This is a genomic window from Curtobacterium oceanosedimentum, assembly GCF_020297365.1.
GTDB lineage: Bacteria > Actinomycetota > Actinomycetes > Actinomycetales > Microbacteriaceae > Curtobacterium.
This window is the reverse complement of sequence record NZ_JAIXIG010000014.1, coordinates 1-83,685: the sequence shown is the minus strand read 5'-3', so window position 1 is coordinate 83,685 and position 83,685 is coordinate 1. Positions and strand designations below refer to the sequence as shown.

The window sequence follows — 83,685 nt, the reverse complement described above, 5'->3', positions numbered from 1 at the left end:
GGGCGACCCGCCCCCGGGGCCCCCGCGCTACGCCATCTCGCCCGCGCTGATCGCCTCGGCCTCGACCCGCTCCGGCTCGGGACCGTCGTCGACCCGCCGCAGGACCCGGGTCGTCCCGAGCACCACGACGAAGGCGACCGCGACGGACGCTCCGGCGAAGACGTAGGCGGCCGAGGGGGAGAACGCCTCGGCGAGCAGGGTCGCGACCGGAGGGGCGATGGCACCGCCGATGAACCGGACGGCCGAGTAGGCACTCGAAGCCACGGAACGGGGGAGATCGGTGGCCTCCATCACGCACTCGGTCAGCACGGTGTTGAGCACCCCGAGCACGAGCCCGCCGATCACGACGCAGACCACCAATCCGACCTGCGACCGGACGACGACGGCCGCGGCGAACAGGTCGAGCGCGAGCAGGGGCAGTGCGACCTTGAGCACGGTGGTCCGGCGCATCCGGGCGGTGAGCATCGGGGCGACCCACACCGAGGTGATCGCGAGCCCGACGCCCCAGCCGAAGAACGTGAAGCCGATGCCGAGCGCCCCGAAGCCGAGCGGGAAGGGCGTGTAGGCGAGCAGCACGAAGAAACCGATGTTGTAGAACAGCGCGGTGGCGGCGAGTGCGGCGAGTGCCGGGCGGCCGAGTGCGCGGAAGGGTGCGGACAGCTTCGTCGGCACGGGCTGCTCCAGGCTCGAGGACCGCAGCATCACGGCGACGGCGATGAAGGCCACGGCCATCAGGGTCGTCACGCCGAAGAACGGGCCGCGCCAGCTGACGGAGCCGAGCAGGCCGCCGACGAGGGGCCCGATCGCGATGCCGAGGCCGAGCGCCGCCTCGTACAGGATGATCGCCGAGGCGGTCCCGCCCGATGCGGCGCCGACGATGGTGGCGAGTGCGGTCGAGATGAAGAGCGCGTTGCCCAGGCCCCAACCCGCTCGGAAGTCGATGATGTTCCACACGCTGTTCGACGTGGCCGCGAGGATCGAGAACAGCACGATGAGTGCGAGACCGATGAGCAGGGTGCGCTTCGCGCCGATGCGGCTCGAGACCCAGCTGGTGAAGAACATGGCGACGCCGGTCACGGCGAGGTAGCTCGTGAAGAGCAGTTCGGTCTGCGCCGCCGTGGCGTCGAGCGACGTCGCGATCGCGGGCAGGATCGGGTCGACGAGCCCGATGCCCATGAAGGCGACGACGCAAGCGAAGGCGATCGCCCAGACCGCCGACGGCTGCTTGAGGATGGAGCCGGACCGGCCGGCTGGTGCGTGGGCGTTCACGCGGGGATCTCCGTTCCGTTGGGTGTCGTCCGGGTCCGCTCGGCGACCAGCGACGCCACACGGTGCAGGGCGTCCCAGTCGTCGTCGCTGAGGTCGGCGAAGAGCGGTCCGACCGTGGTGGTGAGGGTGGCGCGCCACGTCGCGAGTCGCGCTCGACCGGCCTCGGTGAGCTCGATGCGCTGTCCGCGGGAGTCACCGGGGTCGACGGTGCGGCTGACCAGGCCGTCGGTGAGCATGCCGGCGACGAGCCGGGTCATCGTGGGTTGCGCGACGCGGGACGCCGCAGCCAGGGCTCCGAGCCGCAGCGGGCCGTCGGTCTCGAGGATGCCGAGGGTGCGCCACACCGCTGCCGACGTCGTGTTGCCCGTCGACTGCGCGGCGCGGCGGATGAGGCGGTTGACCGAGACGAGGAGCGTCTCGACCGTCTGCTCGCGCGTTGCTTCCACAACGGAACTATATAGCCGTGCTATGCATCCTGCAACAGCCGCCGCCTGGTAGAAGGGATGCATGAGCGACATCACCATCCACGAGGGCGACCAGTACACCGCGATCTTCCACGGCGGTCCCTTCGACGGCACGACCGACACCCGCACCGCCACGAGCGACGCGCTGGACGACGAGATCACGGTGTTCGCCGAGCTCGAGGGCCTGCAGACGGCCTTCGTCTACCGCGCCACCGCGCAGCGCCAGGTGCTCGACCAGATCTCCGTCGAGTTCGAGCTCGCACCGGGGGAGTCCGACCCCGTCGACGACCTGCAGGACCGCGGCGACCGCAGCGGCGAGTTCGACCGGGAGTAGAACGACTCCCCGCCGCGTTGCAGGCTCACGTGCAGCTCGACCTCTGGACCTCCGCCTTCTGTGCGCCGTGCGCCGCCGCCCGCCGGGTGTCGGCCGAGGCCTCGGCGTTGGTCCCCGGGCTGACCGTGATCGAACGTGACGTGGCGGCACACCCCGACGACGCGGACGACCTCGGCATCCGGTCCACGCCCACGATCATCGTGCGGCAGGACGACGGTGCCGAGGTCTTCCGGTCACCCGGCGTCCCGACCCGGGACCAACTGCTCCTGGCGATCGCCAAGGCGCTCTGACCCGGCGGCGGCGCCGGCCTGGAGGCGCGACCCGCCTCCGCCAGGTCGCTCCGGTCGCGACGCGGTCGATCCGGAGCCGGACGCCCCCGATCCCGACGCCGACCCCGACACGGTCACCGCCGCCCGTTGCGACGTCGGCGCCGCCACGACCACCGGCTCGGGCGGGTCCACCAGCGCCCACACCCGTCGCGCCGTCCGCTTCACCGCACGGATCGGCGCCCCGATCGCCAGCGCGAGGACGCCGAGCAGGCTCCGGTCCGCTCCGCCGAGCGCGTTCTTCCGCTCCCACGCCCGACGCAGGACGCCGCCGCGGCTCCGCCTGGCGGGTGCACGGTCGAGCAGCGCGCCGACGTCCCGTCGCGCCATCAGCTCCTCGAGCCGGTGCTGCCAGTCGTCGTCCGACGGCGGGTGGAAGTAGTTGTCCCGCATCCAACTGGGCCGCACGACGCCGAACCGCCCGTCGACCAGGTCCACGGCGTCCCCCTCGAGGCCACTCGCCACGAACACCTCGTTGATCAGGTGTCGACCCGTGCCGAAGTCGGTGAGGGTGAGCGCCGGCACCCCGCGGGCCGCCGCCTCGAGCACCGCGGTCGAGCTGACCGTCACGAGGGCGACCGCCCGGTCGAGGTGCTCCGCCATCGGTCCGCTCTCCACGACGAGGTTCGACGGGGCGTCGGCGGGCACGAGGTCCGGGTAGGGGTGGTCCTCCCGGTGCGTCTGGTGCTCCCCGGCCGATGCGCGGGTCTTGATGACGACGCGGCACTCCGGGTGCCGCCGCGCGGTCGCGACGAGCCACTCCACCACCAGGGCCCGCTCGGCCCGTTCCTGCGGCACACTCGGCTGGGCGGCGAACACCACCGCATCACGGACGGCGGCCGACGTCGACGCACCCGCAGCGGCACGCGCGGTGGCCCGGGCGAACGGCAGCGTGGCGAGTGCGAAGTGCGGGTCCACCCCACCCTCGCGCGCCATCTCCTCGTAGGCGCGGACCTCGCGGTGGCTGTGCAGGACGAACAGGTCGGCGCGCGCGCGGAAGAAGATGCCCTTCCACTTCGCCGGGAACGAGATCCCCGGCAGCCCGGACACCAGGACCGGGCGGTCCGGGATCCGTCGGTGCACCTCGTCGATCACGAGCTCGGCGACCGGTCCGATCAGCGACACCAGGACGGCGTCCGGTGGGTCCTGGCGGAGCTCCTCCACGACGGCGTCGACGTCCTTCGGCACCGGCGGCTCCCGGTGCAGGTGCGCCAGGCGGTCGTCGAGTCCGCGGAACGCCGACCGCAGCTGGTCCGGACTCGCCGACCGCGGGGTCGCGACCGTGCGCAGCTCCAGGGCCCAGTCCGGCGGGGCCGTCGCCAGCAGGTGCGCGCCCCACTTCGCGAACGAGTCGGTGTCGACCAGGCCGACCACGCGTCGGGCGCGTGGCCGCGGGACGGACTGGAGGCGCGCCTCCAGTCCGTCCTGCACCGCACGACCGTCAGCGGTCCCGTCCACAGCGTCCCTGGTCACGCGCCGACGCGGCGCTGGTCACGCGCCGACACGGCGCAGCTTGGCGAGCGGCGCCTGCTCGCCGGGGAAGATGCGCTTGACGCCGTCACCGAGCGCGGTCTCGATGATGCGGATGTCGCGCGCCAGGGTCTGCAGACCGTGCGGTTCGAGCGACGCCGCGTGGTCCGATCCCCACATGGTGCGGTCGAGCGTGATGTGCCGTTCGACCGCCGTGGCCCCGAGCGCGACGGCGGCGATCGAGATCTGCAGGCCGGGCTCGTGGCCCGAGTAGCCGACGGGCACGCCGGAGTAGCGGTGCGCGAGGGTGTCGATCATGCGCAGGTTCGCCTCCTCGGCGGGGAGCGGGTACGTCGAGGTCGCGTGCATGAGGACGAGTCGCTCGGTGCCGAGGGCCTCCACGGCGGCGTCGATCTGCTCGAGCGTGGACATGCCGGTCGACAGGATGACCGGCTTGCCGGTCGCCGCGACGGCGGCGAGCATGCCGAGGTCGGTCACGGACGCCGAGGCGATCTTGTAGGCGACGACGTTGAGGTCCTCGAGGAAGTCGACGGACGGCTCGTCCCAGGGCGACGCGAACCAGTCGAGGCCGCGCATCGTGGCGTGGTCGCCGATCTCGATGTACTGGTCGCGGTCGAACTCGACGCGGTACCGGTACTCCAGGTAGGTCATCTCGCCCCAGGGCGTGCTGCGGGGCGTGTTCTTCATGTGCTCCGGCGTGGAGATCGCCGGGGTGCGCTTCTGGAACTTCACGGCCTGCAGCCCCGCGTCGGCCGCCACGTCGATGAGCTGCTTGGCGATGTCGACGTCGCCGTTGTGGTTCAGGCCGATCTCGCCGATGAGGTACGCGGGGTGCCCCGCGCCGATCGTGGACGTACCGATGGTGACGGTCATGGTGCTCCGTTCGGTGCGGGGGCTGCCCGCGTCGGGGATGGTGCTGGAGGGCTCGGTGGTGCGGCGTCGGCAGCGGGCTCTTGCGCGCTCGCCGTCTGCTGCGTGCTCGACCGGCGCGCTGCGTCCCGCGTGGGGGCGAGGGCGTCCGCGAGGGCCAGGTCGGCGGGGTCGTCGATGTCGATCGCGCCGGCGGCATCGACGACCGCGAGTTCGATGCGCCCGTGGAACCGGTGCCGGTGCGCGAGGAACCCCGCCGTGCGCATGACGTAGAAGGCACCGGTCTCGCGGTACTCGGGCTCGCGGTCCTGGCGGCGGGGGCGGACGGCCGCGTCGTGGTTCACCGCGACCGCACTGCCGTCGGAGGCCGTCCGCCACAGGAACGCGTGCGAGGGCGCGGCGGCGAGCACCGTGTCCGCGTGGTCGTCGACGACCCGGGCGACCGCGCGGTCGAGGTCGGCGGGGTCGATGAACGGGGAGGTCGCCTGCAGGAAGACGAGGACCTCGGGCAGGGTGCCGTCGCCGTCCGCGGCCAGCGTGTCGAGGACGTGCAGCAGGGCGGACTCCGACGACGCCTCGTCGCCCGCGAGGTCGGTCGGGCGACGGACCACGGTGGCTCCGGCCGCACGGGCCTCGGCGGCGATGGCGTCACCGTCGGTCGTCACGACGACGTCGTCGATGCGGGAGGAGAGCCGCGCGGACTCGACTGCTCGACGGACGAGTGACCGCCCGGCGACCGTCCGGAGGTTCTTGCCCGGGATCCCCTTCGAGCCGGCACGGGCGGGCACCACGGCGAGGACGGAACCGGTGGTGCGCATGCTCGGGACGCTACGAAGCGCGGGTGTCCCGGAGAGGAACGGGGAGCAGACGCGGGTCGAACCGTTCCGGAACCGCCTGGTCGGTCACGGCACGCGGTCGGTGGGGACGTCGAGCGTGCGGTTGGGGCCCGCCGCTAGAATCGACGTCGCCCGCCTCCGTAGCTCAGTGGATAGAGCAGGTGGTTTCTACCCACCGTGCCGCGGGTTCGATTCCTGCCGGGGGCACCGAACACGAAGCAGGGGCCGCCATCCGATCGGATGGCGGCCCCTGCTCCGTGTCGCGGTCGTGACGAGGAGCTCCGTCGTGACGAGCTACCCCGTCGTGACGGGCTTCCGCGCTGTGGCCTTCACGACGTGACCTGCTACTCGTCGTCGTCCGCGGCGCGGCGGCGGAGTTCGGCGGCGCTGATCGGCTGCGTGTACGTCGCCTCGGACTGGTCGTCGGTGTTGCTCGACGCCGCAGGGCTCTGGGTCGAGCGGCTCGGACCCGAGGTGGTGCTCGTCACCCCGCGGGCGTCGCTGCCTCGTGCGGGCGCAGCGTGGAGGTCGTTCGCGGGTGCACGGTTGACGTGCGACTCGGCAGCGGTCGGCGACGCCACAGGACGCTCGCTGCCGTCGCGCTGCTCCGGTCGGCCGGTCTGGTCTCGCTGACCCGCCGGCTGCGGCCGGTCGCTCCCGCCGGGTGCACGGGTGTCGGAGTACGCGCGTGTGGCACCGGGGTCGTCCACGACCTCGGTGTCGTCGGACGCACGGGACTGGTCGTCACCGGAGGCCGATCGAGACGGCGACACCGGGTTCCCGAGCGCGGGGCGGACGGGCGGCGGTGCGTCGTCACCGTAGACGCGGGTGGTGTTCTCGCCGAACGACCGCGTGGCGTTCTGGTCGGGACCGCCACGGCCGACCGAGAACGCTGCGGTGGGCGCGCTCGCGGCGGGGGTGCCTGCCGCGGTGGTGCCTGCTGCGCTCGTGCCTGCTGCTGCGGCGGTGCCTGCGGCGGCGCCTGCGGCGGCGCCTGCGGGGGCGCCGGTGGTCGGTGCCGGGTTCGACGGTGCCGATGTCGGGCCACTCGACGGGCGCTGGGCGGGCCGGAGCGACGTGGTGGTCGGCGTGCTGGTGTCGGCGGGAGCGACCGGTGCCGGAGCCTGGGCTCGAGGTGCCTCGGCCCGGTCGGCGTTCCAGTCCTGCTGGCGCTCGATCAGGTCGGCGTCGGGATCCGGCGACTCGAACTTCCAGCGCTCGAGGTCGGCCTTGAACAGCTTGCGCGCACGACCCGGACGGGCCTGCCACTCCAGCAGACGGTCGCGGAACTCGGCGAGGGACTGGTCTGCCTGGAAGCTGAACGTCGACGAGTTCTTCTTGATGTCGGCGATCTCGTGCTGCGCCCAGTTCGCGGCGAGCGGGGCGCCCGTCACGGGCAGCAGGCGCAGGCGGATGTCGGCGTCCTCGGCGAGGTGGTCCGCGTAGCGGCGCTCGTCGTGGCCGAGCGAACCCCAGACGCCGGCCTTGCGGGCGGCGGAGATGATCGCGGCGACGGCGGCGTTCTTCGCCTCGCGCTCCTGCAGGGCCACGACCCGCTTGGTCGCACCACGGCCGATGAGCGCCGCGATGACGCCCGCGACGATGATGGCGACGAACGGGATCACGGCACCCGAGAGCACCCGCCAGCCCTCGTCCGAGGAAGTCCAGTCGGTCAGGTCGTTCCACCAGTCCATGCGCCGAACCATACCCACGGAACGGTCAGGCGCCCGGGAGGCCGAGCGGCGTTCCGTCCGACCCGGTGCCGGTGGTCGTGCGGGGGACCATCACGACCACCGCAGGGTGTCGACGGCGTCGTCGGCCGACCACACGTTCGGCAGCTCGACGAAGCGGCGTTCGGTCGCGACGTAGCGTCGAGCCCGGTACGCGGTGTCGCCGGCGACGTCGATGCGGTCGACGTAGCCGACGATCTCGCCGTTGGCACGGGTCACGCGGCTCAGGTCGTCCCGCACGTCGAGGATGCGGTAGTCACCACGGACGCGGGACAGCGGGACGGTGCGGATCCGGAGTACGGGTTCTGACGTGGTCTGCATCGCTGGCCTCCTGGTCGGTGTGGTGACGACGGTACGGGCGACCACCGACACCTCGCGGACCCTGCACCCACCTGGGGAGAGCCGGGTCGCTGGGCGCAGCTGTGGAGGGACCGTGGGCGCCGGAAGGTAGGTTGAGCGCATGACCACGTTCGTGCTCGCAGGTGGATGTTTCTGGTGTCTCGACGCCGTGTACCGCACGCTCCAGGGTGTGCAGGACGTGGTGTCCGGCTACGTCGGTGGACAGGTCGCCGACCCCTCCTACGAACAGGTGTGCACCGGCACGACCGGGCACGCCGAGGCGGTCGCGGTGACCTTCGACGAGTCGCTGATCCCTGCCGAGGTGATCCTCGACGTGTTCTTCACACTGCACGATCCCCGTCAGCTGAACCGGCAGGGCGCCGACGTCGGAACCCAGTACCGCTCCGCGATGTTCCCGGCGGACGACGCACAGCGTGTCCTGTTCGAGCACGCCATCGAGCGCGCGTCCGAGATCTGGGACGGGCAGGTCGTCACGACCATCGAGCCGCTCGGCGAGTTCTGGACGGCCGAGGAGCACCACCAGGACTTCTTCGCCAAGAACCCCGGGCAGGGCTACTGCCTGGCGGTCGCGCTGCCGAAGGTCAACAAGGTGCGCAAGGCATACAGTCAGTACATCCTGGCGTCCTGATCCGGGGCGCCGGGGCCACGAGGAGGTGGTTCGACGATGACGGACAACACAGGGACCTGGGTCGCGATCGGTCCGGCCGGAGCGGTGGGCAGCATCCACCGCCAGGCGGACGGTTTCCAGGTCGAGCTCTACGGACGCGGGCGAGCGGGTGGCGTGTACCCGTCGCTCGACTCCGCGAAGGGTGCGGTCCACGCTGCGCTCGGCCCGCTGGCCGCCCGGCCCGAGTTCCGGGCGCACTGAGCGGGTCCGGACTGGAGGCCCGTGGGGACTCGTCCTCCACAGGGCGCCTGACCGGTTCCACACACCACAGATCGAGCCCGGGGCCGCTTGCGCGGCCCCGGGCTCGATGACGATCGATGCATGAACGACATCATCACCGTCTGCGGAATCGTCGCCACCGAACCGCGCCACCTCGTCACCGAGACCGGCATCGCCATCACGAGCCTGCGGCTCGCCTCTCCGTCGCGCCGCTGGGACCGCGCCAGTTCGACCTGGGTCAACGGCGCCACCAACTGGTACACCGTCACCGCCTTCCGCTCACTCGCGTCCAACGTGTTCAAGTCCCTGAAGAAGGGTGACCGGATCGTGGTCGCCGGCCGTGTCCGCATCCGCACCTGGGAGCGCGACGGCCGCAGCGGGACCTCCGTCGAGATCGACGCCGACGGCATCGGGCACGACCTGGCCTGGGGGATCAGCAACTGGGTCCGCGTCCCGCGCCAGGTCGGCGACACCGCTGCGGGGCACGGCGGTGTCCGCAGCGTCGACCTCGAGACCGGCGAGGTGCGCGAGCCCGCTCCGGACGCGGGTGGGGAGCACGCGGCGGGACAGGGCCGCGCGCCCGAGGACGACGGGGCCCTGACCGGCGATCCCTCCGCGGCTGACCCGCTCCTGGACCACGCCGCGATCGCGGGGGCGTCTGACGGCGGCACGGCGCTCGCCGGCACGGTCCTCGGTGGCCTGACCGGGGGAGGGTCCCAGCGCGCGTCGGGGAGTGCAGCCCCGGACGGTGACGCCACGGCGTCGTTCGACGACCAGGACCGCGACGACCGGCACGTGCCCGAGGCCGCGTGACCGCAAGGGGTGGTGCGAGCGCACCCGCTGCCGGGGCGGGCGCCGGCGGGTCGGGCGCTGCCGCGACGGGTGCCGACGGGGTCGCTCCGCGGGTCGGGACCCCGGAGCGGCCGTCCGCCGGTCAGCGCCCCGCGGGGCTCACCACTTCTGGGCGATCATCCCGATGCCGGAGACCTGCGCGGTGTCCCAGTTCCCACCGCGGGGGAGCCCCGTCACGCGGCCGTCGATCTTGAAGCTGGCGCCCTGCACGCGCGGTGCGTTCGTCTGCTTGGCCTTCAGCCCGTGGAACGAGAAGCTCGTGTCCCACTTGCCGTTCAGGCCGGTGTTCGACTTGCGGTCGCCCACCGTGATCCGGGTGTTCTGCACGGTCGAGTGAACGACGTCCCCGTTCAGACGGGCGTTGGCCTCGGCGTTGAAGAACAGTCGGCCGTCCAGGTTGAGCTTGAGGGTGCCGATCGTCTTGTGGTTCACGATCATCGTCGCGACGTCGTTCTTGTACCAGCGCATCCCGATCGGGGTGAGCTTGTTCGTCGCGGGGCCCAGGTAGCCGTACGTGAACTTGCCGTTCTGCACGCGCTCCCAGATGTAGCGCGGCTTGCCCTTGCTCTCGGGGGAGCCCTTGTCGGCCTGGATCCCGAAGGAGTACGCGTTGTTGTGGGCGTCGTGGACGTTGATGTAGGACGAGTACCCCGTGCCCGAGCCGTTGGCGCTGATGCTCGCCGTGTAGAGCAGGTAGGGGGCGCCCTTGGGGACGGCGCCCGCGGCAGAGGCCGGCGACACCGGGCCGATGAGGCCGATGCCGAGCGCGACCACTCCGATGAACGGGAGTGCGATGCGACGCAGTCGTGACGTGGTCTTGGTGGTGGTCATGGTCCTCGTCCTGTCCAGGGTCCTGATCCGGGTCCTCGCCGTGGTGAGCGGCGGGCCCCCGAGGTTGCGGGGCGAAGTGAGAGTACGTCGTCCGCGCCGCGAGCAACAGACCCTCGGGGGTGGGTGCGCGAAGCGGCGATCCGCACTCGGGCGCGCAGTGCTGCGGCGGTGTCACTACACTTGGGCGCGATATGGCTGAGTACATCTACCAGATGGTCCGCGCCCGCAAGGCGGTCGGCGACAAGCTGATCCTCGACGACGTCACGATGTCGTTCCTCCCCGGCGCCAAGATCGGCGTCGTCGGACCGAACGGTGCGGGCAAGTCGACGATCCTGAAGATCATGGCCGGTCTCGACCAGCCCTCCAACGGCGAGGCGAAGCTCAGCCCGGGCTTCACCGTCGGCATCCTCATGCAGGAGCCGGAGCTCGACGAGAGCAAGACCGTCCTCGAGAACGTGCAGGAAGGCGTGGGCGAGATCCACGGCAAGCTCGCGCGCTTCAACGAGATCTCCGCGCTCATGGCCGAGCCGGACGCCGACTTCGACGCGCTGCTGGCCGAGATGGGCACGCTGCAGGAGGAGATCGACGCCGCTGACGCGTGGGACCTCGACTCGCAGCTCGAGCAGGCCATGGCCGCGCTCCAGTGCCCCCCGGGGGACGAGCTCGTCACGCACCTGTCCGGTGGTGAGAAGCGCCGCGTCGCGCTCTGCAAGCTCCTGCTCCAGAAGCCCGACCTGCTCCTGCTCGACGAGCCCACCAACCACCTCGACGCCGAGAGCGTGCTCTGGCTCGAGCAGCACCTGCAGCAGTACCACGGTGCCGTCCTCGCCGTGACCCACGACCGGTACTTCCTCGACCACGTCGCCCAGTGGATCGCCGAGGTCGACCGCGGTCGTCTGTACCCGTACGAGGGCAACTACTCGACCTACCTCGAGAAGAAGCGCGCGCGCCTCGAGGTCCAGGGCAAGAAGGACGCCAAGCTCGCCAAGCGCCTGTCGTCCGAGCTCGACTGGGTCCGCAGCAACACCAAGGGCCGTCAGGCCAAGTCGAAGGCCCGTCTCGCCCGCTACGAGGAGATGGTCACCGAGGCCGAGCGCACCCGCAAGCTCGACTTCGAGGAGATCGTGATCCCCGTGGGCCCGCGTCTGGGCTCGCAGGTCATCGACGCCGAGCACCTGCGCAAGCAGTTCGGTGAGCGCGTCATCATCGGCGACCTGTCGTTCACGCTGCCCCGCAACGGCATCGTCGGCGTCATCGGCCCGAACGGTGTCGGCAAGACCACGCTGTTCAAGACGATCGTCGGCCTCGAGCCGCTCGACGGCGGCACGCTCAAGATCGGTGACACGGTCGAGATCTCCTACGTCGACCAGAGCCGCGGCGGCATCGACCCGAACAAGAACCTCTGGGAGGTCGTGTCCGACGGGCTCGACTACATCCAGGTCGGCAAGACCGAGATCCCGTCCCGCGCCTACGTGTCGCAGTTCGGCTTCAAGGGGCCGGACCAGCAGAAGCGCGCCGGCATCCTCTCCGGTGGTGAGCGCAACCGTCTGAACCTGGCGCTGACGCTCAAGCAGGGCGGCAACCTGCTGCTCCTCGACGAGCCGACCAACGACCTGGACGTCGAGACCCTCGGCAGCCTCGAGAACGCGCTGCTCGAGTACCCCGGTTGCGCCGTGGTCATCACGCACGACCGGTGGTTCCTCGACCGCATCGCGACCCACATCCTGGCGTGGGAGGGCCTCAACGAGGACGGCACGCCGAACTGGTACTGGTTCGAGGGCAACTTCGAGGCGTACGAGGAGAACAAGATCGAGCGCCTCGGCGCCGACGCGGCGAAGCCCGGGCGGGCGACCTACCGCAAGCTCACCCGCGACTGACCGGCGTGGCGAGACTGCACGCTCCGATCCGCCTGCGGTGGAGCGACATCGACGCCTACGGACACGTCAACAACTCCGCGATGCTGCGCCTCCTCGAGGAGGCGCGCATCGCGGGGTTCTGGGGTGCTGACCCCGGCGACGACCCCGACGGCACGCTGCCGGAGCCGGTCATCGACGGACGCCCGGGCTCGGGCACGATGACGGTGATCGCGGGCCAGCGGCTCGAGTACCTCGCCTCCATCCCGTACCTGCGGCAACCGCTCGACATCCAGATGTGGATCGGTCGGCTCGGTGGTGCCAGCATCGACGTCTCCTACGAGGTCTGGTCGCCCGCCGGCCGGGAGCCCGCGGTGCTCTACACCCGTGCGACGACGGCGCTCGTGCTGGTCGACGCCACGACGAACCGGCCCCGGCGACTGACCGAGGCCGAGCGCGCGGCGTGCGAGCCCTACGTCGAGGAACCCGTCCGGTTCAGCCGCCCGTAGGGACGCGCATCATGCCCTCCTGGGCGACGGTGGCGAGCAGCCGGCCGTCGCGGGAGAACATCCGACCGAAGGCGAGCCCGCGGCCGCCCTGGGCGCTCGGGGACTCCTGTGTGTACAGGATCCACTCGTCCGCCCGAGCGTCGCGGTGCCACCACATCGCGTGGTCCAGGCTGGCGCTCTTCGCGCCGGGCGTGCCCCAGGCGACCCCGTGCCGACGCATGATCGGTTCCAGGATCGACAGGTCGCTCGCGTAGCCGAGCACCGCGCGGTGCAGCGCCGGGTCCTCGGGCAGCGCGCCCTGCACCCGGAACCACACCGCCTGGTGCGGCACGTGCTCGCCCTGCACGTCGACGAAGACCGGACCCTCGACGTGCCGCAGGTCGATCGACCGCTCGGCCCAGGCCTGCGCGACCGGGTGGTCGATCGCCGACAGGATCGACGCCGCCGAGGGCAGGGACTCCGGCTCCGGTGTCTCGACGGGGAACGGGTCCTGGTGCTCGAGACCGGTGTCCGGCACCTGGAACGAGGCGATCATCGAGAAGATCGGAACGCCCCGCTGGTAGGCCTGCACGCGTCGGGTGGCGAAGGACCGGCCGTCGTGGATGCGCTCGACGCCGAAGGTGATCGGGACGTCGATGTCGCCGGGCCGCAGGAAGTACCCGTGCATGGAGTGCACGTCGCGGCCCTCGATCGTCGTCTGCGCCGCGACGATGCACTGCGCCAGCACCTGGCCGCCGAACACGCGCCCGCCGGGCGACCAGTGGCTGGCACCGGTCAGGATCGTCTCACCCGTGCTCGCACCGGTGTCCTCGAGTCGCAGGGTCCGCAGGAAGTCGGGTTCGCCGTTCACGTGGTGCAGTCTACGAAGGAGCCGCCCCCTGCCGCCGGTACGGCGCACGCCCAGCCGATCGGTCGACGGCGGCCGGTAGGATCGGGACCGACATGGGCAACTCGTTCACGCTTCCCGACGCCGCCTCCCTCGGTGACCTCCGCACCTACCTCGGACGCGCCGCCCGGATCGAGGACGGCTCGGTCCGGCTCATCGCCGACTCCGGCGTCCTCGCGGTGTACACGGCGATCCTCTACCCGCTCGGCCTGCTCGACGAACTGCCGACGGTCCTCGGGCTCCGGACGTTCTCGCTGACCGAGCCGGCCACGATCGACACCGTCGTGCCCCTGCAGTCCCTGCTCGAGCGGCTGCGGCTGCTCGCCGAGGCCGAGGACGCCGAACACGCCGACGGTGCCGACCCGACCCGCGCCACCCCGATCGAGGTCGAGCTGCCCCACGAGGTGCACACCGTGACCTGGGCCGCCATCTCGCCGCCGCGCGGTGGATGGGTGCCCCTGCCGGACGTCTCGCCGGAACTGCTGCGCCGCGCCACCCGCGACGGCATCGCCGAGGTCGCGGACGCCGTCCCGTCGAACGCTGGCGAGGCGATCGTCCGACGCATCCGCTCCGAGGTCTGGGGCCGTCCCGTCCCGGGCATCGAGCACCTGCCGGCCGGCGCCGGGTTCGCGGGGGAGAGCCTCGGCTTCCTCGGGCACGACCCGGTGCGGTTGTTCGAGACCGGACCGTGGAGTCGGCTCACCACGTCCCGTGGACACGTGCTCGTCAAGCGCCGCGCCTGGACCCTGAACTCCTAGCGTCTCGCGGGACCGAGAACGCGGGAACAAACGGACGGGAGGCCCGTGGCGGCGCCGCCACGGGCCTCCCGTCCGCCGGTTGTTGCAGTCTCGCGCCCGGCGCGGGACGCCGACGTCGCACCCGTCAGTCGAAGGAGTTCGTCATCGCGTGGGCGGCACGGTCGAGGTAGCCCCAGAGCTCGGCTTCGTCGAGGGGAGCGAGGTCGAGCGACTCGACCGCGTCGTGCATGTGGAGGAGCCAGCGCTCGCGTGCCTCGGGGGTCATCCGGAAGGGGTGGTGCCGCATCCGGAGTCGCGGGTGCCCGCGCTGCTCGCTGTACGTGCCCGGGCCGCCCCAGTACTGCTGCAGGAAGGCGGAGAGGCGCCAGATCGCGCCCTCGAGGTCGTCGGCCGGGTACATCGGCCAGATCACCTCGTCCTGCTGCACACCCTCGTAGAACCGTCGGACCAGCCGGTCGAAGGTGGGCGCGCCACCGATCCGCTCGTACAGCGACCCGGTCGCCGAGGCGCCGTGCTCCCCGACACGCAGCGTGATCGGCTGCGCCGGCACACCGACCGAGCCGGGCGCGCCGGGAGAGCCGGGCATGCCGAGCGAACCGCGTGCTCCCGGCCCGCCCGTGCCGCTCGGGGGTGTGGGATCGGTCATCGGGGGTCCTTCCCGCCGTCGGGGTCGTCCGTGCGGACCGGTTGCCCGAGGATGTTCCGCTTGGTCCGCCGGGGCTTGGTCGGCGCCGGCGTCGGCTGCGTCCGGACGGTGCGCAGGCCGTTGATCGAGGTGGCGTTCTCCCAGCCCTCGGGCATGATCATCGCCATCGCGGGGAGGGTGATGCCGAGCTCGTCCACCGCGCGCTTCAGGCGGATGCGGAGCTCCCGGCCGACGACGTCGAGTTCGGAGGCACGGGTCTTCACGACCAGGCGGAAGACCATGCCGTCGTCGGAGATCGACTGCAGGCCCCAGATCTCCGGCTTCTCGACGATGCGCTGCCGCCAGCGGGGCTCCTGCGACATCGTGACGGCGGCGGCGAGCAGGGCGTCCTGCACCGCGTCGATGTCGGTGTCGTACGGCACCGTGATGTCGACGAGCACGCGCGACCAGCCCTGCGACAGGTTGCCGACCCGCAGGATCTGCCCGTTCGGCACGAACCACAGGATGCCGTTGACGTCGCGGATCTGCATCACGCGCAGGCCGACGTTCTCGACCACGCCCGTGGCCTGCCCGGTGTCGACGACGTCACCGACGCCGGCCTGGTCCTCGAGGATCATGAAGATCCCGGACAGCAGGTCCTTCACGATCGACTGGGCGCCGACGGCGAGACCGGCGGCGACGAGGGACGCACCGCCGACGATGCCGACCGCGGCACCCTTCCACACCGCCGTGGCGATGATCACGAGTGCGATCGCGACGACGACCACCGTCGCCAGGTTCTCGAGGACACTGCCGAGCGTCCGGGTGCGCTGCACGACGCGGGCCGTCTGCACCGGCGAGGCGACGAGCGCCTGGGTGTCGGCGGCGCCCTGCCGCTTCTTGACGCCGTTGACGATCCGATCGACGACCTGCTTGATCATGCGGCGGAGGATCAGTCGGAGGACGATCGCGGCGATGATCGTGATGACGATCGTGATCGGCGCCTGCCAGGTCTCCACGAAGTCCGTGAACGCGTTCGAGATCATTTTGGACGTGTCTTCGGTCGATGCGGCGAGGTTCATATCCGGTCGATGCTAAGCGGCGGGGCCCCGGCGTCCCTGGAGGAACGCCAAGACCCCGCCGGATCAGCACAGGGGTCAGGCGTCGGCGGCCTGCACTCGCAGTGCGCGCTCGGTGCCCGCAAGGCTCTCGGACACGATGCGGCGCAGCGCCGGCGTCTCCGGGTGCTCCTCGAGCCAGGCAGCGGCCGCGTCACGGAGCTCGGCCGACGCGAGCGGCGCCGGGTAGAGGCCCGAGACGATGGTGTCGGCCATGTGGTAGCTGCGCTCGGCCCAGATGCGGGTGAGCACCTCGAAGTACTTCGGCACGAGACCTTCGAGCACCACCGGGCTGTTCACGTGCTGGAAGCCGACCGTGGTCTGCCGCACGATCGCGTTCGGCAGCTCGGACGAGTCGACGAGCGACGAGAACGCCGCCAGCTTGCCCTCAGCCGTGGGGATCGTCGCCCGGGCGCGGGCCGCGGCCTGCTCGCCCGACGCCGTCTTGTCCGCCGCGAGCTCGGTGTCGATCTCCACGGTGCCGGCGGCGCCCGCGAGCACGAGGCCCTCGAGCAGCTCCCAACGCAGGTCGGTGTCGATCTCGAGCCCCTGCAGCGTGACCGAACCGTCGCGCAGCCCCTGCAGGGTCGCGACGTGCTCGGGCGTCGAGGGGATCTGCGCGAAGAACTTCACGAACTGGAACTGCGCGTCCGAACCGGCTTCGGCCGATGCGGCGAGCTGCCACAGCGTGTCCCCGACGGTGCGGACGGTGGCGTCCACTGCACCCGGCGCCACGTAGTTGCGTGCGGTGAGCAGCAGCTGCGACAGCGTGGTGCGGATCGTCGTCGACTCGGTCTCGGTCGCGATGTTGCCCAGCACGAGCCGGACGTAGTCGCTGGCCGGGGACTCGGCGTCGCGGGTGGCGTCCCACACGGAACCCCACACGATGGAGCGGGCGAGCGGGTTCGCGATGGACGCGAGGTGCTCGATCGCGGTGCGTCGCGAGTGCTGGTCGAGACGGATCTTGGCGTAGGCCAGGTCGTCGTCGTTCAGGAGCACGAGGTCGCCGCGCTGCACGCCGACGAGCTCGGGGACGTCCGTGCGGGCGCCGTCGACGTCGATCTCGACGCGGTGGACCCGCTCGAGCTTGCCGCCGGAGGACGCGGTGTCGGCGCCGAACGGCGCGGACGCGTCGTCCTGGAAGGCGTAGACGCCGATCGCCAGGCGGTGCGGGCGCAGCGTCGGGTGGTCGGCCGGGGCCTCCTGCAGGACGGCGAACGACGTGATGACGCCGGACTCGTCGGTCTCGATCTCGGGACGCAGCGTGTTGACGCCCGCGGTCTCGAGCCAGAGCTTCGACCACTCGGTCAGCTCACGGCCGCTCGTCGCCTCGAGCTCGACGAGCAGGTCGCGCAGCTCGGTGTTCGAGTGGTGGTGCTTCTTGAAGTACGCGGAGACACCGGCGAAGAACGCGTCGATGCCGACCCATGCGACGAGCTGCTTGAGGACCGAGCCGCCCTTCGCGTAGGTGATGCCGTCGAAGTTGACCTGGACGTCCTCGAGGTCGTTGATCGTCGCGACGATCGGGTGCGTCGAGGGGAGCTGGTCCTGCCGGTAGGCCCAGGACTTCTCCATCGCCTGGAACGTGGTCCAGGCCTCGGTCCACTCGGTGGCCTCGGCCGTGGCGATGGTGGACGCCCACTCGGCGAAGGACTCGTTGAGCCACAGGTCGTTCCACCACTTCATGGTGACGAGGTCGCCGAACCACATGTGGGCGAGCTCGTGCAGGATCGTGACGACCCGGCGCTCCTTGATGGCGTCGGTGACCTTCGACCGGAACACGTAGGTCTCGGTGAAGGTGACGGCCCCGGCGTTCTCCATGGCGCCGGCGTTGAACTCCGGCACGAAGAGCTGGTCGTACTTCTCGAAGGGGTAGGGGACGTCGAACTTCTCCTCGAAGTACGCGAAGCCCTTCTTCGTGGTCTCGAACACGTACTCGGGGTCGAGGTACTCGGCGAGCGACCGGCGGGCGAAGACACCGAGCGGGATCGTGCGGCCGTCGCGGCTCGTCAGCTCGTCGCGCACGACCTCGTACGGGCCGGCGACGAGCGCGGTGATGTAGCTGGAGATGCGCGCGGTGGGCGGGAAGGCCCAGGTGGCGACGTCGCCGTCGACGTGCGGCTCCGGCGTGGGGGAGTTGGAGACGACCTGCCACCGCGACGGCGCCGTCACGGTGAAGGAGAACTCGGCCTTGAGGTCGGGCTGCTCGAACACCGCGAACATGCGGCGGGAGTCGGGGACCTCGAACTGCGAGTACAGGTACACCTCGTCGTCCACGGGGTCGACGAAGCGGTGCAGGCCTTCGCCGGTGTTCGTGTACAGCGCGTCGCTGACGACCACGAGCTCGTTCTGCTCCTGCAGGTCGTCGAGCTGGATGCGGACGCCGTCGTTCACGGCCGCGACGTCGAGCGCCGTGCCGTTCAGGGTGACCGCGTGCACGGTCTTCGTGATGGCGTCGATGAAGGTCGACGCACCGGCGGTGGCGGTGAAGCGCACGCGCGTGGTGCTGCCGAAGGTCTCCGCGCCGCGGGTCAGGTCGAGCTCGACGTCGTACGTCTGCACGGCGACGACGGCCGCGCGCTCCTGGGCTTCGATTCGGGTGAGGTTCTCTCCGGGCACGCAACGCTCCATCTTCGCTGGGGACGCGGACGATCGATGTCCGCGTGCGGGGTCCCGGCACGGCGTCGTGCACCGGCGGGACGATGGGCTCCAGCCTAGCGACGCCGCGTACGCTCGCAGCGTGACCGAGACGACTGTGGACAACACGACCGAACCCTCCGCCGCACGCACCGCCGTGGAGTTCTGGTTCGACCCGAACTGCCCCTGGGCCTGGATGACGAGCCGCTGGGTCGGCGAGGTCGCCGAGCACCGGGACCTCGACGTCACGTGGAAGGTGATGAGCCTGTTCGTCCTCAACGAGGACCAGGACGTCCCGGACACGTACCGCGAGCGCCTCGACCAGGGCCAGGTGTACCCGCGGATCGTGACGGCGGCGCGGCTCCGCCTGGGCCAGCAGATCGTGAAGCCCCTGTACGACGCGCTCGGTGAGCACGTCCACCACCGCCAGGAGTCCGACCCCGAGCAGGTCGTCCCCGCGGTGCTCGCGGAGCTCGGCCTCGACGCCGACCTCGTCGAGTACGCGTGGACGGACGAGGTCGACCAAGCCGTGCGCGAGAGCCACCGCGACGGCATCGAGCGCGTCGGGCAGGACGTCGGCACCCCCGTGATCGCGGTCGAGGGCACCGCGTTCTTCGGACCGGTCATCTCCCCGGCGCCCAAGGGACAGCAGGCGCTCGACCTGTGGGACGGCGTCGTCGCGGTCGCGAAGGTCCCGGGCTTCTTCGAGCTGAAGCGCTCGCGCACGGTCGGCCCGATCTTCGACACCACCGACTGACGTCGGGTCCGCCTCGTTGCGCCCCGCCACGGGCGTCGCGCCCCGCAGCGTCGGGGCGCAACGCCCGTGACGGGGCGCAATCCAGCAGGCAGCGTCGGCATCGCGGGCATCGCGGGCAGGCAGGCAGCGCCGGCAGCGCGGGCAGCGCCGGCCGGGAGGCACGGGTCGCGCCCGCCACCCGGCCCCCGTCAGGCGAGCGGCATGCGCATGAGCGTCAGGTCGAGCCAGCGGTCGAACTTGCGTCCGACCTCGGGCAGGACGCCCACGACCGAGAACCCGAGCCGCTCGTGCAGCGCGATCGACCCCGCGTTCGTCGAGCAGATGCCCGCCATCATCACGTGCACCCCGTCGGCGCGGGCGTGCGCCACGAGCGCGTCCATGAGCGTGCGCGCGACGCCCTGCCCCCGGAACGCCGGGACGACGTACACGCTGTGCTCGACCGTGTGCCGGTACCCCGGGTGCGGCCGGAATGCGCTGTAGGTGACGTAGCCGGCGACCTGGCCGCCGACCTCGGCCACGAGCACCGGCAGCCCCGCCGCCCGACGCTCCGCGAGCCAGCCGTCGAACCACGCCCGCGGGTGCGGTTCGTCCTGCCAGATGGCGGTGGAGTGCAGCACGGCGTCGACGTGCAGGGCGTGCACCACGTCGAGGTCGTCGGGCGTGCAGTCGCGGATCACGACCCCCGTCGTCGCATATGCTGTCGTCATGTCTCACATCGTAGACGACGAGCGTGCACTCGGCGAGCGGTTGCAGCGGCTGCGCACCGAGCGGCGGTGGAGCCTGACCGAGCTCGCCGAGGAGTCCGGCGTCTCCCGCGCGATGATCAACCGCGTCGAGCGCGGGGTCTCCAGCCCGACCGCGACGATCCTCGGCCGACTGTCCGGCGCCTTCGGCCTGACCGTGTCCCAGCTCCTCGACGACGCCCTCGAGCACGAGGTGCCCAGGGTGACGGACCCCGACGAGGCGCGCGGGGTCCGACGCGGCGCGACCGCGGACTCCTGGACCGATCCCGACACCGGGTACCGCCGGCGTCCGGTCTCGAGCGCGGCGTTCCCCGCCGACGTCACCGAGGTGCGCCTCCCGGCCGGCCGCGAAGTGGCCTACCCGGCGTCTGCGTACGCGTTCCTGCGGCACTGCATCTGGGTGGTCGACGGCGTGCTCGAGGTCGTCGTCGGCGGGGAGCCGACGCGGCTCGCCGCAGGCGACCGGATCGAGCTGGGGGAGCCCGCCGACGTGGTCTACCGGAACCCGGGCGACGAGTCCGTCCGGTACCTGGTGGTGGTGGTCCGGGCCCCGGAGCGGCGGGAATAGGATCGGTCCCATGCGCATCCACCTCGGAACGGACCATGCCGGCCTCGAGTTCACCAAGACCCTGGGCGACCACCTGACGGCAGCCGGGCACGAGGTGGTGGATCACGGTCCGACCGAGTACGACGCACTCGACGACTACCCCTCGTTCTGCATCAACGCCGCGCACGCCGTGGTGCAGGACCAGCGTGCCGGCGTCCAGGCCCTCGGCGTCGTGTTCGGTGGCTCCGGCAACGGCGAGCAGATCGCCGCGAACAAGGTCGAGGGCATCCGCGCCGCCCTCGTGTGGAACGAGTCGACCGCCGTCCTCGCCCGCCAGCACAACGACGCGAACGTCATCTCCATCGGTGCCCGTCAGCACACCGAGGACGAGGCCATCCGGTTCGTCGACCTGTTCGTCGCCGAGCCGTTCTCGGGCGAGGAGCGCCACGCCCGCCGCATCGCCCAGCTCGCCGAGTACGAGCGGACGGGGCACATCGCCGGCAAGCAGATCGACGGCTCGACCGAGTAGACAGGTCCGCATGCCCGAGGGTCACTCCGTCCACCGCATCGCCAACCAGTTCACCCGGCACTTCGTCGGCAAGCGCTGCGAGGTGTCGAGCCCGCAGGGCCGCTTCGCTGCGGGCGCTGAGCAGCTCGACGGCAGGACGCTCATCGCCGCGCGCGCCGTGGCCAAGCAGATGTTCCTGGAGTTCGAGGGCGACCTGTTCCTGCGCGTCCACCTCGGGCTCTACGGGGCCTGGGACTTCGCGGGCATGATCTCCACCGCCCAGGCGCTGTCCGAGGACGGCGACGGCGAGGAGTCCCTGTCGTCGATCGGTGCGCCGCGACTGGCCCGGTACCGGATGGCCGAGCAGGAGAAGGTGGAGGACCCGATCGAGTCCTTCCCGCCTGACCCCGTCGGCCAGGTGCGCGTCCGGATCCTCACCGAGGACACCGTCGCCGACCTCCGCGGCCCCACCGCGTGCGTCGTCGAGACCCCGGCCGAGGTGCAGCGTGCACTCGACAAGCTCGGTCCCGACCCGATGAACGACGACGGGCCCGAGGCCGAGAAGGTCTTCGTCGAGAACGTCCGGAAGCGCAACGTCGCCATCGGCCAGCTGCTGATGGACCAGTCCGTCGTGGCCGGCATCGGCAACATCTACCGTGCCGAGCTGCTGTTCCGGCAGCGCATCGACCCGTACAAGCCGGGCAAGAAGATCACCGTGAAGCAGGCGAAGGCGCTGTGGGCGGACTGGTCGAAGCTGCTGCACGACGGCGTCCGCGACGGCCTGATGCTGACCATGGACGACCTGTCCGAGGCCGACCACGAGAAGGCGGTGCGCTCGCGGAAGGACCGCCACTGGGTGTACCACCGCCAGGACGAGCCCTGCCGGGTCTGCGGCACCGAGATCCGGATGGCGGACATGGCCGGCCGCAAGCTCTACTGGTGCCCGAAGGACCAGAAGTAGCTACAGCTCGCGGTGCGTGAACCGCCCCGCGACCGCGGTGGCGAGCACCCGCATCGACCGCAGCGCCGACGACGGGGCGTCGGCCAGCGGGTCGGACTCGACGAGCACCAGGTCCGCGACGTCGCCGACCGCAACCGACGTCCGACCCCCGACCGTCGACCCCGTCCACGCGGTCAGCGCCGAGAGCCGCTCCTCCGGGTGCCACGGCTCCCGGCCGTCGCGGTCCCGACCGACGGCCGCCGCCATCGACACCCACGGGTCCAGCGGCGCGACCGGGGCGTCCGACCCGAGCAGCACGCGGGCGCCGGCCCGGGAGAGCGACGCGAAGGCGAAGGCCCGGTCGGTGTGGCCCGCCCAGTGCCGATCGGCGATGTCGCGGTCGTCCATGGCGTGCTCGGGCTGCACCGACGCGGCGACCCCGAGCCGGGCGAACCGCTCGACGTCGCTGTCGACGAGCAGCTGCGCGTGCTCGATGGTCCCGCGGGTGCCGACGGCCTCGAAGACGTCGAGGGCGTTGGTGTTCGCGCGGTCCCCGATGGCGTGGATCGCGGGGACGAGCCCGGCGGCGACGGCACGCCGGACCACCGCGACGAGGTCCTCGAACGGGTAGGCGAGCACGCCCTCGCCCGATGCCATCGCGGCGGTCCGGGTGCCGAGCGAGCCGTCGGTGATCACCTTGAACGGACCCATCGTGAGCAGCCCCCGCGTGCCCGCGACGACGTCCCCGGTGCGCAGCCCGCGCGCGATCACGTCGTCGAGGTCGTCCGGGTAGACCCCGGAGGCCACCCGGATCGCATCGGTGCCGGCGTGGATCCGCCGACGCCACCGGTCGAGTCCGAAGCGCATCTCCAGGTCGACGACGCCCGTCACCCCGCGGGCGGCGGCCGCCTCGGCGGCGTCGGCGACGGCGGCGTCGAGCACGGCGTCCGGCACCTGCGACAGCGCACCGGTCACGTCGAACGCGTCCTGCTCGCGCACCACGCCGTCCTCGCCCGTCTCGAGCGGCCGGCCGAGCACGACGCCGAAGTGGGCGAGCGCGAGCGCATTGCACCACACGGCGTGCAGGTCCGCGCTGATGACGACGACCGGGAGGCCCGGTGCGGCCTGGTCGAGCAGCTCGCGTCGCGCAGGGCGGGGCCACGTCCCGTCGCGGTAGCCGTGTCCGACGAGCAGGCGGTCCGCCACGTCGGCGCGCGCGGCCCGGGCGAGCAGGTCCGCGGTGGCCTCGGCGGAGTCGCAGCCGGTGACGTCGACGCGGCGCCGGACGAGCGCCCACTGGTCGAAGTGCGTGTGGTGGTCGACCAGGCCCGGACCGAGCCACGCGCCGGCGGTCTCGACGACGTCGGCGTCGGGGCTCGTGGGATCGAGCGTGCCGGTCGGAGCGATCGCGGTCACGCGACCGTCGACGATGCGGACGTCGGCAGGGGCTCCGGAGGTGCCCACGCGCCGGACCGTTCGCAGCAGGATCTCCGTCATCTCGCCTCCGTACGGTCCGCACGCGCCGCGTGTGCCCGTGCCATCTCGTCGGCGAGCGCCGGCGAGGCGTACGGGCCGTCACCGCGCAGGCCGGCGATGATCTGCTCGACCACCTCGGGGGCCTTGTTCTGCGACAGCTTGGCGCGCGCGTCGAACCGGGTGACGCGGATCCGGATCCCGACGGTGCCCTTCGCGATCCGGCGAGCGGTGTCCTCGTCCACCTGCAGCGACACCGGCGACGGCATGCCCTGCTCGAAGTGGTCGACGAGTTCACCGAGCACCCGGAAGTTCTCGTCGTCGGACAGGATCTCCGGCGTTCCCCACACGTGAGCGGTGACGTGGTTCCAGGTCGGCACGAACTGCTCCGGCGGGTACCAGGCGGGGGAGACGTAGCCGTGCGGGCCCTGGAAGACCACGAGGACCTCGTGCCGGCCGAGCTCGTGCGCGACCTCGTCGGGACGGCCGACGTGGGACACCAGGACGATCGTGTCGGGGTCGTCGTCGGGACCGGGCGCCTCGAGCAGCACCGGGTAGTGGGACGCGACGAGTCCCGCCGCCGTGTGCGACACGATCGTCGCCCACGGGTTCGCGGCGATGAGGCGTCGGACCTCGTCGACGTCGGTCATCAGGAAGTGCGGTGTGCGGCGCATGGTCCGAGCGTGGCACACATGGAAGGCTGGGCCCATGTCGAACCGCGCCGCGTACGAGACCGTCCTGCCCTACGTCCGCGAGTGGGTGTCGTACAAGGTGTGGCAGTTGCGGGTGCCGGGCGTGCAGGTGGCCGTCGGGTACGAGGGCGAGGTGCTGTTCGACGAGGCCTGGGGGTACGCCGATGTCGAGGCCGGGCGGCGCCTGACCACCACGGACCTGTTCCGGATCGCCTCGCACTCGAAGACCTTCACGGCGACGGCCCTGCTGCAGCTCGTCGAACGCGGTGCGCTCCGGCTCGATGACACCGTCGGCACGTATGTCGCCGCCCTGGTCGACGGCGGGTCGCCGATCGCCGACGCGACGCTGCGGGAGCTCATGGAGATGGGCGCCGGCGTGCTGCGCGACGGGCACGACGGTGACCACTGGTCGCTGCTCCGACCGTTCCCCGACGAGCAGGAACTCCTCGCGCTCGTGCTCGACCGCGGCCAGAAGGTCCCCGCCGGGTCGGCGTTCAACTACTCGAACCTCGGCTACGCCCTGCTCGGACTGGTCATCGCCGCGGTGTCGGGGAAGCCGTACAACGAGTACGTCCGCGAGTCGATCACCGAACCCCTGGGTCTGCGGAACACCGGCCCGGACTGGGACCCGGCACGCGCCGACGAGTTCGTGGTCGGGTACACCGGGTTCCACGCCGCGCGACACCGGCGACGCATCGACCACGTCGACACCCGCGCGATGGCGGCGGCCACGGGCTTCCACGGCACGGCGTCCGACCTGGTCCGGTACTTCTCGCAGCACGTCATCGGACAGGGCACCCTGCTCACCGACCACTCGAAGCGCCTGGCGCAGCGGAAGGCCTGGAGCGCCACCGACGACCCGGCCGGGCGTGGCTACGGTGCCGGCTTCATCGTCGACCGCATCGGCGACCGCGAGGTGCGCGGCCACTCCGGCGGATTCCCCGGCCACATCACGCAGTCGGTGTTCGACCCGGAGTCCGGTCTGGTCGTCTCGGTGCTGACGAGTGCGGCCTCGGGGCCGGCCTCCCTCATCGCCACCGCGATCGTGCGCCTGCTCGACGCGGCGGCCGACGCCGACGCCCCGGGCACGCCGATCCCGGACGGCGTCGACCCCGCCACGTTCACCGGCCGGTTCGCCAACCCGTGGGGGGTGACCGACGTCGCCCGCATCGGTGCCCGCCTCGTCGAGGTCGATCCCTCCGCGCCGGACCCCCTCGACACGCCCACGCGACTCGAGGTCGTCGACGCCGACACCCTGCGGATGACCGCCGGCAACCGGTTCGGGTCGATCGACGAGGACGTCACCTACGACCGCGCCGCCGACGGCGCGGTCCGCTCGATCCGCGGTGGCGGCGGGATGACCTCGGAACCCTGGTCCGTTCCCGAGGAGGCACCGGAGACCGCCGCCGGGCTGCGCTGATCACGGTCGGCGCTGACCTCGGTCTGCGCTGGCGACAGCGGGTGGTCAGCGCACCTCGGCCGATGCCCAGAGCGCGCCGACGCCCCGACCGACCGGGCGCAGGAGCGGCACCGCGACGACCCGACCGAGGACCCGCTGCGCGCCCCGCTCGTCGCGGGACGTGAGGACGCCGAAGGCCACGAGGGCGCCCTGCACGACGACGAGGAGCACGCCGACCGCCCACGCCGGGCCCACCTGCATCACCGCGAATGCGAGCACGGACACCGCGAACGCGAGCGCCCGGCGATCCCGTGTCCGCCGGGCGGCGACGAGCACGACCACGCCGGCGATCCCGGCGAGCACCGCACCGGCCCGCACCACCCCGGACGGCGGTCCCCACGACAGGAACCACGGGGTTCCCAGCGCGCCGCCCACCCCGGCCACCAGCGCCGCCACCACCGCGGCCGCCGACACCACCTGTACCCCCGTGCTGCTCTGCATGCCCGGACTGTCCGCCCGGCGGCACCACCGGCGGAAGACGCCCCGGCCCGCTGTGGTACCGGGTCCGCCAGCTGCTCCGGTCGGCGAGGAGTGGGGACGCCGTGTCCGCGCGATGACGGTTCCGGTCTGCTCCGCCCGTGGATGGTGCACCAGGACCGTCAGCGCCGCGGCGGCGCGGGTCGCCCCGTCCGCCTCGCCCCGGTGACGCGACGACACGCCCGTCCGGCGACGCGTGCTCGTCCAGACGACGCGGCGGACTTGACTGCCGTTCGAACACACGTTCGAATACCGTCGTGGGACGGCGTCGCGAGAACCGGTGGCAGCCCCCGGAACACCCGGAGGTCGAGCGTCCGCGCGCGTACTCGCTCTCCGAGGACGCCCGCGGTGCCGACGTCTGCCACGCCGTGACCCCGAAGCCGGTGTGGGCCTGGATCCAGTTCCCGACCTTCCACGTCCGGGTGAAGGCCTTCGCCAAGAGCTGGACCCGCGATGCCGTGCTGGTCGAGTGGGCGCAGTTCGGGCAACAGGCCGAGGCGTGGGTCTGGCGTTCAGCCGTGAAGCACCGGACACTGCGCGCAGACAGCGCGATGCGGACTCCGCATGACGCACTGCGTTGACATCGGGCTCGAGCGCGAGGATGGTTTAGCGAGTACCGGGTCGGCAAGTAACTCACTGATCGAGGCATTCGAACCGAGTGCCGGTCACGGACGAGGAGGCACCATGAAGAACGCAGCGGTGCCGTCCTGGGTCGCCCACGTGCTCACCCCGCCTGAGGTCATCAGCGCCTACGTCGAGCGCCGGATCAACGATCCGGCGCTGCTGTCGGGGGAGCAGTCGGAACCCACGTACGCAGACTTCCTGCGCGACGAGTAGACGGTCTTCCTGGAGGCCCGGATCACGCACCGCTGTCGGCGGACGTGATCCGGGCCTCCGCTTCGTCTCACGCCACCGGTCCGTCGCGTCGGCGACGCGACGACAGCGTCACACCGACGCTGGCCGCCGTGACGCACGCCAGGGCGACCGTCTCGAGCACCGAGAGGCCCTCGGCGAGCACGACCAGGCCGGCGAGGGCCGCGATCGCCGGGCCGAGGCTCTGCAGCACGCCGAACACGCGCGTGGGCATGCGGCGCAGGGCGAGCATCTCGAGCGCGTACGGCAGCACGCTGGACAGCACGGCCACGGCGCCGAAGACGACCAGGAGCCTCGGTTCCCGCAGGACGCCGTCGACCGCGGACGGCAGTCCGAACGGCAGCGCCACGAGCATCGCGACGACCATCGACACGACGAGCCCGTCGACGCCGGGGATCGCGGCGCCCACGCGCCGGTTCATCACGATGTAGCCGGCCCAGCACGCGGCGGCGAGCACGGCCCAGACCACCCCGTCGACCTCCGTGACGGCGGTCGGACCGATGCCGAGCAGCACGACACCGGCGAGCGCGAGCAGGGCCCACACCGCGTCGCGCCACCGTCGGGTGTGCACGAGCGACAGGGCGAGGGGTCCGAGGAACTCGATCGTCACGGCGATCCCGATCGAGATGCTCGCGAACGACAAGTAGATGAACACGTTCATGCCGCCCAGGGCGAGGCCGAGGCCGACGGCGCCGAGCCACTGGGCGCGCGTCCAGTGCCGCACACGCGGCCGCACCACCAGGGCGAGCACGACGGCGCCGATGACGAGCCGGAGCGTGGCGGCGCCGACTGCACCGACGTCGTCGAAGTGGGTCTTGGCGATCGCGGCGCCGACCTGGACGGACACCATCGCGGTCAGCGCCAGCAGGGGAGCGGGGACGCGGTTCACCCGCGGGCTCGGTTCATCCGAGGTAGGCGAGGACGGCGAGGACGCGGCGGTGGTCCTCTCCGGTGTCCTCGAGCGCGAGCTTGCCGAAGATGCTGGAGACGTGCTTCTCGACGGCGCCGGTGCCGATCACCAGGGCGCGCGCGATCGCGGCGTTCGTGCGGCCCTCGGCCATCAACCCGAGCACGTCGCGCTCCCGCGGGGTGAGCGCCGCGAGGGGATCGCGGCGGCGGCTCATCAGCTGCGTCACGACCTCGGGGTCGAGCACCGTGCCGCCCGCGGCGATGCGGCGGACGGCGTCGTCGATCTCCTCGAGCCGGGTGACGCGGTCCTTGAGCAGGTAGCCGATGCCGGTCGCTCCGGCGGCCAGGACGTCCTCGGCGTAGGTGGCCTCGACGTACTGGGACAGCAGGAGCACGCCGGTGCGCGGGGCGATCCGGCGGGTCTCGACGGCGGCGCGCACGCCCTCGTCGGTGAAGGTCGGGGGCATCCGGACGTCCATCACGACGACGTCGGGTGCACCGTCGGGCAGGGTCGCGAGGAACGACCGGGCGTCCGAGTACTGCCCGACCACGTCGATCCCGGCCTCGTCGAGCACGCGGGCCAGGCCCTCGCGGAGCAGGACGGCGTCGTCCACGACGACGGCCCGGATGCGTGCTGCATCCGGGCCGTCGCTCATGCCGACCAGCCTAGTGGGAGCGCGGGCGCTCCCGCGGGGTCACCGCTGGGTCGTCGCCATCGGGACCCCGTGCAGCGCACCGAGCGGGATCCGTGCCGTCGCCTCGGTCGGGCCGCCCTCGGGGCTCGACACGACGAGGTCGCCGTCGAGGGCGCGGACGCGTCCCATCAGCCCCTCGATGCCGTGGCCCTGCGACGGCCGCGCGCCGCCCCGGCCGTCGTCGGTGACGCTGACGGTCAGGTACCAGAGGCCCGAGGCGTCCACCACGAGACCGAGGTACACGCCGGCCGTCGAGGCACCGGAGTGCTTCATCGTGTTGGTCAGCAGCTCGCTCACCGTGAAGTAGACGTTGCGCTGGATCTCGGAGGCCAGCTCGAGGCCCTCCGGCAGGCGCACATCGAGTCCGACGGGGATCGGGCTGCGGGCGACCAGGGCCTCGAGCGCGGCGACGAGCCCGCGGTCGAGCAGGATCGGCGGAGCGAACCCGCGGGACAGCGCCCGCAGCTCGTCGAGGGCGTCCTGCGCGTGCTCGGAGGCCTCGCCGATGAGCTGCTTCGCCTTCTGCGGGTCACGGTCGAGGGCGCGCTCGGCGGCGGACAGGTCCATGCGGAGGCGCACCAGGCGCTGCTGCGGGCCGTCGTGCAGGTCGCGCTCGATCTGGCGGAGCGCCTGCCCCTCGGCGGTGACGGCACCGGCGCGGGATGCCTGGAGGCCGGCGACGCGACGCTCGAGCACCTCGGCGCGGAACCCGCCGAGCAGCCCGAAGTCGATCCAGTAGTGGGCGAGGACCGAGCCACGCGCCCAGAGCGGCAGCAGCACGACCGAGGCGGCCATCGACAGCAGGGCGAGGAACCCGACGCCGACCAGGGACCCGAGACCGTCCGGGACGTACCCGGCCGCGATGTTGCCCACGAAGTACAGGCCGCCCGCGACGATCGGCCAGGTGAAGCCGACGAGCAGCAGCGCGCCGGCGCCGACGGTCACGACCGCGGCGAGCGGGTAGACCACGGCGGCGTGGAGCAGGTACAGCCAGTAGTGCGGGTTCGCGACGGCGGACCCGGTGCGCGTCCACCAGTTCTGCTGCCAGCGGGGCGTCCAGTCGACCGGGCGGATCGGGCGCGGGTCGGCCCAGCTCATCCGGAGCTTCTCGAACTGCCCGAGCCACCGCGCCACGAACAGGGCGATGAAGAACATGAGCAGGACGAACGGGTTGAACAGGTCGCGGAACCCGCCGCCGAAGATCGCCGTCGGGAACGCGAAGTACAGCGTGCAGAGCAGCACGGCGGTGAGCGCCATGTAGCCGAAGTCCCGCGGCAGGCGCTTCCAGGCGTCACGGTAGAACTGTCCGGCCGTCATGCCGGATCCGGTGCCCGAGCCGCCGCCGCCCGGTCGGGACCCGACGGGCGGGGTCGCGCTCCACGACGCCGGCGGGATCTGCTGGTCGCTCTGGTCGCGCTGCCGCGGGTACTGGGGCATCGGCTTGGTGGCTCCGGGGGGCGTGGTGTCGTCCAGCGGGACGGTGTTCGCCTGCTCGGCCGGGCTCGTGACGTCGTCCAGCGGGACGGTCGTGGCCTGGTCGGGCGAGGGCGTGGCGTCGTCCAGCGGGACGGTGCGCGCCTGGTCGAGGCGGTTGGTGTCGGTCATGCATCCAGCCTCGCGATCACGAGGCCGTCCGCCCATCCTGCCCTCTCCCCGACCCGGGTGGGGTTATCCCCCCTCTTCTACAGGTCGCTCGATCCGCGCCACGCCGGCCCCGTCCTCGATCACGCTCGTCGGATGGGTGACGCACTCCGAGCACTGGTCGACACAGTCGGACTCGACGTCGGGCCGGGAACCGAGGTCCTGTCCGACGACGAGTCCTGGACGCTCGACATCGACGCCGCGGGCGAGCACGTCTGGGTGGCCACGCGCTCACGTCCGCTCTGGCTGCGACGAGGGGAGGACATCGCCTGCGTCGACGCCGGCGCCGCTGCCCTGGTCGGACCGCACCCGGGGATCACGGTCAGCACGGGATCGCACCGCTCCGGCCCGCCCCGCGTCGCGGACACCTACGAGTACGACCACGAGGCGCTCTTCGCGCGCACGGGCGTCCTCGTCGGAGCAGCCTCGCTCGGCCCGCTCGCCGACGAGGTCCTCGCACTCCCACCCATCGCGACCACCGGCCCGCCCGGCACTCCCTCGCCCGATGTCGTCCTCGCGCTCCGCCACGTCGCGCACCTCGACGGCGGGAGGTGGCACGGAGCGCAGCGGCAGGCCCTCGCCCGACTCGTCGTCACGACGGTGCTCCGAGACAACCCGCCCCCGATGCTCGGCGACAACGGTCTCGCACGGGTCCTCGACCGCCTGTTCGATCCTGCCGGTCCGCCGTCCGTACGGGCGCTCCTCGACGGCATCGACATGTCGGAGCGCACCCTCGAACGCCGGTGCGCCGCGGCGACGGGCTGCACGCCCGCGCAGCTCGGCCGCTGGTACCGCAGCCTGTCGATCCGGAACGCGCTCGCTCGTGGCGACCCGCCAGCCGAGGTCGCGGCACGTTCCGGCTACAGCACGACGTCGTCGATGCGGCGTGCGTTCGCGCGGGTCCGTCCGCCGACGAGCCGCAGGGCCGAGCGGTGGTGACCGCGGCCCGCGGGGAGGACGTTCCGCTCTGCAGCGCTGGCGGTTCTGGTTCGTGTTCTCCCTGGTGCGCGAACCGGGATCGTCACGGCGCCGAGGAGACCGCGGCCTCCCGCCGCCCGGACGATGCCCGGACAACCGGTGTCGGTAGTCGCGTGCTCCGGGAGCGGCGCGGCCGGTCGACTCGCGGACTCGGGTGGGGCGTTCCGCTCCGTGGCGCTGGCGGTTCTGGTTCCCGTTCCCCGCGGTCCGCGAACCGGGATCGTCACGGCGCCGAGCAGACCACGGTCTTCCGCCGCCAGCGCTGTGCGCGGACACCGGGTGTCGGCAGCCGGGTGCTCCGGGAACGGCGGGGGTCAGGCGGGGGCGCGGCTGGTCGACTCGCGGACGCTCAGGGTGAGGGACGGGCCCGGACGCGAGGGGAGCGGGACCCGGGCATCGATCTGCTCGCGCAGCAGCGTCGCCGCCCGCTGCCCGAGCTCGACGGTGTCGCGGGTGAGCGAGGTGATCGCCGGTCGGACGAGTCGGATCATCGCCGAGTCGTCGAACGACACGATGGACACGGCGCCCGGCACCGCGACGCCCATCTCGCTCGCCACCCCGAGTCCGGCTACGGCGAGCACGTCGTTGTCGTACACGATCGCCGTCGGTCGGACGCTCCGTGACAGCAGGGTCCGGGTGGCGCTCGCACCGGCCTCGGCCGAGTAGTCCGTCGGCACCGAGACGGCGTCGTCGAGCCCCTCGCGGGCGGCGAAGGCCCGCACCCGGTCCATGCGCATGGCGGTGTGCTCGAACTCCGGCCGCCCGGCGACGTGGGCGATGCGCCGGTGCCCGAGGGCATGCAGGTAGCGCAGGACGGTGTCGGTGGCGTCCGAGTCGTCGATCCAGACCGTGGGCGCCGCTCCGTCCGGCGAGGGGTGCGAGCCGACGACGACCGTGGGCATGCCGAGGTCGGCGAGCAGGGCGAGCCGGGGGTCCTCGCGGCGTGGGTCGATGACGATCACCCCGTCGACCCGGTGCCCGCGCCACCAGTCCCGGTAGGTCTCGAGCTCCTCGTCGGCATCGCGCGCGACGAGCAGGTTCATGCCGACGTGGCTTCCGGCCAGACCGAGCTGGATGCCCGAGATGAGGTCACCGAAGAAGGACTCGGTGCCCAGGGTCCGGGCCGGCCGGTTCAGCACGAACCCGATCGAGCCGGCCTTCGCGCCGCCGAGCGCGCGGGCGGCGGTGTGCGGCTGCCAGTCGAGCTCGCGGGCGATCTCACGCACGCGCCGACGGGTCTCGTCGGAGACGCCCGGCCGGTCGTTCAACGCGAAGGACACCGCACTGATCGACACGCCGGCCCGTGCGGCGATGTCGGCGATCGTCGTTCGACGCTTGCTGGCCACGGGGTTGACTATAGCGCTTTAGTCATGAACAGTGTCTGCCACACACGGGTTCGGGGATCACTACTGAACCGGTTCAGCTATGACGAGGGAGTCAGACGCCATGAGGACCAGCACACGCATGACGAGGGGCCGCGCCACCGCGCTGCTCGCGACGGCCGCCGCCACGGCGCTCGTCCTGACCGGCTGCTCGAGCGGCGGGAACGCGGCCGACGGCGGCGACGGCGAGATCAGCGGCACCATCACGCTGCAGACCTGGGCGCTCACGCCGACCTACACGGACTACCTCGACGGGGTCATCGACGACTTCGAGAAGGCCCACCCGGACGCGAAGGTGAAGCTGCAGGACCAGCCCGGCGACGGGTACGCCGACAAGGTGCTCAGCCAGGCGTCGTCGAACTCGCTGCCCGACGTGATCAACCTGCCGCCGGACATCGCCCTGCCGCTCGCCAAGCGCGGGTTCCTGCAGGACGTCGGGAAGGACGACCCGAAGCTCGCCAGCACGTACGTCGCCGGCGCGGTGGACTCGTACAAGTACAAGGGAGTGGACGGCACGTTCGGCTACCCCTGGTACCTCAACACCGACGTGAACTACTGGAACTCGACGATGTTCGCCAAGTGCGGCCTCGACGCGGAGAACCCGCCGAAGACCACCGACGAGCTGTTCACGCAGGCGAAGACCATGCACGACAACTGCCCGACCGACTACCTGATGAGCCGGAAGCCCGGCCTCGGTGACTTCACGCTCGCCGGCGTCGAGGTGCTCAACGCCGACGGCACCAAGTTCACCTTCGCCGACTCGTCGGAGGCCGCCGACCTGATCGACCGCTACAAGGACGCGTACCAGGACGGCTACATGCCCTCCAACGTACTGAACAGCGACTACCTCGGCAACTCGACCCTGTTCACGCAGGCCAAGGTCGCCTGGACCACCGGTGGCGCGACCTCGCTCGCCGACTTCGAGAAGAACAACCCGTCGCTCAAGGGCAAGGTCACCGTCAGCCCCGCGCTCGACACCCCGCCGCTCTACGTGCAGGGCCTGTCGGTGTCGAGCAGGTCGAAGCACCTGGCCACCGCCGAGGCCTTCGCGAAGTTCATGACGAACGCGGAGAACCAGGAGGCGTTCGCCCACCAGGTCAACATCTTCCCGTCCACCACGTCGTCGCAGTCCGACCCGTACTTCTCGAAGGACGACGGCACCGTGAACGGCGAGGCCCGGGTCCTGGCGAACGAGGCCCTCGAGTCGGCGGAGGTCATCAACCCCGTCGAGGCGAACTCCGCGATGACGGACTTCCTCGACCAGCAGATCGCCCTCGCGATGAAGGGCCAGGTGGCGCCGGAGCAGGCACTCGAGACCGCCCAGACCAAGATGAACAGCCTGCTGGCCAACGGCTAGCGGCGACGGGAGGATCGTCATGCGTGCGAACCGCTGGTACACGCCCTGGTTGCTCGTCCTGCCGGCTCTGATCTGGCTCGTCGCGTTCAGCCTGTGGCCCTCGATCAACACGGTGCGGCTGTCGTTCACGAACGCCAGCCCCCTCGGCGGCGTCAGCCAGTGGGTGGGGATCCAGAACTTCCAGACCCTGCTCGCCGACCCGCAGGTGTGGGAGGCGCTGCTCAACAGCGTCATCTACATGGCGGTGTGCCTGCCGCTGCTGACGGTCCTCCCGCTCCTCATCGCGGTGCTCGTGCAGCAGAAGCTTCCCGGGATCGCGTTCTTCCGCACCGCGTTCTACACGCCGGTCATCGCGTCCGCGGTGGTCGTCGGCCTCATCTGGACGTGGATCCTCGACGACCGCGGTGTCATCAACGAGATGGCGCAGGCCCTCGGTGTCGTGCAGGGCAGCGTCCCGTTCCTGACCGACCGGTGGCTGCTGCTCCTCAGCGCCATCAGCCTGACGGTGTGGAAGGGGCTCGGCTACTACATGATCATCTTCCTGGCCGCCCTGGGGAACGTCGGCAAGGACCTGCACGAGGCCGCAGCCCTCGACGGCGCCGGCGCGGTCCGACGCTTCTGGTCGGTCACGATGCCCGGGGTCCGCGGCACCATGACGCTCGTCGGGATCCTGGTGTGCGTCTCCGCGCTCCGGGTGTTCAGCGAGCTCTACATCCTCACCAACGGCACCGGTGGGCCCGGCGGGCAGGACAACTCGCTCGTCATGCTCATCCAGCAGTACGCCCGCGGCTTCACCGGCAACCTCGGTTACGCGTCCGCTCTGAGCCTCCTGCTCTTCGTCGTGACGCTCATCCCGATGCTCGCCCTCGCCCGGATGAACAGCAAGGCGGACAAGTGACGAACACGACCAGCACGACCGAACCCGTCATCGGCGGCGCGCAGGGCGCGGCCAGCCCGACGCCGGACGTGACCGGCGCGACCGACGCGGGACGGGCCTCCCGGCAGAACGGACGAGGCGGACGAGGCGGACGCGACGGGCGCGGGCGGCGCCGCGCGGTCTGGGGCGTCATGTCCACCCGCGAGAAGGTCGTCCGCTACGTCCTGCTCGTCGTGGTGCTCTTCATCACGATCGGCCCGTTCCTGTGGCAGCTGTCCACCTCGCTCAAGGGCGCCGGCGAGGACATCTACACGGCGAACCCGTCGTTCATCCCCTCCGAGCCGACCTTCGAGAACTACCTCAAGGTGGCCGCCGCGATCCCGGTGTGGCGGTACATCGGCAACTCGCTGCTCGTCGCCGCGATCGACGTGTTCGGCAACATCGTGTTCGCGACGCTCGCCGGGTTCGCGCTCGCGCGGCTGCAGTGGCGGCACCGGAAGCTCGTGCTCGGCCTGTTCCTCGGCACCCTGGTGCTGCCCGGCGAGGCGACGATCATCTCGCAGTTCGTCACCGTGAAGGACCTCGGCCTGGCCGACAACCTGGTCGGTGTCGCCCTGCCCGGCATGATCGCCGCCCTCAACGTGCTGCTCATGTTCAACGCGTTCCGGCAGATCCCCGAGGAGATCGACCAGGCGGCGGTGATGGACGGCGCGAACGCGATGCAGCGGCTGCGGTACATCTCGCTGCCCGCCGTGCAGGGGACCATCGCCGTCATCGCGATCTTCTCGTTCATCGGCGCGTGGGACGACTTCCTCTGGCCGCTCATCGTGCTGCAGTCACCCGAGAACCTCACCCTGACCGTCGGGTTGCAGTACCTGCAGGGCACGTTCGCCACCGACCAGCGGATGATCGCGGCCGGCACCATGATCGCGTTCATCCCGATCGCCGTGATCTTCGCCGTCCTGCAGCGCTTCTTCTTCAAGGGCGTCGAAGAGGGCGGTGTGAAGGGCTGATGCGCTTCGGGGTCAACTACACGCCCTCGGTCGGCTGGTTCCACTCGTGGCTCGACTTCTCACCGTCGGACACCGCCAAGGACCTCGAGGCGATCGCGTCGCTCGGCGCCGACCACGTGCGGATCTTCCCGCTGTGGCCGGTCGTCCAGCCGAACCGGACGCTCATCCGGGCCTCGGCGCTGCAGGACGTCGCCACGGTGGTCGACCTCGCCGGGTCGTTCGGCCTCGACGTCAACGTGGACGCACTGCAGGGGCACCTGTCGAGCTTCGACTTCGTGCCCTCGTGGCTGGACAGCTGGCACCGCCGCAACATGTTCACCGATCCGGACGTCGTCGCGTCGACCGCGGCGTACGTCCGGGCGCTCGCCGGAGCGGTCGCCGACAAGCCCAACCTGCTCGGCATCACCATCGGCAACGAGGTCAACCAGTTCGCGCACGCGCCGCACCCCGCACCCCACGACATCACCGCGGAGCAGGGGCACGCGTGGGCGGCGGCGATGGTCGCGGCGGCGCGCGACGGCCTGTCGTCCTGGTCGTCCGGCCGGGAGGCGCGGGTCGGCCCCGCCACGTCGGCCCCGTCCGGCACCGGGTCGCGTCCAGGGCCCCTGGTCACCGTCGCGCAGTACGACGCCGCCTGGTACGACGACGCGCAGCCCTTCGGCCCGGAGCACGCGGCGGACCACGGTGACGCCACCGTCACGCACTCGTGGGTGTTCAACGGCTCGGCGGCCCTCCACGGCGCCCTCGGGGCCGGGTCGGTGCGGCACGGGGAGTACCTGCTCCAGCTCGCCGCAGCCTGGAACCGCGACGCCGCCCGGCCGAACTGGCTGCAGGAGGTCGGCGCCCCCACGAACGTCGTCGACCCCGCCGACGCCGCTTCGTTCACCGAGCGGACGATCCGGCACGTGCTCGACGCGCAGCAGGTGCTCGGGGTGACGTGGTGGTGCTCCCACGACGTGTCCCGGTCGCTCGCCGACTTCCCGGAGCTCGAGTACGACCTCGGGCTGTTCACGAACGACGGCCGACTGAAGCCCGCCGGCCAGGCCTTCGCCGACCTCGCCCGCGCCGAGCGCACCCGGCAGGCCGCCGCCGTCCCCCCGGCCACCGCACTCGTCCTCGACGACGTGCTGTCGGACGGCACGCTCCGGCACGGCACGCGCGCCGACTGCGCTCCCGGCGGTCGGTTCGCCGCCGCGTGGCTGGCCCTGGCCGAGTCGGCGCCGGACGGCCGCGGACCGCAGGTCGTCCTGCGCTCCCGGCTGTCGGACACCGCGCTGCTGGCCGCCCGAGGCATCGACCGCTGCGTCGACGTGCCGTCCGACCTCGACACCACCACCGTCCGCGTCGCCCACCCGGCGACGACGCCCTGACCCGCGACCACACCCGACCCGCGACCACGCCCGACCCCGGAAGGCCCCATGCACGACGACATCCCCCTCACCACCGGACGCGCCCGACGGGTGCTCGACGAGCGGATCACCCCCGCGGTGCACGCGACCACGACGGCCCTGCAGGCCGCCTGGCACGAGCTGCCGGGGGAGCCGATCCCGCCGACCGAGGGACTCGCGCTCACGTTCGAGCCCTACGAGGTGGGGACACCGTGGGGTGCTGCCTGGGGCACGACGTGGTTCCGGCTGACCGGGACCGTGCCGGCCGAGTGGGCCGGACGCCGGGTCGAGGCCGTGATCGACCTCGGCTTCGACAAGAACATGCCCGGGTTCCAGTGCGAGGGGCTCGTCTACCTGGCCGACGGCACCCCGGTGAAGTCGATCAACCCGCGCAACCAGTGGGTCCTGGTCACCGAGCGGGCCGAGGGTGGCGAGACCGTCGAGCTCTTCGTCGAGGCCGCGTCGAACCCCGTCCTGCTCGACTACCACCCCTTCCTGCCGACGCAGGAGGGCGACGTGCAGACCTCGTCCTCGAAGTGCCTCTACGCCACCCGCCGGATGGAGCTCGCCGTCTTCGAGTCCGAGGTGCACGAGCTCGCCCTGGACATCGACGTCCTGCTCGAGCTGCAGGCCGAGCTGCCCGCCGGGCCCCGACGCATGCGGATCCTGCAGGCCCTCGACGACGCCCTCGACGCGCTCGACCTGCAGCACATCCCGGAGACCGCCGGGGAGGCCCGAGCGGCGCTCGCCGAGGTGCTGGCCGCACCCGCCGAGGCCTCCGCGCACACGATCTCCGCCGTCGGGCACGCCCACATCGACTCTGCCTGGCTCTGGCCCGTGCGCGAGACCATCCGCAAGGTCGCCCGCACCACCTCGACCATGACCGAGCTCATCGACCAGACCGACGACTTCCTGTACGGCATGTCGAGCGCGCAGCAGTACGCGTGGATCAAGCAGCACCGCCCCGAGGTCTACGCCCGGGTCGAGGCTGCGGTCGAGGCCGGTCGGTTCCTGCCGATCGGCGGCATGTGGGTCGAGTCCGACACCGTGATGCCGACCGGCGAGAGCATCGTCCGGCAGTTCTCGCAGGGGCAGCGGTTCTTCGAGCGCGAGTTCGGCATCCGGCCCAAGGGCGTCTGGCTGCCGGACAGCTTCGGGTACTCGCCGGCGTTGCCGCAGCTCATGCGCCGCGCGGGCTTCGAGTGGTTCTTCACGCAGAAGATCTCGTGGAACCAGGTGAACAAGTTCCCGCACCACACGTTCCTGTGGGAGGGCATCGACGGTTCGCGGGTCTTCTCGCACTTCCCGTCGATGGACACCTACAACTCGCGGCTGTCCGGCAGCGAGGTCGCCAAGGCCTCCCGCCAGTTCCGCGAGAACCGGCTCGCCACCGGTTCGATCGCCCCGGTCGGTTGGGGCGACGGCGGCGGGGGCACCACCCGCGAGATGACCGGTACCGCCGCCCGGCTGGCGGACCTGGAGGGCAGCGCGAAGGTCCGCTGGGAGCACCCGGACACGTTCTTCGACCGCGCGAAGGCCGAGCTGACCGACCCGCCCGTGTGGGTGGGGGAGCTGTACCTCGAGCTGCACCGCGCCACGCTCACGAGCCAGCACGGCACGAAGCAGGGCAACCGCCGGTGCGAGCAGCTGCTCATCGAGGCCGAGCTCTGGGCCGCGACCGCCGCCGCCCGCACCGACTTCACCTACCCGTACGACGAGCTCGACGCGCTGTGGCAGCAGGTCCTGCTGCAGCAGTTCCACGACATCCTGCCGGGCACCTCGATCGCCTGGGTGCACCGCGAAGCGGTCGCGAAGTACGCCGAGACGGCCGCGGCGCTGACCGCGATCATCGACCAGGCGCTCTCGGCGCTCGCCGGTACCGGGGACACGGCCGTCGTCGTGAACCCGGCCCCGTTCCTCCAGGCCGGCGCACCCGCGCAGGGTGCGGTCGTCGCGACCGACGTGGCGGCGGGGACCGCGGTGTCGCTGACCGAGCAGAACGGCGGGTACGTGCTGGCGAACGACCTGGTGCGGGTCGTCGTCGACGCACAGGGGCTCGTGACGAGTGCCGTCGACCTGGTGACCGGGCGCGAGGCGGTCGCGGCCGGCCAAGCGGGGAACCTGCTGCAGCTGCACCAGGACTTCCCGAACATGTGGGACGCGTGGGACGTCGACCGGTACTACCGCAACCGCGTCGAGGACCTCGTGTCGACCACCGGGCTGACCGCGTCGGTCGACGACGCCGGGGTCGCCCGCGTGGTCGTCGAGCGGGCGTTCGGTGACTCGACGGTCCGCCAGGAGATCGTCCTGGCACCAGGGTCCCGCACCCTCGAGTTCGACCAGGTGACCGACTGGCACGAGACCGAGAAGTTCCTCAAGGTGGCGTTCCCGCTCGACGTCCGCGCCGAGCACACCGTCGCCGAGACGCAGTTCGGCGCGCAGAAGCGGGTGACGCACACGAACACCTCGTGGGAGGCCGCGAAGTTCGAGACCTCGATGCACCGCTACGTGCTCGTGTCCGAGCCCGGCTTCGGCGTCGCGCTCGTGAACGACTCGATCCACGGCTTCGACACCACCCGAGACGCCGTCGACGGACACGTCACCACGACCGTGCGGCTGTCGCTGCTGCGGGCGCCGCGGTTCCCCGACCCCGAGACCGACCAGGGCGTGCAGACGCACCGGTACGGCATCGTCATCGGCACCGACCAGCTCGGGGCAACCGAGGCCGGCGTGCGGATGAACGCGGGCGCACGGACGATCACCGGAGCACACGGGTTCGCGCCGCTCGTCCAGGTGTCCGGCGGGGTCGTGCTGTCGAGCGTCAAGCTCGCCGACGACCGCTCGGGCGACCTGGTCGTGCGCGTGTACGAGCCGTCCGGGCAGCGGGGGACCGGCGCGATCGCCCTGTCCGAGGGCGACGGAGCCGCGTTCGGCACCGCTGCCGAGGTCACCCTGCTCGAAGAGCCGCTGGCCTCGGCCGCCGCCGTCGAGGCGTCCTCGTTCGCCGTCGATGCCTACGAGGTTCGCACCTTCCGCTTCCCACGCAACTGATCGACCTGTCCAACCAAGGAGGAACGTCATGAAGCAGTCCACGAAGTTCGGCATCGCGACCGCACTGGTCGCCATGCTCGCGGCACCACTGGTGCCCGCCGCAGCATCCGCTGCGCCGTCTCCGTCCGGTTCGAGCCACGGACACGGACACGGACACGGGCACGGCTCCGGGCACGGGCACGGCCACGAGCACCACGCCGTCCCCACGAAGTCCGGCCCGACGAGCGTCGCCTACGTCGAGGTCAACAACGACGAGCTCGCGAACGTCGGCCGGTACACGCTCGAGAACGGCGCGAACGCGTTCGACGTGGCGATCATCTTCGCCGCGAACATCAACCGGGACGCGAACGGCAAGGCGGTCCTCTACAACAACGAGAACGTGCAGCGCACCCTCGACCAGGCCGCGACGCAGATCCGCCCGCTGCAGGCCAAGGGCATCAAGGTGACGCTCTCGGTGCTCGGCAACCACCAGGGCACCGGGCTGGCGAACTTCACCTCGAAGGCAGCCGCGCGGGACTTCGCCGCGCAGGTGTCGGCGACGGTGGAGAAGTACGGGCTCGACGGGGTCGACCTGGACGACGAGTACTCCGACTACGGCGTGAACGGCACGCCGCAGCCCAACGACCAGTCCATCGGTTGGCTCATCAGCGCCCTGCGTGCCGACATGCCGGGCAAGATCATCTCGTTCTACGACATCGGCCCGTCGTCCGATGCCCTGAAGACCGTGAGCCCGTCGATCGGGAAGAAGCTCGACTACGCCTGGAACCCGTACTACGGCACCTACACGGCGCCGACGATCCCGGGCCTGCCGAAGTCGAAGCTCTCCGCCGCGGCGGTGGACATCCAGAACACCCCCGAGGCCACCGCCGTCTCGCTCGCACAGCGCACGAAGGCCGACGGGTACGGCGTCTTCATGACGTACAACCTGCCGGACGGTGACGAGTCGGCGTACGTGTCGGCCTTCACGAAGGTGCTGTACGGACAGGCCGCGTCGTACCGCTGACGCATTCGTCCCGACGGCGGCTCGCGCCCCGTGCTCCCCGGCTCCGGCCTGGAGGCGCGGGGCGTGTCCGTCGTCATGGTCCTGTTGGTCCGGGGGAGGCACGAGTTCCCGTTCGCTCTTGACGGTTCCGGTTCGCGGACCCTGGCGATCGTGAACCGAAACCGTCCTCCGTCGGAAGGGAAACCCTGTCCGGCGTACGCGACGCCCCGGCCCGGCCCGCTCGACGCACCGGCCCGGCCCGCTCGACGCACCGGCCCGGCCCGCTCGACGCTGCGGCACGGTGCGGCTCCCGCATCGGGCTTCCCGGCTCCGGCCTGGAAGCGCGGGGCGCGTCCGTCGTCCTGCTCCCGCTGGCTCCGGGGAGGCATCGGTTCCTCCTCGCCCTTGACGGTTCCGGTTCGCAGACCTCGGCGATCGTGAACCGGAAGCGTCAACCGTCGAGAGGGAAACCCGGTCCGGCGTCCGCGACGCGCCGACCCGGCCCGGCCCGCTCGACGCTACGGGCCGCTCGACGCCCCGCCCCGCCCGGCCCGGCCCCGCGGCCGTACGATCGCCGCATGGAGCTCGAGTTCCGCGGCGAGGTCATCGAGTGGCGCGGCCCGTCACCGTTCTTCTTCGCCGTCGTGCCGCCGGACGCGGCCGAGGTCATCGCGGATCTCGCGCCGGTGCTCACCTACGGGTGGGGTGTGATCCCGGCGCGTGTGACGATCGGCTCGGTGACGTGGACGACGTCGCTCTTCCCGAAGGACGGTGGGTACCTCGTGCCGTTGCGTGCGGCGGAGCGGAAGCGTTCCCGTGTCGATCTCGGCGACGCCCCGCGGATCACCCTCGAGTTCGCCGGCCCCTGACCGGGCGGGCTGTGGAGGGGATGACGGGAATCGAACCCGCGTAGCCAGTTTGGAAGACTGGGGCTCTACCATTGAGCTACATCCCCGCGCCTGCGCACCAGGCGCAGCCCGACCATCGTAGCGGACGAACGAGCACCGACATGCCGACGCGCGTCATCCCGAAGCCGGACGCCGGCGCCGAGCGCACGATCCGCTGGTCGCGGGTGGTGTCCTTCGTCCTCGTGGCACTCGCTGCGATCGTCCTGTCGCTGCGGCCGGAGCTGTTCGGCGACCCGCAGCACCAGCCCGCGCACGCACTGCTGCACGTCTGGCGGATCGTCGTCGGGTTGGCGCTCGCCGTGGCCGCGCTCGGGGTGCAGGTCGTGGTCGGCGTGCGCTGGCGGCGTGACCTGCGACGCGCCGCGGAGGACGACGGCGATCCTCCCGGGAACCGAGCACCGGCGGACCGCTAGACTCATCGGCGTCGCGTCCGCCCGTTCGGCGTGCGTGGACACCCTGGCCCAGTCAAACGGGGCGTAGCTCAGCTTGGTAGAGCGCCCGCTTTGGGAGCGGGAGGTCGCAGGTTCAAATCCTGTCGCCCCGACCAGGTCTTCGAGGAACACCGACCACACGAACGTCAACCAACAGGAGAACATCCCTTGGCCACCAGCACCGTCGACAAGGTGAGCGACACCCGCGTCAAGCTCACCGTGAACGTGACGCCGGACGATCTCAAGCCGAGCATCGACCACGCGTACAAGCACATCGCCGAGCAGATCAACATCCCCGGCTTCCGCAAGGGCAAGGTCCCGCCGGCGATCGTCGACCAGCGCGTCGGCCGTGGCGAGGTCCTGAACCACGCCGTCGGTGACGCCATCGACACCTTCTACCGCCAGGCGGTCGAGGAGCAGGAGCTGCGCATCCTCGGTCGTGCCGAGGCCGACGTGGCCGAGCTGCCGAACCTCGCGGACTTCACCGGCGACCTCGTCCTCACCTTCGAGGTCGACGTCCGCCCCGAGTTCGACCTGCCGGACTACTCCTCGTACGAGCTCACCGTCGACGCCGTCGAGGTGTCGGACGACGAGATCGAGGAGGAGCTGCAGAACCTGCGCACCCGCTTCGGCACGCTCGTGACCGTCGACCGCCCGGCCAAGACCGGCGACTTCGCGCAGATCGACCTCACCGCCTCCATCGGCGACGACGAGGTCGACTCGGCCACCGGCGTCTCCTACGAGATCGGCTCCGGCGACCTGCTCGAGGGCATCGACGAGGCGCTCGAGTCCCTGACCGCCGGTGAGTCGACGACCTTCGAGTCGAAGCTCGTCGGTGGCGACCGCGAGGGCGAGACCGCCCAGATCGCCGTCACCGTCACCGCCGTCAAGGAGCGCGAGCTCCCCGAGGCCGACGACGAGTTCGCCCAGATCGCCAGCCAGTTCGACACCATCGACGAGCTCAAGGCCGACCTGAAGGAGCAGATCGCGAAGTCCAAGACCTTCGGTCAGGGCGCCGCGGCTCGCGACAAGCTCGTCGAGAAGCTCACCGAGGACGTCGACATCCCGATCTCGGAGAAGCTCATCGAGGACGAGGTGCACCGTCACCTCGAGCAGGAGAACCGCCTGGAGGACGAGGAGCACCGCAAGGAGGTCTCGGAGTCCAGCGAGACCGCCTTCCGCTCGCAGATCCTGCTCGACGCGATCGCCGAGAAGGAGGAGATCCAGGTCTCCCAGGAGGAACTGACCCAGTACCTCATCCAGGCCGCCGCGCAGTACGGCATGGAGCCGGCCGAGTTCATCAAGGTCATCGACCAGAACGGCCAGATCCCCGGCATGGTCGGCGAGGTCGCCCGCTCGAAGGCGGTCGCGACCGTCCTGTCGAAGGTCACCGTCAAGGACACCAACGGCGACGACGTCGACCTGTCCGCCTTCACGGCGGGCGTCGCGCAGGAGCCGGCAGGGGCTGCCGAGTAACGATCTCGACGCTCCCAGCACGACGGACGGGAGGCTCGGTGCCAGCTGGCACCGTGCCTCCCGTCCGTCGTTTCCGCACCATCGCATTGCCGACAGCGAACAGACGGGAACTGGTGCGTTGCACCCGATAAGTTCGACATCAAGCGACAACTGAACGGGAGCTTTTCCATGGCCGAAGCAACACTGAACCCCAGTGTTTTTGACCGCCTTCTGAGAGACCGGATCGTGTGGCTCGGCTCCGAGGTCCGCGACGACAACTCGAACGAGATCGCAGCCAAGCTGCTGCTGCTCGCCGCCGAGGACCCTGAGAAGGACATCTACCTCTACATCAACTCGCCCGGTGGCTCGATCACCGCCGGCATGGCGATCTACGACACGATGCAGTTCGTGCCGAACGACATCGTCACGGTGGGCATCGGCCTCGCCGCGTCGATGGGCCAGTTCCTGCTGTCCTCCGGCACGCCGGGCAAGCGCTACATCACGCCGAACGCGCGCGTGCTGCTGCACCAGCCGTCCGGTGGCTTCGGCGGTACCGCTGCCGACATCCAGACGCAGGCCAAGGTCATCCTCGACATGAAGCAGCGCATGGCGGAGCTCACGGCCGAGCAGACCGGCAAGTCGATCGAGCAGATCCTCAAGGACAACGACCGCGACAACTGGTTCACGGCGCAGGAAGCCCTGGAGTACGGCTTCGTCGACCACCTCCGCGCCTCGAGCGCCGAGGTCATCGGCGGCGGTGGCACCGTCGGCGACGGCGAAGCACCGACCAGCGCGGCCGAGCCCGACGCCCGGTCCTGATCACCACCGAAGAAAAGGAAACGAGAATGCACCTCCCCATGCTCGGTGGCGCGCAGAACGTCCCGGCCCCGTCCAATCGGTACATCCTGCCGAGCTTCGAGGAGCGGACGGCCTACGGCTACAAGCGCCAGGACCCGTACGCCAAGCTCTTCGAGGACCGCATCGTGTTCCTCGGTGTCCAGGTCGACGACGCGTCGGCTGACGACGTCATGGCCCAGCTGCTCGTGCTCGAGTCGATGGACCCGGACCGCGACATCGTGATGTACATCAACTCGCCCGGTGGCTCGTTCACCGCGATGACGGCGATCTACGACACGATGCAGTACATCCGCCCCCAGATCCAGACGGTCTGCCTCGGCCAGGCCGCCTCGGCCGCGTCGGTGCTCCTGGCCGGCGGGACCCCCGGCAAGCGCCTCGCGCTGCCGAACGCCCGCGTGCTCATCCACCAGCCCGCGACCCAGCAGGGTGGCGGTCAGGCGTCCGACATCGAGATCCAGGCGGCGGAGATCCTCCGCATGCGCACCTGGCTCGAGGAGACGCTGTCGAAGCACTCCAACAAGACGCCGGAGGAGATCAACCACGACATCGAGCGCGACAAGATCATGTCCGCGCAGGAAGCCGTGGAGTACGGCCTGATCGACCAGGTCCTCACCAGCCGCAAGAACCTGCCGGCGCTCGTCAAGTAGCACCAGCAGGAACGACGACGCCCCCGCACCGATCGGTGCGGGGGCGTCGTCGTGTGTGCGGTGACCGCGGCCGTCGTCGGGGTCAGACGTCCGTGTCGTCGGACTGCGGCGCGGGCCTGCGGCGCAGGAGCAGCAGGACGGCCACGACGGCGCCGATGAGCACGACGCCGCCGGCACCGATCCAGATCGCGTCGGCCGCCGGCGACTCGTTCGACCCGGAGGCCGTGCCGGTGGTCGCCTCGGACCCGGAGTCGTCGTCGCCGGCGGTGGCGCAGGACGGCGGCTCCGCCGAGCCGGTGGCGGGGGAGAAGCCCGACGGGGCCTTCCACGTGAAGGGGTACTCGTCGGAGACGGTGTGGCCGTCGGCCGAGACGATCTGCCACTCGACGGTGTACTTCCCCGAGGCGCCGAGCGCGGCGGCGGTGGACATCGTCGGGCCCTCGACGTCGACGCAGCCGTCCTCGTAGTACTCGCCGTCAGGACCGACGACCCGGAAGGCGAACCCGGAACCCGAGTCGCCGATGTCGAGCAGCCGGTCGTTCGTCGTGATGGCGAAGGTGTCCGGTAGCTCGGTCAGCGTCCCGCCCACGGCCGGGTCGGACGACACCAGGTAGTTGTGGGCGCTGGCCGGACCAGCGAGCCCGAGGACCGCACCACCGGCGATCGCGACGGCCGCGACGGACCCGGCCACGAGCCTCCGGGCAGAGGACCGCGGGCGGGGCCGACGCGAGCCGCGCTGCGTCACTTGGCGGAGCTCCGACGACGCGTGCCGGCGACGGCGACGACCAGGGCGACGGCGCCGAGCACCAGGCCGCCGAGGCCGAGGAAGCGGCCGACCAGGTCGGGGTCGGCCGGGGCGCTGGTGCCGGCGGCCTCCGCGGCGGGGGTCGCGGCGGCCGCGTCACCGTCGTCGTCCGTCGCCTCGGCGGCGGTCAGGGTGATCGACGGCGCCGGGTGCTCGGGCTCGGCCTCGCCGGGCTGCTGCTCCTGATTCCACTCCACGCTGCCCTGCTCGCAGGTCTGCAGGGCGGGGAACTCGACCAGCTCGCCGGGCTCGCCGTCGGGCAGCGCGAAGGACAGCGAGAACGTGTCGCGCTCGTCGGCGGGCAGGGGGGTCTTCGCCGTGTAGGTGACGCTCGTGACGCGCTCGGCGGCCGCCTCGTGCTCGTCGTCGGCAGCGGCGGACGGGGCCGTGTACGGCTCGGTCGCCTTGCGGATGGTCCAGTTCGGGTTGACCGTGGGCGTGACCTCGATCACGGACTCGGGGACCTGGAACTCGATCTTCGTGGTGGGGGAGCCGTCGCAGCCGTGCGGCACCGAGAAGGTCGCGACGGTGTACGAGTTCGCCGCGGTCGACGTCGCGGTCGCGGAGACGTGCGCACTGGCCGCCGTGGCGCTGCCGAGGACGATGACGGCTGCGACACCGAGGGTGACGGCGCCGCCGGTGGCGAGACGCTTCTGCATGGGGTTCCTTCCGGGGGTGGTTCTGCACCAGCTGTTCTACAAGTTGTAGAGAAGTCGGGATCACCGTAGCAGGGTCGGACGCCCTGGGCGAACGCGCGCGGCGAAACCGGAGGGGCATCGCGGTCGATGTCACCGGTTGCGGTTAGGCTCGTGTCCACGACGAGGTGCCCACCAGCAGCGGTGCACCAGCGGCTGTGCGCCAGCGCGGCCGGCATGTCCAACCAGGGAGGCACGGGAATGGCACGCATCGGAGAGAGCGGCGATCTCCTCAAGTGCTCGTTCTGCGGCAAGAGCCAGAAGCAGGTCCAGCAGCTCATCGCGGGCCCCGGCGTCTACATCTGCGACGAGTGCGTCGAGCTGTGCAACGAGATCATCGAGGAGCGCCTGGCCGAAGCCGGCGAGGACACCGCGAGCGGCGACTTCGAACTGCCGAAGCCGCGCGAGATCTTCGACTTCCTGCAGGAGTACGTCATCGGGCAGGACCCGGCGAAGCGCGCCCTGGCCGTGGCCGTCTACAACCACTACAAGCGCGTCCGTGCGCAGGGGCAGATCACCGCCGCCGAGGACCGCGACGACATCGAGATCGCGAAGTCGAACATCCTGCTCATCGGCCCGACCGGCTGCGGCAAGACCTACCTGGCGCAGACGCTGGCCAAGCGGCTCAACGTGCCGTTCGCCGTCGCCGACGCCACCGCCCTGACCGAGGCCGGCTACGTGGGCGAGGACGTCGAGAACATCCTGCTCAAGCTCATCCAGGCCGCCGACTACGACGTCAAGCGCGCCGAGACCGGCATCATCTACATCGACGAGGTCGACAAGATCGCCCGCAAGGCCGAGAACCCGTCGATCACCCGCGACGTCTCCGGCGAGGGCGTGCAGCAGGCGCTGCTCAAGATCCTCGAGGGCACGGTCGCCTCGGTCCCGCCGCAGGGCGGTCGGAAGCACCCGCACCAGGAGTTCATCCAGATCGACACGACGAACGTGCTGTTCATCGTGGCCGGCGCGTTCGCCGGGCTCGAGGACATCGTGTCGTCGCGCGTCGGCAAGCGCGGCATCGGGTTCGGGGCGCCGCTGCACAGTGCGACCGACCACCAGGACCTGTACTCCGAGGTCCTGCCGGAAGACCTGCACAAGTTCGGCCTGATCCCCGAGTTCATCGGGCGGCTGCCCGTCGTCACCACGGTGTCGCAGCTCGACCAGGCGGCGCTCATGCAGATCCTGACCGAGCCGAAGAACGCGCTGATCAAGCAGTACCAGCGGATGTTCCAGATCGACGGCGTCGAGCTCGAGTTCGACCAGGGCGCGCTCGAGGCCATCGCGGACCTGGCGGTGCTGCGGCAGACCGGTGCCCGTGGCCTGCGCGCGATCCTCGAAGAGGTCCTCGGCCCGGTGATGTTCGACGTCCCCTCCGACGACGACGTCGCCCGCGTGGTGATCACCCGCGAGTCCGTGCTCGAGAACGCGGCGCCGACGATCGTGCCGCGGCCCCGGGCCAAGCGCGTCGAGAAGTCGGCGTAGCGCCCCGGCCCGTCAGTCAGCGGCGAACACCACGAGAACGACAGAACACCTCGAGATCTCGAGGTGTTCTGTCGTTCTCGTGGTGTTCGTCGGCCGAAACGCCGCCTACTCCAGGCCGCGGCGGCGCAGCAGCGGGCCGACCTCGGCGTCGCGGCCGCGGAAGTCCCGGTACGCCTCGAGCGGGTCCTTCGCCCCACCGACCCCGAGCAACCGCTCCGCGAAGCGCCGTCCGGCTTCCCGGTCGAGCCCGCCGTTGTCGCGGAACCACTCCACCGTGTCGGCGTCGAGCACCTCGGACCAGATGTACCCGTAGTAGCCGGCGTCGTACCCGCCCGAGAACGTGTGGGCGAAGTACGTCGACGAGTACCGCGGCGGCACGGCCTCGACCGCGATGCCGGCGGCGGCGAGGGCGTCCCGCTCGAAGTCCTCGACGGACGTCACCGCGGCAGCGTCGGCTGCGGAGAGCCGGTGCCACGCCTGGTCGAGCAGTGCCGCGGCCAGGTACTCCGTCGTGCCGAAGCCCTCGTTGAACCCGGCCGACTCGCTGAGTCCCAGGACGAGCTCCGGCGGCAGCGGTTCCCCGGTCTCGTGGTGCTTGGCGTAGTTCGCCAGGACCGACGGCCACGACACCCACATCTCGTTGACCTGGCTCGGGAACTCGACGAAGTCCCGCTCGACGTTCGTGCCGGAGAACCGCGGGTAGGTGGTGCGGGCGATCAGGCCGTGCAGCGCGTGGCCGAACTCGTGGAAGAGCGTCTCGACCTCGTCCTGGATGAGCAGCGTGGGGGAGCCCGCGGCCGGCTTCGCGACGTTGAGGTTGTTGACCACGACGGGCAGGGTGCCGAGCAGCGCGGACTGCTCGACGACGGGGTTCATCCATGCACCGCCCCGCTTGCCGTCACGCGTGTAGAGGTCGAGCAGGTACAGGCCGACCGGTTCGCCGTCGTCGCCGGTGACCTCGAAGACGCGGACCTCGTCGTTGTAGCCGTGCAGGTCGGGCCGCTCGGTGAAGGTCAGGCCGTACAGGGCGCCGGCGGCGTGGAAGACGCCGTCGTGCAGGACCCGGTCCGCCTCGAAGTACGGGCGCAGCGCCGAGCTGTCCGCCGCGAACTGCTCCCCGCGCAGGATCTCGGTGGCGTACGCCCAGTCCCACGACTCGACGTCGAACCCGACCGTGCGCGATCGGACCGCGCGCTCGTCGTCGGCGTTCCGCACGGCGGCACCGACGAGCGAGGACAGCAGCCCGTCGACGGCCTCCGGGGTGCCCGCGGTCTCGTCGGCGGTGACGACGGCGGCGTGGTCCGGGAACCCGAGCAGCTCGGCGCGCTCGGCCCGGAGCCGGACGATCCGCAGCAGGACCTCGCGGTTGTCGTGCTCGTTGCCGCGACGACCGCGGGCGAGGGAGGCGCGCATGATCCGTTCGCGCAGGCCGCGGTCGCGCAGGGAGCCGAGCCACGGGTGCCCGGTGTAGAGCGGCAGCGTGATGAGCCACCCGTCGAGCCCGCGGTCGGCCGCGGCACCGGCGGCGGCGGACTTCGCACCGTCGTCGAGGCCGTCGAGCTCGGACTCGTCCGTGACGTGCACGGCGGAGTCGTTGGTGTCCTCGAGCAGGTTCCGCTCGAAGGTCGTCGTCAGGGTCGACAACTCCTGGTTGATCGCCGTCAGGCGCTCCTTGCCCGCGTCGTCGAGCCCGGCACCCGCGAGGGTCATCTCGGCGTGGGTCCGCTCGACGAGCCGCAGGTCCTCACCGGTCAGCCCGGCGGCCTCGGCGCCGTCGAGCACGGCCTGCACCCGCGCGTAGAGCCGCGCGTCCAGGGTGATCGCGTCCCGGTGGCCGGCGAGCAGCGGGGAGACCTCGGCTTCGAGGTCGTGCAGTGCCGGGGTGGAGTCGGCCGACGACAGCGTGAAGAACACGTGGCTGACGCGGGTCAGCAGCTGCCCCGACCGCTCGAGGGCGACCAGGGTGTTCTCGAACGTCGGTGCGTCCGGGTCGGTGGCGATGGCCTCGACCTCGGCGCGCTGCTCGGCCATGCCGGCGTCGAAGGCCGGTCGGTAGTGCTCGAGTCGCACGTCGCCGAAGGGCGGCAGGGCGTAGGGGAGGGTGCTCGGGACGTCGAACGGGGTTGCCATGGCGACCACACTACGGACGTGGCGCCGCTCCGTGTCAGCGCGTCGCGGCGTCGATCAGGGTCTCGGCGGCGCGGCGTGCGTGCGCGGCCGGTGCCGTGGTGCCGGCGATGGCCGCGGTGGTCTGTGCACCCTCGGCCAGGAGCGCGAGCTGCGCGGCGAGCTCCTCGGCCTGTTCCGGGGCGTCCACGACCTCGGCAGTGAGCTGCTGCACGTACCGCTGGAACGAGTCCTTGTGGTCACGCGCGATCTCGGCGACGGCGGGTGACGTGGCTCCGAGCTCGCCGAAGGCGTTGATGAAGCCGCACCCACGGAAGGTGTCGTCACCGAACCAGGACTCCAGGAAGTCGTAGAGCGCCAGCAGCTTCTCGCGCGGACCGGTGGCCGCGTCGACCGCACCGTGGACGCCGCGCTCCCAGATGTCGTGGCGGCCGGCGAGCACCGCGGCGATGAGCTGCTCCTTGCCCGGGAACGCCGCGTACAGCTTCTTGAGCGAGACCCCCGCGGCGGTCCGGATCGCGTCCATGCCGACCGACTGGATGCCGCGCGTGTAGAACAGCTGGTCCGCGACCTCGACGATGTGCGCGCGCACATCCGGTTCGACGGTGCTGGTGACCATGTACGTACCCCGTTCGCTGAGTGTTCACCGGGCCCGACTTGCGAGGGGAACGGCCGTTCTCTACTGTAGTCCACATCGGCGGAGAACGATCGTTCTCCGCGAAGTCGAGGGAAGGAACGACCATGGGTGCCATCACCGTCGGGACCGAGAACAGCGTCGACATCGAGCTCCACTACGAGGACAAGGGCCAGGGCCAGCCGATCGTGCTGATCCACGGCTTCCCCCTCGACGGCAACTCGTGGGAGGGGCAGGTCCCGATGCTCCTCGAGGCCGGCTACCGCGTCATCACGTACGACCGCCGCGGCTTCGGTCGGTCCTCGCAGCCGTCCACCGGCTACGACTACGACACCTTCGCCGACGACCTGCACACGGTCCTCGAGACCCTCGACCTGCGCGACGTGATCCTGGTCGGCTTCTCGATGGGCACCGGCGAGATCGCCCGCTACATCGGCCGCCACGGCGAGGACCGGATCGCCAAGGTCGCGTTCCTCGCCTCGCTCGAGCCGTTCCTGGCGATCACCGACGACAACCCGGACGGCGCCGGCCCGATGTCGTTCTTCGAGGGCATCGCCGCCGACGTGGCGAAGGACCGCTACGCGTACTTCACGAACTTCTACCAGGACTTCTTCAACCTGTCGGAGAACCTCGGCACCCGCATCTCCGAGGAGCAGGTCCGCAACGCCTGGAACGTCGCTGCCGGCTCCGGCTCGATCGCGTCCGCCGCAGCACCCCTGACCTGGCCGACCGACTTCCGCCAGGACATCCCGAAGGTCACCGTCCCCGCCCTGATCGTGCACGGCACGTCGGACAACATCCTCCCGATCGACGCCACCGGTCGACGCTTCACCCAGGCCCTGCCCGCGGCGGAGTACGTCGAGATCGAGGGCGCCCCGCACGGCCTGCTCACCACGCACACCGCCGAGGTGAACGAGGTCCTGCGCACCTGGCTCGCCGAGTCCTGATCCCTCGGCGATCACGCGGGCGCTCCCCGGCGGGGGCGCCCGCGTCGTGAGCAGGAATGGTCGGGTCCCCACCGGGGACCCGACCATTCCTGCTCACCGAGCGAACCGCGAAGCGGAACCGCGAACCGCGAAGCGGAACCGCGAACCGCGAAGCGGAACCGCGAACCGCGAAGCGGAACCGCGAACCGCGCAGCGCGAACCGCCCGCGCTAGTCCTCTTCCGCGGCGTCGTCCGGGTTCGTCACCTGTGCGCGCCCGAGGGCGTCGAGGTGGATCGAGGTGCCGTCGTCGAGCTCGACGATCGGCTTGCCCTCCAGGAACGTCAGCGTCCACCCCCACGTCGCCGTGTCGACGGACTCCTGCGCGAGTTCGTCCTCGACCCCGCGCACGGCGACGACCATCGTCTCGGGCAGTCGCGCAGGCGGCTCCCCACCCACGTTCCAGCGTGTGCCCAACTGCATCCGTGCCTCCAGTCCGGTCGACGGGCCGGGTCGCCGACGCGACCCGGCCCGGACAGCCGACGTTACGCCTGCTGCTCCGCGAGCTCGATCTCGGTGACGGCGAGCTCGTCGCCGTCGACGAACGACAGGTTCTCGATGCGGCCGACGGCCGCCAGGTCGACCGCCGCGCGCTCGATGAGCACGCGCGTCTCGGCGGGTGCGGCGACGACCGCACGCGTCACGGGCGTCTTCTGGGACGCCTTCGCCGCCGTCTTCGCACCGCGGATCCCGATGAGCGCCTGCCCGACGGCCGCGAGCAGCCCGGTGGGGGCCGCGTCGGTCGGCAGGTCGGCCGCGGTCGGCCAGGAGGCCCGGTGCACGCTGGTCTCGTGGGTCCAGGCCCACACTTCCTCGGTCGCGTACGGGAGGAACGGCGCCAGCAGTCGGAGCAGCACGTCGATCGCGCCGCGCAGCGCCAGGACCGCACTCGCCTGCGTCTCGTGCGTCGCGTCGGACGCGGTGCCGTAGGCGCGCTCCTTCACGAGCTCGAGGTAGTCGTCGCAGAACGTCCAGAAGAAGCGCTCGGTGATCTCCAGCGCACGGGCGTGGTCGAAGCCGTCGAAGGCCGCGGTGGCCTGCTCGACGACCGAACCGAGCTCGGCGAGCATGTCGACGTCGAGGGCCTCGGTGACGCTCGTGGCACCCTCGGGCAGCGGGAAGCCGTAGACGAACTTCGCCGCGTTGAGCACCTTGATCGCCAGGCGACGGCCGACCTTGATCTGCTTCGGGTTCTGCGGGTCGAACGCCGCGTCGGTGCCGAGCTTGGACGAGGCCGCCCAGTAGCGGACCGCGTCGGCGCCGTGCTGCTCGAGGATCGACAGCGGCGTGACGACGTTGCCCTTCGACTTCGACATCTTCTTGCGGTCGGGGTCGACGATGAAGCCGGAGATGGAGGCGTGCTTCCACGGCACCACGTCGGCTTCGAGCTGACTGCGGAGCACGGTGGTGAACAGCCAGGTGCGGATGATGTCCTGCGCCTGCGGGCGGACGTCGTACGGGTACACCAGGTCGTAGAGCGCCGGGTCGGTCTCCCACTTGCCCGCGAGCTGCGGGGTGAGCGACGAGGTCGCCCAGGTGTCCATCACGTCGAGCTCACCCTGGAACCCGCCGGCCACGCCACGCTGGTCCTCGGTGTAGCCGGGGGCGGGCTCGGAGGCCGGGTCGACGGGCAGCTGCGCCTCGGTCGGCACGATCGGCTGGTCGAACACCGGGTTGCCGTCGGCGTCGAGCGGGTACCAGACCGGCAGCGGCACGCCGAAGAAGCGCTGGCGCGAGATGAGCCAGTCGCCGGACAGACCACCGACCCAGTTGTCGTAGCGGACGCGCATGAAGTCCGGGTGGAACGCGATCTCCTCGCCGCGCTGGCGGAGCGTGCTCTTCAGCTGCTCGTCGCGCGCGCCGTTGACGATGTACCACTGGCGGGTCGACACGATCTCCAGGGGCTTGTCGCCCTTCTCGAAGAACTTGACCGGGTGCTGGATGGTCTTGACGTCGCCGATCAGCTCGCCGGACTCGGTCAGGGCGTCCACGACGACCTTCTTGGCCGAGAACACGGTCTTGCCGGCCATCTCGGCGTAGAGCTCCTGGCCCTTCGTGGACTCGATCCAGGCGGGCTCCTCCGAACGCACGCGGCCGTCGAAGCCGATGATCGCGCGGTTCGGCAGCTGCAGCTCGCGCCACCACACCACGTCGGTGGTGTCACCGAAGGTGCAGACCATGGCGATGCCGGCGCCCTTGTCCTTCTGCGCCAGGTGGTGTGCGAGCACGGGCACCTCGACGTCGAACAGGGGGGAGCGGACCGTGGTGCCGAACAGGTCCTGGAACCGCTCGTCGTCCGGGTGGGCCACCAGGGCGACACAGGCGGGCAGCAGCTCGGGGCGGGTCGTCTGGATGACCACGTCGTCGCCACCGTCGGTGCGGTGGAAGGCGATGCCGTGGTACGCGCCGGGCATCTCCTTGTCCTCGAGCTCGGCCTGCGCGACCGCGGTGCGGAACGTGACGTCCCACAGGGTCGGCGCGTCGGCCTGGTAGGCCTCGCCGCGCTCGAGGTTGCGCAGGAACGCGCGCTGCGCGCTCGCCCGCGAGGTGTCGTCGATGGTGCGGTACGACTGGGTCCAGTCGACCGACAGACCGAGCGTGCGGAACAGCTCCTCGAACTGCTGCTCGTCCTGCACGGTCAGACGCTCGCACAGCTCGATGAAGTTGCGGCGCGACACCGGCAGCTGGTCGGCGGCCTTCGAGGACTTGCCGTCGCCGCCCTCGAACGGCGGCGTGAAGTCGGGGTCGTACGGCAGGGTCGGGTCGCAGCGGACGCCGTAGTAGTTCTGCACGCGACGCTCGGTGGGCAGACCGTTGTCGTCCCATCCCATCGGGTAGAAGACGTGCTTGCCGCGCATGCGCTCGAACCGGGCCTTGAGGTCGGTGTGCGTGTACGAGAACACGTGGCCGATGTGCAGCGAGCCCGAGGCGGTGGGCGGCGGGGTGTCGATCGACCAGACGGCGCTGCGGTCACCGGCGGCGTCGCGGTCGAAGCGGTAGGTGCCGTCCTGCTCCCAGACGGGCCCCCAGACCTGCTCCAGTCCGTCGACGCTGGGCTTCTCGGGCATGGGCTTGGTCATCGTGCACCTTCCGTCCGTGTGTGCGGCACCGAGTCCGTGATGAGGTGCCTGAGTGTGCCGCGCCTGGCGCGCGGTGTCCCCAATCGTAGCGGCGGCCCGGACACCGGCGCAGTCGGCGTGCGGGCACCGTTTACCACACCGAGATGTCGGGTTGGCCCGTGTCCTGCTAGTCTGTCGGAGTTTGTCCGGCGAGCGCGGAGCTCGCAGGAGCTGCAACGTCGCCGTCTCGCCGGACGCCCGAAGGACGCACCGCACACCGGAGGAACGACTTGGCACCGAACAACGCACCCCACTCGCACGGCGATCGGCCGTTGCGCACGAAGGGCGCCGCGAAGCGCGCTCGTCGCGATCTCACGAAGGACGACGTCACCGTCGTCGAGGAGTCGCTGCTCAAGCGAGCCGTCGCGGCAGCCGCGCTCGGCAACGCCATGGAGTGGTTCGACTTCGGCATCTTCGCCTACCTGACCGTGACGATCTCGCAGGTGTTCCTGCCGCAGGGCGACCCCGCGGCGAACATCGTCGCGACGTTCGGCTTCTTCGCCGCGGCGTTCATCGTCCGCCCGATCGGTGGTGCCGTGTTCGGCCCGATCGGCGACAAGATCGGCCGACAGAAGGTCCTCGCGCTGACGATGATCCTGATGGCCGCCGGCACGCTCATGATCGGCCTCATCCCGTCGTACGACTCGATCGGCTTCTGGGCCCCCATCCTGCTGCTCGTCGCCCGCTTCGTGCAGGGCTTCTCGACCGGTGGTGAGTACGGCGGCGCCGCGACGTTCATCGCCGAGTACTCGCCGGACAAGCGCCGTGGGTTCATGGGCTCCTGGCTCGAGTTCGGCACGCTCGCCGGCTACGTGCTCGGTGCGTCGATCGTCACCGCCCTGCAGTTCGGTCTGTCCGAGGAGGCCCTGCTCAGCTGGGGCTGGCGCATCCCGTTCATCATCGCCGGCCCGCTCGGCCTGATCGGGCTCTACCTCCGTCTCAAGCTCGAGGAGACCCCGGCCTTCCAGAAGCAGCAGGAGCAGGCCGCCGAGCGCGAGGGGCAGAAGACGCCGTTCCTCAAGCTCTTCGCCGAGAACTGGCGCTCGCTCATCATCTGCATCGGTCTCGTGCTGGTCTTCAACGTGACCGACTACATGCTGCTGTCGTACATGCCGACCTACCTGGAGCAGAACCTCGGCCAGAGCGCCACGTTCGGCCTCATCCTGATCGTCGTCGTGATGCTGCTCATGATGGTCGTCATCACCTTCGGTGGTCGCCTGTCCGACAAGTTCGGCCGTCGTCCCGTGCTGGCCGCCGGGTGCATCGGCTTCATCCTGCTGTCCTGGCCGGCCCTCAAGCTCGTCCAGACCGGCACCGGCCCGGGCGTCTTCGCCGGGCTCCTCATCCTGGGGATCGTGCTCGTCACGTTCACCTCGACGATGCCGTCGACCCTGCCGGCCCTGTTCCCGACGATCATCCGCTACGGCGCCCTGGCGATCGCGTTCAACGTCTCGGTGTCGCTCTTCGGTGGGACGACCCCGCTGGCCACCTCGGCGCTCATCGCCGGTGCGAAGGACGCCGGGTACGGCTGGGCCGAGGACATCCCCGCGTTCTACCTGATGGCGGCCGCGGTGATCGGTCTCGTCGCGGTGTACTTCACCAAGGAGACGGCAGCCACCCCGCTCATGGGCTCTGGTCCGACCGTCGGGTCGGAGGACGAGGTCGCCTCGGTCATCGAGGACTACAACGACCCGACCTCCGAGCTGGCACAGTCCGACTGGGCCAAGGAGTTCTCGACGAGCGAGATCCCGATCATCTCGGGTGACGCCGCGACGGGCGACGAGAAGAAGGAGCCCGCCGGCTCGTAGTCGCCGCCGCTCTGCCGGCCTGGAGGCACGGCGCGCGTCCGTCACGGACGTCGCGCCGTGCCTCCGGTCGTCTCCCGGGCGGTCGCGCGCTGCTCGCGCTGGCGCATCTGGCGAAACCTTGCGGCGGCGGCGGCGGCACGGCCGGCTACGCGGGGCCGGTGGCCAGGCGGTCGGCCGCGTGCAGCAGCCGCGCCGTGACCGCGTGCGCCGGCCGGTCGAACACCGACGCCGCGGGACCCTGCTCGACGACCCGGCCCCCGTGCACGACGAGCACGTCGTCGGCCATCCGCCGCACCGCGCGCAGGTCGTGCGACACGAAGACCATCGCGGCGCCGCGCTCGTCGCGCAGTCGTTCGAGCAGCCGCAGCACGGCGTCCTGCACCGTGGCGTCGAGAGCGGTGACCGGCTCGTCGAGCACGATCACCTCGGGGTCGGTGGCCAGCGCCCGGGCGATCGCGAGCCGCTGCCGCTGCCCGCCGGAGAGCGTGCGCGGCGAACGCGGGCGGAGCACCGGGTCCAGGTCGACCTGCCGGAGCGCCGCGTCCACCCGGTCGTCCAGCGCGCCCCGTGCCCGCCGTTCGTCGCCGCGGGAGAACGCGTCGGCGAGGACCCGCTCGACCGTCCACCGTTCGTCGAAGGTGGCGCCGGGGTCCTGCACGACGGCCGCGATGCGGTGCCGGCGCGGGCGGCGATCGCGTTCCGGCAGGGGGACCCACGGCTCGTCGTCGAGCGTGACCGTGCCGGCGTCGGGGGTCTCGAGCCCGAGGAGCATCCGGGCGACGGTCGTCTTGCCCGACCCCGAGGCGCCGATCACGCCGAGCACGCGCCCCCTGCCGAGGGCGAACGACACGTCCTCGACCGCTGGGACGCCCTCGTAGGCGCGGGACAGCCCCCGTGCCACGAGCACGCTCGTCGTGGCGGGCGACCCCGGGTCGAGCTGCTCGGCGACGGGGTCCGGAGCCGAGCCGCCGCCCGCGTCCGTGCCGTGCGCCGCCGCCGGTGCGGCCGCACGCACCAGGGCCCGCGTGGCCTCGTGCACGGGCGCGGCGAAGACGTCGCCGACCGCGCCCTGCTCGACGACCCTGCCCTCGTGCACCACCGCGACCCGGTCGGCCCACCCCGCCACGAGCCCGAGGTCGTGCGTGATCACGAGCAGTCCCGCACCCCGGGCCTGTGCCGCACGCAGCTGCTCCATCACGGTGACGGCGACCCCGGCGTCGAGCGCCGTCGTCGGCTCGTCGGCGACCACGAGCGCGGGCGATCCGACGGTCGCGGCGGCGATGAGCGCGCGCTGCCGCATCCCGCCCGACAGGGTGTCGGCGAGTCGGCCGTCGGTCGCGATGTCCGGGTCGAGCCCCACCGCGGCGAGGGCCTCGCGCACGGCGTCCACGCGCTCGGCCGCACCCATCTCGGTGTGCAGGCGCAGGGTGTCGGCGACCTCGCGCCCGACGGGACGCAGCGGGTCCAACGCGCCCAGTGCCTCCTGGCCGACGTAGCCGACCCGCGATCCCCGCAGCCGCCGCCAGCGCCGGTCGGAGAGGCCGCGCACGTCGGTCCCGTCGACGGTGAAGGCGTCGGCGTGCACGGAGGACCCCGGGGCCGACAGGCCGAGCACCGCCCGCGCCGTGACGGTCTTGCCGGAGCCGGAGGCACCGACCAGGGCGACGCACTCGCCGGCGTCGACGTGCAGGTCCACGCCGTGCACGATCGGGACGCCCCCGATCGCGACGCTGAGCCCGCGGACGTCGAGGACGGCGGTCACCGCGCGGCACCCGTCCGTCGGACCGCACGGCCGAGCACCGTGACGGCGGTGGCGAGCGCCACGATCGCGAGTCCGGGGAAGGTGCTCATCCACGGTGCGGTCTGCAGGTAGGTGCGCCCGTCGGCGAGCATCGCGCCCCACTCCGGCGCGGGCGGCGGCGTGCCGACGCCGAGGTAGCTCAGCGCCGAGGCCCACACGACGGCCTGCCCGACGCCGAGCGTCGCGACGGCCACGACCGGCCACAGCGCGGTGGGCAGCACGTGGCGCAGGACAGTGCGGGCGGGGGAGCGGCCGAGCAGCACCGCGGTCTCGACCACCTGCGAACTCCGGGCCGACCGCACGAGACCGCGGACGATCCGGGCGTACCCCGGCGCGGTCGCGAACCCGACGGCGAGCACGGCGGGCACGGGCCCGGGGCCGGTCACCGCGATGACGACCAGGGCGACGAGCAGCAGGGGCAGGGCGAACGCGACCTCGGTGGCCCGGCCGATCACGGCGTCGAGCAGGCGACCGACACGTCCGGCACCCGCGCCGAGTCCCGCGACGACGCCGAGCAGGACGCCCGCGCCGCCGCCGATCAGGGTCGCTGCGACGCCCACCACGAGCGAGGCCCGGGTCCCGGCGACCACGCGGGCCAGCACGTCGCGGCCGGACTCGTCGGTGCCGAAGGGGTGTGCGGCGCTCGGTGCGAGCAGCGCCTCGGTCGGGTGGACGGCCAGCGGGTCGCCCCCGCCGAGCAGGGACGGCCAGGCCGCCGCGACCACGGCGACCAGCACGACCACCCCCGCGATGGTGCCGCCGACACCGAGCGTCCCCCCACGGACGCGCTCGGGGCCGGCGGCGGTCTGGTGGCCGGGTGCTCCGGTCTGGAGGCCCGGGTCGGCGATCCCGCTCACCGTGCGCCCGCCGGTCGGCCGGCTCCACGGCGGCGCGCGCTACCGCGCCGCGGGGCGCCCTGCGGAGCGCTGCCGCGCGGGTCGACGGCTCGCTCGACGAGGTCGGCGACGGCCAGCACCACGACGTAGGCCGCCGCGGACACCATCGCGATGCCGACGACGAGGGGCATGTCCCGCTGGGTCACGGCGGTCACGAGCGCGCGGCCGATGCCGGGCAGCGCGAACACCGACTCGACCACGACGGCACCGGAGACGAGGGAACCGAAGGCCCAGGCGGACAGCGCGATCCCGGGCAGCGCGGCGTGCCGGAGCAGGTGGCGGGCGAACAGGCCGATGCGGGTCTCGCCCCGGCCCCGGGCGGCGAGGGCGAAGGCCGACCGCTGCGCGTCCACCACCCCGTCGCGCACGGTCTCCGCCAGGTAGCCGGCGACGGGCACGGCCACCGTCAGCACCGGGAGCACCCAGCCGCGGGCGGTGCCGTCGCTCACCGCGGGCACCCATCCCAGGGCGCTGGCGAACACGACGATGAGCACGCTGCCGAGCCAGAAGTGCGGCATCACGCTCGCGGTGACGCTCAGGGCGCTCGTCAGTCCGGCGGCGACCCGACCGCGCTGCGTCGAGGCCCACGCGGCGAGGATCGCCAGCACCCACGCGACCACCAGCCCCGCGACCGCCAGGGTCAGCGTGACCGGCAGCTGCTGGCCGAGCAGGGTCGCGACCGGCGTGCGGAAGGCGTAGGAGTCGCCGAGCTGCCCGGTCGCCAGCCGTCCGAGGAACACCGCGTACTGCACCAGGACGGGCTGGTCGAGGCCGTACTCGTGCCGCACCTGGGCGACGGCCTCGGCCGAGGCCTGCGACCCCGGTCCGCCCAGGATCGCGAGTGCCGGGTCGCCGGGGATGAGCCGGATCGCGACGAAGACGATCGTCGCGACCGCCCAGAGCACGCCGATGCCGCCCAGCACACGGCGGACCGCCCAGCGCGCCCAGCGCCCTGCTGCCGAGGCGTCTGCGGTCCGCGGCCCGTCCGCCGGGCGCGGGACGGGCCTCCCGGCCGTCGGGTCCGTCACCGCGTCAGCGGTCGATCCACGCGGTGCCGAACCAGGGCGTCGAAACGGGGGTCGTCTCGATGCCGTGCACGGCCGAGCGCACCAGGAAGTGGTTCTGCTGGTCGTAGAGCGGCAGCACCGTGTTGCTGGCCAGGATCAGCCGCTGTGCCTGCTCGTACAGGTCGGCGCGCTCGTCGGCGTCCGACGTGCGGGCGGCCTGCTCGAGCAGCCGGTCGAGTGCCGGGTCGTCGAGCTGGGCGAGGTTGGCGAAGTAGCCGGACGGTGCCGGTTCGATGCTCGCGCTGTCGTACAGGATCCGCAGCACGTCCGGGCCGACCTTGGTGTACGGCGCGCTGACCACGTCGTACTCGTTCGCCGCGAGCGCCGCGTACCAGCTGGACAGGTCGAGTTCGTCGAGCACGACGTCGAAGCCGACGGCCTGCTCGGAGGCCTGGATCTGCTGGAACAGGCTGCGCTCGGCCGGGACCGACTGGTTCGTCGAGACGGGGAACCGCACGGTCAGCCGCTGGCCGTCCTTCTCGCGGATGCCGTCCGACCCGACCTTCCAGCCGGCGTCGTCGAGGAGTCGCTCCGCCTTGTCGGGGGAGTAGGCGAACCGGCTCTTCTCGGAGTACGCGAGCGGCTCCGCGCTCGAGAGCGCCGAGTACGAGCGCTCCGCGGTGCCGAGGAACAACGACTGCAGGCCGGGGTCGATCTCGGCGCCGGCGATGAAGGCCTGGCGCACCGCTTCGTCGCGGAACACCCCGTGACCGGAGTTCAGCTCGAGGCGGTTCGAGGCACCGGGGCGCGGGGCGTCGAGGTCGCGGATCGCGCCCTTCGCCGAGGCCGCCTTGAGCTGGTCGGGCTGGGCGTTGTCGATGACGTCCACCTGGCCGGCCTGCAGTGCGGCGTAGCGCGAGGTCGAGTCGGGCAGGAAGCGCCAGGTGATGCCGGACAGGCGCGGCTTCGTCGTTCCCCAGTGGTCGGCGTTCTTCGTCAGGGTGACGCGGTCGCCGTGCTTCCAGCCGGTGACCGCGAAGGGCCCGGTGCCGACGGGGGACTCGCAGTTCGTCGCCTGGTCGCGCTCGAGGGCCTTCGGGGACTCCATGCCGACCCAGGGCTGCGAGAAGGACTCGAGCAGCGCGCTGTCCGGGCGGCTCAGCGTCAGCGTGACCGTGTGCTCGTCGGTGGCGGTCGCCTTCGTGATCGACTGCAGCGCCAGGTATCCGGTGCTCGATGCGGTGGCCGGGTCCTGCACGTGCTCGATGTTCGCCACGACCGCGGCGGCGTCGAACGGGGTGCCGTCGGTGAAGGTGACGTCGTCGCGCAGGGTGAACGTCAGGGTCTTCCCGTCGTCGCTCGTGGTCCACTCCGTGGCGAGCTCGGGCGTGGGCTTGCCGTCCTCGAGCCCGACGAGCTCCTCGATGTACTGCGTCGCCAGCAGCGCCTGCGGGTAGTTGCCGCCGACGTGCGGGTCGAGGCAGGTCGGTTCGGCGTCGCCGGAGGCGTAGGTGAGCGTCCCGCCGGCGACGGGCGTGCTGCTGCCCGTGCTCGCACCACCGCCGGTGCACGCGGTCAGGGCGAGCAGGACCGCGGTGGTGCCCGCGACGGCGGCGAGGGTTTTCTGTACTGAGTCCAAGATCATGGCTCGACGAGCCTACCGCTTTACTGGAGCCATGGACGAACCGATGCGCCGCGGGGGCCGCCCCCGACGGTCGAGCGCCGAGGTGCTGGCCGACGCCGCCGCCGAGCTGTTCCTGGAACAGGGCTACGCGCGCACGACCGTCGACCAGATCGCCGCACGCGCCGGGGTGAGCCGGGCGACGTTCTTCAACTACTTCCCGGCGAAGGCCGACGTGATGTGGCTCGAGCTCGACGCCGCCGTCGCCGGGCTGCCCGGGCACCTGGCCGCGTCCACCGAGCCGAGTCCGGTGCGCGCCGTCGAGCAGGCGCTGCTGACCGCGGCTCGGGAGCACGACCCCGAGCGGGTGCCGTGGGCCCTGGCGCAGGCGGAGGTCATGGGCATCGGTCCCGAGCTCGTCGCCGGTGTCGCGGTGCGGGTGACGGCGCAGCACGCGGCCGTTGCGGCGTTCGTCGCCGGGCGGACGGGGGAGGAGCCGGGCGCGCTCCGGCCGCAGGCGGTCTCCGGCGCGATGCTCGGGGCGGCCGCGGCGGCGTTCGGGGTGTGGGTTTCAGACGGGGTCGGTCGCCGTGCTCTCGTGGAGTACGTCGCGGCGGCGCTCCGGCCGGTGGCGGCGGGGCTCGACGCCGCCTGACGCGCCGCGGCGCTGCTCGGCTCTCGGCCCCCGTTCCGCGCTGAGCGACACCGCACGCGCTCCGGAAGCCGAGGACTGTCGCTCAGCCCGAAACCTCGTCCCCGCACCGGCCCCGCGCTCACTCCGCCCGCAGCGTCCCCGCCCCGCCGGAGGCCACGTCCGAGGCCGTGCCGTCCCGCACCACCTCGGGCACGTCCTCGCTCGTCGGCGCCAGGGACGCATCGCCCGGGACGCTCAGGGTGAGCACGGCCTCCTCGATGTACGGACTGTCCTCCAGCGACTGCTCCACCTCGCGCAGCCGGACCGCGACGTGCTCCTCGGTCTCGTTGCCGGTCAGGTCGACGGCGGCCACCAGGTACACCCGCGACGGGCCGACGAACTCCAGGTGCAGGTAGGTCACGCGCTCCACCTGCGAGCGTCCGAGCAGCTCGACGAGCACGGCGTCCTCGAGCTCCGGCGACGTGCTCTCGCCGAGCAGGAAGCGGCGGTTGCGGTCGATCAGGACGATCGCGACGACGCCGAGCAGCACCCCGATCGCGATGGAGCCCAGCGCGTCGAAGACCGCGAGCCCCGTGACCTGGTGCAGGAACACCCCGAGGAACGCGACGACCAGGCCGATCAGCGCTGCGGCGTCCTCGGCGAAGACGGCCCGGAGCGTCGGGTTCGACGACTGCAGCACGTGTCGCAGCACGGGCACCTGCCGCTTCGTCGCCGCGCCGTGCGCCTGCCGGTACGCCTGCAGGAAGCTCGTGCCCTCGAGCACGAACGCCACCGCGAGCACGACGTAGTTGAGCACGACGTCCTCGGCGGGCCCGGTGTCGCCGAACTCCGAGATGCCGTGGGTGATCGACACGATCGCACCGGCGGTGAACAGGCCGAACGCCGCGAACATCGACCAGATGTAGGTCTCGCGGCCGTACCCGAGCGGGTGTGCGGTGTCGCGCTTCCGGGCGCCCCGCCGCTCGGCGACGAGCAGGAAGACCTCGTTGCCGGTGTCCGCCCACGAGTGCGCCGCCTCGGCCACCATCGAAGCGGAGCCCGTGACGAGCGACGCGACGGTCTTCGCGACCGCGACGAGCAGGTTGGCGCCGAAGGCGATCAGGACGGTGACGAGCGAGTCCGGACGTCGTTCAGCAGTGGAAGCATCGGGCATCCCTCGAGCATGCTCCCGTCCGCTAAACTCGGGTCACAAGAGCATCGATCCGGCCATCACCGGGGAGCTTCCGGAAGAACGCGCGGCGCACCAGCACCTCGTCAGTAGAACCGGGCGGGTTCGGGACCGTCACCACCCCGACGAGAGCGGTCGCACCGGCGGTGCGGCAAGCGAGGTGGTACCGCGGAGTCCGCTCCGTCCTCGTGGAGATCAACCGAACCCACAGGAGTCCCCGGTGCGCTACCCCCTGAACCGTCCCGACGCGACCGCCGCCGACGGCGTCGTCCCCTCGCCGAGCTTCCCCGCCGTCGAGCGCGGGATCCTCGCCTTCTGGAAGGGCGACGACACCTTCCAGGCGTCCATCGACCAGCGCGAGGGCTGCCCCGAGTGGACCTTCTACGACGGCCCGCCCTTCGCGAACGGGCTGCCGCACTACGGGCACCTGCTGACCGGGTACGCCAAGGACGTCTTCCCGCGCTACCAGACCATGCGCGGCAAGCAGGTGCACCGCCGCTTCGGCTGGGACACCCACGGCCTGCCCGCCGAGCTCGAGGCGATGCGCCAGCTCGGCATCACCGAGAAGCACGAGATCGACGCCATGGGCATCGACGTCTTCAACGCCGCGGCCAAGAAGAGCGTGCTGCAGTACACCGACGAGTGGCAGGAGTACGTCACCCGCCAGGCGCGCTGGGTCGACTTCGAGGACGACTACAAGACCCTCGACGTCACCTTCATGGAGAGCGTCCTCTGGGCCTGGAAGACCCTGTGGGACAAGGGCTTGGCGTACGAGGGCTTCCGGGTCCTGCCGTACTGCTGGAACGACCAGACCCCGCTGTCCAACCACGAGCTGCGCATGGACGACGACGTCTACAAGATGCGCCAGGACCAGTCCGTCACGGTCGCGTTCCCGCTGCACGGCTCGCGCGCGGACGCGCTCGACCTGACCGGCGTGCGGGCGCTCGCCTGGACGACGACGCCGTGGACGCTCCCGACGAACGCCGCGCTCGCGGTCGGTCCGGAGATCGCCTACGCGGTCGTGCCGGCCGGGCCGGGAGGCGCGGCTGACGGTGGCACCGCCGGCTCGGCCCGGTACCTGCTCGCTTCGGACACCGTGGCTGCGCACGCGAAGGAGCTCGGCTACGAGAGCGCCGACGACGCGCTCGCCGCCGTGCTCCGCACGGTCGCCGGCGCCGAGCTCGACGGCGTCGAGTACGAGCGCCTGTTCGACTTCCTGTCGGACGCCGAGGGCTACGAGCACGCCTGGCGCATCCTGGTCGCCGAGTACGTCGAGACCGGTGAGGGCACCGGCATCGTGCACCAGGCCCCGGCCTACGGTGCCGACGACCAGGAGGTCTGCGCCGCAGCGGGCATCCCCGTCGTGCTCTCGCTCGACGAGGGCGGCGTCTTCACGTCGCAGTTCGGCGACGTCGCCGGCATGCTCTGGTCCGACGCGAACAAGCCGCTCACCAAGGCCGTGCGCGACGCCGGTCGACTGCTCCGCCAGGCGTCCTACGAGCACAGCTACCCGCACTGCTGGCGCTGCCGCAAGCCCCTCATCTACAAGGCCGTCTCGTCGTGGTTCGTCCGCGTGACCGAACTGCGCGACCGCATGGGCCAGCTCAACCAGGACATCAACTGGGTGCCGGACAACGTCAAGGACGGCCAGTTCGGCAAGTGGGTCGGCAACGCCATCGACTGGTCGGTCTCCCGCAACCGCTACTTCGGCACGCCGATCCCGGTGTGGCAGTCCGACGACCCCGAGTACCCGCGCACCGACGTGTACGGCTCGCTCGCGGACATCGAGCGTGACTTCGGTCGCCTGCCCGTGAACGCCGAGGGCGAGGTCGACCTGCACCGCCCGTTCATCGACGACCTGACGCGGCCGAACCCCGACGACCCCACCGGGAAGTCGACGATGCGCCGGATCACCGACGTGTTCGACGTCTGGTTCGACTCCGGCTCGATGCCGTACGCCCAGGTGCACTACCCGTTCGAGAACAGCGAGTGGTTCGAGTCGCACAACCCGGCCGACTTCATCGTCGAGTACATCGGGCAGACCCGCGGCTGGTTCTACGTCATGCACGTGCTGTCCACCGCGGTGTTCGACCGGCCGGCGTTCCAGAACGTCATCAGCCACGGCATCGTCCTCGGCTCGGACGGCCAGAAGATGTCGAAGTCGCTGCGGAACTACCCGAACGTCGCCGAGGTGTTCGACCGCGACGGCGCCGACGCGATGCGCTGGTTCCTCATGTCGTCGTCGGTGATCCGTGGCGGCAACCTGATCGTGACCGAAGAGGGCATCCGGCAGGGCGTCCGCGAGTTCATGCTCCCGCTGTGGTCGACGTACTACTTCTTCACGCTGTACGCCAACGCGTCCGGGCCCGACGGCTACCAGGCGCAGCGCCGGACCGACTCGACCGACGTGCTCGACCGGTACCTGCTCGCGAAGACCCGCGTGCTCGTGACCGACGTCCGGACCCACCTCGACGCGCTCGACACCCCGCTCGCGGCCCAGGCCGTACGGGACTTCGCCGACGTACTGACGAACTGGTACGTCCGACGCTCGCGCGACAAGTTCTGGACCGGTGCCGACGGGGTGGCCGCGGACGACGCCCGCGCGGCGTTCGACACGCTGTACACCGTGCTCGAGACCCTGACCCGGGTCGCCGCGCCGTTGGCGCCGCTCGTCACCGAGGAGATCTGGAAGGGCCTGACCGGTGGGCGGAGCGTCCACCTGACGGACTTCCCGGACCCGGACGAGTTCCCCGCCGACGACGCCCTGGTCGCCGCGATGGACCGCGTGCGCGACGTCGCGTCGAAGGGCCTCGCGCTCCGCAAGGCGACCGGCAAGCGCGTCCGCCTGCCGCTCGCCACGCTGACGCTCGTGGTGCGGGACCCGACGGCGGTCGAGCCGTTCGCCGACATCCTGCGCGACGAGCTCAACGTCAAGCGCGTCGTGCTCGAGGCCCAGGCCGAGGAGTCACTGGCGCAGTACGGCATCGAGCGGAAGCTCACCGTGAACGCCCGCGTCGCCGGTCCGCGCATCGGCAAGCAGGTGCAGCAGGTGATCCCGGCCGCCAAGCGGGGCGACTGGACCGCGACCGACACCGGCGTGACCGTGGGCGGCATCGACCTGGTCGAGGGCGAGTACACGCTCGACCTCACCGTGGCCGACACCTCGGTCGCCGTGGCGTTCCTCGACGAGGGCGGCTTCGTGGTGCTCGACACCGTGACCACGCCCGAGCTCGAAGCCGAGGGACTCGCCCGTGACGTGGTCCGGGCCGTGCAGCAGGCCCGCCGTGACGCCGACCTGGACGTCAGCGACCGCATCGCGCTGACCCTGCGGGTGGACGACACCGCCGCCGGCGCGGTCCGCGCGCACCAGGAGCTCATCGCGGGGGAGACCCTGGCGACGAGCGTCGAGATCGTGCCCCTCGGGGCGGAGGACACCACCACCGACGTCGGTGACGGTGCGAAGGTGGCAGTGGAGGTAGGACGCGCATGAGCGACGACGACCAGTACGACGGCCACGAGGCGTTCGACGGCCGCGACGAGGACGGCATCCGGATCCCGGTGGGCCCCTCCGGTGCCGGACCGACCGACGCCGTGCCCTACGGGGGTGACGACGACGAGGTGCGCCGCGTCGAGGCCGCCCTGTACGCCCGGATCGGCGAACAGGCCCCCGAGCGTCGTCTGACCGCGACCCGGCGTGCCGTCGAGCTCCTCGGCGACCCGCACCTGGCGTACCCGGTGATCCACATCACGGGGACGAACGGCAAGACGTCCACCGCACGCACGATCGAGAGCATCGTCCGCGCGCACGGCCTGCGTACCGGGCTCATGACGAGCCCGCACCTGGTGTCCATCCGGGAGCGCATCGTCGTCGACGGCCAGCCGATCGCCGCGGACCGCTTCGTCGAGAACTGGGACGACATCGCCCCGGTGCTCGAGATCACCGACCGCGAGCTCACCGACAAGGGCGAACTCCCGCTCACCTTCTTCGAGGCGCTGACCGTGCTGGCCCTGGCGTGCTTCGCCGAGGCCCCCGTCGACGTCGCCGTGATCGAGGTCGGCATGGGCGGCGAGTGGGACTCCACCAACGTCGTGCAGAGCCAGGTCCAGGTGTTCACCCCGATCGCCATCGACCACGCGAAGCAGCTCGGTGCGACGGTGGCCGAGATCGCCCGCACCAAGTCCGGCATCGTCAAGCCGTCGTCGGCCGTGGTGTCGAGCCGGCAGGTCCCCGAGGCGCTGGCCGAGCTCGAGCGTGCCGCCGAGCTCACCGAGTCCACCCTGGCCGTCGAGGGGGCCGGGTTCGCCGTCACCGACGTCACCCCGGCGGTCGGCGGTCAGCTCGTCACCGTGCAGGGCATCGCCGGGCGCTACGACGACCTGTTCCTGCCGCTGTTCGGCCGGCACCAGGCCGAGAACGCCGCCGTCGCGATCGCCGCCGTCGAGTCGTTCCTCGGCCGCGGGACGCAGGCCCTCGACGAGGACGTCCTGTCCGAGGGGCTCGCCGGGGCCACCAGCCCGGGTCGGCTCCAGCCGATCGCCACGGAGCCGACCGTCGTGGTCGACGCCGCGCACAACCCGCACGGTGCGAAGGCCCTGGCCGAGGCGCTGCCCGTCGCGTTCCCGTCGGAGCACGTCGTCGGCGTCGTCGGGATCCTGGGCGACAAGGACGCCCGCGGGTTCGTCCGCGCCCTCAAGGACACCGTCGCGACCTTCGTCGTGACGCAGCCGCCGGGGGAGCGCGCGCTCGACGCGGACGAGTTCGCCCGGGTCGTCGTCGACGAGGTCGGCGAGGACCGGGTCGTCGTCGAACCGACGCTCGCCGCGGCCCTGCAGGAAGCACGGGACCTGGCGGACGAGGCGGACGCCGAGGACGCCCTCGTGCTCGTCGCGGGCTCCATCGTGATGGTGGGCGCGGTCATGGACCTCGTGCACCGGGAAGGCGAGGCGAAGTGACGGACGCACCAGGTGCCTCCCGGCCGGGTCGGGCACCGCGCACCCGCAAGCCGCGCCGCGAGCGCGGGGCGCAGGAGAGCCTGCTCTCGATCGCCCTGGTGCTCGAGGCGATCATGTTCTTCTTCCCCATGCTCGTCGTGTTCGGCAAGGGCACGCTGCCGCCCGCCGCGGCCTTCGGTGGCGGCATCGGCGCGATCATCGTCCTCGCAGCTGCCTCACGTCTGACGGGCAACCGGGCCGGTGTATGGTTCGGGTGGCTGCTGCAGGCGGCCATCCTCGCCACCGGGTTCATCGAACCGTTCATGTTCGCGGTCGCCGTGGTGTTCCTGGCGCTGTGGGTCTTCTGCTTCGTCAAGGGCGGTCAGCTCGACCGTCAGAACGCCGCGCGCCGAGCGGCCATGGGCGAGGACTGACCACCACATTCGACCCCGAACACAGGGAGTACTGCGTGTCCGACCTCGAAGAGACCCTCGTCCTCGTCAAGCCCGACGGCGTCGCCCGCCAGCTCACCGGTGAGATCCTCCGCCGGATCGAGGCCAAGGGGTACGAGCTCGTCGACCTCAAGATGCTGACCGCGCCGCGTGACCTGCTCGACGCACACTACGAGGAGCACCAGGGCAAGCCGTTCTTCGAGCCGCTCGTCGAGTTCATGCAGTCCGGCCCCGTCGTCGCCGTGCGCGTCGCCGGCAACGGTGTGATCGCGGGCTTCCGCTCGCTCGCCGGCACCACCGACCCGACCTCGGCCGCGCCCGGCACCATCCGTGGTGACCTCGGCCGCGACTGGGGCCTCAAGGTGCAGCAGAACCTGGTGCACGGGTCGGACAGCCCCGAGTCGGCCGCGCGCGAGCTCGCGCTCTGGTTCGCCTGAGCGACGGGGACGACGTGACGAACAACGACCGACCCACCAAGAACGAGCGTCGCCAGCACGCCCGTGAGGTCGCACGCCAGCGTGCCGACGCCGAGAAGCGCCGCAAGCGCCGCAACAAGTGGTTCCTGCAGGGCGGCATCGGGCTCGGCATCGTGGCGATCGCGGCCATCATCGCGATCGTCGTGGTGAACGTGAACAACGCACCCGCCGTGTCCGCGGCCGGGCCGGAGAACATGGCCACCGGCGCGATCCAGTTCGCTGCCGAGGACGGCAAGGTCACCCCGGTGAGCACCCCGGCCGTCTCGGCGAAGGGTTCCCCGTCGGCGATCCCGACCGCCGGTGCCGACGGCGCCGTCACGGTCACCGAGTACGTCGACTGGGCCTGCCCGGTCTGCAAGCAGTTCGAGGACGCCTTCTCCGACCAGATCCTGGACAAGGTGAAGTCGGGTGAGGCCACGCTGGCGATCCAGCCGGTCTCGATCCTCGACCGCGCCTACCCGGGCTCGCGCTACGCCAGCCGTGCCGCGAACGCCGCCATGTGCGTCGCGGACAACGAGCCGGAGAAGTTCCTGGACGTGCAGAAGCAGTTCTTCGACAACCAGCCGGCCGAGGGCACGAAGGGCCTGACGAACGCCGAGATCGAGGACCTCGTCAAGGCCGGTGGAGCGACCAGCTCCGAGGTCGCCGAGTGCGTGTCGACCGAGCAGTTCAAGGGCTGGGTGACCAAGTCCACCAAGCTGGTGACCGAGGACGAGGCCCTCGCGGGCACCAACGGCTTCGGGACGCCGACGGTCGTCGTCGACGGCAAGCGCCTCGACGACCTGAGCACCGTCGTCAGCGCGATCGACGCGGCGGCGAAGTAGCCCGGACGACCGACCGACCGGACACGACGGCCCTCGCTCCCACCCGGGAGCGGGGGCCGTCGCCGTGTGCCGAGCGGCCTACGACGAGCCGTGGCCGTGGCCGTGGCCGTCGCCGTGCTGCCGGGCGAACGCCGCGAACGCCGCCGCGTCGGTGAGGGATCCGTCGTACTGCGCTCCGTCGACGATGACCGTCGGGGTGCCGGTGATCCCACGGAGCGAGGAGTTCGGTACGGCGTCGTGCACCGCCCGGTCCGTGGCGTCGGCCACCCAGCCGGCGAACTCCCGGCGCGTGATGCAGCCGGCGACGTCGTCGTCGGTCGCGCCCGCCTGCTCGGCCAGGGCCACCAGCCGGTCGTCGGTGAGCCCGCGCGTGCCCTCGGACGGCTGGTGCGCACGGAGCGACGTGTCGAACGCCAGGAACGCGTCGGGGTCGTGGTCGGCCACGCAGGCGGCAGCGGCGGCGGACCGCGTGGAGTAGTCGGACCCGCGCGACATCCGGTCGAGCAGGGCGATCGGGTGCAGTTCGAGGGTCGCGGTGCCGTCCCGCACCCACTGCCGGATCTGCGGCATCTGGTCCGCCTCGAACTGGTTGCAGTACGGGCACAGGTAGTCCGCGTACACGGTGATGTCCGTCGTCGCGGGGTCCTGCGCCGTCGGGATCGGCGCACCGCCGTCGGGCAGCGCCGGCGTCCGGACGGTCACGATCGCGCCGTGGGACCCCCGCAGCAGGACCCCGTCGCTCGCCGTGTTGCGGGGGCCGGGCCCGGCCGGCTGATCCGACCCCGCGACCGACACGGCGACGACGGCCGCCCCGGCGAGCCCGCCGACGACGACCGCGGCGATGCCGAGCGTCCGCGTGCGGCGACGACGCGCCCGGGCCTGCTCGCGAGCCACCCGGGCACGGTCCCGCAGGGCGTCGCGTCGCACCGATCCGCTCTCGTGCTCGCGCATCGGGAAGGGGTCAGAAGATCGTCAGGACGCTCGGGAACACGATGATGATCGTCACGATGATGAACAGGTAGTTGGCGAGCGGGAAGGTCCAGCAGAACGGCAGCAGGGCGCGCCCGACCCGCTGGGCTGCTGCACCGAACCGGCCCTGCGCGGCGTTCCAGATCGTGAACACCCAGAACATCGGGATCGTCACGGACCAGACGAGCATGCACCACGGGCAGAGCGCGCCGATCGACCAGACGGTCTGCGTGAACAGCCAGGTGACGAACACCCAGGCCAGGAAGACACCGGCGTTGAAGGCGATCCAGAACCACCGCGACCCGTTCCGGAAGCCCGCGAGCAGCATCACCGCGACGGCGATCGGTGCGACGAACCCGAGCAGGCCGAGCAGGGGGTTCGGGAAGCCGAAGAGGTTGCCCTGCCAGCTCGCCATGACGTCCGAGCAGCTGATGAACGGGTTGAGGTCGCAGGACAGCACGGTGTCCGGGTCGGCGTACTTCTTGAACTCGTCGAGCACCAGCTGGAACGCCCCGAGGAGGCCGACGGCACCGGTGACGAGCAGGAAGACCGCCATCGCGATCGGACGACGGGGGGCGGGGGCTGACGCGGTCACGCCGTCATCATCGCATGCGGGTTCCGGTGCTTTCCGGATGCGCCGTGCGATAATGCCTGGAGGTCGTGCGGTCCGCCGCACGCCGAGAAGAGCTTTCCGGGTGGCGCCTGCACAGGGCGGTACCCGGGCGATCAGGTGCGGTGAGAGCGCACTGTGGTCGGGACAGCGTCACTCCGACGCCGAGCCGACCCGGGCCGGGTGCCCGGAGCGGAACGGGCGCGGACGCAACGAGAAGTTGGCGCAGACCGGTCACGAGACAACGAGCGCGGGGGCGTCGACGCCGCCCGCCACAACGACAGAATTCCCGCCGCCCGAGAGGGTGCGAGTGGGGCCGAGGAGTGCGCCAGTCCATGGTGGAGCAGAACAACGACAACACGACCAACGACGAGAACGCGCCGAAGCGCCGGGGCCGCCTGTTCGGCGGGCGCCGCGCCCGGTCGGCCGGCCAGGAGGCCCGGGGGAACGCCGAGCAGGCATCCCACGTCGACGAGACCCTCGCGCTGACGGGCGGCGCTGACGCCCGTCCCGCAGCCAGCGTCGCGTCGCCCGGGTCGGTGGACTCGCCCGATTCGCCCGACTCGCCGGATTCCCCCGCGTCGCCGGCATCACCGGTCGAGTCGACCGACACCGAGGTCCCCGTCGCGGTGGACCCCGTCGCCGACGGCGGCGCCGAGCCGCACGACGTGAGCACGCTGACCGGTGACCTGCCGGTCGTGTCGGGTGACCAGCAGGCGACCACGACCGACGGGGCGGACGTCAGCCGCGCCTCCCGTCCGGCCGCGTCCGAGCCGGAGACCCCCGCGAGCGCGCCGGCCGCCGAGCCGTTCGTGCCGAAGGCCACGAGCACGCTCAGCCTGATCTTCCACGCGCCGGTGCTGCCGGAGCTGCCGCAGCGCGCGCCGCGCTCGGACCGCGACCGTGACCGCGACGAGGACGACCGGTACGACCGCGAGGACCGGTTCGACCGCGACCGTGACGACCGCGACGACCAGGGTGGCTCGCGCCGCCGCTCGCGTCGCCGTGGCTCGAGCGCCGACCGTGAGGCCCGCGAGCCGCGCGACCACCAGGAGCCGCGCCGCCGCGAGCCGGAGCTCATCACCGAGCCGCAGCGCATCAAGGGCTCGACCCGTCTCGAGGCGAAGAAGCAGCGCCGTCGTGACGGCCGTGACGCCGGACGCCGCCGCCAGGTGGTCAGCGAGGACGAGTTCCTCGCCCGCCGCGAGAGCGTCGACCGCCAGATGATCGTCCGCTCCAGCTCGTCGACGATCGAGATCGGCGTGCTCGAGGACGGCATCCTCGCGGAGCACTACATCACCAAGTCCGAGAACGTCTCGCTGATCGGGAACGTCTACCTCGGCAAGGTGCAGAACGTCCTGCCGTCGATGGAGGCCGCCTTCGTCGACATCGGCCGCGGCCGCAACGCCGTGCTGTACGCCGGCGAGGTCGACTGGAACTCCGTCGACACCAGCCACGGGCGCCGCATCGAGTCCGCGCTCAAGCCGGGTGACAAGGTCCTCGTGCAGGTCACCAAGGACCCGGTGGGCCACAAGGGCGCCCGCCTGACCAGCCAGGTCTCGCTGCCGGGCCGCTACCTGGTCTACGTGCCGAACGGTTCGATGAACGGCATCTCGCGCAAGCTCCCGGACACCGAGCGCGCGCGCCTGAAGAAGATCCTCAAGGAGGTCCTGCCGGAGCACGCGGGCGTCATCGTGCGCACCGCTGCCGAGGGCGCGACCGAGGAGCAGCTCACCCGCGACGTGCAGCGGCTGACCAGCCAGTGGGAGGCCATCCAGAAGAAGGTCGCCGGCGGCCAGGCCCCGGTCATGCTGCACTCGGAGCCGGACCTGCTCATCAAGATCGTCCGTGACGTCTTCAACGAGGACTTCACGAAGCTGATCATCGACGGCGAGGCCGCCGGTGGCACCATCGACGAGTACCTGTCGGCCGTCGCACCGGACCTCAAGGACCGCGTCGTGCGGTACGAGGGCCCGGACTCCTTCGAGGAGTTCCGCCTGAACGAGCAGATCGACAAGGCGCTCGACCGCAAGGTCTGGCTGCCGTCGGGTGGCTCGCTCGTCATCGACCGCACCGAGGCCATGACGGTCGTCGACGTCAACACCGGGAAGTTCGTCGGCTCCGGCGGCAACCTGGAAGAGACGGTCACGAAGAACAACCTCGAGGCCGCCGAGGAGATCGTCCGCCAGCTCCGCCTGCGCGACATCGGCGGCATCATCGTCGTCGACTTCATCGACATGGTGCTCGAGGACAACCGTGACCTGGTGCTCCGGCGCCTGGTCGAGTGCCTGAGCCGCGACCGGACGAAGCACCAGGTCGCCGAGATCACCTCGCTCGGCCTCGTGCAGATGACCCGCAAGAAGATCGGTGTCGGGCTCCGCGAGTCGCTCGACGAGGTCAACGCCAAGGTCAACGACAACAACGCCGACCCGGGTCCGAGCAAGGGCCGTCGCAAGGGTCGTGGCAACGGGAACGGCGGGAACGGGAACGGCGGCTCCGGCAACGGGAACGGGAACGGGAACGGGAACGGCGGCTCCGGCAACGGCGGGTCCGGTGCGGCGAGCCAGGCGCACCAGATCACCGAGGACGTGAAGAACGCCCTGTCACGGATCGCCGCCTCGACGATCCCGCACGACGAGCAGGACGCCGCTGCCGCTGCGTCGCCCGCTGCCGAGACCACGGCGCCGACGTCGGCCGATGCGCCGACCAGCACGGACACCGCGGGCGGCGAGCAGTCGACCGGTCCGAAGCGCCGTCGTCGCGGCCGTGGTGGGCGCGGGGGCGAGCAGCAGGCCGCTGCCGCCGCCGAGAGCACCGAGGCGCAGGGAGCACCCGCTGCCGAGCCCGTGGTCGAGTCCGGCGCCGAGCCCGTCGTCGCCGCGGCGAAGGCGGACGAGTCGGCGTCGAGCGCGCCGACGGCCACGGCTGCCGCCGAGCCGGTCGTCGCCGAGCCCGTGAGCGCACCGAAGGCGAAGGCCCCGGCCCGTCGTCGCGTGAGCTCGAGCGCCACCGTGACCCCGACCGACAACAGCGTCGCGATCCTCGACATCCCGATCGCCGCGGCACCGAAGCGCGAACCGCGCACGGTCGCACCCGACGCCGAGTCGTTGCTCGACTCGGTGCTCCAGGCGCTGCCCGAGCCGAAGCAGCCCGGCCAGGGTCGGTCCCGCTCCCGCCGGGTGTCCTCGCCGAGCATCAGCGCACCGGCGACGACGTCGGGGGAGTCGGACGACGACACCGACGGCACCGTGATCCTGGGGAACTGACGGTGACGAACCCGGGCGACCCGCAGCAGCACCGCGGGTACTACGGTGCGGGCTGGTCCCAGCCCGCACCGCCCGGCCCGGGGCAGCAGCACGGCCAGCCGGGACCGGGCGGGCAGGTCCCGCCCCGCGGCCGGCAGCCGGGGGCCGGTGCGCCGTACGGCCCACCGCGGCCGCCCCGCGTACCTGCCGAGCCCCGTCGGGCGTTCGCGCCCGGCGCCTCGGTCACGAACACCGCCGGCGCACTCATCGCCGTCGTGGCGCTGGTGCTCGTGGAGTTCGTCTCCGGGCTGTTCAACCTGCTCGGGACGTCGCTCCTGGTCAACCCGCTCGCGCACTACGGGGCAGGGGCCGACCTGCTCGGCAGCTTCACCACCGCGGTCTTCGCGGGGCCGTTCCCGTACTACGCCGGGGCGTTCCTCGCGCTGGCGTTCCTGACCCCGATCGACCGACGCAGCCCGCTGCCGAACCTGCTGCGCCGCGCGGTGCTCGCCGGTGCCGCGGGGACCGTCGCCCTGGCGCTCGTCGGGGTCGTCACGGGCACGATCGCGACGGTCCGCTCCGGCGGCGCACGACTCGTCGTCGACGTCGTCACGGGGCCGCTGCAGAACGGCGTGCCGCTCACCGTGATGCTGCTGGCGACCGCCACCGCGGCGTGGCTCTGGCTCGGTCGTCCGCGGCGCGGGCGGGGCACCGCGTCGTCACCGGGCATGCCCGGCACCGTGCGCCCGGCCGACGCGGTCCCTCCGGCCACCGTCCAGCCGCCGCAGCAGCAGCCTCCGGGGCCCTGGGGCGGTCCGGCACCCCGCTGACCGATCGCACCGCCGGACGGCGACGGTGGACGGCCTGACGGACGGCACCGACGGCTGGCTCTGCGGCTGGCGCCGACGGATCGCGCTGTCCGAGCCACTTTGGCCGGCCGCGCGGTCCCGCTGCACCACGCGCCGTGCGCCGCGCGGTGACCAGCGCCGTGGGAGTGGCACCGCACCGCGCGACGTGCGCTGCGTGCCGGACCCGCGCCGTGCCTCCCGTGCGCGCTGCGACGCCAGCCCCACCCTGCTAGGTCAGCGGCCGCGCTTGTCCCGCTGCGCCACCCGCAGGCCGCTGCGGATGAGTCGCAGCACGAGCTCCCGGCCCGTCACGGCTGCGGCGCCCGCTGCGACGAGTTCGTCGTAGCGCGACAACGGCACGTCGTAGTGGTCGTGGTCGAACGCCCGGCGCGGCACACCGACCCGCGCAGCGAAGGCGTGGAGTTCCGCGTAGGATTCATCACTGACGAGGTGCGACCACAGTGTGTCGTGGGCGGGCCACGTCGGCGGGTCGATCAACACGGTCACGTGGCAATGCTACGTGTGTCGCCGTTTGACCGGACCCACGGTGATCGAGTATTCTCGGTCCCTGGTGTCAGCGGGCCGTTCTGCCTGCGTCGCCGATCGGGCCCGGCCTCCGGGAGCCGCTCGTGCAGAAGTGGGCACCCGAGACTTCCCTCAAGCAGAGTTACGTAAGGATTTCCACGTGGTTTACGCAGTAGTGCGCGCCGGCGGCCGTCAGGAGAAGGTCGAGGTCGGCACGATCCTGACCATCGACCGTGCCAAGGCGGACGACAAGGGCAACATCGACCTCGCCCCCGTGCTCCTCGTGGACGGTGACAAGATCACGTCGGCGGCCTCCGAGCTCGCGAACGTGACCGTCACCGCCGAGGTGCTCGACGACCTCCGTGGTCCGAAGGTCATCATCCAGAAGTTCAAGAACAAGACCGGGTACAAGAAGCGCCAGGGTTTCCGCGCTGAGCTGACCCGCGTCAAGATCACCAAGATCGCGTAAGGGAGTCAACTCATGGCACACAAGAAGGGTGCGAGCTCCACTCGCAACGGTCGTGACTCGAACGCACAGCGCCTCGGCGTGAAGCGCTTCGGTGGCGAGGTCGTCAACGCCGGCGAGATCATCGTCCGCCAGCGTGGGACCCACTTCCACCCGGGCGCCAACGTCGGCCGCGGTGGCGACGACACGCTGTTCGCCCTCTCGGCCGGTTCGGTCGAGTTCGGCACCAAGGGTGGCCGCAAGGTCATCAACATCGTCAACGCGTAAGCGACCAGACGATCTGACTCTGCGGGAGGGGCGGGCCACGTGCCCGCCCCTCCCGTTCTCTTTCCAGCAGTACCAGGAGTGGACCCATGGCGACCTTCGTCGACCGCGTGACCCTGCACCTCAGCGCGGGGCACGGCGGCAACGGCTGCGTGTCGGTCCGCCGTGAGAAGTTCAAGCCCCTCGCCGGGCCCGACGGCGGCAACGGCGGTGACGGCGGCGACATCGTGCTCGTGGCCGATCCGCAGGTGACCACGCTGCTCGGCTACCACCGCTCGCCGCACCGCTCGTCGAAGAACGGGCAGCCCGGCATGGGCGACCACCGCAGCGGTGTGAGCGGTGAGGTCCTCGAGCTCCCGATGCCCGTCGGCACGGTCGTGTACGACGAGTCCGGCGAGGTCATCGCCGACCTCACCGAACCCGGCATGCGCATCGTCGTCGCCCCCGGCGGTCAGGGCGGTCTCGGCAACGCGGCGCTCTCCACCACCAAGCGCAAGGCCCCCGGCTTCGCGCTCCTCGGGACCGAGGGGTGGGCCGGTGACGTCAGCCTCGAGCTGAAGACCATCGCCGACGTCGCCCTCGTCGGGTTCCCGAGCGCCGGCAAGTCCTCGCTCATCGCGGCGATCTCGGCCGCCAAGCCGAAGATCGCGGACTACCCGTTCACGACCCTCACCCCGAACCTCGGCGTCGTCGAGTCCGGGGACACCCGCTTCACCGTCGCCGACGTCCCGGGCCTGATCGAGGGCGCGTCCGAGGGCAAGGGCCTCGGCCTGGAGTTCCTGCGGCACGTCGAGCGCTGCGAGGCGCTCCTGCACGTCATCGACTGCGCCACGCTCGACCCGGGCCGCGACCCGATCAGCGACCTCGACGTCATCCTCGGCGAGCTCGAGCGCTACCCGGTCCCCGAGGGCCAGGTGCCGCTGCTCGAGCGCCCGCAGCTCATCGCCCTGAACAAGGTGGACGTGCCCGAGGCGCAGGAGCTCGCCGACTTCGTCACGGCCGAGCTCGAGGAGCGCGGCTACCGCGTGTTCCCGATCTCGACCGCGTCCCGCAAGGGCCTGCGCGAGCTGACGTTCGCGCTGGCCGACGTCGTGGAGCAGGCCCGTGCCTCCCGTGCGGCGGAGCCGGTGCAGGAGCGCATCGTGCTGCGCCCGAAGTCGGTCGACCAGAAGCCCTTCACGGTGCGCGCCGAGGGCGGCGAGGAGCACCGCTTCTACCGTGTCCGCGGCGCGAAGCCGGAGCGCTGGGTGCAGCAGACCGACTTCACCAACGAGGAGGCGATCGGCTACCTGGCCGACCGGCTCGCGAAGCTCGGCGTCGAGGACGGCCTGTTCAAGGCCGGAGCCGTCGCCGGCTCGACCGTCGTCATCGGTGGCGACGGCGGCATGGTGTTCGACTGGGAGCCCACGCTCACCTCGACCGCCGAGCTCATCACGAGCGCCCGCGGCACCGACTCCCGCATCGGGGCGACGTCGCGTCCGACCCGCAACGAGCGGCGCGAGGAGTACTTCGAACGGATGGACGCCAAGGCGGCCGCCCGTGCCGAGCTCGAGCAGGAGCGCGTCTCCGGGCTCTGGGCGGACGACGACGTCGAGACGGACAGCAGGGGCTGACCACGGGCATGACCGACACCACCGCTCGCAGCGACCTCGGCCCCGTCACCCGGCGCGAGGACATCCCGCGTGCGCGACGGATCGTGGTGAAGGTCGGCTCGTCCTCGGTCAGCGGGGACGCGGCCGGGCAGATCGCGCCGCTCGTCGACGCCCTGGCGGCCGCGTACGGCCGTGGCACGCAGGTCGTCCTGGTGTCCTCGGGCGCCATCGCGACCGGCTTCCCCTTCCTGGGGCTCGCGGGGCGCCCGGACGACCTCGCCACGCAGCAGGCCGCAGCGGCCACGGGGCAGAACGTCCTGATGTTCCGCTACCAGAAGGAACTCGACCGGCACGGGGTCGTCGCCGCGCAGATCCTGCTGACCGCCGGTGACCTGCAGAACCCCACGCACCGGGTGAACGCGGAACGGGCGATCGACCGGTTGCTCGCCCTGCGGGTGCTGCCGATCGTCAACGAGAACGACACGGTCGCCACGCACGAGATCCGGTTCGGCGACAACGACCGGCTCGCGGCACTCGTCGCGCGGCTGCTCGGCGCGGACGCCCTCGTGCTGCTGTCCGACGTCGAGGCGCTGTACACCGCGCCGCCCGAGCAGCCCGGTGCGGTCCGCATCGACGAGGTGCCCTTCGGCGACCCGCTCGCCGGGGTCACCTTCGGTTCGATCGGCGCGGCCGGCGTCGGCACCGGGGGAGCGGGGACGAAGGTCGCCGCCGCCCGGCTCGCTGCCGAGGCCGGTACCGCCGTGCTCGTGACCGCCACGCCGCTGGTGGACCGGGCGTTGGCCGGCGAGCACCTCGGGACCTGGTTCCACGCCGCACCCCGTCCCTGACGGCGGCCCCGCCGCGCCGCGCCGGTGGCAGCGGGTGGTCGTGACGCGCCGTCGGGACGCCACCGGGTGGTCGGGGACCGTCGCCGCGGTCGCGGCGGCGCGACGATCCGCGACCACCCGGCAGGCCGGGGACGACGGGTCGTGACCGGTCTGCCCCGTCGGTCGACGGGGTGGACGCGACCGCCTGGAGGCCCGGTGCGGGTCCCGGGACCGGTGGCGGGCCTCCAGACGGTCGCGGTGCACGCGGGGGACGACGTGTGCACGGCCGGAGGGCGGACCGGGCCCGGAGGGGCGGCGGGCGCCCGCCCCGCCCGTCACGGACCGAGGGGCGGACCTAGAATCGGTCCATGTCGCTGACCGCCCCCGCCCCGACCCTGACCGACACGCTCGTCGCCGCCCGGACCGCCTCGACGGCCCTCGCGACGGCGACGACGGCGGTCAAGGACGGCGCGCTCGTGGCGATCGCCGCGGCGGTCCGCGCGGCCACCGACGAGATCGTCGCCGCGAACCACCACGACCTGGTCGCGGGCGAGGAGGCCGGCTCGTCGTCCGGGGTGCTCGACCGTCTGCGCCTGGACCCGGCCCGGATCGAGGCACTCGCGACCGCCGTCGAGCACGTCGTGGGCCTGCACGACCCGGTGGGCGAGCACGTGCGCGGCTCGCGGCTGCCGAACGGGTTGCAGCTGAGTCAGGTCCGCGTGCCGTTCGGGGTCGTCGGAGCGATCTACGAGGCACGCCCGAACGTCACGGTCGACATCGCGGCGCTCGCCCTGAAGTCGGGCAACGCGGTCGTGCTCCGTGGGGGATCGGCCGCCCAGCGCACGAACGCCGTGCTCGTCGCACGCATCCAGGACGCCGTCGCGTCGGTCGGGTTGCCCCGTGACCTGGTGCAGACCATCGACCCCTTCGGCCGGGCCGGTGCCACCGAGCTCATGCGCGCCCGCGGACTGGTCGACGTCCTCATCCCGCGGGGGAGCGCCGACCTGATCCAGACCGTCGTCACCGAGGCGCAGGTGCCCGTCATCGAGACCGGCGCCGGGGTCGTGCACGTGTTCCTCGACGCGTCGGCGCCCGAGCAGCGGTCGGTCGACATCGTGCTGAACAGCAAGGTGCAGCGCCCGAGCGTGTGCAACGCGCTCGAGACCCTGCTGGTGCACGAGGCGGCGGCCGAGCGGCTGCTGCCGGTGCTCGCCGACCGACTGCGAGCAGCGGGGGTCACGCTGCGCGGTGACGACGCCACCCGGGCGATCGTGCCCGGTGTCCTGCGGGCCACTGATGCCGACTGGGCAACGGAGTCGATGGACCTCGACCTGTCCGTCCGCGTGGTGCCCGACGTCGACGCGGCGATGGCGCACATCGCCCGCTGGTCGACGCACCACACCGAGTCCATCGTCACGGACGACGTCGACACCGCCGAGCGGTTCCTGGCCACCGTCGACTCGGCCGTCGTGATGGTGAACGCCTCGACCCGGTTCACCGACGGCGGCGAGTTCGGCTTCGGGGCCGAGGTCGGCATCTCGACGCAGAAGCTGCACGCGCGTGGCCCGATGGGCCTGCCGGAGCTCACGAGCACCAAGTGGATCGTGCGCGGCCAGGGACAGATCCGCGGCTAGACTGAACGGCGTCTTTCCCCGACCGAACGGAGCACCGAACGATGACCCTCCTCGCAGAAGCTGCTGAGCACGCCTCCGGGACCCCCGCGTTCGTCTTCCCGCTCGTCGGTGCCCTGTTCTTCATCTTCCTCGGCTTCGTCACCTGGAGCTTCCGCGACGTCGCGTACCGCCACTCGCAGAAGTTCGAGGCCACCCGTCACCACGAGTCGGGCGTGGACGAGTTCGGTCACACCAAGATCTGACCGACCCCTCGATGCTCGAGACCACCGGACAGCCACGCATCGGTGTGATGGGTGGCACGTTCGACCCCATCCACCACGGGCACCTGGTCGCGGCGTCCGAGGTCGCTCGGGCGTTCGGCCTCGACGAGGTCGTGTTCGTGCCCACCGGTCAGCCGTACATGAAGTCCGGTGTCACCGACGCCGAGCACCGGTACCTCATGACCGTGATCGCGACGGCGTCGAACCCGATGTTCACCGTCAGCCGCGTCGACATCGACCGCCCTGGGCCGACGTACACGGTCGACACGCTCCGCGACCTGCACGAACAGCGGCCGGACGCCCAGCTCGTCTTCATCTCCGGCGCAGACGCCGTTCAGCAGATCGTCGACTGGAAAGACCATGATGGTCTCTGGGACCTCGCGCACTTCGTCGCCGTGACGCGTCCGGGACACGCCCTCAGCCTGACCGGATTGCCCGAACGCGACGTAAGCTTGCTCGAAGTCCCCGCCCTGGCCATATCCTCGACGGATTGCCGTGACCGGGTGCGACGGGGGTTCCCCGTCTGGTACTTGGTCCCCGACGGCGTCGTCCAGTACATCTCCAAGCACCACCTGTATCGGAGCGTTGCATGAGTTCGTCCGACGCGCAGCCGCCCCTGTCGCGGCGCCAGGCGCGCGAGCGCGAGCGTGCCGCCGCAGCCGGTTCGCAGCCCGCCACGCCGCCGCCGACCGTCGCCGCCCCCGCCGACTCCGGGCGTCGCCCGGGTTCGCACGCCGCACCGGTGTCCGCCGGACCCGCGCAGTCGTCCGCGCCGCGGTCGGCGCAGTCCGCAGGGACCCCGCAGTCCGCACCGGCATCGGCGCAGACCGCCGCCGTGTCGGCACCGGGCGGCGTCCCGGCCGCGCCGGCGTCCGCCACCGAGATCGTCCCCGGCAGCGGTGGGCTGACCCGGCGCCAGCTCCGGCAGCTCCGCGCCGCCGAGGCCCACGCGGGACTGCCCGTGCCGCTGCAGGACCCGACGCCGCAGTCCTCGGACCGCACCGTCGACGACGTCCTCGGTTCGGTCGACACGATCGACCCGTCCTCCGCCCCGCGGAGCGGTGGATCGCAGGCCGACCCCGACGCGCAGCAGGGCACCGCGCCCGCAGCCGAGTCGACCCCGCTGGACCGTGCCGCGGTCGCCCAGGCCACCGAGGCCGACGGGTCCCCGGACGCGCTCGAGCCCCTGGACGAGGCCGCCGCCCACGCCGAAGAGCCCCGTCGCCACCGCTCGACCTGGTCGCCCCCGGCCGAGGCGGCCGCGAGCGACGAGTCCGCGACGG

At 71.6% G+C, this 83,685-nt stretch carries 79 protein-coding genes, 3 tRNA genes and 1 pseudogene; 48 read left to right on the top strand and 35 right to left on the bottom strand.

Translation table 11 applies throughout. The features are described from left to right. Window positions 1-27 precede the first annotated feature (27 nt). Together LEL83_RS08420 and LEL83_RS08415 are read right to left on the bottom strand one after the other, a co-directional pair. The gene (locus LEL83_RS08420) at window positions 28-1,269 is read right to left on the bottom strand and encodes an MFS transporter (protein WP_198657995.1); all 1,242 of its coding nucleotides are present in this window, start codon (window positions 1,267-1,269) and stop codon (window positions 28-30) included. Continuing rightward, the gene (locus LEL83_RS08415) at window positions 1,266-1,715 is read right to left on the bottom strand and encodes a MarR family winged helix-turn-helix transcriptional regulator (RefSeq protein WP_225558473.1); all 450 of its coding nucleotides are present in this window, start codon (window positions 1,713-1,715) and stop codon (window positions 1,266-1,268) included. The genes LEL83_RS08420 and LEL83_RS08415 overlap by 4 nt, the downstream gene beginning before the upstream one ends. A gap of 61 nt (window positions 1,716-1,776) precedes the next feature. Between LEL83_RS08415 and LEL83_RS08410 the strand changes: the two genes are divergently transcribed. Together LEL83_RS08410 and LEL83_RS08405 are read left to right on the top strand one after the other, a co-directional pair. Continuing rightward, the gene (locus LEL83_RS08410) at window positions 1,777-2,067 is read left to right on the top strand and encodes a hypothetical protein (protein ID WP_198657997.1); all 291 of its coding nucleotides are present in this window, start codon (window positions 1,777-1,779) and stop codon (window positions 2,065-2,067) included. A gap of 29 nt (window positions 2,068-2,096) precedes the next feature. Next, window positions 2,097-2,357 (top strand): thioredoxin family protein, encoded by a 261-nt coding sequence (locus LEL83_RS08405; RefSeq protein ID WP_225558472.1) that lies wholly within the window; start codon window positions 2,097-2,099, stop codon window positions 2,355-2,357. Here LEL83_RS08405 and LEL83_RS08400 read toward each other — a convergent pair. From LEL83_RS08400 to LEL83_RS08390, 3 genes are read right to left on the bottom strand one after another with little or no spacing between them, the layout of a single operon-like run. Beyond that, window positions 2,301-3,824: a DUF6716 putative glycosyltransferase gene (locus tag LEL83_RS08400; protein ID WP_225558471.1), complete on the bottom strand. Its 1,524-nt coding sequence runs from the start codon at window positions 3,822-3,824 to the stop codon at window positions 2,301-2,303. The genes LEL83_RS08405 and LEL83_RS08400 overlap by 57 nt on opposite strands. 60 nt (window positions 3,825-3,884) lie before the next feature. Continuing rightward, entirely contained in the window at window positions 3,885-4,757 is an 873-nt protein-coding gene (locus tag LEL83_RS08395; RefSeq protein ID WP_225558470.1) for an N-acetylneuraminate synthase family protein, read from the bottom strand. Further along, the gene (locus LEL83_RS08390) at window positions 4,754-5,572 is read right to left on the bottom strand and encodes an acylneuraminate cytidylyltransferase family protein (RefSeq protein WP_225558469.1); all 819 of its coding nucleotides are present in this window, start codon (window positions 5,570-5,572) and stop codon (window positions 4,754-4,756) included. Before LEL83_RS08390 ends, LEL83_RS08395 begins: the two co-directional genes overlap by 4 nt. 152 nt (window positions 5,573-5,724) lie before the next feature. On the opposite strand from LEL83_RS08390, the gene LEL83_RS08385 reads away from it, so the two are divergent. After that, window positions 5,725-5,797: transfer RNA gene (locus LEL83_RS08385), tRNA-Arg, on the top strand. A gap of 137 nt (window positions 5,798-5,934) precedes the next feature. On the opposite strand, the gene LEL83_RS08380 is transcribed toward LEL83_RS08385, so the two are convergent. Both LEL83_RS08380 and LEL83_RS08375 read right to left on the bottom strand, forming a co-directional pair. Continuing rightward, on the bottom strand, window positions 5,935-7,284 hold the full coding sequence (locus tag LEL83_RS08380) for a hypothetical protein (protein WP_225558468.1): 1,350 nt from the start codon (window positions 7,282-7,284) through the stop codon (window positions 5,935-5,937). Between the two features lie 90 nt (window positions 7,285-7,374). Further along, window positions 7,375-7,641 carry a hypothetical protein gene (locus LEL83_RS08375; protein WP_198658003.1) on the bottom strand — a complete coding sequence of 89 codons (267 nt, stop codon included), beginning with the start codon at window positions 7,639-7,641 and terminating at the stop codon, window positions 7,375-7,377. Window positions 7,642-7,780: 139 nt separating this feature from the next. Between LEL83_RS08375 and msrA the strand changes: the two genes are divergently transcribed. The 3 genes from msrA (at window position 7,781) to LEL83_RS08360 (ending at window position 9,379) form a co-directional block, all read left to right on the top strand. Further along, window positions 7,781-8,308: a peptide-methionine (S)-S-oxide reductase MsrA gene (gene msrA / locus LEL83_RS08370; protein ID WP_225558467.1), complete on the top strand. Its 528-nt coding sequence runs from the start codon at window positions 7,781-7,783 to the stop codon at window positions 8,306-8,308. A gap of 36 nt (window positions 8,309-8,344) precedes the next feature. Beyond that, window positions 8,345-8,548 carry a methyltransferase gene (locus LEL83_RS08365; protein WP_198658005.1) on the top strand — a complete coding sequence of 68 codons (204 nt, stop codon included), beginning with the start codon at window positions 8,345-8,347 and terminating at the stop codon, window positions 8,546-8,548. 120 nt (window positions 8,549-8,668) lie between these two features. After that, window positions 8,669-9,379, top strand: a complete 711-nt coding sequence (locus tag LEL83_RS08360; protein WP_225558466.1) for a single-stranded DNA-binding protein — start codon at window positions 8,669-8,671, stop codon at window positions 9,377-9,379. Between the two features lie 138 nt (window positions 9,380-9,517). On the opposite strand, the gene LEL83_RS08355 is transcribed toward LEL83_RS08360, so the two are convergent. Further along, complete coding sequence (locus LEL83_RS08355; RefSeq protein ID WP_225558465.1) at window positions 9,518-10,249, bottom strand: hypothetical protein; 732 nt, start codon at window positions 10,247-10,249, stop codon at window positions 9,518-9,520. Window positions 10,250-10,440: 191 nt separating this feature from the next. Here LEL83_RS08355 and ettA point away from each other — a divergent pair, with 191 nt between their 5' ends. Together ettA and LEL83_RS08345 are read left to right on the top strand one after the other, a co-directional pair. Beyond that, the gene (gene ettA / locus LEL83_RS08350; RefSeq protein WP_198658008.1) at window positions 10,441-12,126 is read left to right on the top strand and encodes an energy-dependent translational throttle protein EttA; all 1,686 of its coding nucleotides are present in this window, start codon (window positions 10,441-10,443) and stop codon (window positions 12,124-12,126) included. A 5-nt stretch (window positions 12,127-12,131) separates the two neighbouring features. Then, window positions 12,132-12,611, top strand: coding sequence for an acyl-CoA thioesterase (locus LEL83_RS08345; protein WP_225558464.1), 480 nt, complete (start codon window positions 12,132-12,134; stop codon window positions 12,609-12,611). Here LEL83_RS08345 and LEL83_RS08340 read toward each other — a convergent pair. Further along, window positions 12,598-13,461 (bottom strand): acyl-CoA thioesterase, encoded by an 864-nt coding sequence (locus LEL83_RS08340; RefSeq protein WP_225558463.1) that lies wholly within the window; start codon window positions 13,459-13,461, stop codon window positions 12,598-12,600. The genes LEL83_RS08345 and LEL83_RS08340 overlap by 14 nt on opposite strands. A 92-nt stretch (window positions 13,462-13,553) precedes the next feature. Here LEL83_RS08340 and LEL83_RS08335 point away from each other — a divergent pair, with 92 nt between their 5' ends. After that, window positions 13,554-14,255, top strand: coding sequence for a DUF8185 domain-containing protein (locus LEL83_RS08335; RefSeq protein ID WP_225558462.1), 702 nt, complete (start codon window positions 13,554-13,556; stop codon window positions 14,253-14,255). Window positions 14,256-14,379: 124 nt separating this feature from the next. Here the strand turns inward: LEL83_RS08335 and LEL83_RS08330 are convergent, their stop codons facing one another. From LEL83_RS08330 to pepN, 3 genes are all read right to left on the bottom strand, one after another. Next, window positions 14,380-14,841: a globin gene (locus tag LEL83_RS08330; protein ID WP_225558474.1), complete on the bottom strand. Its 462-nt coding sequence runs from the start codon at window positions 14,839-14,841 to the stop codon at window positions 14,380-14,382. Window positions 14,842-14,897: 56 nt separating this feature from the next. Further along, window positions 14,898-15,962 (bottom strand): mechanosensitive ion channel family protein, encoded by a 1,065-nt coding sequence (locus LEL83_RS08325; RefSeq protein WP_225558461.1) that lies wholly within the window; start codon window positions 15,960-15,962, stop codon window positions 14,898-14,900. Window positions 15,963-16,037: 75 nt separating this feature from the next. Further along, complete coding sequence (gene pepN, locus LEL83_RS08320; protein WP_225558460.1) at window positions 16,038-18,617, bottom strand: aminopeptidase N; 2,580 nt, start codon at window positions 18,615-18,617, stop codon at window positions 16,038-16,040. 121 nt (window positions 18,618-18,738) lie between these two features. Here pepN and LEL83_RS08315 point away from each other — a divergent pair, with 121 nt between their 5' ends. Beyond that, the gene (locus tag LEL83_RS08315; RefSeq protein ID WP_225558459.1) at window positions 18,739-19,392 is read left to right on the top strand and encodes a mycothiol-dependent nitroreductase Rv2466c family protein; all 654 of its coding nucleotides are present in this window, start codon (window positions 18,739-18,741) and stop codon (window positions 19,390-19,392) included. 188 nt (window positions 19,393-19,580) lie between these two features. Here LEL83_RS08315 and LEL83_RS08310 read toward each other — a convergent pair whose 3' ends face one another. After that, complete coding sequence (locus tag LEL83_RS08310) at window positions 19,581-20,099, bottom strand: GNAT family N-acetyltransferase (protein WP_225558458.1); 519 nt, start codon at window positions 20,097-20,099, stop codon at window positions 19,581-19,583. Between LEL83_RS08310 and LEL83_RS08305 the strand changes: the two genes are divergently transcribed. Genes LEL83_RS08305 through LEL83_RS08295 form a run of 3 tightly spaced genes read left to right on the top strand, consistent with a single transcriptional unit; the run spans window position 20,098 to window position 22,151 of the window. Beyond that, on the top strand, window positions 20,098-20,703 hold the full coding sequence (locus LEL83_RS08305; protein ID WP_225558457.1) for a helix-turn-helix domain-containing protein: 606 nt from the start codon (window positions 20,098-20,100) through the stop codon (window positions 20,701-20,703). The two genes, LEL83_RS08310 and LEL83_RS08305, sit on opposite strands and share 2 nt — an antisense overlap. 10 nt (window positions 20,704-20,713) lie before the next feature. After that, window positions 20,714-21,211 carry a ribose-5-phosphate isomerase gene (locus LEL83_RS08300; protein ID WP_198658015.1) on the top strand — a complete coding sequence of 166 codons (498 nt, stop codon included), beginning with the start codon at window positions 20,714-20,716 and terminating at the stop codon, window positions 21,209-21,211. A 10-nt stretch (window positions 21,212-21,221) separates the two neighbouring features. Next, the gene (locus tag LEL83_RS08295) at window positions 21,222-22,151 is read left to right on the top strand and encodes an Fpg/Nei family DNA glycosylase (protein WP_225558456.1); all 930 of its coding nucleotides are present in this window, start codon (window positions 21,222-21,224) and stop codon (window positions 22,149-22,151) included. Here the strand turns inward: LEL83_RS08295 and LEL83_RS08290 are convergent, their stop codons facing one another. After that, window positions 22,152-23,594, bottom strand: coding sequence for an amidohydrolase (locus LEL83_RS08290; protein WP_225558455.1), 1,443 nt, complete (start codon window positions 23,592-23,594; stop codon window positions 22,152-22,154). Between the two features lie 29 nt (window positions 23,595-23,623). Further along, complete coding sequence (locus LEL83_RS08285; RefSeq protein ID WP_198658018.1) at window positions 23,624-24,277, bottom strand: FMN-binding negative transcriptional regulator; 654 nt, start codon at window positions 24,275-24,277, stop codon at window positions 23,624-23,626. A gap of 34 nt (window positions 24,278-24,311) precedes the next feature. Between LEL83_RS08285 and LEL83_RS08280 the strand changes: the two genes are divergently transcribed. Further along, window positions 24,312-25,715, top strand: coding sequence for a serine hydrolase domain-containing protein (locus tag LEL83_RS08280; protein WP_225558454.1), 1,404 nt, complete (start codon window positions 24,312-24,314; stop codon window positions 25,713-25,715). A 45-nt stretch (window positions 25,716-25,760) separates the two neighbouring features. On the opposite strand, the gene LEL83_RS08275 is transcribed toward LEL83_RS08280, so the two are convergent. Continuing rightward, the gene (locus LEL83_RS08275; protein WP_225558453.1) at window positions 25,761-26,195 is read right to left on the bottom strand and encodes a hypothetical protein; all 435 of its coding nucleotides are present in this window, start codon (window positions 26,193-26,195) and stop codon (window positions 25,761-25,763) included. 293 nt (window positions 26,196-26,488) lie between these two features. Here LEL83_RS08275 and LEL83_RS08270 point away from each other — a divergent pair, with 293 nt between their 5' ends. Both LEL83_RS08270 and LEL83_RS08265 read left to right on the top strand, forming a co-directional pair. After that, entirely contained in the window at window positions 26,489-26,812 is a 324-nt protein-coding gene (locus LEL83_RS08270; RefSeq protein WP_225558452.1) for a hypothetical protein, read from the top strand. Window positions 26,813-26,915: 103 nt separating this feature from the next. After that, a complete protein-coding gene (locus LEL83_RS08265) occupies window positions 26,916-27,068 on the top strand; it encodes a hypothetical protein (protein ID WP_017886018.1) in 153 nt (50 codons plus the stop codon). Between the two features lie 67 nt (window positions 27,069-27,135). Here the strand turns inward: LEL83_RS08265 and LEL83_RS08260 are convergent, their stop codons facing one another. From LEL83_RS08260 to LEL83_RS08250, 3 genes are read right to left on the bottom strand one after another with little or no spacing between them, the layout of a single operon-like run. Next, window positions 27,136-27,993 carry an EamA family transporter gene (locus LEL83_RS08260; RefSeq protein ID WP_225558451.1) on the bottom strand — a complete coding sequence of 286 codons (858 nt, stop codon included), beginning with the start codon at window positions 27,991-27,993 and terminating at the stop codon, window positions 27,136-27,138. A gap of 13 nt (window positions 27,994-28,006) precedes the next feature. Further along, window positions 28,007-28,669 carry a response regulator transcription factor gene (locus LEL83_RS08255; RefSeq protein ID WP_225558450.1) on the bottom strand — a complete coding sequence of 221 codons (663 nt, stop codon included), beginning with the start codon at window positions 28,667-28,669 and terminating at the stop codon, window positions 28,007-28,009. Between the two features lie 39 nt (window positions 28,670-28,708). Further along, complete coding sequence (locus LEL83_RS08250; protein ID WP_225558449.1) at window positions 28,709-30,313, bottom strand: sensor histidine kinase; 1,605 nt, start codon at window positions 30,311-30,313, stop codon at window positions 28,709-28,711. Window positions 30,314-30,445: 132 nt separating this feature from the next. On the opposite strand from LEL83_RS08250, the gene LEL83_RS08245 reads away from it, so the two are divergent. Beyond that, window positions 30,446-31,288: a helix-turn-helix domain-containing protein gene (locus tag LEL83_RS08245; protein ID WP_225558448.1), complete on the top strand. Its 843-nt coding sequence runs from the start codon at window positions 30,446-30,448 to the stop codon at window positions 31,286-31,288. 353 nt (window positions 31,289-31,641) lie between these two features. Here the strand turns inward: LEL83_RS08245 and LEL83_RS08240 are convergent, their stop codons facing one another. Further along, window positions 31,642-32,673, bottom strand: a complete 1,032-nt coding sequence (locus LEL83_RS08240) for a LacI family DNA-binding transcriptional regulator (RefSeq protein WP_225558447.1) — start codon at window positions 32,671-32,673, stop codon at window positions 31,642-31,644. A gap of 118 nt (window positions 32,674-32,791) precedes the next feature. Here LEL83_RS08240 and LEL83_RS08235 point away from each other — a divergent pair, with 118 nt between their 5' ends. The 7 genes from LEL83_RS08235 to LEL83_RS08205 all read left to right on the top strand — a co-directional run bounded on the left by LEL83_RS08235 (window position 32,792) and on the right by LEL83_RS08205 (window position 42,246). Next, entirely contained in the window at window positions 32,792-34,066 is a 1,275-nt protein-coding gene (locus tag LEL83_RS08235) for an ABC transporter substrate-binding protein (protein WP_225558446.1), read from the top strand. A 19-nt stretch (window positions 34,067-34,085) separates the two neighbouring features. Beyond that, window positions 34,086-34,964, top strand: coding sequence for a carbohydrate ABC transporter permease (locus LEL83_RS08230; protein WP_225558445.1), 879 nt, complete (start codon window positions 34,086-34,088; stop codon window positions 34,962-34,964). After that, window positions 34,961-35,956, top strand: coding sequence for a carbohydrate ABC transporter permease (locus LEL83_RS08225; RefSeq protein WP_225558444.1), 996 nt, complete (start codon window positions 34,961-34,963; stop codon window positions 35,954-35,956). The genes LEL83_RS08230 and LEL83_RS08225 overlap by 4 nt, the downstream gene beginning before the upstream one ends. Next, window positions 35,956-37,326: a glycoside hydrolase 5 family protein gene (locus LEL83_RS08220; RefSeq protein ID WP_225558443.1), complete on the top strand. Its 1,371-nt coding sequence runs from the start codon at window positions 35,956-35,958 to the stop codon at window positions 37,324-37,326. The genes LEL83_RS08225 and LEL83_RS08220 overlap by 1 nt, the downstream gene beginning before the upstream one ends. Window positions 37,327-37,374: 48 nt before the next feature. Further along, window positions 37,375-40,395: an alpha-mannosidase gene (locus tag LEL83_RS08215; RefSeq protein WP_225558442.1), complete on the top strand. Its 3,021-nt coding sequence runs from the start codon at window positions 37,375-37,377 to the stop codon at window positions 40,393-40,395. Between the two features lie 28 nt (window positions 40,396-40,423). After that, entirely contained in the window at window positions 40,424-41,398 is a 975-nt protein-coding gene (locus tag LEL83_RS08210) for an endo-beta-N-acetylglucosaminidase H (RefSeq protein WP_225558441.1), read from the top strand. A 557-nt stretch (window positions 41,399-41,955) separates the two neighbouring features. Continuing rightward, complete coding sequence (locus tag LEL83_RS08205; protein WP_225558440.1) at window positions 41,956-42,246, top strand: DUF1905 domain-containing protein; 291 nt, start codon at window positions 41,956-41,958, stop codon at window positions 42,244-42,246. A gap of 12 nt (window positions 42,247-42,258) precedes the next feature. Here LEL83_RS08205 and LEL83_RS08200 read toward each other — a convergent pair. Then, a tRNA-Gly gene (locus LEL83_RS08200) sits at window positions 42,259-42,332 on the bottom strand. A gap of 54 nt (window positions 42,333-42,386) precedes the next feature. On the opposite strand from LEL83_RS08200, the gene LEL83_RS08195 reads away from it, so the two are divergent. The 5 genes from LEL83_RS08195 (at window position 42,387) to LEL83_RS08175 (ending at window position 45,676) form a co-directional block, all read left to right on the top strand. Continuing rightward, window positions 42,387-42,698, top strand: coding sequence for a hypothetical protein (locus LEL83_RS08195; RefSeq protein WP_225558439.1), 312 nt, complete (start codon window positions 42,387-42,389; stop codon window positions 42,696-42,698). 57 nt (window positions 42,699-42,755) lie between these two features. Beyond that, a tRNA-Pro gene (locus LEL83_RS08190) sits at window positions 42,756-42,832 on the top strand. Window positions 42,833-42,884: 52 nt separating this feature from the next. Further along, window positions 42,885-44,192 carry a trigger factor gene (gene tig / locus LEL83_RS08185; protein WP_225558438.1) on the top strand — a complete coding sequence of 436 codons (1,308 nt, stop codon included), beginning with the start codon at window positions 42,885-42,887 and terminating at the stop codon, window positions 44,190-44,192. A gap of 168 nt (window positions 44,193-44,360) precedes the next feature. After that, the gene (locus tag LEL83_RS08180) at window positions 44,361-44,990 is read left to right on the top strand and encodes an ATP-dependent Clp protease proteolytic subunit (RefSeq protein WP_198658035.1); all 630 of its coding nucleotides are present in this window, start codon (window positions 44,361-44,363) and stop codon (window positions 44,988-44,990) included. Window positions 44,991-45,016: 26 nt separating this feature from the next. Continuing rightward, on the top strand, window positions 45,017-45,676 hold the full coding sequence (locus tag LEL83_RS08175; protein WP_027464696.1) for an ATP-dependent Clp protease proteolytic subunit: 660 nt from the start codon (window positions 45,017-45,019) through the stop codon (window positions 45,674-45,676). Window positions 45,677-45,758: 82 nt separating this feature from the next. Here the strand turns inward: LEL83_RS08175 and LEL83_RS08170 are convergent, their stop codons facing one another. Both LEL83_RS08170 and LEL83_RS08165 read right to left on the bottom strand, forming a co-directional pair. Next, entirely contained in the window at window positions 45,759-46,367 is a 609-nt protein-coding gene (locus LEL83_RS08170; RefSeq protein ID WP_225558437.1) for a copper resistance CopC family protein, read from the bottom strand. A gap of 50 nt (window positions 46,368-46,417) precedes the next feature. Beyond that, the gene (locus LEL83_RS08165; protein WP_225558436.1) at window positions 46,418-47,140 is read right to left on the bottom strand and encodes a YcnI family copper-binding membrane protein; all 723 of its coding nucleotides are present in this window, start codon (window positions 47,138-47,140) and stop codon (window positions 46,418-46,420) included. Window positions 47,141-47,377: 237 nt separating this feature from the next. On the opposite strand from LEL83_RS08165, the gene clpX reads away from it, so the two are divergent. Next, a complete protein-coding gene (gene clpX, locus LEL83_RS08160) occupies window positions 47,378-48,658 on the top strand; it encodes an ATP-dependent Clp protease ATP-binding subunit ClpX (RefSeq protein WP_198658038.1) in 1,281 nt (426 codons plus the stop codon). 105 nt (window positions 48,659-48,763) lie between these two features. Here clpX and LEL83_RS08155 read toward each other — a convergent pair whose 3' ends face one another. Together LEL83_RS08155 and LEL83_RS08150 are read right to left on the bottom strand one after the other, a co-directional pair. After that, on the bottom strand, window positions 48,764-50,788 hold the full coding sequence (locus tag LEL83_RS08155; RefSeq protein WP_225558435.1) for a M3 family metallopeptidase: 2,025 nt from the start codon (window positions 50,786-50,788) through the stop codon (window positions 48,764-48,766). A gap of 34 nt (window positions 50,789-50,822) precedes the next feature. After that, complete coding sequence (locus LEL83_RS08150; protein WP_225558434.1) at window positions 50,823-51,404, bottom strand: TetR/AcrR family transcriptional regulator; 582 nt, start codon at window positions 51,402-51,404, stop codon at window positions 50,823-50,825. A 122-nt stretch (window positions 51,405-51,526) separates the two neighbouring features. Between LEL83_RS08150 and LEL83_RS08145 the strand changes: the two genes are divergently transcribed. After that, entirely contained in the window at window positions 51,527-52,366 is an 840-nt protein-coding gene (locus tag LEL83_RS08145; RefSeq protein ID WP_225558433.1) for an alpha/beta fold hydrolase, read from the top strand. Window positions 52,367-52,574: 208 nt separating this feature from the next. Here the strand turns inward: LEL83_RS08145 and LEL83_RS08140 are convergent, their stop codons facing one another. Both LEL83_RS08140 and valS read right to left on the bottom strand, forming a co-directional pair. Continuing rightward, a complete protein-coding gene (locus tag LEL83_RS08140) occupies window positions 52,575-52,826 on the bottom strand; it encodes a hypothetical protein (RefSeq protein ID WP_225558432.1) in 252 nt (83 codons plus the stop codon). Window positions 52,827-52,888: 62 nt separating this feature from the next. Beyond that, entirely contained in the window at window positions 52,889-55,483 is a 2,595-nt protein-coding gene (valS, locus tag LEL83_RS08135; protein WP_225558431.1) for a valine--tRNA ligase, read from the bottom strand. Between the two features lie 311 nt (window positions 55,484-55,794). Here valS and proP point away from each other — a divergent pair, with 311 nt between their 5' ends. Then, window positions 55,795-57,330 carry a glycine betaine/L-proline transporter ProP gene (gene proP, locus LEL83_RS08130; protein WP_225558430.1) on the top strand — a complete coding sequence of 512 codons (1,536 nt, stop codon included), beginning with the start codon at window positions 55,795-55,797 and terminating at the stop codon, window positions 57,328-57,330. Between the two features lie 145 nt (window positions 57,331-57,475). Here the strand turns inward: proP and LEL83_RS08125 are convergent, their stop codons facing one another. From LEL83_RS08125 to LEL83_RS08110, 4 genes are read right to left on the bottom strand one after another with little or no spacing between them, the layout of a single operon-like run. After that, complete coding sequence (locus tag LEL83_RS08125) at window positions 57,476-59,092, bottom strand: ATP-binding cassette domain-containing protein (protein ID WP_225558429.1); 1,617 nt, start codon at window positions 59,090-59,092, stop codon at window positions 57,476-57,478. Next, a complete protein-coding gene (locus tag LEL83_RS08120) occupies window positions 59,089-59,988 on the bottom strand; it encodes an ABC transporter permease (RefSeq protein ID WP_225558428.1) in 900 nt (299 codons plus the stop codon). The genes LEL83_RS08125 and LEL83_RS08120 overlap by 4 nt, the downstream gene beginning before the upstream one ends. Further along, entirely contained in the window at window positions 59,985-61,055 is a 1,071-nt protein-coding gene (locus LEL83_RS16200; RefSeq protein ID WP_225558427.1) for an ABC transporter permease, read from the bottom strand. The genes LEL83_RS08120 and LEL83_RS16200 overlap by 4 nt, the downstream gene beginning before the upstream one ends. Before the next feature lie 4 nt (window positions 61,056-61,059). Continuing rightward, window positions 61,060-62,679: an ABC transporter substrate-binding protein gene (locus tag LEL83_RS08110; RefSeq protein ID WP_225558426.1), complete on the bottom strand. Its 1,620-nt coding sequence runs from the start codon at window positions 62,677-62,679 to the stop codon at window positions 61,060-61,062. Window positions 62,680-62,710: 31 nt separating this feature from the next. Between LEL83_RS08110 and LEL83_RS08105 the strand changes: the two genes are divergently transcribed. Beyond that, window positions 62,711-63,310, top strand: coding sequence for an acyl-CoA-like ligand-binding transcription factor (locus tag LEL83_RS08105; RefSeq protein ID WP_225558425.1), 600 nt, complete (start codon window positions 62,711-62,713; stop codon window positions 63,308-63,310). Between the two features lie 118 nt (window positions 63,311-63,428). On the opposite strand, the gene LEL83_RS08100 is transcribed toward LEL83_RS08105, so the two are convergent. Beyond that, entirely contained in the window at window positions 63,429-64,463 is a 1,035-nt protein-coding gene (locus LEL83_RS08100; protein ID WP_225558424.1) for a cation diffusion facilitator family transporter, read from the bottom strand. Between the two features lie 235 nt (window positions 64,464-64,698). Here LEL83_RS08100 and ileS point away from each other — a divergent pair, with 235 nt between their 5' ends. The 5 genes from ileS to LEL83_RS08075 are packed head-to-tail and all read left to right on the top strand — an operon-like array spanning window position 64,699 to window position 71,162. Further along, window positions 64,699-67,968: an isoleucine--tRNA ligase gene (ileS, locus tag LEL83_RS08095; protein WP_225558423.1), complete on the top strand. Its 3,270-nt coding sequence runs from the start codon at window positions 64,699-64,701 to the stop codon at window positions 67,966-67,968. After that, complete coding sequence (locus LEL83_RS08090; protein WP_225558422.1) at window positions 67,965-69,431, top strand: bifunctional folylpolyglutamate synthase/dihydrofolate synthase; 1,467 nt, start codon at window positions 67,965-67,967, stop codon at window positions 69,429-69,431. The genes ileS and LEL83_RS08090 overlap by 4 nt, the downstream gene beginning before the upstream one ends. Then, window positions 69,428-69,844 (top strand): DUF4233 domain-containing protein, encoded by a 417-nt coding sequence (locus tag LEL83_RS08085; protein ID WP_225558421.1) that lies wholly within the window; start codon window positions 69,428-69,430, stop codon window positions 69,842-69,844. Before LEL83_RS08090 ends, LEL83_RS08085 begins: the two co-directional genes overlap by 4 nt. 35 nt (window positions 69,845-69,879) lie before the next feature. Further along, window positions 69,880-70,299, top strand: a complete 420-nt coding sequence (gene ndk / locus LEL83_RS08080; RefSeq protein ID WP_198658054.1) for a nucleoside-diphosphate kinase — start codon at window positions 69,880-69,882, stop codon at window positions 70,297-70,299. 14 nt (window positions 70,300-70,313) lie between these two features. Next, window positions 70,314-71,162, top strand: coding sequence for a DsbA family protein (locus LEL83_RS08075; RefSeq protein WP_225558420.1), 849 nt, complete (start codon window positions 70,314-70,316; stop codon window positions 71,160-71,162). A gap of 78 nt (window positions 71,163-71,240) precedes the next feature. On the opposite strand, the gene LEL83_RS08070 is transcribed toward LEL83_RS08075, so the two are convergent. Continuing rightward, window positions 71,241-72,056, bottom strand: a complete 816-nt coding sequence (locus tag LEL83_RS08070; RefSeq protein WP_225558419.1) for a DsbA family protein — start codon at window positions 72,054-72,056, stop codon at window positions 71,241-71,243. A gap of 67 nt (window positions 72,057-72,123) precedes the next feature. Then, entirely contained in the window at window positions 72,124-72,726 is a 603-nt protein-coding gene (locus LEL83_RS08065) for a vitamin K epoxide reductase family protein (RefSeq protein ID WP_225558418.1), read from the bottom strand. Window positions 72,727-73,076: 350 nt separating this feature from the next. Here LEL83_RS08065 and LEL83_RS08060 point away from each other — a divergent pair, with 350 nt between their 5' ends. Beyond that, a complete protein-coding gene (locus tag LEL83_RS08060) occupies window positions 73,077-76,007 on the top strand; it encodes an Rne/Rng family ribonuclease (protein ID WP_225558417.1) in 2,931 nt (976 codons plus the stop codon). A gap of 2 nt (window positions 76,008-76,009) precedes the next feature. Then, window positions 76,010-76,816 carry a hypothetical protein gene (locus tag LEL83_RS08055; RefSeq protein ID WP_225558416.1) on the top strand — a complete coding sequence of 269 codons (807 nt, stop codon included), beginning with the start codon at window positions 76,010-76,012 and terminating at the stop codon, window positions 76,814-76,816. Between the two features lie 252 nt (window positions 76,817-77,068). On the opposite strand, the gene LEL83_RS08050 is transcribed toward LEL83_RS08055, so the two are convergent. Then, window positions 77,069-77,341 carry a DUF4031 domain-containing protein gene (locus tag LEL83_RS08050; protein ID WP_198658059.1) on the bottom strand — a complete coding sequence of 91 codons (273 nt, stop codon included), beginning with the start codon at window positions 77,339-77,341 and terminating at the stop codon, window positions 77,069-77,071. 178 nt (window positions 77,342-77,519) lie between these two features. On the opposite strand from LEL83_RS08050, the gene rplU reads away from it, so the two are divergent. From rplU to LEL83_RS08010, 8 genes and pseudogenes are all read left to right on the top strand, one after another. Next, the gene (rplU, locus tag LEL83_RS08045) at window positions 77,520-77,828 is read left to right on the top strand and encodes a 50S ribosomal protein L21 (RefSeq protein WP_027464715.1); all 309 of its coding nucleotides are present in this window, start codon (window positions 77,520-77,522) and stop codon (window positions 77,826-77,828) included. Between the two features lie 12 nt (window positions 77,829-77,840). Continuing rightward, window positions 77,841-78,092, top strand: a complete 252-nt coding sequence (gene rpmA, locus LEL83_RS08040) for a 50S ribosomal protein L27 (RefSeq protein ID WP_111081199.1) — start codon at window positions 77,841-77,843, stop codon at window positions 78,090-78,092. Window positions 78,093-78,178: 86 nt separating this feature from the next. Further along, window positions 78,179-79,702 (top strand): GTPase ObgE, encoded by a 1,524-nt coding sequence (gene obgE / locus LEL83_RS08035; RefSeq protein WP_225558415.1) that lies wholly within the window; start codon window positions 78,179-78,181, stop codon window positions 79,700-79,702. A gap of 8 nt (window positions 79,703-79,710) precedes the next feature. Further along, on the top strand, window positions 79,711-80,529 hold the full coding sequence (proB, locus tag LEL83_RS08030) for a glutamate 5-kinase (protein ID WP_225558414.1): 819 nt from the start codon (window positions 79,711-79,713) through the stop codon (window positions 80,527-80,529). Between the two features lie 347 nt (window positions 80,530-80,876). Further along, window positions 80,877-82,142: a glutamate-5-semialdehyde dehydrogenase gene (locus tag LEL83_RS08025; protein WP_225558413.1), complete on the top strand. Its 1,266-nt coding sequence runs from the start codon at window positions 80,877-80,879 to the stop codon at window positions 82,140-82,142. Window positions 82,143-82,183: 41 nt separating this feature from the next. After that, entirely contained in the window at window positions 82,184-82,384 is a 201-nt protein-coding gene (locus tag LEL83_RS08020) for a hypothetical protein (RefSeq protein WP_198658062.1), read from the top strand. A gap of 11 nt (window positions 82,385-82,395) precedes the next feature. Further along, entirely contained in the window at window positions 82,396-82,995 is a 600-nt protein-coding gene (nadD, locus tag LEL83_RS08015; protein ID WP_225558412.1) for a nicotinate-nucleotide adenylyltransferase, read from the top strand. Next, window positions 82,992-83,685: pseudogene (locus tag LEL83_RS08010) on the top strand (hypothetical protein); the annotation flags it as partial. The gene nadD and the pseudogene LEL83_RS08010, both read left to right, overlap by 4 nt.

What these genes read in the sequence shown, in the direction of transcription:
- LEL83_RS08410 (WP_198657997.1), top strand. Translation starts at nt 1,777, where the DNA reads ATGAGCGACATCACCATCCACGAGGGCGACCAGTACACCGCGATCTTC.
- LEL83_RS08395 (WP_225558470.1), bottom strand. Translation starts at nt 4,757, where the DNA reads ATGACCGTCACCATCGGTACGTCCACGATCGGCGCGGGGCACCCCGCG.
- LEL83_RS08390 (WP_225558469.1), bottom strand. Translation starts at nt 5,572, where the DNA reads ATGCGCACCACCGGTTCCGTCCTCGCCGTGGTGCCCGCCCGTGCCGGC.
- LEL83_RS08380 (WP_225558468.1), bottom strand. Translation starts at nt 7,284, where the DNA reads ATGGACTGGTGGAACGACCTGACCGACTGGACTTCCTCGGACGAGGGC.
- LEL83_RS08375 (WP_198658003.1), bottom strand. Translation starts at nt 7,641, where the DNA reads ATGCAGACCACGTCAGAACCCGTACTCCGGATCCGCACCGTCCCGCTG.
- msrA (WP_225558467.1), top strand. Translation starts at nt 7,781, where the DNA reads ATGACCACGTTCGTGCTCGCAGGTGGATGTTTCTGGTGTCTCGACGCC.
- LEL83_RS08365 (WP_198658005.1), top strand. Translation starts at nt 8,345, where the DNA reads ATGACGGACAACACAGGGACCTGGGTCGCGATCGGTCCGGCCGGAGCG.
- LEL83_RS08360 (WP_225558466.1), top strand. Translation starts at nt 8,669, where the DNA reads ATGAACGACATCATCACCGTCTGCGGAATCGTCGCCACCGAACCGCGC.
- LEL83_RS08355 (WP_225558465.1), bottom strand. Translation starts at nt 10,249, where the DNA reads ATGACCACCACCAAGACCACGTCACGACTGCGTCGCATCGCACTCCCG.
- ettA (WP_198658008.1), top strand. Translation starts at nt 10,441, where the DNA reads ATGGCTGAGTACATCTACCAGATGGTCCGCGCCCGCAAGGCGGTCGGC.
- LEL83_RS08335 (WP_225558462.1), top strand. Translation starts at nt 13,554, where the DNA reads ATGGGCAACTCGTTCACGCTTCCCGACGCCGCCTCCCTCGGTGACCTC.
- LEL83_RS08330 (WP_225558474.1), bottom strand. Translation starts at nt 14,841, where the DNA reads ATGCCCGGCTCTCCCGGCGCGCCCGGCTCGGTCGGTGTGCCGGCGCAG.
- LEL83_RS08325 (WP_225558461.1), bottom strand. Translation starts at nt 15,962, where the DNA reads ATGAACCTCGCCGCATCGACCGAAGACACGTCCAAAATGATCTCGAAC.
- LEL83_RS08305 (WP_225558457.1), top strand. Translation starts at nt 20,098, where the DNA reads ATGTCTCACATCGTAGACGACGAGCGTGCACTCGGCGAGCGGTTGCAG.
- LEL83_RS08310 (WP_225558458.1), bottom strand. Translation starts at nt 20,099, where the DNA reads ATGACGACAGCATATGCGACGACGGGGGTCGTGATCCGCGACTGCACG.
- LEL83_RS08300 (WP_198658015.1), top strand. Translation starts at nt 20,714, where the DNA reads ATGCGCATCCACCTCGGAACGGACCATGCCGGCCTCGAGTTCACCAAG.
- LEL83_RS08295 (WP_225558456.1), top strand. Translation starts at nt 21,222, where the DNA reads ATGCCCGAGGGTCACTCCGTCCACCGCATCGCCAACCAGTTCACCCGG.
- LEL83_RS08285 (WP_198658018.1), bottom strand. Translation starts at nt 24,277, where the DNA reads ATGCGCCGCACACCGCACTTCCTGATGACCGACGTCGACGAGGTCCGA.
- LEL83_RS08280 (WP_225558454.1), top strand. Translation starts at nt 24,312, where the DNA reads ATGTCGAACCGCGCCGCGTACGAGACCGTCCTGCCCTACGTCCGCGAG.
- LEL83_RS08275 (WP_225558453.1), bottom strand. Translation starts at nt 26,195, where the DNA reads ATGCAGAGCAGCACGGGGGTACAGGTGGTGTCGGCGGCCGCGGTGGTG.
- LEL83_RS08265 (WP_017886018.1), top strand. Translation starts at nt 26,916, where the DNA reads ATGAAGAACGCAGCGGTGCCGTCCTGGGTCGCCCACGTGCTCACCCCG.
- LEL83_RS08255 (WP_225558450.1), bottom strand. Translation starts at nt 28,669, where the DNA reads ATGAGCGACGGCCCGGATGCAGCACGCATCCGGGCCGTCGTCGTGGAC.
- LEL83_RS08250 (WP_225558449.1), bottom strand. Translation starts at nt 30,313, where the DNA reads ATGACCGACACCAACCGCCTCGACCAGGCGCGCACCGTCCCGCTGGAC.
- LEL83_RS08245 (WP_225558448.1), top strand. Translation starts at nt 30,446, where the DNA reads ATGGGTGACGCACTCCGAGCACTGGTCGACACAGTCGGACTCGACGTC.
- LEL83_RS08235 (WP_225558446.1), top strand. Translation starts at nt 32,792, where the DNA reads ATGACGAGGGGCCGCGCCACCGCGCTGCTCGCGACGGCCGCCGCCACG.
- LEL83_RS08230 (WP_225558445.1), top strand. Translation starts at nt 34,086, where the DNA reads ATGCGTGCGAACCGCTGGTACACGCCCTGGTTGCTCGTCCTGCCGGCT.
- LEL83_RS08220 (WP_225558443.1), top strand. Translation starts at nt 35,956, where the DNA reads ATGCGCTTCGGGGTCAACTACACGCCCTCGGTCGGCTGGTTCCACTCG.
- LEL83_RS08215 (WP_225558442.1), top strand. Translation starts at nt 37,375, where the DNA reads ATGCACGACGACATCCCCCTCACCACCGGACGCGCCCGACGGGTGCTC.
- LEL83_RS08210 (WP_225558441.1), top strand. Translation starts at nt 40,424, where the DNA reads ATGAAGCAGTCCACGAAGTTCGGCATCGCGACCGCACTGGTCGCCATG.
- LEL83_RS08205 (WP_225558440.1), top strand. Translation starts at nt 41,956, where the DNA reads ATGGAGCTCGAGTTCCGCGGCGAGGTCATCGAGTGGCGCGGCCCGTCA.
- LEL83_RS08195 (WP_225558439.1), top strand. Translation starts at nt 42,387, where the DNA reads ATGCCGACGCGCGTCATCCCGAAGCCGGACGCCGGCGCCGAGCGCACG.
- LEL83_RS08180 (WP_198658035.1), top strand. Translation starts at nt 44,361, where the DNA reads ATGGCCGAAGCAACACTGAACCCCAGTGTTTTTGACCGCCTTCTGAGA.
- LEL83_RS08175 (WP_027464696.1), top strand. Translation starts at nt 45,017, where the DNA reads ATGCACCTCCCCATGCTCGGTGGCGCGCAGAACGTCCCGGCCCCGTCC.
- LEL83_RS08165 (WP_225558436.1), bottom strand. Translation starts at nt 47,140, where the DNA reads ATGCAGAAGCGTCTCGCCACCGGCGGCGCCGTCACCCTCGGTGTCGCA.
- clpX (WP_198658038.1), top strand. Translation starts at nt 47,378, where the DNA reads ATGGCACGCATCGGAGAGAGCGGCGATCTCCTCAAGTGCTCGTTCTGC.
- LEL83_RS08155 (WP_225558435.1), bottom strand. Translation starts at nt 50,788, where the DNA reads ATGGCAACCCCGTTCGACGTCCCGAGCACCCTCCCCTACGCCCTGCCG.
- LEL83_RS08150 (WP_225558434.1), bottom strand. Translation starts at nt 51,404, where the DNA reads ATGGTCACCAGCACCGTCGAACCGGATGTGCGCGCGCACATCGTCGAG.
- LEL83_RS08145 (WP_225558433.1), top strand. Translation starts at nt 51,527, where the DNA reads ATGGGTGCCATCACCGTCGGGACCGAGAACAGCGTCGACATCGAGCTC.
- LEL83_RS08140 (WP_225558432.1), bottom strand. Translation starts at nt 52,826, where the DNA reads ATGCAGTTGGGCACACGCTGGAACGTGGGTGGGGAGCCGCCTGCGCGA.
- valS (WP_225558431.1), bottom strand. Translation starts at nt 55,483, where the DNA reads ATGACCAAGCCCATGCCCGAGAAGCCCAGCGTCGACGGACTGGAGCAG.
- LEL83_RS08110 (WP_225558426.1), bottom strand. Translation starts at nt 62,679, where the DNA reads ATGATCTTGGACTCAGTACAGAAAACCCTCGCCGCCGTCGCGGGCACC.
- LEL83_RS08105 (WP_225558425.1), top strand. Translation starts at nt 62,711, where the DNA reads ATGGACGAACCGATGCGCCGCGGGGGCCGCCCCCGACGGTCGAGCGCC.
- LEL83_RS08100 (WP_225558424.1), bottom strand. Translation starts at nt 64,463, where the DNA reads ATGCCCGATGCTTCCACTGCTGAACGACGTCCGGACTCGCTCGTCACC.
- LEL83_RS08090 (WP_225558422.1), top strand. Translation starts at nt 67,965, where the DNA reads ATGAGCGACGACGACCAGTACGACGGCCACGAGGCGTTCGACGGCCGC.
- LEL83_RS08060 (WP_225558417.1), top strand. Translation starts at nt 73,077, where the DNA reads ATGGTGGAGCAGAACAACGACAACACGACCAACGACGAGAACGCGCCG.
- rpmA (WP_111081199.1), top strand. Translation starts at nt 77,841, where the DNA reads ATGGCACACAAGAAGGGTGCGAGCTCCACTCGCAACGGTCGTGACTCG.
- obgE (WP_225558415.1), top strand. Translation starts at nt 78,179, where the DNA reads ATGGCGACCTTCGTCGACCGCGTGACCCTGCACCTCAGCGCGGGGCAC.
- proB (WP_225558414.1), top strand. Translation starts at nt 79,711, where the DNA reads ATGACCGACACCACCGCTCGCAGCGACCTCGGCCCCGTCACCCGGCGC.
- LEL83_RS08025 (WP_225558413.1), top strand. Translation starts at nt 80,877, where the DNA reads ATGTCGCTGACCGCCCCCGCCCCGACCCTGACCGACACGCTCGTCGCC.
- LEL83_RS08020 (WP_198658062.1), top strand. Translation starts at nt 82,184, where the DNA reads ATGACCCTCCTCGCAGAAGCTGCTGAGCACGCCTCCGGGACCCCCGCG.
- nadD (WP_225558412.1), top strand. Translation starts at nt 82,396, where the DNA reads ATGCTCGAGACCACCGGACAGCCACGCATCGGTGTGATGGGTGGCACG.